The organism is Desulfosporosinus sp. Sb-LF (assembly GCF_004766055.1).
Classification (GTDB): domain Bacteria; phylum Bacillota; class Desulfitobacteriia; order Desulfitobacteriales; family Desulfitobacteriaceae; genus Desulfosporosinus.
This window is the reverse complement of the sequence record NZ_SPQR01000004.1, coordinates 173,014-288,356: the sequence shown is the minus strand read 5'-3', so window position 1 is coordinate 288,356 and position 115,343 is coordinate 173,014. Positions and strand designations below refer to the sequence as shown.

The window sequence follows — 115,343 nt, the reverse complement described above, 5'->3', positions numbered from 1 at the left end:
TCGGAGAAAATCGTGTATATGGATGAAAACCTTACCAAGAGGATTCTTTATAATGAAAGTAGAATTCTTAACTTTGTTCTAAATTTTAGACCTGGCCAAGGAGTACCTCCTCATAATCATGAAGAAAGCGACCTTCTAATTCATGTACTTGTTGGGCAAGGACAAATGGGGGTCGATGGGACAAATCATGAAATTACTCAAGGTGATGTAATACACTGCAAGGGTTCGGAAGTATTTAGTCTCACAAACACTGGAGATAAAGATATGACATGTTTCGTGGTCCTTGCGCCAAATCCATCACCTGTTTATTCTATAGAAGTATAAGCACGACAAACAACGTCGTGGCCTGAAGGTATAGGTGGGATAATGGGTAGAGTTATTATTGTTGAAGGAAAAACTGATAAACTGCGTTTGCTGGAGCTTCTGGATGAACCAGTGGAGATCGCTTGCACCTATGGGACGTTGGGTCTGGTTAAGTTGGAACAGTTAATCGCGGAGTTTAGTGATGATGAGGTTTGCATTCTCCTGGATGCTGATGATTCAGGCGACAAGGCCAGGCGTTTATTTAAGCAAGAGTTTCCCAACGTTCGTCACATGTACACCCATCGAATGTACCGCGAAGTAGCGACGACCCCATTGAACGTTCTGGCCCAGATTCTTGAGGGCGCTCACTTTGCAGTTAAACTACCAGACGGTGAGGAATTAACGCAGCCCAGAACTCGTCTGGGTAACAAAGATAGAAACGATAAGGCGCGGAGGTACTTCTCGGAGGAGTCATAAAGGGGCTCTAGTTTGCAATCGGAAATTTAGATAGGGAAAGGCCTATATCAATGCCCCAATGTGATGGGGGCTTTCGTAATGAGGTTTCAAGGCGAAATGCAAATGCCCATCTCCATTCTTCAGGTGTAAAGATAAGAAACTTAGAATTCTCTACGAAGAGATGTAGAGTTTAACAGCATATATCTCGAACTTTTCACCTGCGGCTGCTACTCCCGGCAGGTCTCTTACGGCGACTGCACTTGCATTCTTTTTCCCTTCTTTTCGACAATATTATACCATAGGAGTACTCCGCTTTGTAGCGGAGCTTTTTAGATTCCATAAGGGTATAAGCAAGGGTAAACGGGTACAATAAGAAAAAATGAGCAACAATGCCCAGGTGAAACTTTAATAAACATTGTTCAATTAACAACACTGGGGAGGGATGAGACTTGTCCGCTTCGGAAAGTTTTTATCAATGGGCTCAGAGCAAAGGGGTATCCAGGCGGGATTTTCTAAAATTTTGCACTATAACGGCGGGTTTACTCAGCCTTGACATAGGGGCAGTTCCTAAAATAGTGCAAGCTTTAGAGTCGAAGCCTCGGATGCCCGTAATCTATCTTAATCTTCAAGAGTGTACTTGTTGTGGTGAGTCCTTTATTCGTTCTGCTCATCCATTAGTGGCTAATTTGATTCTTAATATGATCTCGTTGGATTATATGGAAACGCTTCAAGCCGCTGCAGGGGAGCAAGCTGAGGCAGCCAAACAGAAGACAATGCGCGATTATCGAGGAAAGTATTTATTAGTCGTGGAGGGAAGTCCTACCCTAGGGGATGGTGGAGTCTATTGTACCATTGGCGGTAAGACCGCTACAAGTGTTCTCCAAGAGGCTGCTGATGGGGCAGCGGTTGTTATTGCCTTTGGGTCCTGCGCTACGAACGGCTGTATTCAAGCTGCTTACCCTAATCCTACTGAGGCGGTTCCTGTTCGAAAGGTTGTCCGAAATCGACCGGTTATTGATGTGCCCGGTTGTCCTCCAATCGCAGAAGTAATAACTGGTACTATTGTGTACTATCTGACCTTCGGGAAGATCCCAGAATTAACGAATTTAGGTCGGCCTAGGGCTTTCTATGAACACCGCGTCCATGACAATTGTAATCGGAGGGCTTTTTTTGACGCGGGACAGTTTGTGGAAGCCTTCGATGATGCAGGCGCCAAGCAAGGCTGGTGTTTGTATAAAATGGGATGTAAAGGACCTACCACCTACAATGCTTGTGCTATTACCCAGTGGAATGATGGTGTGAGCTATCCCATTAAATCCGGTCACCCTTGTATTGGATGTTCTGAGGGAAATTTTTATGATAATACCCCTATTTACACCCACCTTGCGGCAATTCCTAATAATGTGATCGGTAGGGGGGCTGACAAACTGGGCTTGGCAACCTTAGGTGTAACTGGGGTAGGAATTTTAGCCCACGCTGGGGCTACTGCGGTCGTTAAGGGAAACGAAAAGAAAGAAAAATAGTAAATTAGGAATTGAAAGGGCTGGGTATATGTCCAAGCGAATTGTCGTTGATCCAATTACTCGAATAGAAGGGCATCTACGCATAGAAGCTGTGGTTGATGGTACTAAGATTACCGATGCTTTGAGTTCAGGGACGGTATTTAGAGGAATCGAAAAAATTGTGGAAAATCGAGATCCGCGGGATGTTTGGGCATTTGTCCAACGAATTTGTGGAGTTTGTACGCATATTCATGCTATTGGTTCAATCCGGGCAGTGGAGGATGCTTTAGATATCCGGGTCCCTAAAAATGCGAACTTAATCCGCAATATCATGACAACGGCTCAATTTGCTCATGACCATGTGATCCATTTTTATAACTTACACGGATTTGATTGGATCGATGTCGTGAGTGCCTTGAAAGCTGACCCGCAACAAACCAGTAATTTAGCCCAAAAAATCTCCAGTTGGCCTAAATCCTCTGTCGGTTATTTTACGGATATCCAGAAAAAATTTAAAGACTTTGTCGGTAGCGGTCAGTTGGGTATTTTCGCAAATGCTTACTGGGGTCATCCGGCTTATCGTTTGCCACCAGAAGTGAACCTTTTGGGTGTTGCCCATTATCTTGAAGCCTTAAATTGGCAAAAGGAAATTGTGAAGATACATACTGTATTTGGGGGTAAAAACCCTCATCCTAATTATTTAGTGGGGGGGATGGCTAGTGCTATTAATCTCGATGACAACGATGTCATCAATATAGAACGCTTGAACCTTGTAAAAGCAAAAATCGAGGAGGCTCAGACGTTTGTTGATCAGGTTTTGATTCCGGATTTGTTAGCGATTGCCGGTTTTTATAAAAACGATCTTTATGGGGGCGGGGTTAGCAACTATTTAGCGTATGGCGGGATTCCAACGACGGATATTCGGGAGGCGGATAGTTATTTGTTTCCCGGAGGGGTTGTTCTCGATAGAGATCTCAGTAAAGTCTACGATGTTGATCTTAAGGATCCAAAACAAATTCAGGAGTTTGTCTCCCATTCCTGGTATCAGTATGATGATATACATAGTGGCCTTCATCCTTGGCAAGGTAGGACAGATCCGCATTATGACGGTCCTCGTCCCCCCTATACCACGTTAGACGAAAACAAGGGCTATAGCTGGATAAAAACCCCTCGTTGGCAAGGGCATGCCATGGAAGTGGGTCCGCTAGCACGTTTTGTTGTCGGCTATGCTCGCGGGAACCAAGAAATTAAGGAACTGGTCGATAGTGCCTTGCGTAAACTCGATTTGCCGGTCTCAGCTGTCTTTTCGACGTTGGGTCGAACCTTAGCAAGGGGGTTAGAAACAAAGTTTTGTGTTGACCACTTGGCAGGTTTTTATGCGGAACTTATTGCCAATCTTAAAGCGGGGGATAGTACCGTTTTTAACGGTCAAAAATGGGAACCGAAAACCTGGCCAAGCCAAGCGCAGGGAGTGGGTATTTGTGAAGCACCTCGTGGAGCGTTAGGACATTGGGTTAAGATTAAGGATGGTAAAGTGAGTGCTTATCAGATTGTGGTTCCATCGACTTGGAATGCGTCCCCACGGGATGCCCAAGGACAAAAAGGAGCCTATGAGGCATCGTTGTTAGACACACCTGTTGTGAACACAGATCAACCCTTAGAATTATTACGGACCATTCACTCATTTGATCCTTGCTTGGCTTGTGCAACCCACTTGATTAGTCCCAATGGCGAGAAATTATCATCAGTCCTTTAGAAAAGGAAGGGATGTTCTATGAATTCATTGAGAAGTCCTATTTATGTTTGGCAGCTTCCAGTGCGGCTATTTCACTGGATAAATGCTTTGGCAATCACGATTCTCTTTATAACAGGGCTCTATATTGCCCACCCTGTTTTAGCGCCGCAGGGTGAGGCTACCCTGCATTTTGTGATGGGAAGGGTACGATTTTGGCATGGCATTACATCCTTTGTTTTTAGTGCGAATTTGATGTTCCGAGCTTATTGGTTTTGGGCAGGAAACGATTACGCTAGATTTGGATTTTGGCGACCAGGTTTTTTGCGCGATGCGTTAAAAACAGTCCGATATTATTGCTTTATTAGTAAGGAACATTCACTTAATGCAGGGCATAATTCGATCGCTCAGTTAATGTACTTTATTTTCGTATGGCTCGGGGGATGTATGATGATTTTAACGGGTTTAACCATGCGAGGGGGTGGGGATCCTCAGGGAATTTGGCAAAGTTTATTGGGGTGGATTGTCCCAGGCTTGGGTGGAGAATATCAAGTTAGAAGTTTGCATCGTTTGATATCCTGGGGATTTTCCATCTTCGTCTTGGGGCATTTATACATGGTCTTTAGACAGGATATTTTAGATGATGATGGTACTGTGTCTTCCATGCTTAATGGCTATAAATTCGAATTGGTCAATTCTGAGGGAATTAAGAAGGATGATGCTTTGAATAATAAGAAGTCTCATGTCAAATAATATGTCTATGTGAAGCTGGCTGGAATTCACAAAATTTAGGTCTCTGGAGGGTGTATTCGTGAAAATTTATCGTGTTAACATGTCAAATCTCTCGTTTGTGGCTGAGGAAGTACCTGAGGAGTGGAAGCTGCTAGGGGGCCGAGGGTTGACTTCCGTCATTGTAGCCAAAGAGGTAGAGCCGGCCTGTCACCCTCTGGGCAATAAAAACAAATTAGTCTTTGCACCAGGGTTGTTTGCGGGTACTATGGCCGCTAATTCAGGACGATTATCTGCAGGTGCAAAGAGTCCTTTGACAGGTGGAATCAAAGAGTGCAACTCCGGTGGAACGGCGGCTCAAAGATTAGCGAAGCTTGGGGTAAAAGCTTTAATCATTGAAGAGATTCCAGAAGGAGATCAATGGTATAGTCTCCACGTTCATAAAGACGGGGTAAAAATCAAAGAAGAGACTGAACTTTTGGGCAAAGGCAATTATGAAGTAATCCATACCCTAACCGCTAGATATGGAGAAAATACGGGAGTCTTGACCATTGGGCAAGCTGGAGAGCATAAAATGCTTGCTGCGAATATTTCAGTTAAAGATCCTAAAGGGCATATTCGTAGCTTAGGGCGTGGCGGACTTGGCGCTGTGATGAGTTCTAAACGGATAAAGTACATAACGCTAGATGATAACGACGGGGAAGGAATTCAGATACTTGACAAGGGGAAATTCAAACACTCTGCGCAACTTTTCAATAAGGGATTGCTCAGTCATCCTGTCAGCGGTAATGCCCTACCAAAATATGGAACGAATGTCTTAGTTAACATTCTTAACGAGGCTGGTGGACTGCCAACCAAGAACTTCAGGATGGGTCAATTCGATGGAGCCGAGAAGATCTGTGGCGAAACCATGTATGACACGATTATGAGCAGAGAGGGAGATCCCACTCATGGATGTCATGTCGGTTGTGTCATTCGTTGCTCCCAGACTTACAATGACAAAGATAAAAAATACCTCACCTCTGGTTTTGAATATGAGACAATTTGGGGATTTGGGGCGGGCTGTACCGTCGATGATCTGGATATTATTGCTAATATCGATCAGATTTGTGATGACATCGGCATTGATACCATTGAAACTGCGGGAACCATGATGGTAGCTATGGAAGCTGGGATCCTTCCCTGGGGTGATGGTAAGGGTATTTTAAAATTATTTAAAGAAGAAATTAAAGAAGGCACCCCACTTGGCCGCATTCTGGGCAATGGAGCTGATTTCACCGGAAAAGCGTTTGGAGTGACTCGAATTCCTACGGTGAAACGTCAAAGCATGCCGGCTTATGACCCACGATCTGTAAAGGGTATTGGTGTAACCTATGCTACTACGACGATGGGGGCCGATCATACAGCAGGGTACTCAGTGACTTCGAATATTTTGAATGTAGGTGGTCACACTGACCCATTAGCTAAAGATGGGCAGATTGAACTGTCGCGAAATTTGCAAATCGCGACTGCGGCCATTGATAGTGCGGGCCTCTGCGTTTTCACTGCCTTTGCTATTCTGGACTCTGAACCGGTGTCTCATGCCGTAATCGAGATGATTAACGCCCAGTATGGAACTAGTTGGTCCGTGGACGACTGGTTTAATATGGGGCGCTTTGTGCTTAAAACGGAGAGGGCTTTCAATGAAGCTGCTGGATTTACCAATAAGGATGATCGCTTACCAGAATTCTTCAGCGAACCAGTGCCTCCACATAATGCTACATGGGATTTTTCCGGTGAAGAGCTCGATCAGGTTTTTAATTTTTAGGTGTCTCGTTAAATCATAACTAAACGCCATCATGCAAAAATGAGTTTGATAAGGGGGCTAAACGTTGGAAGTTAATGTAAAACTCTTTGGAGATTTTCGAGAAGGACGATTTGAAGAAAAAGCGACTCAGCTAGAAGAAAACAGCCGTGTGATTGATATCATCAATAAGCACAATCTCCCCGAAGAAAGAGTCGCCATATGTATGGTTAACAATCGTCAGGCGGAATTTGAACAGGTTCTACAAGACCAAGATACAGTTGCCTTTTCCCCGCCGGTCGGCGGCATGTAAAGGAGAAAGTCTTATTGTAGTACTTAATGAAAATATATAATTCACTTACTAGAGGAGGCTCGCACTTAGCGAGCCTCCTCTAGTATTCGTACTGCACTCCCTGAACGCCTAAATGTGAGGAAATTTCTCGAATTAGAATAATATTACCGCAGCGATAAATACAATCAGCGCTAGTATTAAGCTACGCACGACAACGAATGAAAGGAAAGGGAATACTGTTGACATAAAGTTTCACCACCTTAGCTTAGATTTGGCTTGTTCTAATCTATGCTATGCTAATGTTTGAGCAATGGTGAAAGGATGTCCGATTCCAGGTAGGCTAAGCTTTTTGCCGCTGTCTAATCAGGTAGGGAGTTCCTTTCTTAGAAAGCTTCGATAAGGAAAGAACCACCCCAGACACCACTAAGGTCAATCCAATCCAATGATAGAGTGCCAAGGATTCGTTGAGTATAATAACACTCAGGGTAACGCTAAATACATGTTGCATATTATTAAGTATCGAAACTTTGGAACTTCCTATCTTGTTAATACCGTAAAGATTAAGAAAAAAGGCCACCCCAGCTGCTAGGAAACCCATATACATAATAATTAACCAATCTGACATGGAAACGTTCCATCCGGATGATCTAAGTTGCCAAGCTCCCACTGGAATCAACATGATCGATGCGGAAATCAGGGCATAAACACTTGTGACGAGGGAAGAGAATTTTTTCATAATGTTTTGCCCCATTAGATTGAACAATCCTATACATAGAACGTTGAGGAATAGAAATAACTCGCCACGTCCTAATTTGAACGTCAGTAAGTGTAGGAGTGAGCCTTGGGTAAATACGATCACTAGACCTAAAAAGGAAGTAATCATGCCTAATACTTGAAATCTAGAAGGTTTCAGCTTATAAAGAAGAAACAATAAAGTATTCGTGACAGCTGGAAGTGTTGCGAAAATAACAGAGGCATTTGTCCCGGTTGTGTGCTGCAAACCTAGTAGTAATGAAACGTAGGGGACCGTAATTCCTAAGAGACTCACTACGATGAGTTGTAGAAATTCTGATTTATTAGGTTTAGGAGCGGTTTTCATCTGGGGCCAGGCTAATGGTAGAAGGATAATAAGAGCTAATACCGCTCGAATGGCAGACAAAGTAAACGGTGGAACATGCCCAGCAATTAGTCGACCAGCGATGACGTTTCCACCATAAATCAGTGAGGAAAGGAGTGTGAGTAAATAAGCCTTGACTCGGTTGCTTTGAGGATGTACAATCTGTGATTGTTGCATTGTGTGCTCCTTATATCTAAGTAATTAATATATTTTAACCCTTTATGGGCAATTAGAAAAGGGGATCTCTGAATAGAATCGATAGGGCTTTTCATTTAGCTGTTGCGAAATGCAAACTATCGAATATAAAAATCCCTGAACCCTTAATAAAGAAAGGCCCGAGGGATTTTTCAAAGGAAGCTTTAATGAATTCGTGGCGCTTACCATAAAAGGTGCTGGTTCGGGTTTTCCAACACTTGTTGTACTGCAGTGATAATGTAGACGATAAAAAGGAAGACACCTAATGATGCCATTGGCGCAAAATAAGGAAAAGGTTGAATGCCTAAGGTTGTACCATGGGCCCAAAGATATTCGAATGACATGTTGACCACCCCTATCATCGTTTTGCATTAGGGTATACTTCGTTTTACGTCACTTAATACTTCCTCACGCGTTGCTTGATTCAGTTCTTGAATTTTGCTCACTAAGAAAAGACCCATCGATAGTAACATGACCATAATCGGGAGTGGAAAAGGACTGTAAATGTCAACAGAGCGAATTAGACCAACAATTGTTTCATTGGGTTCTAAGGACTGCTTAAGAGTCACTTCCAGATGTCTAAAATCAATTAAGAGTATTCCTAAGGTGGTATGGTTGTCATAGATTGGGAAAAAGACAGACATGCGTGGGGTTATATTAAAAGGATCAAGTAATTGGCGAGCTCTTTGGGTATTTTTTAGGGTTTTCAAAGTTTCAATAGACTGTTGGAAATCCTCCGTTACATCAGATAACTTATTTAAGGTTTCTTTAATGTCGCCTAAAATTTCTTCCGATTGCATTTGCGCTGCTTTCACAAGTCGATTCGCACCATCCGTGATAATTAGTCCAATGCTTGCAAACATTATGAACAACATTACGGGAAAGGGCACATGCAAATCTATGATCTTAAACAGTAAAAAAATGGTTTCATTCGGTTCAATTTGCTGTCGCCAATAAATCGCTATTTTGCGGAGCCCCAGCAAACTAATTCCAATGGCGTTATGAGGTGGGATGATAAGCCAAACCAGAATCGACTCCGGACACAAGTAGAAGGGATTAAGACTTTGGGAATACAATTTGCGTACATGCTGGAGAATGAGCGGATAGTATTTTTCGTAAATAAGCCTTTGTTGTTCCGGTGAAGGACAGCGTGAAAGGAGAGGGGGCAAATATTGATTGAGGGCCTTCAGCAACTTATTGCTAGTTTCAATGCGCCGCATCAGCAACCCCCCCCTAAAATTCCTCAATAATGTTTTTCGCAGCTTTTTCAATCGGAGATTCAACGTACCCAACGGATTGCGTTATTAGCCAATTGAAAAAGAGAGAAACGATGATAGCGAGAACGGTGGGCACAGGTAACCAGACTCCCCAAAACTTAGTGTTAGGGTTAGAGTTGTTAGCTTTTTCCTTTGTAAAACGTGGGGTATTATTCTTTCCGTATGACATACTATCACTTAATTTCTTCATAGTTTTTGAAAATGACTCCACCTAAAAACATAGCAACAACGGCAGAGAATATCAGCCATATAACCCAGTAGCTTTGGATAAGCCACAAAGCACTATCTTCACAAGCAATCATAGTAACTCTCCTTTGGATATATCCTTTATTTACCATAGTATTCGTTGGGAACCTATATAGTTCTAAAGGTCATTTCGTCTCAAGTTCGAGCCAAGAGGGGAGTATCATCTTTCCTTCTATTACGAATATTCCGTACAAGAGTTCACCTTATTTAAAATGCCTATTTCATAGATATGAAAGTTCGTCGATTTTCGGGATAGTGGGTAGGAAATCAGACTAGCACCTAGAACTATATAGTAATGTGAAAGAACATGGCGAACAACAAAAAGATTTCCTGTTCCAAAGGAGAAAATTCTCTAGGCTCAGATCAGGGGTGAAAACCCAACCTATAGTCGTAACTCTTGAAAATACCGTATATGTTATAACATTATTTAGGAGGAAAAAATGGGAAAACAATCCAAATTCTTACTAGCTGATTTAGCTTTGATTCTCGCTGCCGTGATATGGGGCTTAAATTTTACTTTCACGAAGTTTTCTATAAGTTTGATGCCGCCCATGGAATTTACGGGGTTGAGATATATTATTTCAGCGGCAATTCTTGGGGTATTTTTCTTCAAGATCTTAAAAACTACAACCCGCTCTGAATTAAGAGCGGGTTGTGTTATTGGAATTTTCCTTTTTATCGGATCACTTGCTCAGATAGTCGGTTTACTTTATACGACCCCAGGAAAGTCAGGCTTTATATCCACATTTTATATCGTGATTGTTCCCTTCTTAGTTTCATTCTTACATAAGAAGTTTGTTGGATGGATGCCCATTGGCGGCGCAATTTTAGCCTTTATTGGTTTATGCTTGATTTCGATTTCGATGGATGACATTTCTATGATAAATAAGGGTGATTTACTTTCACTTGTTTGTGCGTTTTTTTATGCCTTACAAATTCTTGCGGTAGAGCATTATGCCCCAAGGTATAATGTTTATAATCTAACCATTATCCAGATTGCTTTTACCGGAATTCTAAGTATGGGATATTCCGTAGTCTTTGAATCGATGACCTTCCAGGTGCCCGGTTTTGTTTGGGGTGCGTTGATCTACACAATTATCCTAGGAACGTGCATCGCCTATCTCATACAAAACATTGCCCAAAAATACACGTCTTCTTCTAAAGCTGCGTTGCTTTATGGGTTAGAAGCTCCATTGGCGCTACTATTTTCTATCTTGATATGGGGTGAAACAATCACAGCAAGAGGGCTTTTAGGTTGCACACTGATCTTTGTTGCGATTATTTTCGTGGTTATGGGTCCGACAATCATGTCCGTTATAGCAAACACTCATCAAAAGCTTTTGAATACAATAAGCCACAGTAAGTAACAATGATAAGGGATTTAAAACCTTCCTTTGTGCGTATAAAACTATCTTCCTTTGAACTCCGGTTTTCTTTTTTCGAGAAAAGCGGTAACCCCTTCACGTAAATCGTCCGTACCGCAGCAAAACGTTGATTGCGCTTGTTCGAAAAGCAATGCTGCTCCAACACTGCTTTCATTGGCCATATTAATCCCTTTTTTAGCAAAACGGATACCTACTGGAGGTAAACTAGCCATTTTTTGGGCTAGTTTCATTGCACGCTCGTTAAGTTCTTCTGGCTTAACCAAAATTTCGATCAACCCAATTCTCAAGGCCTCCTGAGCATCGATCTCTTCACATCCCATAATGAGACGCTTAGCTTGGCCAATACCAACAAGATGGGTTAAGCGGGTAGTACCTCCCATATCAGGAGCTAAACCAAAACGAACCTCGGGAAGTGAAAATCTAGCATTATCAGCAGCGATTCTGAAGTCGCAGCCCAGAATTAGTTCTGTAGCGGAACCATAGCAAAGACCTTGTATCGCAGCAATGACCGGTATATTCAGTTCCTGCCAGTATGAGTATAGCTTTTGCAACCAAACTAAATTATTCATGATAAATTGAGAACTGACACCCTTCAAAAACTTGAGGTCAATTCCAGCCGAGAAGTTATCTCCGTTAGCATTGATGACGATTCCCCCTAGGTCACGATCGACATTAATCTCCTTCTGGATTTCCTCTAATTCATAAAGGAAATCGGTGCCTACCAGATTGAATTCTTTAGCATTATCCAGAGTTATAATACCAACCTTGCCATCCCTATTAAATGCCAAATGTTTTCCGTAGCTCATTCTATAACCCCCATTTTTCCATATTCACGCTGCTTGTCGATTCTCTAGAATAATACCATAAATTAAATTCAAACGATGTCGAAATATTACCAAAACTGAACGATGATTCAAATAATATAAAGAGTGGTCTAATAAATAGTCAGAGACGTTGGAACATAGGCTTCTATTGTAAGAAACCACTGATGGCATAGCTTTAAAGAGGGATTAAGGATAGTCTTATAGAATTATTTGTATACTAGAATTGCTCTGAATTAAAAAGCAAAAGGGGTCAGGTATGAAACAAGGGGGGAAGGTAAATACATGAAATTTAAGGAGTTTGTTTATAAAAGACCAGATATGTTGGAAATGCAATCAAGTTTTGCAGCTTTGATCAAGAAATTCTCACAATCATCAAGCATGGATGTGCAGAACGCGGCGATGGTTGAGATCAACTTTTTACGTGGAGAGTTTGAGTCGATGTCCCAAATTGCCTCAATTAGACATACGGTGGATACAACTGACAAGTATTACGAGCAAGAGCAAGCATATTTTGATGAGACTACGCCGATCTATCAAGGACTGATCTCACAGTTCTACCAGGCTTTAGTGGATTCGCAGTTTCGTAGCAAATTAGAGGAGAAATGGGGCAAGCAGCTTTTCACAATCGCCGAATTGACCATAAAGACTTTTAAACCAGAGATTATCGAAGATCTACAGTTGGAAAATAAACTCGCGACTGAGTACACCAAGCTTATCGCCTCAGCTAAGATCATGTTTGAGGGGGAGGAGCGAAATCTTCCAGGCTTGGGACCTTTCCAGCAGTCCACGGATCGAGGGATGCGGAAAAAAGCAAATGAGGCGAAATATACATTCTTCTCCGAACAGGAAGAGGCCCTTGACAAGATCTTTGATGAACTCGTTAGCGTACGGACGCGGATTGCCAAAAGATTGGGTTTCCAAAACTACGTCGAACTTGGTTATGCGCGGATGTTACGTTCGGATTATCAGCCGGATGAGGTGGCAAATTTCCGTGAGCAAGTGGCAGAGCATATTGTCCCTGTCGCGACGAAATTGCGCAATCGGCAACGACGTCGGCTTGGGTTGGATAGGCTGATGTATTATGACGAAAAATTCAGCTTCCTTACAGGGAATGCGAAACCCCAGGGAGATCCAGACTGGATTCTTAAGCATGGGCAGCGCATGTACAGAGAACTCTCTCCGGAGACAGACGAATTTTTCAGTTTCATGACAGAACGCGAGCTTATGGATTTGGTGAGCAAAAAGGGGAAGGCTGGCGGTGGGTATTGTACGTTTATCAGTCAGTACCAGGCCCCATTTATCTTTTCTAATTTTAATGGGACATCGGGCGATGTCGATGTGTTAACTCATGAAGCCGGACATGCTTTTCAAGTGTACAGCAGCCGGAAGTATGCCTTACCTGAATACCAATGGCCAACCTATGAATCGTGCGAAATTCACTCGATGAGCATGGAATTTTTGGCCTGGCCGTGGATGGATCTGTTCTTTGAAGAGGCGTCCGATAAATATCGTTTCACTCATTTGAGCGAAGCGCTTTTATTTATTCCCTATGGTGTAACAGTCGATGAGTTTCAACATTTCGTATATTCTCATCCAGAAGCAACCCCACAAGAACGAAAAGATGCTTGGCGGGAAATTGAAAAGAAATATCTACCTCATCGTCAGTACGGTGACAACGAATACTTAGAACGGGGGAGTTACTGGCATCAGCAAGGGCATATTTTTAGTGCTCCGTTTTATTATATCGATTACACCTTGGCCCAGATTTGTGCCTTTCAATTTTGGAAGAGGTCCCAGGAGGGAAGAGTGGGCGCATGGCAGGACTACTTGCAGCTTTGTCAAGCAGGTGGGAGCAAATCCTTCCTCGAATTGGTGGAATTGGCTCACTTAATGTCCCCTTTTGACAAGGAATGTGTTTTGTCAGTGATCGCTGTGATTGAGCAATGGCTGGACGAGGTTGATGACACAAAGTTTTAAGTAAGTTTTCTGAGTTGGTGTGTATCTCAAAAAAGGGTTAAACACTCACGAAGTGACGATCCCTTGTCGCAGTTGGAATTTCCGCCTAAGATAAGGGATATTGAAAATGGGGTTGTAACAAACTTTAAACTAAGTTTTGTTACAACCCCATTCGTATTTCTTATTAGTGTAAACTTTACATTTCTTTTAGTAAAATTTGATCTCGTTCAAGTCTAGGGCGGGGTCCTGGAGATTGGTCAGGGTACCCAACAGGGATTAAAGCTACAACATTGTAGTTGTCGTCCAGTCCGAGGGCTTGCTTCGCTTTCTCTTGGTCAAACATCATGACCCAACAGGTTCCGAGACCTAAGTCGACTGCACGCAAGGTTATGTGGTCAATGGCAATGGCCGCATTTAATCGCAGATAGCCTTCTGCTGTTGCCTGATCCATGGGTTTTCGTTTTGCATAGAGCTTTGGGTCCATGTTATCGAGGGGGGTATCCGTGAAGGCTCCTGCTTCTTTGAGCTCCCGTGCCCGAGTTTCCATACTGCCAAAAGATTCAGTATCAACAATGCAGGCTATAACTACAGGGGCTTGTGTGACAAATGGCAAAGACGTTGCACTGCTCAATTGTGTTCTGGCTGCGTCGCTTTTAATGACAATAAAACGAGTGGGTTGAAGATTGCTCCCAGATGGAGCGAGTCGTGCCGCTTCTATAAGTTGAGTAATATACTCTTCAGGGACGGGCTTGGATAAGAATTTTCGAATACTTCGTCTGGACTGAATAGCTTCTAGTAATTCCATCAATAGACATCTCCTAACTTAAGATTTCATAAATATTCGTTACAGCGATGCCTTTAGGATTTGAAGGACATCGTGGGCGTTAATAGGCCGGAATTCGCCTAGCGGCCCGTGCTTGGTGGCAGCGTTAGCCATAAGTTCAAGTTTTTCTTCGCTTATATTTACCGCACTCAGGGTGGTCGGTAAACCTAAAGATACAAAAAAGGCTTTAGTCTTTTCAATCGCTTGACGTGCGATCTCATAGGCTTCCAACTCTGGGTTTAAGCCCCAAACATTGACTCCATAGTCTTTAAAGACATCGACAGTACTGTCATCTAGGACATATTCCATCCAATGTGGGGTTATGATCGCTAGCCCGACGCCATGGGTAATATCATAGTAGGCGCTCAGTTCATGTTCTATGGGGTGAGCACTCCACTTTCGTTCTTTACCGTAACTTAAGAGTCCATTGATGGCGAGGCTGGAGGCCCACATTAAGTTGGCTCGAGCTTCATAATTCTCCGGTTCCACCATTGCTATAGGACCATATTTAATACAGGTTTTTAAGATTGCTTCAGACATCCGGCTTTGTAAATAGGCACTCCTTATTCCACTAAAAAAGGATTCGAGAGCATGGCTCATAATATCGGCTGTGCCTGCTGCGGTTTGGCTTTTGGGGACACTAAACGTATATGTAGGGTCTAGGATAGAAAATTTCGGGGCCATTGTCGGATGTCCCGTCCCAATTTTCTGATTGATTTCGGGATTGCTGATGACTGCAATAGGATCCATTTCGGAACCCGTTGCTGCGAGAGTCAAAATGGTTCCGAGCGGTAAGGCCTTTTCGAACTTCGCTGTACCTATCATTAAATCCCAGGGATCCTTTGGATAGAAGAATCCCGCAGCGATCAATTTGGCACAATCAATGGTACTTCCTCCGCCAATAGCTAATACGAAATTGATCTGATTTTCACGGCATAGGGCAATTCCTTTTCTGACGCTCTCAATCCGCGGATTGGGGTCGATGCCAGGAAGCTCCCAATAGGGAAGGTTGTTTTCTTTTAAAAGCGTTACTACTTTATTGTATAGTCCAATTTTCTTGATGCTTCCTCCACCATAAACCAAGAGAATTCGGGTACCATATTGGTTGATTTGCCCGATTAATGACTGGATTTGTTCTTTACCAAAGAAGATTTTGGTTGGAATTGAATAATTAAAGTTTAACAAGATCTATCTCCTTTTTTAAGAAGTGACGTGCTCCCAGAAACAACTTCTTAGGACTGCTATTACTCGGTTATAGCGAGCAATAATATTGTATCGGATAGTGTCTCAAAGGTAAAGAGTGCTGGAGAGGGGGGGAATTAAGGCTTGGCACTCTTCAATTCAGGTGTTAGATAAATATCGACAGCATGTCCTGCTTCTCTATGACAATCTAAACAAGATTGGCTCTTTTTAATTGTTTCGTAATGATTTATTTGAGGTGTGTTCTTTAGTCGAACTGCATTAGGAAAGGTCTTATTGTCACCTAAATGACATTCAATACAGTTCAGATCAGAAAGAACTGCTCGGGTAGGAATGGTATAGTCACCACTAAAATGTTGAAACACATAATTTAACCCTCTAGCCTTTGCGTGGAATTTACCCAATTCGCCCCTAGGTTTGTGGCATTCTAAGCACGTTACACTTTTGTGGGGAGATGTCTGCCATGATACGGCATATTTTTGTATTTCATGACAATTAGCACAAAACATGGGCCCAGACGTTGCAACATAGCCGATTTGAAACAAAACGTATAGACCTACAAGCAGTATAAGGCAACCTAATATCCATTTTTTCCACACTATTAAAACCCCCTTGTGATGTTAAAAATAGTGTGTACATTTGAGGAGCTTTTATCACGCTATCCAGAAATTCTTTATAATTACAGTATGAATGCTCCAAAATGAAAAAAAGGCATTTTATCGACTGACTGACGATGGGTTTTATTACGCCCATTTGCAGTCGATAAAGCCTTAAACATGGAGAAATGAGAGTGGATTAGAGATGAAGGGTGTAACTAACTAATCATTTTAGCAATAAGCTCGGCAGGATCCACGACTTTAACCGTTTGTTTGTCTGCATCGACCTTGTCTTTTACCCCATCTTCTAACATGGTAATACAGAAGGGGCAGTTGGCGCCGATGACTTGCGCATTCTTATCGAGAGCTTGTTCAACTCGCAGATTATTAATTCTTTCACCAAGATGCTCCTCTAACCACATCCGGCCACCTCCGGCTCCGCAGCAGAAGCTCTTATTATGGTTACGTTCCATTTCCACTAACTCGACACCCGGTACTAAGTTGAAAAGTGCACGAGGCGCTTTATACTCTTGCTGGTAACGACCTAAATAACAGGAATCATGGTAGACAATCTTTTGGGGTTCAAATTCGCCCTTAGTATTGAGAACTAATTTACCATCCTTAATTAATTGATCAATCAATTGGGTGTGGTGGATTACTTCATAGTTGCCACCAAATTCTGGGTACTCATTTTTCAAAGTATTTAAGCAGTGAGGGCAAGCTGTGATTATTTTCTTAACTTTATAACCATTTAAGACTTCGATATTTTCGGCAGCCATGGATTGATACATATATTCATTCCCTGATCGACGTATAAAGTCACCGCAACATTTTTCTTCAGTGCCTAGAATCGCGAAGTCAACACCAGCGGCTTTAAGAATCTTAGCGATAGCAACCGATACTTTTTGAGCTCGACTATCAAAAGAACCAGCACAACCAACCCAGAAGAGGTACTCGACATTTTCATCTTCGCTGATTAATTTAACGTCTAACTCAGAAGCCCAATTTGCTCGGTCACTATAACCGATACCCCAAGGGTTGTAGTTATTCTCAACATTACGGAACGCTAATTGTAATTCTGGCGCAAAATTACTATCCATCATGACTAGAGATCGACGCATATCGATGATCTTACTAACGTGCTCATTGGATACTGGACATTGTACTTGACAGGACATGCACGTAGTACAAGCCCAAATCTCATCTTCAGTCACAATATCTCCAATTAATGTTTTTTGCAAAATCTCAGCTGCTTGAGGATCATTTTCAGCGATTTCGGCTAAGGCATCGGCACTCTCGTCACCCGTAGATTTTAGCCCTTTAAGATTCATGACCGCGCCTTTTTCTAGAAGATGCTCTTTCAACTGGCGACTGATCAATCGTTTGGGATTCAAGGGCTTACCGGAAATATTGGCTGGGCAGTTGTCCATGCACCTTCCACATTCTCCACAAGCGAAACTGTCTAATAATTGTTTCCATGTAAAACTCTCTATTCTTGCAACGCCTAACTCGGTTAGTTCTTCGTCTTCTAGGTCGATCGGCGTGATCTGCGCACCAATAGGTTTTAAGGATGAGAAGTAAACGTTAGGATGGACTGCCACAAGGTGCATATGCTTGGAGTTTGGAATATAAACTAAGAAACCAAAGACAATCAACATATGAATCCACCAAAAACTATCTTGAATGATCACCAATGTATCAGGGCTAAGTCCTTTAAAAAGATAGGCCATGCTATTATACATAATCGCTAGTGCGTATACGCTATTGGATTCTATCGCTACCTTTGCGCCACTTGATATCCATTCCGTTACTATTACACCCAAGATTAATAATACAATAATTGCGGCTTCTGGTGTCCGATATAAACGTGCTGGTCTAATGATCCATCTTCGAATAGCTCCTATAATTAAGCCTATGACCACCAGTGCTGTCAGAACATCTTTAATCATATAAAAATAGGGGTTTGTTCCCAAAATGGGAAAGGAATAAGCGGGAAACAGTCCTTCAAAGATCAAAGGCAACTCACCTAAACAGATAAAAATGAATCCCCAAAAAATAATGAAATGGATGTATCCGTAGGGTTCATTAAGCATTTTACGCTGACCTAATACCTCGGAAACAAAATTCATAAAACGCTTACCCGGGTTATCAAACCTTTCATCTTTGGCACCTAAAGTTAAAATGCCGATCTTTTTCTTTAAGGCATAACTAAAGGCTAGAATTGCACCGACAAGAATTAAAGAGAATATTAGTAGCCAATCTAAACGCAATTTCAAACCCTCCCTATAAAATAGACTCTCGACGGATTCGCCGAGGCATAAGGACTACTACGTCACTTCAAGTTTACTACTTTGTCGCCGAAGACCTAAGAACCTTGAGTTCAACCTCCATGCCACATCCGTAACGTCTCCTTTTCATGACGAAATCCAGGAATAGGGGATAAGCGACTTATCCACGATTATTGTGAACTACTTCACTAATTAGTCGTGATTAGGACGGTGGTCGAACATTTGAGGTACACTGTTTCGTTAGTTCGCCTGCCTTTAACTAAATTACTAAAGGATAAGCCGTATTTCCTTATAAATAAAGATTAGCATTGAGGTCAGTTTAAGTCAATATCCTCGTAATTAATTTAACATATGGTAGTTTTTACGTCACAATCACACTTTTTTTGTCGCAATAAGGGTGAATTTCTCACATACGGAACGTTGGGAATGATTAATTCAGAGTCATTATAGTCTTCGTTAATTGGTTGATAATGGTTATTTATCTTAGAATAGCAAGAGAATTGTTCAATTTAACTGATTAAAATGCGTTAATATGTAAATATATAACAGAAATAGGTTTAGATTTTTACCCTTTTTTAATGTTGCGAATCATCAGTCTTACGTTCTTGAAATCGAGATATATGATTTGTCAAACCATCTAGCGATAAATATAACCTATCGAATTATCATCTTTTTCTGTTGTAATAAAATTTACTGAATTTGGTGATAGAAGTGCGAGATAACTAAAATTTAATTTTTCTGAATAGTAGGAATATGACATTTGGTGTGGAATAGTAATTTATAGATAAATAATTAGGGAAGAGGGGATAGCAAATGGCGGACCTTGCTTTAGATGCTCGCTCAAGAGCGGGTAACAAATTCAAAGATGGCCTAAATTGTGCCGAGGCTATTGTTCATACTTTTAATGAGATATTAAAAAATCCCTTAAATCATGAAGGGTTGAAAATGGCAACCGGTTTTGGTGGAGGTTTAGGACATGCTGGATGTATGTGTGGAGCATTGACAGGCTCAACAATGATTCTAGGGCTTTTTAAGGGGCGTGTAGATCCTGGGCAATCAAGAGAACCAAGCTATGATCTTGCACATCAATTCCACGATCGGTTTGTCAATGAATTCGGGGGCACTTGTTGCCGGGGCTTAAATCTTCATGAGTTTGACTCACCCGAACATTTGCGCCGTTGTCTAAAACTAACGGGTGGAACTGCTAAGTTATTAATGGAGTTCATTCAAGAAAAGAAGTTATTAGACGATGGTGTTTCTTGGCCGGCATAATTAGAAGGGAATAGGGTGCGGAGACAAACGGTCATCAAGAAGAGCAAGTAGCCATCTGTTAGGATGCGTGCTACTTGCTCTTTTATTGAAACTATGGTCAAAATGGGATTAGTTTTTTGTACTTAAAGCTAAAAAAACCCTACATTATCACACACAAGTGACTATGTAGGGAGGGTGATATAATATTGAAGATTACTATGAAGTACTCAGTTTAGGCTTCACACGTGATATTTAAAGGATTCCTTGTGAATACATGGCAGAAGCGACTTTTAAGAATCCCGCAATATTCGCACCTGCGACAAGATTATCTTCTTGACCATATTCTTTTGCAGCTTCACTTGCGTTTTTGTAGATGTTCGCCATAATGTTTTTTAGTTTTGCATCCACTTCTTCAAAAGACCATGAATATCTCATGCTATTTTGGCTCATTTCGAGAGCTGAAGTTGCAACACCACCAGCGTTGGCAGCTTTTGCAGGACCAAATACAACCTTATTCTCGATGAATAGTTCAACTGCTTCAGGAGTGGAAGGCATATTGGCTCCTTCGCCTACTGCATAACATCCATTAGCAATTAACGTCTTTGCTGCTTCTCCATCTAATTCGTTTTGAGTAGCAGATGGTAGAGCTATATCACATTTAACATTCCATATATTGGAACATCCTTCTGTATAAGTAGCATTTGGATGAAAATCAACATATTTGCTGATTCTTTGTCTTTCAATTTCTTTTAGTCTCTGAATAGTGTCCAGCTTAATACCTTCTGGATCATATATATAACCATTGGAGTCACTCATTGCAACTACTTTTCCACCTAATTGGTGAACTTTCTGTGTTGCATAGATAGCAACATTTCCCGAGCCCGATACAGAAACAGTTGCTCCCTTAAATGACTTACCCTTGGCATTGAGAGCTTCTTCCATAAAGTAGCAAAGACCATACCCTGTGGCTTCAGTTCTAGCTAAGCTTCCGCCCCAGTCTAAGCCCTTGCCGGTAAGAACTCCGGTAAATTCATTGCGGATCTTCTTGTACATTCCAAAGAGATAACCGATTTCGCGTCCACCTACCCCAATATCTCCAGCGGGAACGTCTGTGTTCTCTCCAATATGTCTAGACAACTCAAACATAAAGTTTTGGCAGAATCTCATGATTTCTCCGTCTGATTTACCTTTAGGATCGAAATCACTGCCACCTTTACCTCCGCCTATGGGAAGTCCCGTTAGTGAGTTTTTAAGGATTTGTTCAAATCCAAGGAACTTAATGATCCCGATATTAACCGATGGATGCAATCTCAAACCACCCTTGTAGGGACCGATCGCACTATTAAATTGAACTCTGAAACCACGATTTACTTGAACATTTCCATTGTCATCAACCCATGTTACCCTGAAAACAACTTGCCTTTCAGGCTCGACAATACGGCTGAATATTCCAGCCTTTACCCACTCTGGATGTTTCTCAGCAACTGGTTCTAGGGATTCTAAGACCTCACTTACTGCCTGGTGAAACTCTGTTTCATTAGGGTTTCTCTTGATTACCTGTTCCATTACATCTGCCAAAATCTTCATCTAATTATCCCCCTTTTGGTTAAAAGCTCTCGCCATTGAGAACCTTGTTGGGTTAAAGTTTCCCATACCCAACCAAACTAACTATTTTTTAAGTGAAAGACTCCTTCAACTTAAAAAAATAGAAAGCCTGTTTGTCAATGATACTCCATTTAATGTTGAATTGGAATCTTTTAACTTTATGAATTCAGTATACATTGCCCCCCAACGTTAATTTTGCTCTTGATCTGAACCATAGTAAATGTTCTCCCGGCAGATGGGACACCTGTAATCGTAACCTTTAAACTCAAATAACGTTAACTGACGTGGAGGTATCATGAACGTTCGTGATCTTAAATCGTTCAATATACTATCAAGTGCATTAATTTGCTTGGTTCAGGGATTTTGCATTGCCCTTCTCCTGGCCCATTGAACATGGCTAGAATTGAGGTTTAATGTGGGTTTGTTTATCTTAATTTGGCTTGTTCATTGGGTTTATCTGTGGTTCTTTTATAAACCTAAAGCGCCCACGTTTATGGGGTTGGCTCTCAGTTGTAGTCCTTCTGTTGACAAGTTTAGTGCTGGGCCGAGGACTAGAAAATATGCGAATACTTTTGGGGTCGATGTTCAGGGAAGGGATCTTAGTCCTTTCCTTGACTTTAAACACGGCTAATTTTATGGTTACCGGAATTGCCTTTTTGACACTTCCGGTTACTTGGTTTGGTTTTTGAGCCGTATACAAGGCTTACTTAGGGATAAGATCTAGATCGTGGAGAGCTTAGCAAATGCTGGCAAATATAAGATGGGAAGGAAACCTGCTTTCGGACCGGCTTTTATTTTGATGAGTAAAGTGCCACGCGCCGGATATACCAAGACCCGTCTCATGAAACGTTTGACGAGACGAGAATGTGCCGAATTTCATGTGGACTGTCTACTTGATCTTGCTAATACTATAGAAAGGCTCGATTTAACTGGCTATCTTTTCTATTCTAGTGGGGATCCAACAGAGTAAGAAAGCGAGGGTCTCTATATTGAAAGTTGAAAGATTCGATGAGATCCTAGAGACAATAAATAGCAGGGATTCACTGCTTGAAGAGTTTGATGATGAAGTATTTAATGAGTTGGTTGAGAAGATAGAAGTCATCGCACCAGCTCATTTTGTTTTTGAGTTAAAGCGCGGGATGAGGGTTGGGAAATTATGACGTTAAAAAGGAATTTTGAAAGTTAGAGTAGAATAATAGCAAATGAATGGATTTGTAAGGTATGCAAATATTTTATTTAGATAAGGGAAGATTGACTTGATATCACCTCAAAATTTGTACTTATTTTTCATTGCTATTCTTAATGTTTTAACAACACATATTTTGCTCTCAAGAAGAAAACCAGTTAAATTCTGTTTGAACGCTTTCATATTAACTACATTATTCATCTATATTACCAATATTTGTGCGAATGAATATATACATGATCCCATAATTATTGAATATGTATTATATTTCAATTCCTTTTTGTATATATCATATATTAATTTAGTATTTGAAGAATCAATAACAAAAAAAGTATTTGCAATGTTTAGTATTTGGATGTTTTCTACAATATGTTTAGTTATTGCCATATCATCCGCACAATTACTTTCAGGTATGGATGATCTGAAATATATTTTAAACCGTATATATATTTTTAGAATTTGTATTCAAATCTTATTGTTATTAGCGACATATTACTTTATCAGTAAACCTTACAAAATGATTCTTAACAAAGTATCTAATAAAACCATAAGCTTTATGTCTTTGTACCCAATTCTTGCATTTTTGTTGTTAATTAATAACTATACGATATCCTTCGAACGTTTGAAACGTTTTAACTCTACATGGGACATGCTATTGTTTTTAGTATTTATTATTATAGGATATGTATTTGTTTTTGCAGGGATATCGTCAGCATCTCAAATAATATCTCTGCAATATAATATGGAGAAGCTCGAGTGGGTCTCATACACAGACCCCTTAACAGGTTTATTCAATCGAAGATTTTATGAAGATGAGTTAAAACGGTTAGATACAGAAAGAAACCTTCCGATGACCATTGTTATGGCTGATGTAAATGGGTTAAAACTTATCAATGATTCCTTTGGACATGTCATGGGTGATGAGCTTCTTAAGAAAGTAGCAGAAGTAATAAAGAAGGGATGCCGAGCTGATGACATCATTGCCAGACTCGGAGGGGATGAATTTGTTATTATATTACCTAAAACGGATGCTTTTGAAACAGAGAAAATCATTAAACGGATCAAGGATCTGTCATTAAAAGAAAAAGTAGGATCCGTTGATATTTCTATTTCCATTGGTTATGAAACTAAGAATAATGAGGAAGAAAACAATCAAGAAATATTCAAAAAGGCTGAGGATCATATGTATAAGAAAAAACTCTTTGAAAGTCCAAGTATGAGAGGGAAAACAATGAGTGCTATCATTAATACGCTTCATGAGAAAAACAAAAGAGAAGAGGCGCACTCACATAGAGTTTCGGCGTTATGCAAAAGCATGGGAGAAGTGCTTGGGATGCCTGAGCATGATATTGAGGAACTTAAGACTGTTGGATTACTACATGATATAGGTAAAATAGCTATTAACGAAAATATACTTAATAAGACTGGTAACCTTACAGACGATGAATGGAAGGAAATTAAGCGCCACCCTGAAATAGGCTATAGAATTCTAAGTACGGTCAATGATATGTCCGACATGGCTAACTACGTATTGTATCACCATGAAAGATGGGATGGGAAAGGATATCCAAAAGGCTTAAAAGGGGAAGAGATACCCTTTGTGTCTAGAATAATAACTGTAGCGGATGCCTATGATGCAATGACTAGTGAGAGAAGTTATCGAGGTGCACTACCAAATGAATTAGTAATAGCGGAATTACAAAGAAATGCAGGTATTCAATTTGATCCTGAATTGGCAAGGATATTTATTGAAAAAGTATTAGGAAAAATCAGTGGATAATATATAGAGCTGAGCCAGAGAAATATAGCTCTTTCAACGTGACAGGGCACGATGATGTTACTTCATTGTAAGTATCTACGTAGTATATAACTTTGCTCAAGTAAAGATTGACCTGCTTAACAAGTGTCTGCGGTGAAGGTACAGAGTGTCCACATATTTCCAAAGCGCCATTTGCTTAACCTAAAAATAAGGCATTCATAAGGAAAACTTAAGAAATTTATAAGCACTTATTTAAAGAAAGCCTATCCCATTTCGGTAGAATGAAGTTATCGAATCGGATAGGCCTTCGTAATTTCAGAAAGGGGCTTCTCTCATACGAAAAGAAAATAGATTTTACTTATACATCAATTTGAAATGTAATACAAAAAGAAAAGGAGATTAGATATAATAAGAAAGGTCTTAACAATAATTATCTTAGAGATACTAAGTATATCAATGACAGCATGCAATCAATTAACTGGAGTAAATTAACAAAAAAGAATTAGAGGAGATTATATTATATGGAAAAAATATTATCTAGAGGATTGCTAGCTTTATATTTAGTGATACTAATCTGGTTAGTGTTATTCAAATTACAATACAATATTTTGTCAGTATTTAATTATCACCATAGAAGTCTTAACTTGATTCCATTTGCTGCTCCTTCAATAGTAAATGGAAGTTTCGGAGAGATGAGAGATAACGTTATAATCTTTATTCCTTTTGGCTTGCTTTTGAATGTCAATTTCAAAAAAGTTGGATTTTCACCTAAGTTAGTTTTAATACTGGTTTTTAGCCTTACTTGCGAATTAATTCAATTTATCTTCGCTATTGGGGCAGCAGACATAACAGATTTAATTACAAATACTGTTGGAGGCTTTCTCGGGCTGACATTATATGGTTTAAGCAATAAGTTTATTAATAATAAAAAATTAGACAGAGTTATTAATTTTGTTGGTATACTTTTGCTCGTATTATTGCTCTATATCCGTATCCATATACTGAGACTAAACTATTAATTAATAAAACCTTAAGGTTTTATTAATTTTTGTTTTGCAGTACTATAATAATGAGTGTTTATCCAGGAAGAAGGGATAGAACTTATGAGCATCAATATTTTAATTGTAGACGATGAGCGGTCCATAGCGGATCTAATTGAAGTTTATTTAAGAAATGAAGGTTTTACAGTATACAAATTTTATAACGGTCAAGATGCGTTCCGGTGTGTTGAGTCGGAACAGTTAGAGCTTGCAATACTTGATGTCATGCTACCGGATATTGATGGCTTTACTCTCTGTCGGAAAATTAGAGAAAAACATAATTTTCCGGTTATTATGCTGACAGCTAAAGAAGAAGAAATCGCTAAGATTACCGGGCTGACATTAGGTGCGGACGACTATATCACTAAACCGTTTCGCCCTTTGGAACTCGTTGCCCGTGTAAAGGCACAGCTCCGGAGATTTACCAAATATAATTCTGCGGTGCCAAACCAGGAAGAACACATGATTGCCTTTTCCGGCTTGGTATTGGACATGAAGACCCATGAATGTACGCTGAATGAAAAAAGGCTATCTCTCACTCCTACGGAATTTTCCATTCTTTGGGTCCTTTGTTCCAATCGCGGACGGGTGGTTAGTTCGGAAGAATTGTTCCATGAGGTATGGGGAGACAAGTATTTCACCAATAGCAATAATACGGTAATGGTTCATATCAGGCATTTAAGGGAAAAAATGCATGACAGCGCGGAACATCCTAAATATATCAAAACGGTATGGGGGATTGGCTATAAAATTGAGAAGTAAGAGAGATGAAAAAAGGAATGATTATACAAAATTAAAAAGGAAAGTATTTTTTCAAATGCTTCTGATTACAGTTGCCGCCGCTGTGACTGTTTATCTATTGCGCTATATCCTGCGTGGACAGATCGGAGATCGTATCGTTCGATTTTTAGTCAATGCTTTTAATTTTGAATATTCGGACGCCCTGACAATCTATCAGTTGGTGATTCGCAACAATATGGACTTGATTCTTTTTGTTGTAATCCTAATATTTTTAGTTATCCTTTTTCTTCGATTTTCCGTTTCTGGGTTCACAAAATATTTTGACGAAATTAGCGCTGGAATGGACAAACTTGCTGAGGAATCCGATGATAAAATTACATTATCACCGGAATTGGATTTTATGGAAAACAAGCTTAATCAGATAAAAAACAACTTGCAAAAACAAAAGAAAGCTGCCCTTGATGCCGAGCAGCGCAAAAATGATTTAGTAGTTTATTTGGCTCACGATATAAAGACACCTCTGACCTCCGTTATAGGATACTTAAGTCTTCTGGATGAAGCCCCTGATATGCCTTCTGAACAGAAGGCAAAATATGTCGGTATTACCTTGGAAAAAGCTTATCGATTAGAGCAGCTTATCAATGAGTTTTTTGAGATTACAAGATTTAATCTTCAAACGATTGTTTTGAATAAAGAAAAAATCAATTTACTGTTCATGCTTCAGCAGATGGCCGATGAATTCTATCCAATGCTGACTCCACAGGATAAGCAGGTGTCCGTTAATGTGCCTGACGGCCTCACTCTGTGGGGAGATGCAGACAAATTGGCCCGTGTGTTCAATAACATTCTGAAAAATGCGATAGCCTATAGCTATGAAAACAACGTCATTGACATTTCTGCTGAACGGCAGGACGAAAATATTTTTATAACTTTTACTAATCAGGGACATCCAATCCCGCAGGGAAAGCTTGAAACTATTTTCGAAAAGTTTTACCGATTAGATTCTTCACGTTCCACAAACACCGGTGGAGCAGGACTGGGTTTGGCAATCGCCCAAGAAATTGTCAAGGCTCACGACGGTACAATCTCTGTGGAAAGCAACACGGAAAATACTACTTTTACGGTAAAACTTCCGTCATAAGAAATTCTTAAGAAGTTCTTAAGATGGAATTCCAACATAGCTCCTTGTTCTGTGGTTGAATAATATCAACACAGAACAAGGAGCTGTTTTATTATGGTACGAAAAGTAAAAAACAAAAATCCAGGAATGAGCATATTTGCAGCATTTCTGTTGATGCTTGGAATGGCTGCTTTAGTTAATAAATCCATCATTATGACTGGATACCAGCACATCTTTGAGAAAGAATATGACGTTAAAACCTCGTCATATTCTTCTTTAAAGACAACACCCGATTCTTCCGCCGATAGAACAACATCGGTTCCTCCGTCTAAGATAGAACCCGCTCCCTCTGTTCCTATCTCTCCCGATAAACTGAATAGTCCTAATGCGATTTTGATCCGTTTAAAAGATCATACCACCCTGATGCAGAAAAAAAGTGAAGAAAAAATCTATCCAGCTTCTTTGACTAAAATGATGACAACCATTGTTGCGATAGAAAATTTACCTAATATGAAGGAAGAAATCAAACTGACGAATTCTACGTTTCAGAAGCTGTACGGAGCAGATGCATCAATGGCAGGTTTTCAACCGGGTGAGCAGGTCAGGGCAATCGATTTGTTATTAGGAGTAATGCTGCCGAGCGGTGCGGAGTGCTGTATTGGACTTGCTGATCAGATTGCGGGATCAGAGCATAATCTTGTAAAATTAATGAATCAAAAGGCGGCAGATCTTGGCATGAAAAATACCCATTTTGAAAATGCGACTGGACTTCACAATATAAAACACTACACAACAGTCAAAGACCTAGCTATTCTTCTAAGCTATGCTTTGCAAAATGATACTTTCCGAGAGATTTTTACATCATCCCGTCATTCCACACAACCTACTAATAAGAACCCTGGCGGGATAACCTTTTACAGTACTATGTTTGAAGAACTCAACAATCAAAATATTATTGGTGGGGAAATCTTAGGAGGGAAAACTGGATATACCGATGAGGCCGGTCTATGTCTCGCGAGTCTCGCCAAAGTGGGTAAACAAGAATATATTCTGATTTCAGCTGGTGCAAAAGGAGATCACCATTCGGAACAGTATAATATTACCGATGCATTAGCCGTATACAACAGTATTAGAAATACGATAAGGTCTTCATAGGAGTTTGTTAAGATTTAGATATGTTTAAATTCCAGCATGACTGCAAAATGATGTAGTTGATTTACCTTCCTAGTTATCGTCCGACAGTATGTTTCTTCAAACATATAGAGTAGTGTTGGAAAACAATATTTTTTGTTCATGTAACCGCGAACATAGCACGTTGATATTACTATAATGATGACATTATTCAATTCAGTTCATCGACGCACGTTGGCGTTACCTCATTGTAGGTATAAATAAGAAAGGTCAGGTCGTCTTTTGGACGGTCTGGCCATTTTTGTTTTATCTTAGATTATTTCTGCGATATGAGAAGGAATTTGAGGTAATATGTGGAAAGTATTAAATTATTAGGGGAGTTGAAAAATCCCTCTTCATAGTGAGATGCACAACTAATTAGAAAGAAATATGATATTGCTTATGTATACCCTGCTTACATTACTAATGAAACCATTTGTAATATAAGCAGGAAGCCTTATTCGGTCAATAATATCAGGTTCTCCCCAAGGCGCAAGGTGAAACATGGGCGTTTATGATCGAAGAGAGATTGGAGAAGAAAGAAATGATAGTTGAACCGAGTATTTCTCTATTTAGAGGACATAAATTCCTTGAGTATGTAGATTACAAGCAGTTTAAAGAAGTTGTAGAAAAAGAGTTAAGTTTCAAAGCAATTAGTGGAGAGCCCTTTGACCAATTTTACAGTCGCTTTCTCGAAAATCACAGACACAAACAAAATGATTTCGATAAAATATTTTTCGAGAATATTTTATACGGACAATTGAAAAATGTTTATGTTAGCAAAATAAAAGGTTCGGTTCAATATACTCCAAAAAACTTCCGAACAGCAGTAAAGCTATTAATAAAAGACATTAACATTGATAACCCTATTATCCCTGTAAATTACCATGATTCAATGTCGGAAAAGGGTTTCTACTTAATGGATAGCTTAAGTATTGGAGTTAGTGGTACAAAGTTTATTGCGGGATTTGACTATAAAACAGATAAAGACAAGGTAACGAATGCACGTTTTTTATTTGTAGAAGTAGTTCCAAGAAAAAATGAAACAGAGGCTTATTTTCTAGCAGGAGTTGAAATTGACTTTACCAACCAAGTTTACTTAATTATGGTGAGAAATCTTGTCGGTATCGAGAAATCCGATGGGAACGAAAGCTTATGGGACAGCTCGATAAACAGTTTATATAAGAAAATAAATGAAACCATTTTGAAATATCTACGGATTGCTGGCTATGTAGACGTTAATACCGACCGAGGGGGCATGTTCAAGATGTGCGAGGAACTTGACACAATGCTCCTGAAAGATATTCGTGAAGAAGTAAATAAAAAAGTCCATAGAAAGATCGGTATATTTACAAATGAAATATTTAATACATTATTTATGGATGAAAGCGTTCCAACATTCGAAAAGCAAGTTGTAACAGAAAAGTTACAGGCATTGCTACTCGGTAGTTACATAAATATACGCATTAAAGGCGATAGTTTGAGGAAAAAGGCAAAAGACCTTAACCTGATTGGATATCCCACTAGGATAAATTTCAAGTCGAATAAAGCGAGTCAATCCTCAACAAAATCTAGCGATAAATCTAGACCCATCGCTAGTTCGGAAATGTTTCATAGCCTGTATATTGATTTCAAGCAAGCTGTCGCATTGCCATATTGGTCCTTATCATGGTTCAGCGATTATAAGCATCTTACTAATGACCATAAAGATGTAATACAAACGACCATAGTTTCAACGTCTACTTACTTTAAAGTAGTATTTTTGGCTCGGAGACATTTAGATAAGGAGTTTTTTCATTATGTTATTGAAACCATTAATAGATACCGTGGCTATTGAGTTATCGCTTTCCGAAGCTGATGCACTCAGCCTTTTATTTAAAATAGAAGAGGTTTCAAGGAATGATCTTTTCACAAGACGTTTATTAATGAGCTACGATTTAAACCAAAAAGAAGTAAGCACTTTTCTTAAGGCTACCCAAGAACACAAGATGGTAATAGGCCAGATACATTATGACTGTTTGGCTCACGAAACATCCGGGTTGGTTGAAAGCATAAACGAACTATGCGAAGCCTGCGGGAAAACTATTTTTACGGGTATTAATGATGGAAGTCATGAAATAGAAGAAATCTTCGAGTTAACGACAGAGTTTACTGATGAACTCAGAAAGCTAGAAGAAGAAGAGTTGTTTACCTATGTTCATAGGGATTTCCTTAATAACTTTAGCTCACTAAAAGAGTCGAGGAATCGGATTATCCCTTTTTTGGGGGCTGGTATAGCAATTCCATTCGGGCTTCCAACATGGCGCGGTCTTTTCGAGGGCTTAGCAAAGGATATAAATAGGAATAATGAAAAGCGTTTTTTGGATTTTGTGGCGGAGGGAAAATATTTTGAGGCAGTAAAGTATCTAAAATCTTACTCTGCATCATTAGCTACAGACTCACAGATCAAAGAAGAGGTTAGTCTTAGACTAAAGCGATTACTTAATACAGGGGTTGACTCAAATTTACATAACTACGAGGAGCTAAAACTGTTTAATCCCAGATTTTACCTAACTACTAATTATGACACTTCTCTAAGTAAATATTTAAACGGTACCCCTCTATGTCTAAATGATATTGAAAACTTCCAAAAGCTCTACAATGAAGATGAGCATCGTGTTGTTCATATCCACGGCATCTGGGATCGGCCTGGTAAGATGATATTAACGCAAGAGGATTATGATGCTTTATATAATGATGATAGTTTTACACATAGATTTGCAGCATTGATGGGAACCTACAAATTGCTTTTTATTGGTTTTTCGTTTAACGACGACTATTTTAGAGAAATGTATGGTCACTTATTAAAATTTCTTGGCGGAGAACATTATATAGTTGTTGCAAATCCTGAGTCATATGATATTCAAGCATATGCTAAATTAAATCTAAAAATAATCGGTATCAATGTGCGAACTGTTAATAACAAATTGGAATCAAAATCTTTAACCCAGTCAATTAGAGGGATGTTATATTACTTGATGAAATAATTGCTCAATAACTTGAGTTAGACAGAGTATTACGGAGATCTCAGAAATCAAGGTTGGAAGCAGTCACCAATTATCGTGGTTCTTTGCCCGGAACCGGAGACTGAAGTGCAAGACGGTCGATGGGACTGAATAGTAGCTCATTATTGCAAGAACGCCGGGGTGGCCGTCCTACGAGTCACGTGCTTAATTCTAATGATGAAGCATTGCATCCAAACATGGACAATGAAACATATTGTATCAAACTGAACTGAATCCGTCCACCTTCTATTCTTATCATCTAAATAACTAGCCTAGGAAAAAGGAATTGGAGACAGGCGGATACAACATGAATAAAGAAACTACTAATCCGGGCTATATTAACAAAAATAAACAAATGAACTTTGGGCGAACAGAAGAACAGGGTATAGATCATGGGCAATGGTTTTACACCATAGAATGTCAAAATTGTAACTTCAAGTTTAAAGCCAACGGAACAGATATTTGGCAGCGAAAGTGCTCCAACTGTCAAGGGGGACAACCATGAACGTTAGATTAAGGGAACTTAACTTGTAATCTAATAAATCTGTCTTGGGAAACTGGGGCGTTTTAAAATATGTTGGGTAATAGAATCCTGCCCTGACCGATGAAAGAGCACTTCCAGTTGCACATTGTATGTTATGTCTCGGAGGCGGGTCATGTGGAGTGCTTAATGGTGCTATAGCTGTGATTTCTGAAAGCCTTGGTATGAGAGGGTTGTAGGGCTGAATGTTATTTTTATCGCGTCGTGGTGTGTGCGGGAATATATATTGGGCCGGATCATCTTATTTGAACGGTCCGGTTTTTTGCTTTTTCTTGGATTAATTTTGCTATCGTGGGAGGATATGAGAGGAAAATGTAGAAATGTTAGAGTTAAACGATTTGGTTGACTTAAGAATGGTCTCAAGAATGAAAGTTTATTTAGTATCCTAGTATAGGCTGGATAAAGCAAACTGATGGCAAATCATGTGTGGTATGTAACATTGCTATCGCAAGCTTAATTAAAATAATGTAAGGTTATAAGGTGGAGATTATGTATATTTCAATAATATATATTGAAGGATACAAAAATTGTAAGAATAGAAGCGTAATCAACCTAAACAAGGGGTTGAATATTCTTGTTGGCGAAAATGCCTCTGGGAAAACTACGATTATCAATGCTTTAAGAATGATTCTGAGAGAAAATGAGTTTTCATATATGAACATAAGTGAAGTTGATTTTTATCATTCTTTTTATAATAATTCAATGTCCGGAAAAATTAGGATTGGTTTAGAATGGGAAGAACTATCACCTGATGAAGAAGTTACATTTTTAACATGGTGTGACCCTGATTATAAGGCAAAACTGAATTTAGAAGTAGATAAAAATCCTAATCAAAAAGGCTATTATAAAAAGAGTATATGGGGTGGAACTTCAAAAGCAAGTGCTTTTGAAGAAGAAACATTTGATTGTATAGACTGTATTTACTTGCCTCCTCTTCGTGATGCTGAGGAAAAACTCACAAATGGAAGAAATTCTAGATTGGCAACACTTCTAAAACATCAATATAAAAGTGATACGGAGAAAGATAATTTAGTAAAGGTAGTCCGAGATTTTAATCAATCTATCGTAGGAAATAAGGATAAAGAATTTAGTGAAATTGAAAAAGCCAAAAATGATATTAATATTGGAATAAAAGACTCTATGGGAACTGTGTTCGGGCAAAGTATAAACTTACAGTTTTCCGAAACATCTTTTATGTCTATTCTTCAGAGTATAAAAATGGTGTTTTTCCCGAATATCGGCGAACATGATATAAGTAAATTTAGAGACATAGCAATAAACAGTTTGGGTTACAATAATCTTCTTTATATAGCAACTGTATTTGCTGAAATAGAAGCGGTAGGAAGAGAAAAAAATCTGTTTACGATTCTACTGATAGAAGAACCGGAGGCTCACCTTCATCCGCAGTTACAAGTAAAATTAATAAAGTATCTAGAACAACTCACCAAAGAAAGAACAGATATCCAGATTATTATAACAACACATTCTCCTGTATTAGCTTCATCTATTAGCATTGATAATCTTATCCACATCACTAGTCAAAAGAATGAAACTATTATGGCAAATCAATTATCAAAGTTGAATTTAGGAGACAGCAAAAATTATATTGATAGGTGGCTGGATGTAACAAAATCTACATTACTATTTTCAAAAGGCGTCATACTAGTCGAAGGTATAAGCGAGTGTATGCTAATACCTGAATTAGCTAAAATTGTTCTTCTAAAATACAATAAATCACATAAAAAAACATTGCCTTCAACGCTTGAAGAAGCTGGTGTCTCTGTAATAAACATAAACGGCATTAATTTTAAACATTTTTATAAACTTTTTTGCAGTATAGACATGGGTCTTGGAATTAGATTACCTTACAGGTGCAGTGGAATTACGGATAAAGATCCAGAGAAAAGAAAATTAGAAGTAACAGATAAGGATGATAATAAGAAAATAGTATTAGAAGAGTACTATCCGATAACAGAAGATGAAGTTGAAGGAAATAACAGTGCATTAGAATTAAAAGATAGTATAAATTCAAGTGAATTTGCACGATTATTTTCTTCTCCGTTTAAAACTTTTGAATATGATTTGGCAATGAAAAAAAACACAAAAATTATGTGTGAAGTAATTAGAACACTTTGGAGTAAAGATGGATCGGTAAAAATAACTTGCCAAGAAATTGAAAATAAAGACAATAAATATATTTCTAATGAGCAATTGAGAGATGATTCTAAATTTATTCTACAGCATATTGAAAGTAAAGAAGTTGGAAAAGGTACATATGCCCAAGAATTAGCCAATAAGTTAGAGGAAATATATGATTCGGAAATGTTAAAAGAGGAAAAAATACGAAATGTAGAAACTATATTTAATGTTCCTAAGTACATAGAGGACGCAATCATATGGTCTTGTGGTGGTGAAATTAATGACTAAAGAAGAAATGCATAATTCAATTGCTATGACTTTATGTGATAAAAATAGTAATTTGTCTTGCAAAGAATGTTTTCAAAAAGGGGCAAGAGATATCTGCAAGGGATATAAGCATTGTAGAGTTTCCGAAAAAACAGAAGAACAATTGGAGTATATATTATCTTCAATAGATGAGGACATTTTTCTAAGAGCATGTGCAGGAAGTGGCAAAACTGAAGTCGTCGGAATGAAAGCTGCTTATGAAATTAAAAAATGGAGTAAGTTTGAAGCTGGCGGAATCGCAATTCTGACTTTTACCAATGACGCTACGGAAGTTATCAAAGATAGAATAAGTCAATTCAATATAAGGTCTACTACATATCCGCATTTAGTGGGAACATTGAGTAGTTTTATTCATCAATACATAGCACAACCTTATATTTCTAAATACACCAATTACAAAGGTAAAAACGATGACATGTCGTTTTCTATCATACAAAATAGAACGAAGACATTCGGAAATCACTGGTTAAATAGTTATAAGTGCGAGATACCTTTTATAACTAAAGATGATAAAAGACTGGATTTGCACGCACATCAAATAAGCTACGATAAAAAAAACAAACAATTTAATTTTGTTATTGGGGATATTACTTTCACTTTAAAAGATTACTATAAAAGTCAACAAATGCAAAAGCATATTAAAGAAAATAGAGAAAAATACGCTAATCCAAGTTATTATAAATTTGACTATGTAAACAAAAAGTTTAAAGAATGCAAAACTCATTTTTGGAAAGATGGCTTTGCTAACTTTGAAGATATCAACTTACTTGCACTAAACGTTTTAGAAAAAAATACTAAGATAACAAAACTGCTATCAAGAAAATTTCCACTTATTATCGTAGATGAATGTCAAGACTTGTCTTGGATAGAAATACAGATTCTTAAGAAGATTAATGAACACGGGACAACTCTTCATTTCATAGGCGATCTGAATCAAAGCGTCTATGAATTTAAAAGAGTGGACCCAGATGATACGCTTGAATTTGTATCATCATTCACTCAAATGATATTGCGCGACAATTTTAGAAGTTGCCAAAAAATAGTTGATTTTTCGAGAAAATTAATTAGCACCGTAGACAGTATAACTGCTCATGCTGAAGATAAATGTGAGGATAACACTTTACTTTATTTAGAGTACAATGGTAATTTCGATGTCATTGAGAAATACATAAAAATTATGAGTGAACTGAAAATTGATCAGGAAAGGTCATGTATTATTGCGAAGCAAAACAAAATGAAGGATGAGCTACTTTGCATCCATAATAAAAATGATATAGATTTAATGATTTCCGCTTTACAACTATGGGATAAAGGCAATGCATACCAGAGACTAAAAGCACTTGAATATGCAGGTCAACAAATCTCTAAGTGGTTAGGCGGAAGCAAGAATAAGGTTAGTTATTATTGCCCTAAAGATGTTAATTCTGTTTTTATGTGGAGAATATTTTTAAAAAATGTATTAAATGATTGTTGTTACAATAGCAAACTTCTTGACTTTAATCAGAACTATGGAAATTGGCATAAGACAGCAAGAAGTACCTTGCCAAACATTATCAAACAAAGATATTCGGAATTAAAAATATTTGATAGTAAAATGGAGCGAGATTTTGATAGTACTTTTTCAGGTCGATGGTATAACGCACAAAACTCCAAAGATATAATTGAAGATGTCCTAACTAATATAAATAATTTTAAAATCCAGGTTACAACTGTACATGGTAGCAAAGGCTGTACCTACGACAGTACTATGGTAGTATCAAGCAAATCTAAAAAAAGTGAAGCGGGCCATTGGGAATCACATTGGCTAAATGGAGTTGGCGAAGAAAAACGTGTTGGTTATGTTGCAAGTACGAGAGCCAAATATCTCTTAGTATGGGCAGTACCGACACTTACAGAAAATGAAAGAAGACTTATTGAAAGCTTTGGGCTAAAGAATGCAAAAGAGATAATTGGAAATTAACTATCCCACCACTGCACAAGCGCACACCGCTATTCAAAAACGAATATCTGGTACGTTGGGGAGTGGCTTGTCAGGGGGAGGACAATTTTAATAGAAAGAAATAATTTCAAGTGGATGTCCACGTCTTGTGCTAAAATGTTAGTAAAATGAGATACAAATGGGTATAGAAAACCATAGAAAACGAGGGAATGCTTCATGCCAATTTTAAACTGGCTTAATAGAGATAAGCATATCAGAGCTGCCGAACAGATTCCCTATCGGTTATTGGAACCGCAAGACGATTATTCCTTTGGCGTTGCAGATACATCGAATATGCTGGTACAGGGCGACAACCTAGACGCACTCAAAGCCTTATTGCCCTATTATGCTCGACAGGTTAAGTGTATTTATATTGATCCGCCATACAACACACGCAGTGCATTTGAGCATTATGACGACAACTTGGAACATGCCCAATGGCTTTCATTGATGTATCCACGTCTTGAACTGTTGCGTGAAATGCTTACGGAAGACGGAAGTATTTGGGTTTCAATCGATGACAGCGAAGCTCATTATTTAAAAATAATAATGGATGAAATTTTTGGGAGGAAGAACTTTTTGGCTAGCAACGTCTGGCAAAAAAGATATTCTAGAGAAAACCGTGAAGCTATTGGTGATGTCCACGAGTATATTTTTGTTTATGCTGTCAACCCTGATAAGTTTAAAAAAACCAGAAATCTTGTTTCAATGACTGAGGCACAAGCAAAAGTATACAGAAATCCTAACAATGATCCTAGAGGTAGGTGGCGATCTGTTCCGATGACAGCTCAAGAAGGTCATGCTACACCAGAGCAATTCTATGAAATAACTACTCCATCAGGGAAAACCCATCGTCCTCCTGAGGGTCGATGCTGGGGTATGGCAAAAGCTACTTATCAACGCTTGCTTGCAGAAGGGAAAATTTACTTTGGGAAGAATGGTGACAGTCAGCCAAATCTTATAAGATACTTATCAGAAGTTCCCGGCGTAACCCCATGGACTTGGTGGCCTTCTGATGAGGTTGGGCACACAGATGAATCAAAAAAAGAAATTCATGCTTTGTTTGGTAAGGTAAATGCTTTTGATAGCCCTAAACCAGAGCGTCTAATGCAACGTATTTTGCAAATTGCTACCAACCCTAATGACCTCGTTCTAGACAGTTTCCTCGGTTCAGGCACTACTGCCGCAGTGGCCCATAAAATGGGCCGTCGTTACATCGGTATTGAAATGGGAGAACACGCGAAAACCCATTGTGTACCGCGCTTGCAGAAAGTGATTGAAGGTGAACAGGGCGGAATATCAGAATTGGTGAATTGGAAAGGCGGCGGAGGATTTCGGTACTATCAGCTAGGCTCAGCGGTGTTTGATTCCGAGGGACGGATCAATCCACAAATTCAATTTGCTAACCTCGCTGCCCATATCTGGTTTTCTGAAACTCGCTCAGCCCTTCATGAAAAAGCGGATAGCCCATACCTTGGGACACATAACGGAACGGCCTATTACCTCCTTTATAACGGGATTTTGGGGGACAAGCGCCCAGACGGAGGCAATGTGTTGACTTCGAAAGTTCTGTCCAATCTTCCCAGCCATGACGGGCCAAAAGTGATTTATGGTGAAACCAGTCGCCTCGGGCAAGCCCGCCTTAAAGACCTCAATATTATTTTCAAGCAAACACCCTATGATGTGAAGGTGCGTTGAACGATGACAAGTATATCGCTAAAAACATACCAAATTAATGCCTTGGACAGTCTGAAAACCTATCTGGAACAGGCTCGTTTTCTCGGCGCGAAAACCGCTTATGATGCCCATAAAAAGCCTGGAGTCGTGAACATTCGCGCGTTTAACTCATTGCCCGCCTCTCTCGATAGTGTTCCTTATATCTGCCTTCGTTTACCGACCGGGGGTGGAAAAACCCTTCTTTCCGCGCAAACAGTTCGGATAGCATCGGAAAGCTATCTAGAAAGAGAATTTCCGTTGGTTCTATGGTTGGTCCCGAGTAACACTATTCGCTCGCAGACACTGGAAACCCTCAAGACCCCAGGTAATTATAATTACGAAACTCTACGAGAAGCGTTCAATGGCAATTTTATAGTTTTGGACATAACAGATTTCACGCAAATCCGTCCACGTGATTTAACGAGTAAAGCTGTGATTGTCCTCGGCACCATGCAAACAATCAAAACCGAAGAAGCTAATACGGATTCGCGTAAAGTATATGCGCATAATGAAAATCTTGAACCGCTTTTCAGTAAAATTCCTGCAGGATTTACCGGATTTGACACAATCAATAACGGTGAAGACAAAGGGAAAATCCGATTTTCTTTTGTAAATTTTCTGCGGATGCACCGCCCTCTTGTTTTAGTGGACGAAGCGCACAACAACGCAACCCGTCTAGGCTTTGAGGTGTTTGAACGTGTAAACGCTGCTTGTGTTGTCGAATTCACGGCGACTCCCGCCTCAAATAGCAATGTGTTGCATAGTGTTTCTGCGATGGAGCTTAAAGCCGAAGAAATGATTAAACTCCCTATTGTGCTGACTGAACATAAAACATGGCCTGAAGCGGTTAGGGACAGTATTTTGCAACGCAAACGGCTTGAAGTTTTATGCCAAAAAGAGACACAATATATTCGACCAATTGTTCTGTTTCAGGCCGAAAACCAGGGTCAAGAAACCACTTGGCAGGTCTTGAAGGATCACTTGTTAACAAATGAAAATATCCCAGAAGAAAAAATCGCAATAGTAACAGGTGACCAGCGAGAACTCGACGGAATAAATCTATTCGATCCGAAATGTCCGATTGAGTTCATCATCACGGTGCAGGCATTAAAAGAAGGCTGGGACTGTTCTTTTGCATATGTATTTTGCTCCGTTGCAAATATCCATTCCGCAAAAGACGTTGAACAGATTTTAGGTCGTGTTTTACGGATGCCCTACGCAAAGCGACGCAAAAATGAAGTATTGAATCGCGCTTACGCCTACGTATCATCGATATCTTGGCCCAATGCTGTCACGCAACTTCACGACCGTCTTGTGGAAAAGATGGGTTTTGAAAAAGAAGAAATTGACGAGAGCTTGGAGCCCCGTCAACCTAGCTTTGACTTCGCAGACGATCAACCTTATGAACCGTTCCGACAGCCCGATCCGGTTGTTGTAACACTTTTCCAAGAAGTAGATTTAGGCGATCTCTCTGACGCAGATAAACAAGCCATAGTTATGGCAAAATCCGACACGGGTGAGATGATAGCCACAGTTGTGAGTGCTATTAGTTCCGTTGCTTTGGAAAAACTTGTTTCCCATGTCGCCCAAGGAAGTCAAGCTGAAACCAGACTTAAACTGCATTTACATCAATCCGCCACACAACGAGCAATCGCTCCCGTCAATCGTGGCGAGAAATTTATTATTCCACAATTGTGCCTATTCATTGATGGTGAACTAGAATTACCAGACGATGAGATTTTTCTTTATGCCGCGGATTGGAAACTAATTGGTCCTGCCCAACTAACCGAGACAGAATTTTCTTTACAACCAGACGGTATGACTTTTGCGATTGATATTTTGGATGGGCATGTCCGCCAATCTATTGTAGCCCCCGCTGAACAACTAAACCTTGACTTTGTGGATACAGGTTGGACAGTAAATCAGTTGTCCTATTGGTTAGATAAGCGTCTACGCATGCCTGATGTTCCGCAGCCCCAAATGATAGAATTCATCCGGCGTACCGTTGTTTTGCTTGAAGATGAGCGGAAAATCCCACTCACGGCACTTTCACGCGGACGTTTTTTACTACAAAAGGTTTTGATTAGCAAAATTAGCCAATTGCGCAAACAGGCCAAACAGCGCGGGTACCAGATCCTCTTATTTGGGCCGTCGCCGAGAGTCCAAGTTTCCTACGAATACAGTTTTTCTTACGAACCTAATGCGTATTTTCCTCAGCGCCAGTATAAAGGAATATATGATTTTAAAAAACATTTTTATCCTAATATATTTGAGATGAATGGTGAAGAAGCAGAGTGTGCTTGGGCTATCGAAATGTTGGGGGATCGCCTCAAATATTGGGTGCGGAATATTGAACGAGATTCACGTTCTTTCCGCCTCCAAACTTCGACGGATTATTTTTACCCTGATTTTGTGGCCCTCCTAGAGGATGGACGCGTACTTGTTGTGGAATACAAAGGGGATCTCTACAACCCCCAAGATGTCGGCGAAAAGGACAACCTTGGACAACTATGGGCCAGAGAAAGTCAAGGTAAGGGCGTTTTTCTCATGGCTTGGAAACAGGACGATCAGGGTCGTAACGTTCATCAACAATTGTTGGCAACTATAAACATAGGGATTCAAAAATAGCCTCGAAAACAATTAATGAACTTAACCCTCCCACGTATTTTAAACGTTTGGAGAGCGTTCCTTTGCTACTTGTTAGGTTGTGCGCGAGCTTGCGGTGCGATAATACTACTTTCAGATCCTCAGAATACCTAGAGGTTTCAAAGTATGATGACGGATTGGGTGTCATGCAATAAGGACTGATACAAACTGAAAGTATACGCCCCCCGCACAATTCAATAATATTTTTAGAAGGCCTCGGTAAGTGTAAGCACTCCGGGGCCTTTCCATATTAACTTATCTTTTGACTTTTTTCTCGGTACTCTATCCGTACCAACGATTTAATGTACTTCTTTCTTTCTATCTGCCAAGCGGGCAAAATGTCATTATATAACGTGGGCTGTCCGCATAGTTCACAGTAGCGAGCATTCCAATCGTTTTCATGGCCGTATTCGTGACATTTATTACTGCCAATAATGAATTTAGAATAAACAATGCGCATGATCCCTCTGGTAGTAGATTTGTTGACCTCCGTACCACAAATTTTACAGTACTTCGTACAAAGTGAAAAATGGGTGTTACCGCACGTCTTGCAGGTAGGAACGGGTTTGCTTTTATAGAGATCAAGCCGCTTGAGGTTGTTTACCCTTGTAAAAAGTGCCGGACTTGATACCAAAAACTCAGCGGTAACGTTGGTAATGAAGTTACAATTTAAAATAAGAATTTTTGGCATGAGTAAGCGGGATGCAAATTCATCGGCTTCCCTTTCTTCGCAAATCAGATCCGCTTCGGATTTCATGCGAGATGGTATTAAAAGGTGTCCGAGAAAGATATGCCCCAGTTCATGTGCCAATGTAAAATTACAGCGCCTATGCGGAGAAAAATCAAATGAACCAATCTTTCGGGAGTTGAACATTATACAATAACCAGCTTCTTTACCGTGATATCCGGCAGCGGCATCAAGATTCTCGGAAAACTGGTCGCTTTCCTTATATTTTAGTTTAATCGTGTTGCTGGAGATAATTCTTTCCAGGAGTTTGAAGCAGTTGATAGGGTATTCTGTAATCTTATAACGTTTTACAAACTCTTTCAGCCTAAGGCTGATCATATCATGGCTGTTTTGAGATAACTTATCAATGGTTAAATACTTCGAGTTAAAATATTTCATGTTTTAACCTCTTAATAAAAGAATTATCGTTTCTTCTTAAGCTCCAAGAATTTCTCAGCCATACTCTTTAATATTTCCCGATCATTCTCAGTAAGTTCTTTTGATACCCGATATGCAACGTTAGCCCAATCCTCATCAGTACTGAACATCTCTTTCACGCCGCGTCTGACGTCAACAACTTTACCTTTTGAATCTTTAAATACCAGCTCAAAGAATTTATCTTTGTCATGAACTTCCTCAACATATCCGGCTAATTTCATTAAATCACGATATTCCATCTCTGTGGCATCAGCGAGGTCAAGCAATTTAGCAGGGGTCGGCTTGTCCCAACCCATTAAATAACCCGGTGTCGTTTCCAATGCTTGAGCTAACATTTCAAGCTTATCAATGCCTAGGTTTTTGATAAAGCCTGTTTCATAGCGTTGCAAAGTTGACTTGCTCATTCCTGTTTTATCAGCGAGATCCTGGTACGACAATCCGAGACTAAGTCGTCTATCTTTGATTCGTTCAATGATCTTTTCCATTTCTGATTTCTTCATTTTGGTAACAACCTTTCAACACTTATAAAGATAATATAACCATTTATTCATATATGCAACAAGAATATATTGGCAAGAAAAATGTCGCATAAATGGGTTGTGCTCTTTTGCAAAAAAGACTAAGATAATCACATCCCACTGCTGCAACGAATGAAAGAGGTGACTTTGAAATGGACATGAACAAATTGAAAGAGAAAATCTTAGAGAAAGGGATAACTTATGAGGAATTAGCACTGGGGCTTGGAATTACAGTAAAAACTTTAAATTTGAAACTCAGTAAACGATCACGTATTACAATTCAAGATGCAGAGGATATGTCTAAAATACTAAATATAGAAAACCCAAGTAATATTTTTTTTGCATCGCAGTCCTAAAAATGCAACGAAAGGAGAAAAAATGAACGTGCCTAAATCTTGGCCCAAAGCCAATCTATCACAAAACGCTCGGATAATACTCGAAAAACGTTACTTGAAAATAGGAGAAACCCCGGAAGATATGTTTTATCGAGTAGCAAAAGTGGTCGCTGGAGTTGAAGAACAAAAGTTTGGTAAAGACGTTCAGGTCGTGACTCGGGAGTTTTACAACATGATGGTCAATCTGGAGTTCATGCCAAACTCACCGACACTTATGAACGCCGGACGCGAATTAGGCCAGCTAAGTGCATGTTTCGTTTTGCCAGTCTATGACTCGATGGAGGAAATATTCGACTCGATAAAAAATGCCGCCATCATCCACAAATCAGGCGGTGGTACAGGGTTCAGCTTTTCAAGGCTACGTCCTAAAAATAGTATGGTGCGTTCAACTGGTGGTGTTGCTTCTGGGCCTGTCTCTTTTATGAAGGTGTTCAATGCTGCAACGGAGGCTGTCAAGCAGGGGGGAACCCGGCGCGGGGCTAACATGGGAATTCTGCGGGTCGACCACCCAGACATATTGGAGTTTATCTCTTGCAAAGAGGATAACTCGGAGATAACAAACTTTAATATTTCGGTCGGAATAACTGACGCTTTTATGGACTTGGTGAAAAGAGAGGCGAACTACAATCTTATCGATCCTTGCACTGGCACTGTGACCGGGACGCTATCGGCAGTCGAAGTTTTTAATAATATTGTTGACCATTCATGGCGTAACGGGGAACCCGGAGTAATCTTCCTGGACAAAATGAACGCCGACAACCCCACCCCACACATCGGTGAGATTGAGGCCAGTAACCCTTGTTCAGAGCAACCACTTTTGCCCAATGAGGCATGTAACCTAGGCTCCATAAACCTAAAGTCCATGGTTTGTGAGAAAGATGGCAAAACGGTTATTGACTGGAAGCGTCTTAGTGATGTAACTAGATTAGCTGTGCATTTTCTGGATAATGTTATCGACGTGAATCAATACCCACTACCAGCAATTGACGCGATGGTGAAGGGAAATCGAAAGATCGGACTAGGTGTGATGGGGTTTGCAGATGTTCTCATAATGCTTCAAATGTCCTATGCGTCCGAGGAAGCGGTGGAATGCGCCGAAGAAATTATGGACTTTATCCGAGCTGAGGCCAGAGAAGAATCTCAACGTTTAGCACAGGAACGAGGCGCGTTTCCTAACTATGAGGGTTCGAAGTGCCCGGAACTTCGTAATGCGACGCTTACAACCATTGCCCCAACAGGAACTATCTCCATGATATGTGGTGTCTCCGGTGGAGTGGAGCCGATTTTCGCTGTGGCGTACACGAAAACTGTTATGGATGGCATTCCTTTTATCGAAGTCAACCCATTGTTTGAGAAATGCGCTAAGCAATATGGGTTTCACTCGGAAGAATTGATGCAAAAAATCGCCGAGCGCGGAACAGCTCTTGGACTGCCAGAAGTTCCAAGATGGGTGCAGGAAGTTTTTACAACTGCCCAAGAAATCGAACCTGAATGGCACGTTAAGATGCAAGCCTCATTCCAAAAGTTCACAGACAATGCGGTGTCGAAAACCATTAACTTCCCAAGTAAAGCGACACGCGAAGATGTCGCAAAAGCATACCAACTCGCGTATGACCTTAACTGCAAAGGTTTGACCGTCTACCGAGACGGTAGCCGAGAGGGACAAGTCCTCACGACTGGGACAAGCCTGCCGAAGATTAACACAGAAGAAGTCCAAGTCATAAAACCACGACCGAGGCCGGATGTCACAACAGGAACAACCGAAAAGATTAAAATCGGTTGCGGAAACCTTTATGTAAGCGTCAATTCTGATGAAAAAGGTATCTGTGAAGTGTTTACAAACACTGGACGGGCCGGGGGATGTTCTTCCCAATCAGAGGCGACAGCGCGGCTCATATCAGTGGCGCTTCGGTCGGGCGTATCTGAGGAAGATATTATCGAGCAAATCCAAGGTATCCGGTGCCCGGCATGTGTACGACGTGAGGGTGTAAAAGTGACATCATGCCCGGATGCCATTGCACGGATCATTAAAAAGCAGATCGGAAAAGGAGGTGGGGAAGATGTAAAACCAGCGATTGGGGTCGTCGAGGTATCCGAGGCCAAGAAGTGCCCGGAATGTGGGATGCCAATTAATCACGAAAGCGGGTGTGTGGCCTGTGTCCATTGCGGATACTCAAAATGTATGTGAGAAGTTAGATCAGCTGATATCAGTCATGACTAGGATAGAAAAGAAAATGAGCGGGAATTGCCTGCAAGCAACCCCACTCGATGAGAAAATTAACACTTCTAGTATACCCCAAAAAGTAACTCTTGTGGAGATTAGAGCAGTATTAAATGTAAAAAGAGAAAAAGCTAAAGATCTTTTGAAGAAATATGGCGTTAGAAAGCTTTCTGATTTGAGTCCTTCGGATTACCCGGAATTTCTTAGAGAAGCCGAGGTGATGTAGTGGGGGAACACGCACTACTATCGGCCTCTAGCTCTCACCGATGGCTGCTTTGCACACCATCGGCGGTGTTGGAACGTTCCAGGGAGGACAAGTCCAGTAATGCCGCTGCCGAGGGAACGGCGGCACATGAGCTGTCGGAGCACAAACTCAGAGAATTTCTAAAGATTAAAACAATACGGCCTGTTTCCAAATATGACTCTTCAGAGCTTGAGTATTATACCGATGCTTATGTTGGCTTTGCCTGTGAGCTGATAAGCGAAGCATACGCGCGGTCAAGTGACCCAGTAATCCTCGTCGAGCAGCGGGTGGACTTTTCGCATTTCGTACCGGAAGGCTTTGGGACAGCCGATCTCATGGCAGTGTCGGATAAGAAAATGGAAATTCTCGATTTAAAGTACGGAAAAGGTGTTCAGGTATCGGCTGACGATAACCCCCAACTCCGATTATATGCTCTTGGGGCCTTAGCGATGTACGACTATCTGTATGACATCGAGTCGGTACGCATGACAATCTGTCAGCCTCGTTTGGATAATTACTCATCTTGTGAAATGTCCGTGAGCGAGCTACTTCACTGGGCCGAAAATGAGCTTAAGCCCAAGGCCCAATTAGCCATAAAGGGTGAGGGAGAATTTTGCACCGGGGAACATTGTCGGTTCTGCAAGGTCAGAGCAACGTGCCGGGCCAGAGCAGACCGGAACTTCGAGCTTATAAAACTTGATTTCCAAAAGCCTGCTTTATTGACGGATGAAGAGCTTATAGAGGTGTTGAGCCGCGTGGATGAGCTGAAACGGTGGGCCTCCGATGTCTGGGCCTATGCCGAGGAAGAGGCCATCGCCGGACGTAAGTGCTGGGATGGGTATAAAGTAGTTCAAGGCCGATCCTCCCGGAAGTACACCGATGAAGCTGCGATTGCCGAAGCAGCTATCGCAGCAGGATTTAAGGAAGAGGATATTTATTCTGTAAGTCTCCTTGGAATAACCGCAATGGAAGCGCTTATGGGTAAAAAACTGTTTAATGAGACTCTCGGTGATCTGATTGCAAAGCCAGAGGGCAAGCCAACTTTTGTGGTTGGTACGGATAAGCGCAAGGAATACAACGCAGCGATGGAAGCGTTTGGAGAATAAAGAAAAAAGGGGTAATTTGAAAATGGCTATTAAAGTTGTAACAGGAAAAGCAAGACTCTCTTATGTGAGAGTATCGGAACCAGTATCGGTAAATGGCAGCGATCCGAAACACACTTGTCGGGTATTAATTCCTAAGACAGATAAAGAAACAGTCGCCAAGCTCATGGAGGCAGAGGCCGAGGCAGAAAAGGCCGGGATCGCAAAGTTTGGTGCGGGTTTCGCGGGTAAGAAGAACACCAAGATGCTGAAAGATGGGGATTTGGAAGAGGATGAATCCTGCCACGGTCACTACTTTATCAACACAAGTAATAAGAACAGACCGTATATCGTGGATCATAAGGTACAACCGATCTTAGACACGACAGAGGTTTATTCCGGGTGTTATGCCAGAGTTAGTTTAGACATTTACCCTTACAACGCAGGGCTGAATAAAGGGGTAACTTCCACGCTTAACGGAATCCAAAAGGTCGCCGATGGTGAGTCACTTGGCGGGGTTAGGCACAAAGCTGAGGACGACTTTTGTATCATCCCGGAAGATGACGACTTTTTAAGCTAAGAAAGGCGGGGAATTAACAATGGATGAGATCAGAGAGGCTCTTAGAAACCATGCGAGAGTCTTGGAAGAGATTATAAAAATACAGAATGAGCATCAAGAGTCCATTTTAACCCTCGGAAATATAATTTTAGACGACGAGTATTACACTGTCGAAGAGTATGCTGCCATGTCAAGCCAACCAATAAAACCTTTAGAGTTAAAGATGTTAAAAAGCGTTGCGTTCCATCTAAGTAGAAAACATGATGTTGCGGTGGATGGTAACGAGTTTCGCCTTGATATTCTTCGGGAAGCCTTCTCATGGACGTTCTAGGAATCGATATCGAAACCTTCTCAACGGTTGATTTAAAGAAGGTCGGGGTGTACTCGTACACCTCGGCCCCTGCCTTCGAGATACTCCTCTTCGCCTATGCTTGGAACGATGATCCGGTACAACTGGTGGACTTAGCGGCTGGTAAAACAATACCGACGGATGTATTAGCGGCTTTGACCGACGATAGTATCATCAAAACCGCTTTTAATGCCGCATTTGAACGAACCTGTTTATCGGTCTACTTGAGGAAGCTCCTAGCATCAGACTCTTGGCGCTGCACAGCGGTTCAGTCGGCGATGTTGGGGCTTCCCCTTCATTTAGCGGGGGTAGCGAAAGTTCTGGACTTAGAGCAGCAGAAAATGACTGCAGGTAAGGCACTTATTCGATACTTCTGCAGCCCTTGCAAACCAACAAAAGTCAATGGCGGTAGAACGAGGAACAGCCAAATCCATGCCTCAGAAAAGTGGGCCACTTTCAGCGAGTATTGCAAACAAGACGTTGAGGTTGAAAGGGCCATTCGGGTAAAGCTCTCAAAGTTCCCCATTTCCAATAAGGAACAAGAGCTATGGACACTCGACCAAAGGATCAACGACCGGGGAGTTTTGATCGATACCAAGCTCGTTGAAAACGCAATCGAGTGCGACAAACTTTACAAGGCTGGCGTTACCGACGAGGCAAAAGAACTCACCGGATTGGACAACCCAAACTCGGTGGCTCAACTCAAAGATTGGCTCTTGTATAACGGGATAGAGGTGGTAAGTCTTTCTAAAAAGGTTGTGGCTGAGATGGCTGGAACATCTCAGGGTGAGATTCAAAAGCTACTCCGGTTACGGCAGGAGATGGCAAAAACATCTGTCAAAAAATACAACGCAATGCAGCGGGCGGTTTGCCCGGACAATAAGGTAAGAGGTTTGCTCCAATTTTATGGGGCCAACCGGACTGGCAGATGGGCGGGGCGGCTCGTTCAGGTTCAGAACCTCCCACAAAACCACTTGCCTGACCTAAAAGACGCGCGGGATATAGTGAAGTCCGGGGAGTTCGACTTCCTTGAAATGCTTTACGAAAGTGTTCCAGGCGTGCTCTCGGAGCTCATTCGCACAGCCTTTATCCCTGATAAGGGCCACAGGTTTATCGTCGCCGATTTCTCGGCAATTGAGGCGAGGGTCATCGCTTGGCTCGCAGGTGAAGCGTGGCGCATGGAAGTGTTCAAGACTCATGGGAAGATTTACGAAGCTTCAGCTTCACAGATGTTTAAGGTCCCAATTGAGCGCATCGTTAAAGGGAACCCGGAGTATGAGTTGAGGCAAAAAGGGAAGATCGCAGAGCTTGCTCTTGGGTATGGCGGCAGCGTCGGTGCTTTAACAGCGATGGGAGCACTGACCATGGGGGTCAAAGAAGATGAGCTGAAACCACTTGTTGTAGCATGGCGTGCGGCGAATCCTAACATTACAAAGTTTTGGTGGGATGTGGACAAGGCTGCGATTAACGCGGTGAAGAATCGAATCCCACAATCGGTCGGCGATATTAAGTTCATATTCAAGAGCGGGATATTGTTTATCACGCTTCCTTCGGGCCGGAATCTCTCCTATATCAAACCGAAGCTGAAACTTAACAAGTTTGACCGCGAGGGCCTTGTATACGAGGGAATCGGCGAGAACAAACAATGGGGCCTGATCGACACCTATGGACCCAAATTGGTGGAGAATATCACTCAGGCGGTCGCACGCGATTGCCTCGCAGAAGCTATGCTACGAATCGACAAAGCTGGATACAAGATAGCATTTCATGTCCACGATGAAGCTGTAATCACCGCACCAATCGGAGAAGGGTCGCTGGAGGATGTGTGCAGCATAATGGGCCAGCCAATAAGCTGGGCCGCAGGGTTGCCATTAAAAGCAGACGGATTTGAAGCAGAGTTTTATAAGAAGTAAGAGGGGAAGTCGAATGGATTTATTAGCATTAGTATTTATGCTTACAGGTTTTGGGGATATGGCCTACGGTAACACCTTGGCTGCGATCTACTTCTCGCTTGTCTCGATAGCTTGTTTACAAGTGTTAATCTGGCTAAATCGTTAAGGGGGAGAACAATGAATTTAAACCATGATGGCAATATAACCATCTCAGTGGGTAGCTCACGAACGGAGAAGGTATGGGCACAAAGGGATATGAAGTGGTCGGAGCTGGCAGAAAAGCTCTCTCAGCCGACCTACACTGGGGAAACTGTTGCAGAATATCTGAAGATGCCCAAAGACAAACAGGACAATATTAAAGACACTGGGGGCATGGTTGGTGGCAAACTCGAAGGTGGGGTGCGTAAGAACACGAGCGTTGTGTTCCGCAGCGTTCTCACCCTCGACTTGGATTATGCTCAACCGGATGTTTGGGAAACCATAAAAATGTTCAATGGAAGTGCCTTATGCATTTATAGCACGCACAAGCACACACCAGAGAACCCAAGACTCAGGCTCGTTGCACCATTTGCAAGAGTGGTATCCCCCGATGAGTACGCAGCTTTGGGGCATATGTTTGCAAGTCAAATTGGCATCGAGCAGTTTGATGACACTAGCTACGAACCTGCGCGGCTAATGTACTGGGGGAGCACATCGAGCGACGGTAAACACGTTTTTGAAATACAAGATGGGCCTTGGTTAAACCCGGATGAAATCCTTGCTAAGTATGACGACTGGAAGGATGCTTCGAGCTGGCCGGTGTCCTCGCGAGTGGGCCAGCAGCACAAGAAGTTAGCTGCTAAACAGGGCGACCCACTAGCGAAGAGGGGCACTCTTGGGGCTTTTAACAGGGCATATCCAATAAGCGCAGCCATCGAAACATTTCTTCCAGAAGTTTATGCCCCATGTGATGTGGAGGATCGATACAGCTATGTTGGTGGATCAACTTCTGGGGGCTTGGTTATATATGACGACGACACTTTCGCTTTTTCACACCATGCTACAGACCCTATAAGTGGAAAGCTTGTTAACGCTTTCGATTTAACACGAATACACCTGTTTGGTGCTCTGGATGATGGAGTAGATGAGAGCACACCACCAAGCAAACTGCCATCCTATAAAGCGATGCAGGAGTTAGCGGTCAACGATGGGGCTGTTAAGCAGCAGCTTATGGCTGAGAGTATGGCAGCGGCGCAGGAAGAATTTAAGGACACTGAAGACTGGGCCAAGAATCTAGAATATAAAACGGATGGAACGCTGAAAGCAACCATCGATAACATTCGTTTGATCATGGAGAACGACCCAAACCTAAGGAAAACCATCGGGTACAACCAGTTCGCCAGTCGTATTGAGCTATTAAGAGATTTACCTTGGCGCGTGATGGATGAGAACACTTACTGGCTGGATTCGGACGACGCAGCCCTGCGACACTATTTAGAAAGGTACTATGGCATTAGTCACACCGGAAAAACTATGGATGCATTGTCTGTAATTGTTGAGCAGAACAAGTTTAACCCCGTTAAAGAGTATTTGAACAGCCTCACTTGGGACGGAATCAAGCGCCTCGACACCCTGTTCATTGATTACTTCGGAACTGAAGACCACGAGTACACGCGGGCTGCAACACGAAAGATGATGTGCGCAGCGGTCGCGAGGATCTTTAACCCAGGGTGCAAGTTTGACTATATGCTTCTAATGATTGGTAAACAAAGCCTTGGAAAGAGCTATTTCATTAAAATGCTGGGCGGCAAATGGTATTCAGACAGCCTGGCGAGCGTAACCGGAAAAGAAGCCTACGAGCAATTGCAAGGAGTGTGGCTCATCGAGATGGGCGAGCTATCAGCAGCCAAAAAGGCGGACGTTGATGCGCTGAAACACTTTATCACGAAGCAAGAGGACATCTTTCGCTCGGCATACGGCAGGCGAACGGAGGCGCATCCACGCCAGTGTGTCTTTTTAGGAACCACCAATGATTATGAGTGCCTAAGAGATACAACAGGGGGCAGACGCTTTTGGCCGATTAACGTGGGTAAGGGTAAAAACGATATGTGGCAGGACTTAAACGTTGACCAAGTGTGGGCTGAAGCAGTCCAAGCGTTTCATGCCGGGGAAAAATTATTTCTCCCGCAGGAACTTGAGGATTACGCTAACCTTGTTCAAGCCGAGCACACCGTGGAAAGTGACAAGGCGGGTATGATCTATGATTATCTGGAAACGCTTCTTCCTGAAGATTGGGACGACATGGACTTAAGCGAAAGACGACTGTTCCTTACCGGGGACTTCACAAGAGGCGAAGGGAAAGTTAAGCGAACTAAGGTGTGTGCCGTAGAAGTATGGTGCGAGTGTTTTGGGGGAGATCCGAAGCAACTCACCAATTCCCAGTCCAGAGAAATCAGGGGTATTTTGGATCATGCCAAGGGTTGGAGTCGGAACCCAGGAAAGCTCAGATTTAAGTATTATGGTGTCCAAAGAGGATATATGAGGGATTAAGATCGGCAACACCCTTTTATGTTGCCGTGTTGCCTTAAAAGACCTATCGGCAACATAAAACGGCAACACCCCTAAGCCTTAGGAGGGAGCTGGTTTGAGGGTGTTTGTTGTCATTGTTGCCTATATATATTATAAAAGATTAAAAACAGGATAGGGACAATAAACCAACACTATATATCCTGAATACACGCTTTTTAAACTTTAGGAAAACAGGGGCAACACGGCAACATTGGCAACAAAATCGAATAGAGGTGCTTCATTGTTAGAACGTCAGATTGAACAAAAACTAAGGTTAGCGGTCAAAGCAAAAGGCGGCCTCGCTCTAAAATTTGTCTCGCCCGGTACTGCTGGAGTACCTGACAGGATAGTGCTTGCCCCCGATGGTCGGGTGTTCTTTGTAGAGCTTAAGGCTCCAGGAGGTATCCTCTCACCTAAACAAGTAAAAATGGCCCACACCCTATTTGGATTGGGGCACGTTGTTTGGGTGATAAACAACCAGGAGCAGATACAAGAGTTGGTCGGACTTCTATGAAATATACCCCTCATAATTATCAGGAGTTTGCAACAAAACAGATCCTAGACAAGCCAGCGTGTGCGTTGTTTTTAGACCTCGGGATGGGGAAAACGGTCATCACATTAACCGCAATCAATGAGCTTATTCATCAAACCCGCAGGGTGCTAGTGATAGCACCTCTCCGGGTGGCCGAGGACACTTGGAGTAAAGAGTGTGAGAAGTGGGATCATCTCAAACACTTGAGGGTTTCTAAGGTTTTAGGACCTGAGAAAAAGCGTCTGGAAGCCCTCAAAACCAAAGCTGACATTTATATCATCAACCGCGAGAACGTAGCATGGCTGGTCATGCACTATGGAGCAAAGTGGCCCTTCGATATGGTTGTGATAGATGAGTTGTCGAGTTTTAAGTCCTCCAAGTCAATCCGCTTCAAGGCGCTGCGGAAAGTAAGACCTCTCATCAAATGGATCGTAGGACTTACCGGAACACCAGCGCCGAATGGACTTTTGGACTTGTGGCCACAGATGTATCTGCTCGACCGGGGCGAGCGCCTCGGAAAAACACTCGGGGGGTATCGTGATAGGTACTTTACGCCAGACCAGCGGAACCAGGAAGTGATTTACTCTTGGAAGCCAAAGCCAAATGCTGAGGCAGCAATCTATAAAAAGATTGCAGACATCTGTGTGAGTATGAAAGCCCAAGACTTCCTTGATATGCCTGACCGGATCAACAACTATGTGCGTGTCACAATGTCCCAGAAGGAAAAGGCCCTCTACAAACAACTGGAAAAGGACATGCTGTTACCCTTCAAAGGCGGCGACATCGATGCGACTAACGCTGCGGTTCTCTCAAACAAGCTGCTACAGATGGCTAACGGTGCTGTCTATGATGAGTTTGGTGCTGTTCGGAAGATCCATCGACGCAAGCTGAACGCTCTTGAGGATCTCTGGGAGAGCGCGAATGGGAAGCCCATCCTTATATTCTACGCATTTAAACACGACCGGGACAGGATCAAAGAACTGTTCAAGAACTCTAGGGAGTTAAAGACTTCACAGGATATAACCGAATGGAACGATGGCGACATCGACGTGGCACTCGCTCATCCTGCTTCAGCCGGGCACGGTTTAAACCTTCAAGCCGGAGGCCACATTATCATTTGGTATGGAATCCCTTGGAGTTTGGAGTTATACCAACAAGCCAATGGGCGGTTGCACCGACAGGGGCAGAACGAGACAGTAATCGTGAACCATATCGTCACTGACGGAACTGTTGATGAGGATGTTATATCGGCGCTGGACCGCAAAGAAGCTGGACAGGCTACGCTTCTGAGGGCTGTGCGAGCGAGACTTTGAAGGGGGAAGCTAAAAATGCAAAGAATCAATGAGTTTACAGAGGTTCTGACTCCAATTGCGGAGTTGCTTGAGCAAAAGAACCATGACTATGGGCGGTCATATGACAAGCTACGAGAGGAATTCGGCGAGATTTCCTTCCTTATAAGGCTCGGAGATAAGATCAACAGGCTGAACACCTTGGTCGAGCATCCGGCCCAAATCACGACCGAGGCTGTGGAGGATACAATCAAGGACATCATCGGGTATTGCACTCTTGAGTTATGTTACAGGAAAGGAGCCGCGCAAGTTGGACGATATTAAGGAGTATGATACCGTCTTTTTAATGCTGGTTGAACTCACCCGCGCGAATAAAATGTACCCACAATTCCATTCTCCGCACGAAGGGTATGCTGTGCTGCTAGAAGAAATGAACGAACTGTGGGATGAGATTAAAAAGAGGCAGCAGGACAAGACCCGGATGCTCGAAGAGGCGATCCAAGTTGGGGCTATGGCGATTAAGTTTATTAAGTCATGCTGCAAGGAGGAAGCGAGAGATGATTAAAGTAGAAGAAATTGAAGTCATGAATTTTGAGGGCGCTTTAAGGGGCATGAGAAATCCCCTTGAAAGTTGGGGTCAATCAGACAGCAAATATATATCTGGTGAATTCGTTTTAGGAGAAAAAGACTTAGAAGTAGCCCTGAAACTTGTTAAGGCTGGTTCAGATCACTCCAAATTTATGAGGCAGATATTTGTCTCTATGGATATAACAGCACCTATGTCCTGGTGGTGGGATTTTGATACCTATAAAGTTGCCACAACCAAAAACAGCACAAGCAGGATGCACAAACTAGGAACTAGAACATTAGATTTCAGAGATTTTAGTGTCGATGACGAAGATGGAGAGATCAATATTACTCCATTAAGGAAGTACGTTCTTGAAGATATAAATAGACGGATCAAAGAGTATCAGCAACTAAAGAAAACGGATGTTAAAGATGCTAGAAAGCTATGGAGAGACATTATCTTAGATTTACCTCAAAATTATAATTTTCTCTCGACGTGGACAGGTAGCTTTGAAAATCTAAGAAATGTATACCATGCCAGAGAGCATCATAAACAAAGAGAGTTTAGAGAATTTTGTAAGATTCTCGAATCACTCCCTTACAGCGAATTAATTGTTGCAAAGCAAGGAGTAATATGATGACGAATGTAGAGGCGCTGCTCACGAATTATAAAGAACTGAAACGCACACTTGATCTTCTAGCATTTAGAATTAAATATTTTTCCGGCCTAAGCGGGGATCATATTATCGAAGAGCTGACCTTTACAAGTCCTCAAGGTGAGAGGGTTACGACAAGCGGGGTATCGGATAAAACATTGAGGATCGCACTTGAGTACCAAAACGTTTCATATAATCAAGGGAAGGAAATATTACAAGAATTGATTGGGAGACACAACGCACTGAAGAGTGATATTGATTTTTTAGAGCTTTGTATCAGTTTATTGGAAAAGGAACTATCCGATGTCGCCACCGACCTGTTCATCAACGGGATGGATTCTGCGCAAATTGGCGCTAAATATAATCTTTCACGATCATCAATAAACAGGTATCGGTTAAAAGCTATTGCAGAAATCACTAAAATGTACCAGGAGATTCTTATGGTAGGATGACACAAAGTTGGAACATGTATGACACAAAGTCGGAACACACGTGAGACAAAATACGTGCTATAATTATGATGTGGAAAAGATTAATAAAGGCTCTTGGACAACTTGTCCGAGGGCCTTTTCTAATTCTTCCATTCTCCTCTCAATTTTTACTATAAAGCGCGGCCTTCGGGCCGCGTTATCTTTTTGGACCTTTCATATTAGGAGTGACAACAATGAGTAAATGCAGACGGTTTGAAGCAAATGAACCGGGTTTGATAGTCAACTGCGTCAACTGCAAGCTGTGGAACGGAACTCGGTGCAAAGACGAAATCAGTATGACCACTGATATTGACGACAGTGATGAGTTTAAGGAATACGAACGAATGATGCGGAAGAATAAAGGGGTTCGAGGACCTTTATAAAAGGAGTAACAACCGTATAGCTGCATAAAAATCAAATTACTTCTGGTACTACCTTCCAGACATGTCTGTCTAACTTGCTTAATAATAAATAAAAGATAATCAAAATTTTGTGAGGTATTAGCGTGTCAGATAAGACGATCAAATTAAAGCCCTACTCTATTAAACTTACTTCTAGTGAAATATGGCTTTTGGGGCTCGGACTTCCCTTTTTCATTTATGGTACTAAAACCCATACCTTATGGGGTGTATTAACTGAGGCATTCATTCCAGGTGGAATTTACGCAAGGAAAGCATACAGACTGCACAGAATCCGCAGGCAGGGGATACAGCATACTGATAGCATGGATGGTGGCTCATTTGAAATCTGGTTAGAGATTTTGTTTAAAGACCTTGGTCATAAAACCACTCGAACGCCATTAACTGGAGATAAGGGTGCGGATTTGATACTAGAAACACAAAAGGGGAAGACCGTTATCCAGGCTAAGAAAAAGGCTAGTGGAGTGGTTGACAAGAAGGCTATCAAGGAAGTCTTAAATGCGAAGATACATTACAAAGCAAACGCTGCTGCTGCAATAACCAACCAACACTTTGGGCCATCTGCTAAACGATTAGCTGCCGAACATGGTGTTGAACTTTGGGAAAGACATAACTTAGTTGAATTCCTATATTCAGCACGTCAAAAACGATTTCCTTATTCTCTTCGAAAATATTTACCCACGGTAATATGGATAAAAACTTAAATCATTTAGTTAACAAATTGTATTCTTCAAGACTGTTTTGTAGGTTTCTTTTTCAGCCCAAGAAGACTCAATCCATAAATGAGGATTCCTTCAGCGATAAAGTTTTAAAGATGAGAATATAACTAATTGACTTCGATAAAGATCCAAGAAACGAAATTAGTCTTGCCTTTCTTTCCAGTAACTTTACACACAAAAACTAGGTGCTTCGAAAGAGGCTCCTTTTTTATTTACAGAAGGAGGAAATATGGATATACGAAAAGTTCCAGCAGAACAATTAAAGGCAGCAAAATATAATCCTCGCAAAGACCTAAAGCCTGGTGATGAAGAATATGAGAAGCTCCGAAGGAGCCTTGAAGAGTTTGGGTATGTCGAGCCAGTTATCTGGAACAAGAAAACCGGAAACATTGTGGGCGGCCACCAGCGATTCAAGATATTGGCTGAACAAGGCGCTAAGGAAATAGACTGTGTTGTGGTTGATATGGATGAGCAAAAGGAAAAGGCACTGAATATCGCTCTTAACAAGATATCCGGCGAGTGGGATGCCCCACTATTAGAGGACTTACTGAAAGACCTAAGCGAAAGTGGATTTGACGTTTCTCTTACAGGTTTTGAGGCCGCCGATCTTCGTGACTTAGTTGCCACTGACGAGGATGTAAAAGAGGACGATTTCGACGCGACCAAGGCACTTGAAGAAATTAAAACCCCAATGAGTAAGCGCGGCGACGTTTGGCTTTTGGGTAAGCATCGATTGATGTGCGGGGACAGCACTTCTCCTGACGATGTCGGAGTTCTTATGAACGGCAAAAAGGCGCGGCACGTATTCACAGACCCCCCATGGAATGTAGACTATGGTTCGAGTACCAACCACCCAAGCTGGAAGTCGCGCTCCATTATGAACGACAGTATGCCAACCGATCAATTTAAGGAGTTTATGGAAAAGACCTTCAGCGCTATGAAAGCCGTTTGCGAGCCCGGCTGTATGACCTACATCGTGATGAGTGCTCAGGAGTGGGGAAATCTTATGAAGGTTTTAACTGAGGCGGGTTATCACTGGTCGAGCACAGTCATTTGGAGAAAGGACTCATTGGTCCTATCCCGAAAAGACTACCACACTCAGTACGAGCCGATTTGGTACGGATGGCTGGAAGGTAGTCCGAGGCTTGTTCCTCTAGAAGATAGAAAGCAAAGCGATGTCTGGGATATACCAAGACCGAAACGGTCGGAAGAGCATCCAACGATGAAACCAATAGCTCTTGTAGCAAAGGCCATACAGAACTCAAGTCATAAAGGTGATTTGGTTCTCGATTTGTTTGGTGGCTCAGGTACAACACTCCTAGCATCGGATCAGACGGAAAGAATATGTCACATGATGGAACTCGATCCTAAGTATGCAGACGTAATTGTGAAACGATATATCGAAAGCACTGGCAATAGCGCCGGTGTCTTTTTATTGTGCAGGGGAGAAAAAATAGCGTGGGAAAATATTAAACAAGATTAAGTCAGAATTTTGAACAAGAGCTGGTTTTAAGCTCTTTTTTTGATGCCAAAAAAGAAAGGCTGGATGCCTATGTCCCACAAAAGGGATTTAACAGGAAAGAAGTTCGGAAGTCTCACTGTAATAGAGGAAACTGGACGTGATAAAAACAAGCATGTGCTTTGGTATTGTAAATGCGACTGTGGTGGGGAACGAATTACAACGGGATATGCACTAATATCTGGCCGTACTAAAAAGTGTCAGCATTGCAATTTTAACAGTTATAGTCTATCAGACGATGGGAGTTATATGATAGGGACATTCCCAAACGGGGCAGAGTTTCTATTTGACATTGATGATTATGAGAAGGTTAAAGCATACACTTGGTATCAAACTGGAACAGGCAGTGCGTCAGCTTATGTAGATGGCATATATATTTTACAGCATCGGCTCATTATGACTGCACCAAAGGATGTTCAAATTGATCACAAGAATATGGTTAGATCCGATAATAGGAAATTAAATTTGCGATTTGCTACAGATACCGAAAATAAAAGAAATAAAGGACTTCAGAAAAACAATAGAAGCGGAGCCAAAGGTGTCTGGTATTCCTCCAAACACAATAAATATGAAGCTTATATAGGTGTTGATGGGAGAAAAATTCATCTCGGATACCATCCCACAGTTATCAAAGCCAGCCAAGCATATGACCAAGCGGCTTTGCGATATTTTGGAGAGTTTGCTCGTTTGAATAGCCTTGGTGAAAAAACACCTGAGCGGGTGTCTTTTTTATTGCGCGGAGGCGAAACAGTAGCCCACCAAGATGTGACTAAGTAGGTATGCCAGCGAGAGCATTAAGGCCTTGCAAGCAGATAGGATGCAAACAACTAACTAGGGAAGCGGGTGGGTACTGCGTCAAGCATCAGCAGGTTGTCAATGAGTACGAAAGGTATCGAGGCTCGGCGAGGCAGCGTGGGTATGATCGCAACTGGGAGAGGCTACGGAAAATAGTTCTCAGGGAGAATCCTTTGTGCCATGACTGTTTGCTTGTTGGAAGGTTGACCTCAGCAAAGGAGGTCCACCACATCAAGAAAGTTAGAGAGTACCCAGCACTGCGTTTGGTCAAGAGTAATTTGATGTGTTTGTGCAAGGCGTGTCACAGCGTCAGGACAGGTCGGGGAGAGTGAACGCCGAGGGGGTATATGGGGGTCATTTACTCTGAAAATTTTACAGCCGGACCGATGCCCCGGCAAGCTCGTAAAAACTGCCCTTTATAAAAGCCCGAGGGGGTGGAAAGGAGTGGAAAACATGGCAGGAAGGCCAATAAAGCCAATTGACATCGTCGTTCTCGACGGTAAAAAGCATTTATCCAAAGCAGAAATTGAAGAAAGACGGGCCCTCGAAGCGAAGTACAGCCCGAACGCAGATAACATCCAATGCCCGGATTGGCTCGACGAAGCCGCAAAAGAGCATTGGGCTGTGTTGAGTAAAGACTTGCTCGATCTTGAGCTTTTAACGAATATAGACATCGGGGCCCTGGCGATTTGCTGCGATGCTTACTCAAAAGTTATTAAATCAAACCAGGAAATCGAGAAACACGGGATGCTGGTGACGTACACGAACAAGGGCGGCAACAAGAACGTCGTCCCGAATCCTTATGTCGCCATTGCGAATAAGTATAGCGACATCTACAAGAGATACTGTTCCGAGTTTGGTCTTACTCCAACGGCAAGACTTAGACTCGCAACCCCGAAAGAAGCGCCAAAGCCTCAGACGGACTTCGAGAGGAAATTTGGTGATGTGTGATGGATCTTCTCGACGAGCTTGTGCAGTATTCGCAGGACATCATAGCGGGTACGATCATAGCTGGCCAGAAACACCAATGGGCGTGCCAAAGATTTCTCAGAGATGTAGACAGGCAAGGAACCGAAGGGTTCCCTTTTGTTTTTGATAGAGAGAAAGCGGAACGGTTCTATGATTGGTGCAGCCTGTTCAAACACACCAAGGGCGTGCTTGAAGGACAACCCATAGTCCTCCAGCCGAACCAGCGGTTCGACTACGGTAACATTTTTGGGTGGGTCCACAAGGACACCCGGCTGCGGAGATTCAGAAAGACTTACAAACAAGTAGGTCGGAAAAACGCCAAGAGCCAGGAAGAAGCACTTGTCGGGCTGTTTGAAGTTTTCGCTGACGGAGAATCTGCGTCGGAGGTATACTGTGCAGCCACCAAAACCAAACAGGCGAAGATCGTCTGGAACGAAGCAAAAATGATGTTGCTTCGCTGCGCCGAGCTAAAGGGCAAATACACCATCGCCTACGGACGAATAAACCACAAGAAGTCCGGCTCCTTCATGGAAGCCTTGAGCAAAGAGGATGGTAAGACTGGCGATGGAACGCATGTCCAGTGTGGGATCGTAGACGAGTATCACCTCCACGCGACCTCAGAGATGCTCGACATGTTGACCTCTGGTAAGAACGCCAGGCGGCAACCGTTGGTTATGATTATTACCACGGCAGGGTTCGACCTGAACAACCCATGCTACCGAGTCGAATACGACTACGTTTCTAAGATCCTTGACCCGAACTCCCCGGTCGAGAACGACCAGTATTACATTATGATCTGCGAGCTGGACGAAGGCGACGACATCAAGGACGAGTCGAACTGGCCAAAGGCCAACCCGATTCTGTGTTCATACCCAGAGGGAATCGAAGGTGTTCGAGAGGATATGCGGGAGGCGCTGGACGCGCCCGAAAAGATGCGAAACTTCCTCACAAAAAACATGAACGTCTGGGTAGACCAGAAGGAGAACGGCTATATGGCGATGACCAAGTGGGGAAAGTGTGGCGTGAGCGAATCAAACCCGTGGCCCGATGTGGCAGGGCTCCCCGTCATAGCGGGGGTTGACTTATCCTCAACGCTTGACTTGACGAGCGTCAGCTTCGAGGTACCTCTACCGGATGGGAGGACAGCAGTTCTATCTCACTCATTTATTCCAGAGGACACCCTAGCTGCCAAGACCTCCTCGGATAATGTTCCTTACGCTTTATGGGTGGAGCAGAAGTGGATCACAGCTACCCCAGGGGCCTCCGTGGATTACAACTACGTCCTAAAGTATATGGACGACATCTACATGGAGAACAAATGGTTCAAGAGTGAGGTCTGCTTCGATAGGGCACTTGCTACCTGGCTGCGATACCAACTGGAGACAAAGGGCTATTGCCCGGTGGACATTCCTCAAGGAAAACTAACTCTTAGTGAACCGACCAAAGACTTTAGGGCCAGAGTTTATGACGGAAAAATAATTCACAATAACAACCCGGTCCTGACCTGGGCCGTTAGCAACGCGATCATACGGGAAGATCATAATGGCAATATACAATTGGACAAGTCCAAGAGTAAAGAACGAATCGACCCTATAGCAGCCTTGCTAAACGCCTTTGTCCGAGCACTGGTAACAGACATTAAATTCGTTTACGAAAAGCGCGGCATGAGGAGTTTGTTATAGAAGGAGGTGGTAAAGATTTGAAATTTACAGATAGAGTGAGGCTGGCGTTCAGCGACCAAAGCATGAACGAGTATATAAGAGATTTTATGAACGGGGCTGATTTGGATGAAGGTTCACTCAACACAGAGGTAGATGCAGCAACTGCTATGAAATATACGGCTGTGTTTGCTTGTAACAAAGTGCTGGCTGAAACCTTCGCTTGTATGCCTGCTGTACTATACCGGAAGGACAAAGACGGTGAACGGGAAGCGGTCAAAGATCTTGCCATTTATGACATTCTCCACAATAAGCCAAACGAGGAGATGTCTCCTTTCAACTTCAAAGAAGCGTGCATGAGCAGCCTGAACCTGGGAGGCAACACGGTCTGCGAGCGACTGGTCAATGGGCGGGGTAAATTAGTCGGACTGTACCCATACGAGCATACCAAAGTGGAGATCGCCAGGGACCGGGACACTAAGAAACTCGTCTACACCATACGGGATGGGCTCTCAACCAAGACCCTGACCAGAGACCAGGTGTTTCACGTTCCAAACCTAAGCCTCGACGGAATCGTCGGCCTTTCGCCGATCAGCTACGCGGCCTCAGCCATTAAGCTGGGAATGTCGTATGAACAGTTTGGAGTCAACTTCTACAAGAACGGGGCCAATCCATCCGGGACCTTCGACGTACCGGGCGAGCTCGGAGAAGAATCATTTAACCGATTAAAGAAAGAGCTGAAGCATAACTACGCAGGGCTTAAACGGTCGGGTACACCGATGCTGCTAGAAGGCGGGATGAAGTTCACTCCACATACGGTCAACCCGGTGGACGCACAACTCCTGGAGAGCAAGAGCTTCCAGGCAGAGGACATCTGCCGCATTTACCGAGTGCCGCAGCACTTGATCCAGCTCTTAGGACACAGTACCAACAACAATATCGAGCAACAAAGCCTCGAATTTGTGATGTACACCATGCTCCCGATCTTCAAACGGTGGGAAGAAAACATCAATATGCAGCTCCTCACCGACAAGGAGAGAATGGCTGGTTACTATATTGAGTTTAAGATGGACTCGCTTCTCCGGGGTGACGCAGTAAGCCGGGCCACGGCCTATGCCCAAGGGCGACAGTGGGGCTGGCTCAGTGTCAACGACATCCACAAGCTCGAAAATATGCCACCCATACCGAACGGCGACATTTATATGCAGCCTTTGAATATGGGCGAAGCGGGCAAGATCCAACAGGCCGACCAAGCGAAGGCCATGGTGGATGCGATCCACAAAATAATCACAGACAAGTAAGCCTTAAAGCATTTAATCAATGCTATTTTATTATGCCCCGACGAAGGAGGTGAGATAAAAAAGTGGCAAAGAAAACGGCAGCAAAAAAGAAATTCTGGGCTTTCAAGGCGCTGGCCAATAACGAAGGCGAGCTGACGATCTATGGTGAGATCGCGGATTCACAAGGCGGCTGGTTTAGTGATGGTAACGAGGTAACACCAACGTCGTTCAAGGCTGAACTTGATGCCCTTGGCGATATATCGGCCCTGAATGTGTATGTCAACTCACCGGGCGGTGATGTTTTCGCGGGTCAGACTATCTACTCGCAATTAAAACGACACCCGGCAACCGTGAATATGCACGTTGATGGTCTGGCAGCCAGTATCGCCTCGGTGATCGCCATGGCGGGTGACACGATCCATATGCCAGCCAACGCAATGATGATGATCCACCATCCGATGAGCGGGGTCTACGGCAACGCCAACGAAATGCGGACTATGGCTGACACCTTAGACAAAGTCAGCGAGAGCATCCAAGAAACCTACTTGGCAAAAGCGACCGACATGAGCCAGGAGGACCTGGTGGCCTTGCTTGATGCCGAAACCTGGCTGACCGCCCAGGAATGTATGGATCTCGGGCTGTGTGACGTTATGGAAGAGGAAATGTCGCTGGCGGCAAGTGTTAGGGACTTTGAAATCCTCGCTAAGTACCGAAACACACCTGGATTTATCAAGATTACAGCAGAAGCAGAGCCCACTGAGGCCCCAACGGACCCCGTTATTCCGGAAGAACCGACCGAAAACCCGGCCCCAGAAGGACCCACAGACGACGAAATAGCAAAAGCAAAAGCAATTTTAGCCTTGGAGTGTGAGCTCTAAAGGCTATTTTTATTCCCATGAAAAGAAAGCGAGGCACGAAATAATGACTGAAATGGAAAAATTGTTAGCTGCAAAAGCAAGCCTGAAGGCAAAAGCTCAAGGAATTACCGCAAAGGAAGGCGCTACAAAAGAAGAAATCGAGGCAGTGCTTACTGAGATACAAACCATCAACGCCAAGATTGAGGTCCAAAAGCAAGTAGACGCTATGGAAGCCGAAGAGTTAAAGGCTAAAGCTGAGGCTCAAAAGCCTGTAAACGAGCCACTCTGGGCACAGCCGAAAGACAATAAAAAAGTATTGTGGAAAAACAACGCTGAATTCCTCACGGCTGTTTATGCAGCTTCCAAGCAAGGTGCAACCCCGGACCAAAGACTGTTAATGCAAAACGCAGCCAGCGGCATGGGCGAGTCCGTACCTTCTGACGGTGGTTTCCTCGTAGGTGAGGATTTCGCCAAAGAATTACTCCAAAAGACCTATGAAACTGGAATCCTAGCTTCCAAATGCCGCAAGATCCCCATCAGCCCAACCAGCAACGCACTCGAAGCTAACGGGATCGACGAGACAAGCCGTGCAAACGGTAGTCGCTGGGGTGGAATTCAGTCTTTCTGGGAGAACGAAGCTGATGTTTTAACAGGCAAAAAGCCTAAGTTTAACAAAGTCGAGCTGAAACTCAAAAAGTTGACGGGCCTCTGCTATGCTACCGACGAGCTTCTCCAGGATGCAACGGCCCTAGAAGCTATCATCGGTCAAGCCTTCGCGGAAGAATTCGGCTTCAAGATGGATGACGCGATTATGAACGGACTTGGAGCCGGACAACCTCTCGGCTTTATGAAATCTGGTGCGCTTGTCACAGTGGACAAAGAAGGTAGCCAATCAGCAGGGACCATCGTAACCCAGAACGTCTTAAAAATGTACTCGCGTTGTTGGGGCCGTTCCCGTCAAGACGCTGTATGGTTGGTTAACCAAGACATCGAGCCACAGCTCGCACAAATGACCATCGCAGTAGGCACGGGCGGCGTTCCTGTGTATATGCCAGCGAACGGAGTTTCTGACCAACCTTACGGTACACTGTTCGGCAGACCAGTAATTCCAGTGGAGCAGGCCAACACCATCGGATCGCTCGGTGATATTTCCCTCGTTGACTTGAGCCAGTACCTTCTCATCGACAAAGGCGGCGTGAACGCTGCATCTTCTATTCACGTTCGCTTCCTTTATGACGAGAGTGTTTTCAGATTCATCTATCGTGTAGATGGACAACCGATCTGGAAAAGCGCACTCACACCATTCAAAGGATCGAACACCCTCAGCCCATTCGTTACTCTTGCAGCACGCTAATAATTAAAATACGAGGAGGAAATACAATGTTAGATAACCTTAACCATGTAGTAAATGCCCTGCCCCCGGCTGCTGATGCGTTCTCCGGGACAGTATCCACGGATGTCATTAACATGAAAAACTACGGAAGCGCTTGCTTCGTAGTCCAATTCGGTGCTGGTGCGGTTGGCACGGCGACAATCTCAATCGAGGCTTGCAGCGACGTAACCCCAACCCTTACTACGGCAATTCCTTTCTTCTACCAGGCGTGCGTAAGCGGTGACACCTACGGAGCAATCACCCAGGCAACTGCTGCTGGATTCACAACGGCTGCCGCCGCCAATAAAGTTTATAAGATTTTCGTAACCGACGAATCACTCGCACTATCCGGCTATAACTACGTTCGACTGACATCTGTGGAGGTCGTAAACGACCCAATCGCGGGCGGGGTTGTTGCTGTGTTGACTGACGGACGATTCGAGAGCGAGATTCCCGACACAGTCTTAGTTTAATATCACGCAAGGGGCAGGGCTTAAACCCTGTCCCTTGTTTTTAGGGTGGTGATGGTTTGCATTACAACTTAACTTTAATTACACCTCCCGCAGTAGAGCCCTTGAGCCTAGCGGACGTACAGAACTATCTGAGGATTGATACCACAAACGACACCCTGGAGGATGCCTATGTAACTTCACTGATTGTCTCGGCGCGGGAATACTGCGAGAACTTCCAGAACCGAGCGTATATCACCCAAACCTGGGAGATGGCGCTGCCAAGGTTTCCCTTCTCAGCAGAAGCGATGGCTATAGAGATCCCCAAAGGCAAACTCCAGACCATCGAAAGCATCACCTACAAAGACACCGCAGGAGTTGAAAATACGCTGGTACCCGAGCTGGAGTACGCAGTAAGTAACAGAGGAATTCTGGGCAGGATCAGTCCACCATTCGGCAAGGTTTTCCCTCTTGACATCCTCTATCCACTTGACCCTGTGGTGATTCGTTTTACTTGCGGGTACGGTGACGGCCCAGAGGATGTACCAGCCCGCGTGAAACAGGCCATGATGCTGCTTATTGCACATTGGTACGAAAACCGGGTAGTTGTTAACGACCTCAGAGGTGTGAACCCGGTCGAGTTGACCTTCACGGTTTCATCGTTGCTATCCCAGAACCGGATAGCCTTGGTTTAGGCGAGGTGATGAGAGATGAACATCGGGTGCCTGAATAAGCGGATCAATATATTAACCACGACGGAGAGCAAGAACACGGTCGGGGATACCATTCTCACGCCAACAGTTTTCAAAACGGTCTGGGCAAGCATAGAACCCGTAAGCGGAAGAGATTATGTCGAGGCTAAGAAGTACCAGGCCGAACTGACATACAAAATAACGATCCGATACCTAGCGGGTGTCACCCCTGATATGACTATCCAGTTTAAAACCCGGATATTTCTCATTCAGGACATCATCAATCCTTTCGAGCATAACGAATCGCTGGAGATTATGTCAATCGAGAGGGTGGTTAAAAATGGCTGATGATTTCACAATAGCATTTGATGGGATCAGCGAATTCCAAGCAAAGCTGGAGGCGGTCAGAGCCCAATACCCATACAAGGAGGAGGAAATCCTTCTCAAATTGGGTAAGACCCTGAAGGCCAGCGCCAAGAGCAAAACCCCAACCGGAGTCAGTAAAAAGCACGTTAAAAACCAGTACAAACTATCCAAGGTAAATTATTTAAAAGATGGAACGAATATCACGATGACTAACACAAGCCCACTCTTCCATCTACTTGAAAAAGGGCACGTTATTAGAAACGAGAAAAACGGTCAAGCACTCGGATTCGTACCGGGCAAACACATGGTCGAGATAGCCATGCTGGAGCTTGAGCAAACCTTACCAGCGACGGTGGAGGATTGGCTTGATGGTGTTCTGGGTGGTGCATCATGATTACACTTGTAGACATCAAAACGGCGATCAACAATGTGCTGGCCCCAGTGGGGTTAAAGACTTATGGAAACGAGGTCAAGGAGGGATTCTCCCGGCCTTGTTTTTTTGTTGAGGTTACTCCGGTAGCGAGCGAAACCTTCAAAAGAGATACCAGCGAAAATACGGTAATGGTTGAGATCGTGTACTTCTCGGAGAACAAAACGGACTTAGAAAATCTCAAGATGTACGACACCTTGAAAGGGCTTCTAACTCCGACGCTAACCATCGGAAACCAGAAGAAGATGGTCAGCAATTTAAGAGCAGAAGCGGTGGACGATACCGACCTGATCTACTCGGTGAAGATCGACCTGAATTTCTATGACGAGATCATAGATACAACCCCGGCACCCGATGAAATGCAAACCTTAATCTTAAAATTAGGAGGTCAATAACATGGGTTTACCGGATATAGAGGTTATTTTTAAATCCTTAGCGGTCAGCGCAATCACAAGGGGTTCAAGCGGTGTAGTGGCCCTCGTCCTTAAAGACGATGTTCACGCCGGGGCCAATATATATACAGACCCAGCCCTAATCCCTGACGATTTCACAGCCTACAACCAAAATCAGATTAACCTAGCCTACACGGGCGGAGTGCAAGCACCAACCAGTGTAATCGTGTACGTCGAGCCGACCGATGCGTCAGATTATACCGCAGCCATGGCCTATTTAGAAACTGTCAAGTTTGACTACGGCGCTATTCCCGGCATTGGACCTACGGATGCAGCTCTTGTCGCTACCTGGCTAAAGGCTTTAAGAGACAATAAGGACATCAAATCAAAGATGGTTCTCCCTAACATTTCAAGTGACCACGAAGGGATTATCAACTTTGCTACAGACGGGATTGTTGTAGCGTCAGGAACGGTCACAGCAAAAGATTACTGTAGCCGGATTGCTGGGATCTTAGCAGGGAACCCCTTGACGATGAGCGCAACCTTTCAAGTGCTGCCAGAGGTCAAAGACGTTCCGCATTTATCTAAGGCTCAATTCGACACAGCCGTAGATGCTGGCCAATTTGTGCTAATGAACGACGGTGAGAAGGTCAAGATCGCAAGAGCGGTAAACAGCCTCGTCACCTTAACCACAAATAAGACCGCAGACTTCCAGAAGTGCAAGATCGTAGACATCATGGACCTTGAGCACAACGACATCAAAAAGACCTACAACGATAACTACGTCGGAAAAGTGCCCAACGACTACAATCACAAGTGCCTACTCATTACCGCAATCAACGCGTACCTGGAAGGTTTAGAGGTCCAACTTCTTCTCGACAAGGGGAAGAACAGCGTCGGATTAGACGTAGAGGCCCAGACGTTATACCTCCAAGGTAAAGGCATCGACACCACAGGAATGAGCGAACTGGACATTAAAAAGGCCAACACCGGGTCCTCTGTTTTCTTGAATGGAACAAATCGCCCTCTCGACGCAATGGAGGATTTGAACCTCAATCTGTATTTGAACTAAGGAGGTAAACCATGGATAACTATACAGCAAATCAAGTTCTCAATGGAACCTGGGGCGAGATGTGGTTGAATGGGGATCTTATGGCAGAGACAACCGCACTCCAGGCTAAAGTAACACTGACCAAGACCGCAGTAAATGTGTGCGGAACCCTTGTGGCTGGACAGAAGGTCACAGGCATGGAGCTCAAAGGAACCTTGAAGATGAACAAAGTGAGCTCTGCCATGATTAAGGCCAACAGTGCAAACATCAAATTAGGTAGAACACCAGAGTTCACCATCATCTCCAACCTAGACGACCCACAAAGTGCTGGAGCAGAACGAATCGTTCTGAAAAACGTTATGTTTGACGAACTGACGCTGGTCGATTGGGAAGCCAAGAAGAACGGCGAAGAAAGTATTCCTTTCACCTTCATGGATTGGGATTTACTGGATTTAATCTAGTGGGTCCCGGCCTCTTTTTCAACTTAATTTAGGGGGAAAACATTGATGAACTTAGTGGAGAAATTATTAAAACTTGATGCGGGCAAAATTGAAGTCCCGGCAAAGGTTATCACAATACAGTCCAAAAAACTGAAGCAATCCATCGAATTCCCCTGTAAGGCGGTCGATGCGGAGAAGTACGCAGAGATCCAAGAGGGTGCTCTGGAGATCCGCAAAGGCGATGTTAAGAAGATCAATATGTATAGCATGAAAACCCTCATCATCATCGAAGGCTGCCCGGAAGTGTTCAAGAGCAAGGAGGTCATGGAGCACTTCGGAGTGCCATCACCGAAGGAACTGATTAAGAAATTACTCCTGAGCGGCGAAATTGATGATCTTTATAACGCGATCAACGAGCTGTCGGGTTATGAAAAAGATGAAGAGGACGAAGAAACCATAAAAAACTAATCATGGAAGATAGGGATGTTCAGACAGCCTATCTTCTTTTTCGTTTTAAGAACATGACTCCCCAAGAATATTACAGCAAAAAGTCCGGAGAAAAGAAGATACTTCGGGCTTTTATAGCCTTTGAAATCGATGAAAGGCGTCGTGCAAACTCTCAGGATGGGGGGTGAACAATATAGCACACGTTATCGACGCGGTAATCACACTAAGGGACCAACTCAGCGGAACGCTCAAGAATGTCAACGGGAACCTTTCCCAATTCCAACGCCAGGCGACGTACGCGGGCCGCAACATGGTGGCGGTCGGAAAGGACATGGAGAAGGTCGGCAAAACCTTGAGCAAGACAATTACTGTTCCTATTCTGGCGGTCGGAGCCGGGCTACTAAAGCTTGGTGAGAACTTTCAAAAAGCCCAGAACACCATAAGAGTCGGAACCGGGGCCACCGGAAAGGATCTCCAGAATCTTAGCGATGATTTCAAGGCGACCTACACCCAGGTATCGTCGAGCATGGACGACACAAGTAAGGTCATCGCCGATCTGAACACTAGGACCGGGCTGGCAGGGAAGCCCCTGCAAGACTTATCTGTTCAGATGTTGAAACTAGCCAAGATCAGCGGGGAAGATTTAAACACCTTAATACCAGCAACAACGCGAATGTTCCAGGACGCGGGGATCAAGCAAGCCGACTATAGCAAAGCCCTGGATTACACATTTAAGGTTAGTCAGACCACAGGGATCGGAGTGGGGCGTTTGCAAGAGCTTATGACCCAATTCGGCGGTCCACTAAGACAAATGGGCTTCGATTGGCAAACAAGTGGAGCAATGCTGGGTAAGTTTGAGAAGGAAGGCGTCAACACCGAGCTGGTCGTAGGATCGCTGCGGATTGCGCTCGGTAAGATGGCCAAAGAAGGCATCAAGGAACCAGCAAAAGAGCTGCAAGGGATGATTGATAAAATCAAGTCCGCAGGAACGGCGGGCCAAGCCAATGCCCTGGCGCTCAGTATGTTCGGTGCTAAAGCCGGACCAGACATGGCAGCGGCGATCCGGGAAGGACGGATGGATTTATCCGAATTAATGCAAACCCTCAAGGACAGCCCAGAAACGATCAATAAAGCGGCAGCCGATACAGCAACATTCTCCGGAAAATTGGCTAAGATGCGGCACGTTATGGAGGTAGCCTTTGCCCCAGTGTCCGAGAAACTTCTAAATTCCCTCGAAAACCTAACGCCATACCTCAAAACGGCGTCCGATGCGGTCGCGGGATTTGCTAAAAAGATTGCTGAGATGCCGCCAGCCACGCAAGCAGCGATACTGAAATACGCGCTGATGGCGGCAGCAGCGGGTCCTGTTATTTTAACGCTTGGTAAAGTGGTCCACAGCATCGGCGACACCATTGGCACGTTCACGAAAATGTCCAGAACTATAGCAGACGCGGGTGGCCTTATGAAGTACCTCGCGACTCCAGGCGGGATTGCTATTGTGGTTCTTTTGGCTTTGGCAGCAGCCGCGATCCTGGTGACAACTCACTGGGATCTTATCAAAAAGAAATTTAACGACTTCAGGCAAGCCCTGAAAGACAACGAGACAGCCATACGAAATGTGGCCATCGCGATTGGTGTTGTTTTCGGGCCAGCTTTAATCGCCATAGGAGCACAGGCCGTAATCACCGGAGCCCAAATAGTCGGTGGATTAATTGCTTCCGTCATATCCGCAGGAGTCGAGGCTGGAATAAGCGCGGCAGTTTTCACCGGACAAATGATTGTTTCATTAATATCATTTGCACTCCAGGCTTGGAAAACGGTCGCGGTACTCACAATCCAAATAGGTCTGTTCATCGCACAGAGGCTCGGGATGATTAGTGCAGCCGAAGCGACGGGCATTATCACAGCAGCTCAATGGTTATTCAACGCAGCGATGGACGCCAACCCAATCGGAGTGGTTATTCTTGCGCTGGCAGCTTTGGGGTTGGCTATTTATGAGGTCGTAAAGCATTGGCAAGACATCTGTGAGTGGGTATCAAAGGCTTGGGATTGGCTCACCAAATGGAATGGCACCAAGGCCGAGGACAAGACCGTAAACGTAACAACCAACACCACATCTGATGGCATGAAAGCCGGGCGAAACGCGCTCGGTACAAGCTACTGGGGCGGGGGAAGAACCCTGGTTGGGGAGCATGGGGCCGAGGAGGTTGATCTGCCCAAAGGGACCCGGATCAAAGACGCTCGATCAACACTCAACTCCAGCGGCAACAGCATATCAATCCCGAAGTTAGCTGACACCATCATCGTCCGTGAAGAAGCCGACATCGACAAGATCGCAAACGCATTAGTCCTGAAAATCAACGCAACAGCTACAAACATGGCATAGGGGAGGGTACACTGATGGAATTTTGGCTAACGCAAGGCACAGATAGTCTACACCTCCCCGTCCCGCCCGACAGCTATGCCATTAAAAGAGCTTTAAACAATAGCTCGGTGGTCGTGGAGAGTATCGGAGAGGTGTCTTTTATAGGCAAACCAAAGCTCGCGGAGATCCCACCGATAACTTCCTTCTTTCCGGTCAGGTATTACAACTTTTGTCAATACAGATCATTCCCAACACCCAAGAGCTGCACAGACCTCATCGAGAAATGGATGGCTACAGGAAAGCCAATCCGGTTCTTCATAACCGGAACGAGCATAAACCTGACGTGTACCATCGAGGACTTCGAGCATGGGGAGCAAGACGGGACCGGGGATGTTTACTTCACCCTCACCCTAAAAGAATACAAAACCATCACCCTAGGGGGCTAACCATGATTAAGCTATACGCTTTCTACAATGGGGTGACAATGGACCTAACCAACGTGATCGAGAGCATTAACAATATTGGAGATAAGGCACAGGCTGCCCGGAAAATAGACATCAAACTAGCATACCCGATCTGGGACAGGAACCAACCAAGGGCCCAGGTATCGCCAGGGACCAGGGTGTGGATGGTACTCGATGGGAAAGAGATATTCAGGGGCGTGGCCTGGGACCGGGTGCTCGATTCAGCGAACCAGATCCTGTCGTTTACGGCCTACGATTATTTGATTTATCTTATAAAATCGAAGGTCACTTATAACTTTGTGAATGTGACCCCGGAGGACGCAACCCAGAAGGTGTGCGCGGAGCTCGGGATCACAGCCGGGGCCATCGCGAGTACGGGAATCAAAGTGAACCGACTCATTGCTCAAAAGACCGGGTACGAAGCGATCATGGAGATGTACACCCAAGCGAGCAAGACAAACGGGAAACAGTACATCCCGATCATGGATGGGACGAAGCTAAGTGTGATAGAAAAGGGAGCGACGGTCGCTGGCTACACCTTGAGATCCCAATCTGGCGACACGACAAGCAACGTCCTAAGCACCAGCTACCGCGATACGATGGACAGCATGGTCAATAAGGTCAAAATTTATGACGATAAAAACAACTATGTGAGTGAGGTCAGCAATAGCTCCCAGGTTAACGACTACGGATTGATCCAGGACAACTACACCAAGGAAAAAGACAAGGACAGCCAAACAGTAGCAAACGGTATGCTTACCGGGATAACCCAGGATGTAACTATACCGGCTCTTGGAAATTGGGCCTGTCGGACGGGTTACGCAGTGAATACCGAGATTTTCTACGTCAGTAATCTTCAAAAATCGGTGATGTTCATCGACGGAGATACCCACACCTGGGAACCAGGCACCGGGCTGTACACGATGAGCCTCAATTTAAGCTACAAAAACCTCATGGATAGCAAGGGGTGATCTTATTAAGAACCCATACAGCGAGTTGATCGGGCACATGAGGACTCAGGGCGGGAAGAATAACACGCCTTATGTCCAAGTGGGGGTGGTGATTGCTTCTGACCCTTTAACGGTGAAGCTGGGCGACTTGCAGATCGGGAAGGACAACCTCCTGGTCGCAGATTATTTGCTCCCAGACTACTCTAGGAAATACACCGAGAGCGGGAACATCAAGTTTGATGAGAGCGGCAGCTTAGGAACCACGACCGGGACGACGGTGGGCTCCTACGGATCGCACACCCATGACATAGCGACACTCAGCGTTGATGCAGACAACACTCAGAGCGGGGATTTCACATTCTCCGACGGGCTCGCGAAGGACGATATTGTCGCCTTAATCCCGACCTTGGATGAGCAGACCTATATCATTTTAGCAAGGGTTGTGAGCGTATGAGTATATTTCCAACAGAGGTACTAAGTGACTTGATCCAGACGACTGTTGTGGATTCCGCAGCGCCGGCCCCGGCAAAAGAATTTGCTTGGGATTTTGTCGCCAATGATTTCATCTTTGTCGATGGGAAGAACATCACGGTAACAGGAAAAGACGCGGTGAAAATCTGGATATGGAAAGCCCTGCAAACCGCAAAGAACCGATACCGGGCCTATACTAGCAGCTTCGGCAACGACCTGGAAACCTTAATCAGCCAGGGCTTATCGAAAGCGGCTCTGGGCTCCGAACTGGAGCGGTATATCAAGGAGTCGCTACAAATCAGCCCATATATAACAGGAATAGCCGATGTAAGTAGCACCATCGAGGGCAGCCAGGCACAGATTACTTTCACAGCGCAAACCATTTATGGGGAGGTGGTTATAAGTGTTTAGCGAGCCCAGCAGCACAATTCTAAACAGGATGCTCGAAACGGTTCCTTCTGATCTTGATAAATCAGAGGGTTCTTTTATTTATGACGCACTTTCACCCGCAAGCCAGGAGATCGCCAAAAGCGAAGAACAGCTCGACGAAATGCTGAATATGGTTTTTGCTCAATCGGCTGAGGAAAACGGGTACTCAACCCAATTCAGACAGCGGTGTGCGGAGTATGGGGTGTTCCCTAAAGGCGGGACCATAGCAACGGGATCAGCAACCTTCGTCGGAGCCGAAACAACACCAATACCAACCTCAACTATTATTCAAACACCGGGCGCTACCCGATTCACAACCATCGCTCCGGCGGTCATTGTGGGCGGGGTAGCGACCGTTTCAATTCAAGCCCTGGCCATCGGCTCGGCTTACAACGTACCAGCGAACACCATAACCCAGATACCCGCAGCGATCAGTGGCATCACAAGTGTCACGAATTCAAGTGCCATCACTGGGGGAACGAATGATGAAACGGACAGTGACTTGCTGGTTAGGTTTCTCGCCAGGGCACAAACCCCGTCAACCAGCGGAAACGCAGCGCACTACGCACAGTGGGCCTCAGAAGTTAACGGAATAGGAGCCGCCCATGTTTATCCCTTATGGGCCGGAGCCGGAACGGTGAAGGTGGTTGTAATCGACTCCAATAAACGGGCCGTTAGCAGCGGCATGGTTTCAACCGTCGCGGCCTACATCGAGGACAACAGGCCAATCGGAGCAACCGTGACCGTAGAGAGCGCCACAGAACTAGCGATTGATATATCGGCGACCATTGTACTTTCCTACGGGCTGACGCTGGACCAGGTTAAAACCTCACTCAGCGCAGCGATTACAAGCTATCTGGCCTCGATAGCGTTTTCAACAACTTATGTAAGTTATGCCAAGATCGGGAGTGTTCTCCTGGACGTTCTTGGAGTTTCTGACTATTCGAGTTTGCTCATTAACGGGGCCGCCGTGGATGTTGTCGTAGGAGATGAACAGGTCGCGGTGTTAGGCGTCGTAACATTGGGGGTGTAAGCCATGTACCCGGAGGAGGTCGATAGCTTCACCGAAAAACTGAACAAGAAACAAACGGGTGTCTATTCCGTCGAGGAAAATTTAACGATTACGGCTGGTGTGTTTGAGGGGGAGCTCGCTCACGACAACATCAACAACGCCAGCCTCCTGGTTTACACCGGGAGCAAGCTGACAGGTGAAAGGGTTATGACCTATACACTCAGCAACCCGGCAGATGCGCCCTGGAGGAGAATCATCACGGTCTACTCAGACCAGGCGTCCGTTTATGTCACCTATGAAACCCCAGGCGATATTGTCGAGGCCGATGACGTGAACGACTTGCAAACCTCCGTCAAAAACACTCAAACGGAACTAGAAAGAGTTAAAACCGCAGACATCGATGGCGGTAGCTTTGTATAGAAAGGGGCCGAGTTGATGCCACAAGTAGTCAAAATTAAACGGGGTCTAAAGGTCAACCTCCCAACATTGGCTGCTGGGGAAATGGGATTCTGCACAGACACAAAAGAAGTTTTTATCGGTGACGGAGCCACAAACAACTTCGTGGGAAGGGCCATGATGGGAACCTACGCTTCCAGGCCCAGCGCAGCGTCAGCCGGGAGGCTTTACTACGTCAATAGCGGAACGAACCTCGGCTATATCTACCTTGACGACGGATCAGCCTGGCAGCGGGTCAACGTCATCAGTCTAGCGGATCTCACCGGGAACTTGGATAACGTCGCAGATGGAACGACCTATGGCAAGGTTAAAAATACAGAGCTCACCATCGGTCAAGTGAACAGGATCAACGACGGTACAAATGTAGTAACAGCAGCCGCAGCATTGACCCATATCAACGATGCCACGAAGCACAGATTAATCAACGATGCAGGAACCGCCGCGACCGATTTATGGTCAGCCCAACAGATCAACAACGCCATCGAGCTGGCGAAGCACAACATCGAGCCCCAGGCTTCTGTAAAGGACCAGAATCTAGCGACCCCACCAGGCTCTCCAGCTCTGGCTGACAGATATATCATCCCAGCATCGCCAACGGGGGCCTGGGTAGGACAAACGAACAACATCGCTGAGTGGAGTGGATCAGCCTGGGTATTTTACGTTCCGTCTGTTGGCTGGAACCTGTTCGTCGATGACGAGCTTAAAATGTATGGATGGAGTGGAACCGCCTGGGTTAGAACAGGTGGAGCCCTTCAAACTATCACAGCCGGATCGGGACTCACGGGTGGAGGACAAGCAGACACCGTGACCCTTAATGTTGGAGCCGGGAACGGAATCACAGTAGCAGCCGACACAGTATCCGCAACGGCATACAACGGCATAACTGTTAGTGCCAGCGGCATAGCCGCAAACATCGACGCAAGCTCAATCGTGTATGACGCAGCCAATGGTAATAGGTTGATGGTGTCCACCGTCGATGGCGGGACCTTTTAAGGAGGAGGGGCTGTGGCGAGAAAAGTATTAATCACCATAAGACGGGGGCTGGAATCAGCGCTCCCGACTCTAGCGGTGGGCGAGCTCGGATTCACAACCGACACCGAAAAACTGTTCATCGGAACGGCAGCCGGGAACGCTCTCCTTGTTGCAGCAGCGTCGGTCGGTGATATGCTCAAATCAATTTATGATACGAACAATGACGGGATCGTTGATACAGCGACAACAGTAACTGGACCCGTAACCTGGAACCAGCTAAAGGGGGTCTGATCAATGTACAGTGAGGATTATTATGGCGTTTTGCTATACTCCCAGCCCGAGCCCGAACCGGACGGGAGCGTGGTCGAGAGCTTAACACCGGATTTAATGGCCTATCTTCCCGCATATTTAAACGCCTCACGAACCATGACAGAGCTACAGGCGGTCGAGGCAGGGGAGATAGGTCTAATTAATGCCCGGAGAGCGGACCTTTTGAACCAATGCTTCATAGACACGGCAACTTGGGCGCTGGTTTTGTGGGAGAGCGAGCTCGGAATCGAAACTGATCTATCAAAACCCTACGAGGATCGACGCCAGGCTGTAAAGGCGAAGCGTCGAGGCAGCGGAACCGTGACCAAGCAGATGATTATAACAACTGTTCTTTCTTACACGAACGCGGACGTTCAGATCATTGAAAACCCAGCAGTTTACACATTCACTCTGAAATTCGTAGGGATTATGGGGATACCTCCAAATATGGCGAATCTCGTCAAAACACTCGACGACATCAAGCCCGCCCACCTGAGCTACACCTTTGAGTACAGCTACTCCTGGTGGGATAAGATCGCAGGGTTGACCTGGAGCTCATGTAGCACTGGGACCTGGGATGCCTTAAAAGTCTATTAGTAAGAAGGGATGACGACATGGCGACGACAACAGCGACTCTAGGACTTACTAAGCCAGCGGGAACAGACACCGTAGACATTGGCGTCATTAACACAAACATGGATCTCATCGACACAGCCGTAGCCGGGAAGGAAACCCCAACCGGGGCACAGACCAAAGCAACGGCGGCTCAAACGGCGGCACAGACCTACACCGATACAAAAACCGCAGCAATTACAGCGGACTATGTACGGCAGCCAGGCTACGCTGTGGACACCGGAACTGCAAACCATCTTATAGTAACCCTAAGCCCAGCGCCGACAAGCTACGCTGATGGGATGGGAGTGGCGGTAAAGGTTAAGGTCGCCGGGACAGCAGCCACAGACATCAACGTCAACAGCCTAGGAGTTAAAGCAATTTATGACTCCCTCGGAAACGCAGTAACCAACTTCAGAGCAAACACGACCTACTCGCTGAAATACGAATCCGTCAGCGGGTCTTTTATTGTACAGGGTAAAGGGGGTGGAGGAAACGCAACCACAGCGCAGATTCTTCTAAATGCCACGGCAACAGTAGACTCCGGGCCGATCACCGGAACGATGCCCAACAACGGAGCTGTAGCAATAACACCAAGTAGCGCATCTCAGACGATAGCCCTGGGATACCACAACGGATCGGGCAGCGTCGCAGCGGTCACTGTTCCTGTTGCGAACGTCCTAACAGGAACGACCATCGCTGGCCAGGCCGGAACCATGGTCAATCGCGGGGCTGTGGTGATAACACCGAGTAACGCATCCCAGACGATAGCCGTGGGATACCACAATGGCTCGGGCAGCGTTTCAGCGGTCACTGTTCCGGTAGCAAATGTCCTAACAGGCACAACAATAGCCGGGCAAGCCGGAACCATGCCCGAGAACGGAGCTCTTGGAACTTATATCCCGAGCTCCAGCCCACAGACCATCCCCGCCGGGCATACATCGGGAGGGACGGTAGCCGGAGTCGCTGTAACAGCAGGACACCTTCTCGCTGGAGATACTGTGGCGGGTACGGCAGGAACCATGCCCAATAAAACAGCCTCAGCGACGGTCATTACTCCGAGTGGTTCCGACCAAGCTATTCCACAAGGCTATTACCCAGGTACAACAGGGGATGGCAAGGTCGCAGCGGTAACATTTACAACCGGGAATGTTCTAACAGGAACGACAATCGCGGGCACGGCAGGAACGATGCCCAACCAGGGAGCTGTAACTTTAACCCCAGCAGCGACAAGCGTGGCGATCCCAGCAGGATACCACAATGGGTCGGGGATTGTTTCAGCAGTCGCTGTAACGGCAGCCCACCTCTTGACGGGTGACACGGTCGCGGGAACACCAGGAACCATGCCCAATAAAACAGCATCAGCGACGGTCATCACACCCGGTAACTCCGACCAGGCCATCCCACAAGGTTATTACCCAGGCGGGACAGGCGACGGAAAAGTAGCAGCGGTAACGGTCCCAGCCGGGAATGTCCTAACTGGAACGACCATCGCGGGCACAGCAGGAACAATGCCCAACAAAGGTGCAGCAGGGCTAACCCCAGCAACTACGACAGTAGCCATTCCTGCCGGGTACTATAACGGGAGCGGCGTGGTGGCAGCCGTAACAGCCTCTATTGACGCAGATATCGTAGCTGCCAACATCGCGGCTGGCATAAATATTCTAGGTGTTGCAGGGACAGCACCTACCATGAAAAGTACCGTTTTTTCATCAAGTGGGACCTATACCTCTGGACCTTCTACCTCTTTAGTCTATATCACAGGAGTAGGCCCAGGCGGGGATGGAGCCGCAGGATCACTCGCGGGCAGCAGCAGCCAATCGGGAGGTTCTGGAGGAGGAGGATCAGGTCAGGAGGTTTTTAGATATCCCACAATAGTAGCCCCTAACACTCCTTACACCGTCACAATAAGCTCCTCAACCACGACATTTGGCTCACTCATAACACTGGCAAAGGGTGGCACAGGAGTCGCAGCGGGAAACAATGTCTTGACCGGGGGAGCTGGTGGTTCCAAACCATATAGCGGAGGAAATGGGATTCAAGGCGGGAACACCACTAGCGGATCATGGACAGGCGGGAACGGGGGTAATGGAGGTGTTCCGAAACTAGGAACATTTGCATCTTATAACGGGTTGACCGCCTTTGGTGCAGGAGCCGGAGGAGCTGGTCATAATGGAGCGGGCTCTCCTGGTACTAACGCGACCCAACCAGGATGCGGTGGCGGCGGCGGGGCCGGAGGCGGCGCTGGAAGTGCAGGAGGAGCCGCAGGACTCGGAGCCAATGGATTCTTAATAGTAGAGTGGATTTAAACTAAACGAGAGGTGCTGTTAACATGGCCGGAAACCAGGTATTCACTTCTAGTGGTACTTTTACAACCTCACCTACCACTAACGTAGTATTCCTAACAGGAGTTGGTCCTGGCGGGAACGGGGGCACAGGGGGAAACTCTACCTCTGGCAACCAAACAGGAGGAGCTGGAGGAGGAGGCGCTGGTCAAGAGGCTTGCAGAGTTCCGTTTTTTGTCTCCCCGAACACTCCTTATATCGTTACCATAAGTTCTACGGTTACGTCATTTGGTACTTTCACCTTAACAAAAGGAACCAACGGAGCAAACACAACCCAGAACACACTACCGGGCGGCGCGGGCGGCGTTACTCCTGGAAGCAATGGCACGGGCGGGGTAGGAATGACTACAACGACGGGCTCATGGACAGGCGGGAGCGGAGGCCATGGAGGAGCTCCCCAGTTCTTCTCAGGTGTGACCTATGCTGGTGTTGCATCTTCTTACACCTTCGGTGGAGGAACCGGGGGCGCGGGGGCTAACGGAGCGGGTTCTCCTGGCACTAACGCGGTCAACCCAGGGTGTGGCGGCGGCGGTGGGGCCGGGGGCGGTGCTGGAGGTGCAGGGGCAATAGGAGGAACCGGAGCCAACGGATTCTTAATTGTAGATTGGAGTTCTTAAACGTCAAAGGGCGTTATTTTTTATGCCAACTTCCAAAGGAGGTTAATTCGATGAGAGTAAAACTTCCAGCGATTATATTGTCAATATTTTTTATACTAGCACTCCCAACCATAGCCCAGGCCGCAATACTCCGCGAGGGATCAACCGGAACTGACGTCAAAACGCTTCAAACGGAGTTCAACCAAGAGGGCTATACGGTTGGCCCTGTTGACGGTATATTCGGACCTAAAACCAAAGCAGGAGTGCTTAAGTTTCAAACGGACCAGGGATTGACTACCGACGGGATCGCCGGGCCAGTAACACAGGCCGCATTAGATCGTCGAACTAAAACTCAAGAAATAATTTCTACCGCGAAAACGTACCTGGGCGTTAAATACGTCTGGGGCGGCACAACTCCGGCAGGGTTCGACTGCTCAGGTTTTGTTCAGTATGTGTTCAAGGACCAAGGGATCATCCTCCCAAGAGTATCCAAAGACCAGGCCACAGTCGGAACTGCAATAAGATACAAGGACCTCCAGCCGGGAGATTTAATGTTCTTCTCAATGAATGAGAACGGGGTTGTTTCCCACGTTGGAATCTACATCGGCGGGGGTACTTTTATCGGGGCAGAAAACGCCGGGGTCAGGGTCGTCACCCTTGATCAATACTGGATTTCGCGGTTCGTTGTGGCCAGAAGAGATTACTAAAATGGAGGTGTACGGTTTGGGAGAGCAAGAGGATCTCACAACAAGAGTCGCGGTATTAGAGACTAAGAACGAAGCTCAGGAGTGTCGGCTGAATTCACTCGAAGTCGATGTTGGTAAAAAATTCGACCGCTTAGAATTAAAATTAGATCAATTCTTAGAAGCTGCACGCGGTCGCCCTTCATGGATGGTCGCACTCGTAATCTCGGGCCTTTTAACAGTCGTCACTGGACTCATCATCTATATAGTGACGACGTAACCAAGAACACCAACCAGGCGGCTTCCAGGAAGGGGCCGCCAATGGTGTAAAAAGGAAGGGTGAGTGTATGCCACTACCTGAAAACAACCTACTGTTTGGGTTTGAGCCGAAGCTAACGGTGGAGCAGCGCGAGTACGTCAACGCCATATTTGAATATCAACTTGTTATGGTCAACGCCAAAGCCGGAACAGGAAAAACCACTCTCGCGGTCGCCTGTGCAAAGCTCCTTAAAAAACCTTTAACTTATATTTTTAACCCAGTCCAGGAGTCCTCAATGGGGTTCCGGCCTGGAACGCAAGCCGATAAAGAGAGCATCTATCATCAGCCACTCATAGACGCGCTCTTGGAAATCAATGAGAACCCAGCCCAGGCTATCTATGACGAGGAGGCTATGGTACAAGAAGCCCTCCGTAGGAAGGTAAGTGTTAAACGCGCGAGCGAAGGAGCCTGGTGCTATCCCAAAAGTCCACTGTTCCTCCGAGGGACAAACCTCAAGGACATGACTATCATCATCGACGAGTGCCAGAACTTTACTGTCCAGGAGCTCAGAAAAATCTTAACAAGGGTCCACGACTCCTGCAAGGTTATTTGCGTCGGTCACTCAGGGCAGATTGACATTCCTGTGTCAAAAAGTGGATTTGAGCCATATATGGAGCACTTCAAAGAGCAGCCCTACTGCAAGATCGTTTCCTTGACGAAAAACTTTCGGGGTGAGCTTGCAAACTGGGCCGACACTATTGGTTAACTTTGTTCAAATGTCGTACAAATAACCAACCAGCAATGGGTGTAAACACAAGGAAAGCAAACGACATTCCCGCCAAAAATCGCAAGAAGTGAAATAACGCCATCGACTTCCACATCCTATCTGCATCTAGTATGTCCATTTATTTAAAAGGGGGTTTAAATTTGATCTACCCAATTATTATGAATCTTATTCCTGGGCTACCAAAGGAAGCATACGACACAGGGCACTATGTTGGTGTAGTCGCTCACGCTACCGCGAACAACGGTGACTCTGCCGACGGAGAACGAAACTATGAGTCTACCACATGGCAGAACGCGTTCGTCCACTTTTTCGTTGATGATCAGAAAATAGAACAAGTAGCAGACACAGCCTACCTCTGTTATGGGGCTGGGCATACCGCAAACCATATGGGGTACGCGCAGGTGGAATTGTGCCAAACAACCGATGCTGCCAAATTCCTCAAGGCTTACGCCATGTACACTTGGTTACTGGCGAAGTTGCTATATAATAGGAAGCTTTTAGTTGTGGACGGGGTAACGCTTATGTCCCATGCTCAGGTTTCAGCCAAGTGGAAGGAAAGCAACCATACTGACCCAATCGACTATCTGGCGAGCCACGGAAAAACATGGGCCAACCTAGTGGCCGATGTGACCGGGCAATATAACGCGATGCAGGAGGAAGACAGCGTGTTAAATGTAGCAGTATTATTGTTTACCAAGGATGATTACTGGGCTGGGGCAGATGTAGCTGCTAAAAATGGTAATTGTGCCATTTTCGTCAGACTAGCAGATCATTCAGTTCCAGTCGATGCCGCGAAGGCCAAACAGTTAATTGTTGTCGGCGGGCCTACGACCAAACATCCAAACGAAGTGTTGTTGACGGGTAATGACAAATATGGAACCGCAGCAGCTGTAGCCAAATACCTGGGATAAAACAAATTAAAGGAGGAATCATCATGTTAAACCTTATTAAGTCGTTTGTGTCGCCTATGGCCTTCACTACTCTTCTTGCGGTTCTCAGCTTAATTCTTGCGGATTCGGTCTTTGGGGTTTTAGTTTCTTTGCGAAACGGAGACTTCAATCTAAGCAAACTGCCGCGCTTTGTGGAGACAAGCCTACTCCCTTATATTGGCGGCTTGTTGGTGCTGGCCCTGTTTTCATATTCAAATACCGCATTAGGGGCGCTCTTCTTCACAACTACCACAACAGTAACAGCCAAATTTTTAGCAGACATCGTGACAAAAGCTACTCAGTTATTTAGCGGAATTCAGATTCAAAGCCCAATAACAGTGGCTCAACCCAAAACTACTCCCGCTCCTGTAACTCCAACTTCTGAAACGGTACTGGGGCAATAAAATGAAAGAAATATGTGTTGAGTGTAAGCGAAAGGATTATTGTATGTATCCCTGTGAGGAGTGGCTAATCGAGCATAACAAATGCCCAGATTGAACCCCAGCATTATACGGCGACTCCGTGGTTAATGGTAAGCGTGAATGTTCGAGTTTAGTCTCCAATCAGAAAACGGCCTTGCTTTGGGGCGAACTTGAAGCAAGGCCACGACATTTTAATGGAGGTTTTATAAATGGCAGGCATAGAGTCAAAGAAAGAAATCTACAAAGATCATCCGCGCATTAACTCGGTTACGCATAAATTCAAAGGAGAAATCTCATGGGAAAAGGCATTGGAACAGGTGATAAATAATCGTCTGAAACGTCTTAAATTGCTTGATTAGAAGCCATTACAGAGCTATCATCACAGTGCCATTGAAGTAACATCAAGGTCAATGAGAATAAAAAAGTGGGGTATTAATGAATATGGGCGCTTATGGTTATGTGCGAATCTCAAGGGATGAGGATGGTAGCAAGGAAAGCATAACAAGCCAAATGGACACAATTAAGGATTTCGCTAAAGACCAGAGAATTGAACTAATTGATGTTATTGAAGACAACGACATTAGCGGGTACTCCTATAATAGACCAGGGATTAAAACTATTATCGAATTAGTGGATAGCGGTGAACTTACTATATTAGTAGTCAAAGATTTATCAAGAATTGGCAGGCATAATGCCAAAACCCTTCTCTTTATGGAAGAGCTTGAGGACAAAGGAGTTAAGATTCATTTATCAAGCGGAAACATGGATGAAAACTTTCGAGGAATCCAGACATGGTTTAATGAGCTTTATGTGAAGGATATCAGCAAGAAAACGAAAGCTGCTCTGAGAACTAAACAGAAAAATGGAGAGGTTAATGTCACGCATTTCGGATATATGAAAGATCCTGCTGATAAAACTAAATGTATCATTGATGAAGAAGCCGCCGAAACAGTGCGGCTTCTTTTTCGCCTATATGCCGAAGGAAATGGACTTAACAAAATCGCCAAATACATGAATGAGCATCATTTAGAAACACCAGCTATTAGGAAAGAAAGTTTATATGGATATGGATGGATAAAGGAGTGGGATTTTAAACATCTTTGGTATAGTGACACGGTTAAGCGGATTCTGAAGGATGATGTGTATATAGGGACAGTCCGAAGGGGGGTAACTAAAAGAAACAAAATTAATGGTAAGAAAATCATAAAGGTTGCACCTGAAGAGCAAATTGTGCACGAAGGGCTCATTCCAGCAATTATTGAAAAAGCTGAATTTGAAGCTGTCAACGCCATGTTTATTAAAAGGGTAGACAACGGGGTAAGGGCTAAAAGCAAATCAATTTATAAGTATACTGGTCTTTTAAAGTGTGGAGAGTGCGGGAAAAACCTTGTTACTATTGGCTCAGTAAGCAAGAGTGGTAGAAAACTGTTTTATGTTTGTACTACCTATAATAAATACGGCAAAGCATACTGTTCAAGGCATATCTTGAGTCATGATGATATTGAAATTGTTATTTTTAAGGAGCTTGAAGCTCTTTACAAAAGTGGACTTCTTAAACTAGATAATCTCGACAAGAGCCTTGAGCAGAGACAGCAATCTAACAAGGATAATATAAAGGTCATCGATAGGTTACAAACTGCAATTCACGCCAAAAAAGGTGAGATAAAGAATTATTCGAGGCAGCTTGCGAAGGGATTAATCAACGAAGAATTGTTCCTTGAAATGACTGGGGAATCTAGCGACGAGCTTGAGAAACTGGAACGTCAGTTGGTTGAAGCAGAAAGCGTACAGGAACTCAGGGATAACGAGAAAGAAAAGGTAGCAAGTGCACTAAATATCTTGAAGGAGACTTTCGATAAAAAGGAGCTTACCCACGCGGATTTGGCTTTGCTAATTGACAAGATTGTAGTATATGAGCGAAATGGCGAGGGCTTAGATATTGAGGTAGTGTGGAATACGCCTTTTATGGAGGTAAGTGAGCAATGCGTTGGCTGAGATTGAAATAGCTAATGAGTGGGATTAGGGTGAATGCGGAAATAGTGGAGTAAAAATTCACATTCCTCTAATTTTTGAGATGCATATTTAAACTGAAAAAAGTTCTCAACATTTTCCCTCATTCGAGGGGCTCTTATATTCAGCAATGAATTCAAATTTCATACTCTTAATTTCAATATACTTCCAGAGTTATTTTCTTTCAAATGGAAATTATAAGCGTTAAAAGGATGTGTCTTAATGAGGAAAATAAATGATCGAATTTATCTTGGCATGATATCGGGTACTGCCGGCTTCGTTGCTTTAACCCTAATTGATGTTATCTCATCAAGTATGAAGATTTCACAACGATCTTATCGAACGACAGCTGCAGGAGTATGGGTAGCTTCTCGTAGACAAGCTGAAAAATGGCCAGGTCAAATACTTGGAGTAATGATGAATATTGGATTAAGCATGATTGGTGGAGTAGCTGTGGTAAAGATGCTAACTACGTTTGGACGAGATAAGCTAGTTCCCAAAGGATTGTTCTTTGGAGCTACGTTTGGTTCAATTATCACAGCTATGCTTAGTGGGTTAAGTAGTAACAAGGTGAAACCAAAAGATGCTTGGAGTAATCTTTCGTTTATGGTATCTCATTTTGCATTTGGTTTAGCAACAATATTCACTGCTGCTAAAATAGGTGACGATACATTGTTTGATACTCCACCACAAAATGACTACTTAAAACCAACGAAACAAACAACTGAGCAACTAAAAGGGCCGAAAAGTGATGATATTCTATACTCAGATATAAATCCTAATCTAGAAGGAACAACAATAATGTAATTGATGTTGGTTAGAATTTCAATATTTCTAGCTAAGAGTTCTACATCAATTTGAAGAAGAATGCCCCTCCTGAAATTGGAAGGGCTTCTTTTTGTTTATCCAGCAGCAGGAGTAATAGTAAGCTCTGTAAGTTCATCGTTTCGGCATCATTTCATTTAAATACTGTTTCTTTACGTGTAAAATTAGGCTCATATAAAGATAGTGAGGCTTAGAAAACTGTAAGAAGAAATATTTAAAGGATTTTCCATTATTATGTGGAAGTATTGATCAATTCTGAAAATAGTTAAAGTCCAATGTTGAGCCCTTTTGAAGAGAAGCGAACAATAAGTGGTACTGTCAATACTGCCAATCTTTAAACATGACAAGAGGATTGTGTTGTGAAGGAATGGAGAATTTTACATGCCAGCAACAAGATACTATAGAATTGAAGACTGGGAAAGCATAGAGGAATGGAAAAGCTTTATAGACATGAAAATAGAATTAAAAGAGTTGAAGGCAGAACGGCTTAACCTTCAAAGAATGGTTAATGATAGAACGAACGAACTAAAGCAAGAGGTTGATAAGAGAGAATTGAAAGAGTTGGAGGAACAACGGCTTGGGCTCCAAAGAATAGTTGACGATAGAGAAAGAGAGCTGAAGCATGAGGCTGAGAAAATAGAATTAAAAGAGTTGAAGGCAGAACGGCATAGCCTTCAAGGAATGATTGATGATAGAACAAAGGAGCTGAACCACGAGGTTGAGAAAAGGAAACGTATTGAGCTTGAAGTAGCTAAACTAGAACGGCTTAACGTCATTGGACAATTGGCAGCTGGTCTTGGACACGAAGTTCGAAATCCAATGACTACAATAAGAGGCTTTCTCCAAATGCTTCAGAATAAAACCGATTTGCTTACATACAAGAGTTATTTCGACCTGATGATAGAGGAACTTGATAGAACCAATTCGATAATTAGCGATTTTTTATCACTAGCCAAGAATAAACAGACTGAGTTGAAACGACAAAGCTTGAACAATTTGTTAGCTAACCTATTTCCCTTACTTCTAGCAGATGCCTATACCCAAGGTAAGAACTGTATCTTTGAACCAGGAGATCAAGCCGATGTGGATATTGACACAAATGAAATTACTCAACTGGTGTTAAACTTTGCCCGTAACGGTCTAGAGTCAATGTCCAAAGATGGGTGTCTTACGATTAAAACATTTATGGAAGGTCAGAACAGAGTTGTCAGTTTTAAAGATGAAGGGATGGGTATTAATCCAGAGCATATATCCAAACTTGGGACTCCATTTTTTACCACTAAAGAAAGTGGCACGGGTTTGGGTTTGTCAATGTGTTACAGCATTGCTGACAGACATCGTGCGCAAATAGAAGTTGAGACTGGTTCAGACGGAACTACCTTTTTAGTCCGATTCCCGCAACCGGAGAGTGTTATCTATTCATAGCGTGCTCACATAATAAAGTAATATATATTCTTTTCATCGTGACAAGGCTCGTTCGTGTTATTGAAAAATGCTTACAATGAAGAAACTTCAACGCACGTCGAGACCGTGGTAGTGCATATAAGAAAATAGGATGTATGATAACATGATAAAAAACTGGTGATTCCGTTAGAAAATATTATAATGGTAAGGATATGATTAAGGGGAGGTATGGTTATGGATCAATTTGAAAAGGTAACTATAGTTACGAAAGCCAATATCTATTATGATGGAAAAGTGACCAGCAGAACTGTTCTGTTTGAAGATGGTGAAAAGAAAACATTAGGTATTATGCTACCTGGGGAATACGAATTTGCTACCTCAAATAAAGAAATTATGGAAATTACACAAGGAAATCTTGAAGTGAAATTACCTGGTGAAAATGAATGGCACACCTTCACAGGTGGAGAATCATTCGAGGTAGCAGCAGATTCTAAATTTAATCTGATTGTGAACGAAACTACTGATTATTGCTGTTCATATATTGAGCGAAAGATTAAATATTCCTCTGCTGAATGAAGTGAGACCCTATATCCTGGACACAACAATTAAGAGCCTTCCCTTGGTAGAATAAATCATCTGAACTAAACCCTAGCATATAGGATAGTGATGATAAAAGCCTCCTATTGTAGAATTGAAAAACTACTATAGGAGGCTTTGTCGTGCTGAAGGAGAAACGAATATATACCTCAGTTACTGAATTGGATGCAGAGATAGTAAGGCTCAAAGGAACAGAGGAAAACGAGAAAAGAGATTAGCGAGTTATTATTGCTACCAAATGAAATAACCGTAGACAAAAGCAAATACCGAATGAAAGCGAAAAACGAGGTCGTCCAAGAACAACACTAATTACCCCACAAAGAGAATTAGAGCTCAAAGGTAGAAACTTGAAATTGAAAACAAAGTACTCAGGAATTTTCCTTACTCAACAGAAAGTGGGTTGTAGCCAAAAAAAATACAAAGTAATTTTCAGATTCAGGCAGGATATCCCATCGCAGAACTTTGTGGAATTTTAGGGTTCATCGAAGTGGATATTATCATTAGCAGAAAAGTTCTGTCCAATCAGACCACTGAAGATATTTGTAAATTGATTAGGGAGTGTCACAGAAAGACTAATAAAACCTATTGTAATCGTCGAGTAACCGAAGTAAGATCATGACTTTGATGGTAGCTTGTTTGGGAACTTCTGTTATGTACTAAGGTTATTGATTAAAAACCGTATTTGCCCAGAAGGGTTAATACGGTCTTTTAATGAACGCCAAGCATGGGCATTATCTATAGGAAAAGGTAAGATCGCAATCGTTAACGGTCATTCGGGTAGTACTCACTCTTAGATTATGCAGTTTTAAAAATAGGTGGCTTAGGTTGATTCTTGGGAAGTAAAAAACTTTCGTGACGTATACTTCCTTTTGACTATTGATTGATTAAGTCAAGGTAAACTTCTGACTATTATGACTTATCAAACAAGGATAGTTAAGTATTAAATATTTATCCTTATTATGAGAAGACAAAACGATGGAAATTGTAGAAAATATCAGTATAAAGTAAAAAATCTGAGAAGGGGATTTGGAAAGTAAATTGTTTTAAGAGGTGGCAACGTGATTAACAAAAAACGACTATTTAACCGCCTTATGGAGTTAGGGGAAATAGGTAAACAGGAATCTGGAGGTATCACCCGGTTAGCCTTCACCCCAGAAGATCGCGCAGCAAAAAATCTCGTCGCTTCCTTTATGAAAGAAGCAGGTTTAAGTGTACGGGAAGACGCGGTCGGCAATATTATTGGGCGCATGGAAGGTCGTAATCCAGAAGCCCCAGTGATACTCACTGGTTCACATGTTGATTCTGTGTATAACGGGGGAATCTTCGATGGCGCTTTAGGTATAATCGGGGGAATTGAGGTTCTCCAAACCATGCGGGAACAGGGTATTAAGACCGAACATCCTATTGAAGTTTGTGCATTTAATGATGAAGAAGGTGCCCGTTTTAGTTACAGTATGATGGGTAGTAGGGGGATGATTGGAAGTCTAAAACCGGAAGATTTAGAACTCAAGGATAAAGAGGGTATCTCGATTGCAAATACCATGAAAGCGCAAGGTTTAGATCCGGCTCTTATTCGATGCGCTGCTCCCACTAAGGGAAGTATAAAAGCTTTTATTGAGCTGCATATCGAACAAGGCAAAGTGCTGGAGAAAAATAATCATTCAGTAGGTATTGTCACCGGTATTGTCAACGAATTATGGCTTAAATGCACCTTCAAAGGTGAGGCAGGGCATGCGGGTGCTACACCGATGACGATGCGACATGATGCTTTAGTTGCAGCCGCCGAATTTATTCAAACGGTTGAAAGGGAAGCTAAAAAAACTGGTACGACCGTTGCAACCGTGGGGAAAATGGATGTTTTACCCGGCGGAATTAATATAATCCCGGGCACGGTAGAGTTTACACTTGATCTAAGAGACCTTGACCAAGAAGTCAGTGATCAGGTAGAGGATCGTATTTTTAAAGAAGCGAAACGAATTTGCCGTGAACGTAGTTTGGAAATGCAAACTGAAGTCTTGCAGCGCATACCGCCTGCACCCTGTTCTGAAGAGTTCCAATTAGCCGCAAAAGATGCTTTTAATAAATTAGGACTTGAGCCGTTTTATCTTCCTAGCGGGGCTGGGCATGACGCGATGCAACTCGTCAATATCTGTCCGATCGGTATGATCTTTATAAGATCGAAAGATGGAATCAGTCATAATCCGGCTGAATGGAGTTCGCCGCAGGATTGTGCTGATGGAGCTAATGTTCTCTACCATACGCTATTAAGTTTAGCAGGCTTTTGACGAGTAAAGGAACCTATAATTATTCATAAGGCAATCGGAATAAGTCAATTCGGCTACGATTTTATAATAAGAGAGAGGGCATGCATGTGTTTAATCTAGTGATTAAAAATGGCAAGGTTGTAACCTCAGACAGGATTTTTGAAGCAAGCATTTGTGTGAATGATGGGAGAATCGCTGCAATTGTTGAAGCTGGAAGTCTGGTAGAAGCAGAAGAAGTCATTGATGCCAAAGGAAATTATGTATTTCCAGGAGCAATTGACAGCCATGCCCATTTAAATGATCCTGGGTACTGCTGGAGAGAGGACTATACACATGGTACTGCAGCCGCAGGGGTTGGAGGTTTTACGACAATCGTTGATATGCCTCTTCAGAATGAACCTGCATTGACAGACACTAAGATTTTCGATACGAAGGCGGAAGTTGTTTCTTCAAACGCTTATGTAGACTATTGTTTTTGGGGCGGTCTGGTAGACTACAATTTGGATAAATTGAATGAATTAGATCAAAAAGGATGCGTTGCATTCAAATCCTTTATTGGACCTGTTTCTCCAGATTATGTGTCTTTAACGATCGGACAGGCTAAAGAAGCTTTGGAAATTTTAAAAGAATCTGGTGCCCGTGCAGGTTTCCACTGCGAAGATTATTCCATTATCAAATGGGAAGAAGCAAGAGCAAAGAGAAAAGAAAAGAATGATTGGCAGGATTTCCTGAATTCGAGACCGCTTATTGCAGAATTAATTGCAACACAAAATATACTTGACCTAGCAAGGGAACTGGATGCCAAAGTTCATATCTGCCATGTAAGCCACCCCAAAGTAGCCAAAATTATCAGAGAGGCCCAATTAGAAGGTGTCGATGTAACCGCTGAAACATGTGGTCACTACCTTACTTTTACCGATAAAGATGTAATCAAGAATGGAAGTCTGTTCAAATGCGCACCTCCCTTAAGAGAAGCCACTGCAGTCGAAGAATTGTGGGAGTATGTCAACAATGGAACCTTATGCTGTGTTGGTTCAGACCACTCGCCGTGTGAATTAAGTGAAAAGAGCGAAGAAAAGCATGGTATCTTTGGTGCTTGGGGTGGTATTAGTGGAATCCAAAACGTTATGCAGGTTGTATTCAGTGAGGGTGTCGATAAGAGAGGCTATAATCCTACATTACTGGCAAGATCATTAAGCGAAGGTCCAGCTAAAACTTTTGGAATCTATGGTAAAAAGGGTGCTATCGAGGTTGGATTTGATGCAGACCTTGTTATTCTCGATCCAGAAAAGGAATGGGAAATCACCCCTGATTCTTTATATTACTTGAATAAAATTTCAGCCTTTGTGGGCCTAAAGGGTAAAGGTCTCCCCGTATGCACCTTAGTAAGGGGTCAAGTTGTAGCGAAAGATGGTCAATTAGTAGGCCAAAAGGGCTTTGGAGAGCTTGTAAAAAAATCTAAATAAATGACGCAATTTATAACTCGTGTTTCCTTGAATATCTAAGCCGTTTGGCAAGCATATCAGCCCAAATGCTATGCACTGGTAAATAAGGAGGTTAACTAATGAGCAAGCGGTATGATTTAATCATTCGAAACGGGATTCTTGTTCGTCCGGAGGGCGTGAAAAAAGCAGATATTGCTGTTTGTGATGAAAAAATTGTAGAAATAGCGGAAGACATATCAGGCGATGCAAAAGAAACAATTGACGCCTCAGGAAAGTATGTATTTCCCGGCACGACGGATGGGCATGTGCATTTCAATGACCCGGGAAGAACAGAGTGGGAAACAATCACAACCGGAAGCAGTGCTCTGGCAGCAGGTGGCGGCATTGCGTACTTTGATATGCCGCTTAATTGCAGTCCATGTACGCTTGACGCCAAAAACTTTAATGCAAAGCTTGCTGTGGCGCAGAAGGACTCTTTGGTTGATTATGGATTTTGGGGCGGGTTTACTCCCAAAAATTTAGATAAATTTGAAGAGCTTGCGGAGTGCGGCGTAATAGGGTTTAAAGCGTTTTCGTGCAATAGCGGTATTGACGAATTTGAAAGAGCGGACGATTTTACAACCTTAGTGGGCATGGAAAAGTTAGCAAAGCTTGGATTGCCGCTTATGGTGCATTGTGAAAATGCTGAAATCACAAAAGATTTGACGGCGATTGCGCTTTCCAATAACAAGACAACAGTACGGGATTATTTTGAAGCGCGCCCTCCAATTACGGAAATAGAAAATGTCTCGCGCATGATTTCATTTGCAGAGGAGACAGGCTGTAAATTAATCATTGCTCATATTAGTACAGCGAAAGCGGTCGAGCTTGTTACACAAGCAAGAAGCAGAGGCATTGACGTCAGTTGTGAAACGATTGGTCATTATTTAATTCTTACCGATGACGATGTAGAACGGATGGGAACCGTGGCTAAATGCTCGCCTCCCATTCGCAATGCTGAAAATCAAACAAAGATGTGGGCAAAACTGTTAAATGGCGAGATAGCCTTCGTTTCCTCCGACCATTCGCCTTGCGACCCGAAGCTGAAAGACGGGGAATTCCTGAAAGTTTGGGGTGGAATCTCAGCCTGCCAAACAACGCTTCCGGCTATGCTTACCCATGCCTACCATGATAGAAAGATTGCACTCGAAGATATTGCAAAATTGACTTCGCAAACTGTTAACGAGATATTTAGAATTCAGGGGAAGGGAAAAATTGCTGTTGGCTACGATGGAGACTTTGCACTGATAGACTTGGATAAGAAATTTACCTTACAGGCGGAGGATCTTTTTTATAAGCACAAAGTGAGCCCTTATGTTGGTAATAGCTTCCGTGGAATAGTGAAACAAACAATTCTCAGGGGAACCACTGTTTTCAAAGATGGAAAGATTGTATCAAAGCCTATTGGCAAACATCTAAGACCTAATTTGTAAACCGCTGCATTATTTAGAAGTACCACAAACAATGGGAAAAAGGAGTTGGGTATAAAATGGCAACAAATTTAGAAAGTCACGTTGCAGAAGAGACGCAGATCCAACATGCTACGGGTGTGGATGAATCACTATATCCAAAAACTAAAGAGAGCAGAACGGTAGGCCCGATACCCTATATGTTTATGTGGATTGGAGACGGTGTTAATTTAGGCAATATGACGCTTGGAGCTAGTTTAGTTGTAGCGGGAATCGCAACGCTAAACATCTTTCAGACGTTTCTCGCAGCTATCATAGCAATTGGTATCATTTCAACTGTTTTTGCTTTAAATGACAGGCTAGGATACAGAACGGGAATACCCTATGTTGTGCAGCTCAGAATGTCCTTCGGGGTGAAAGGCTCTATCATATCATCACTTTTGCGCGGTATCCCCGCCATCGTTTGGTACGGTTTTCAAAGTTGGATTGGCGGTACTGCCCTAAATGAAATTGCCAAGATCATTACGGGCGGCGCCTTTGATAATGTTGTCATTTGTTTTGTAGTGCTTCAGCTGGTGCAAATTGGGCTTTCGTTGTACGGCTTCCATGCTATTAAATGGGTGGAATCGCTTACATCTGTTGTTATTATGCTAGCGCTTGTCTATGTATTTGTCCTTCTTCTAACATCCCATAGCGTTGTTATTGCAGAAAAATGGGTTCATGCAAGAGGCTCATGGGGCTTGCCGTTCTTTGGATTTATAATGATGTTTATGGGAAATTATGCTGGTATCTTTTTAAGCGCAGCGGACTATTCAAGAGAGCTAAAATCTGGTATTAGCGACGGAAAACGCGGATTTTTGTACTTTTTGCCTATTTTAATTGCGTACGGTTTTGTACTCGCAATTGGCGCAATGCTTGCTTCCGCAACTGGTATTTCTAATCCTGTGAAGGCGTTTGCTATCGTAGTAAATAACCCTTATATTACAGTCTTTGTGTCCGCATTTATTGTTATGGGTGCGATTGCAGTAAACATGGTTGCCAATATTATTCCGCCGACCTATGTTATTACTTTGATTACAAAAATAAAATATAAAGCTGCTGTTACCATAACTGGACTACTTGCGTTAGGCTCATTCCCTTGGGTGCTTGTACAAGATTCTTCGGCGAAGGGTCTAGGTATGTTCATACTAATATATTCAGCATTTTTAGGTCCGATTGTTTCAATATTATTGATCGAGTATTATATTTTAAGAAAGCAAAAAGTAAATGTTGAAGATTTGTACAAAGAAGACGGTCCTTTTGCAGGATATAATCCAGCCGCGGTTCTTGCAATGGTTATCGGAGCTAGTGCGGCCTTTATGAAAGTGGAGTTGGCATGGATTATTGGAGTTGTTGTGGGAGGTATTGCCTATATCCTTCTGACGAAGTTTGCGTTTAAAGATTCAAAATTTAAAAAGGGTACGATATTTGAGAGATAATCGTAAACTGTCGATGTTAATCAAAAATCTTTAAGTTTAGAGATCAAAGAGTATCGGTGAGTCTGAAAAATTTAACTTAGACAACATCAAGAAGGTCTACCCCTAAAAAAACAAGAGCCGTTTTCCTAAGTATAAGGAATCGGCTCTTGTCATATCTCATTAAAATTATTTAAGAGGAGCTATAAGTACTGTTAGTAAAAATGCATTACTCTACAGCTGAATCTCAAACGTTACCCCAAGATCGCGAATTTGACAATCACCATCGTAGAGTGGGTCGATGGAATCATCAGTGGTCTCTTTACGTGTAGCAAGAATATAACCAAAAGACTCTTCAAGTGGAAGAATAGTTCCGTGCCATACTCCACGATGAATGACAAAGGCGGTGTAACTTTCGAGTAAAAAACATCGTACCGAGTTTGGTGAAGGAAGAGCTTCAAGGTCATTCGGGTCAGTTGCTGGTGCGACACTAATAATAGCGGGTCCACCAAACAGGGGAAAGAATCCTTGTGTAACTTTTAAGTGGCGTTCTAACGCTGAAAACTTAAATTCCTTACGTTTAAGTAAAGCATAAACGAATTCAGCCGAACCCTCATCCACTTCAAACGGTATTCGGTCAGTAAAAATTGGAGGTGCAGTCTTAATAGGGGGAACTCCCGGCTCACGCATAAGTACGTGGCCGTAAGGTTCAAAGGCTTCTTTAGTAAAACGTTCGACTTTAATTATGCGATTCATTTCGAATATGTCCCCTTTCAATTTTAGGTTGCGCAGGTAGCTTTGTTTAGTTGTATAATTACTCGTTTCTATAGTTTTATCCTTTTACTACTATTGATGATGGTTAAGATACTTCTTTATCCTAGTTTTCTAAGTTGAATCATCCAAGAATTTTGCAGAATGTATATAGAATTATTAGGGTACTATTCTATAATAATTGGACTAATAACACATTCTATGATAAGAATCTTATCCAAGAATGATATATACAATAGCGGTTTTTTAACCATTTGTACTAAAGGTTGCTTTAGGTTAAATAACGAATATAATGACAAATGTCAAACTCATATTAGATTTAAAAGGAGAGGTTATTCATGGGTTACCCAAATGAGCTTTTAGCTACGAGAGCAATTATTGAACATGGCAGATATGCATTGATTCCACCGGAAGGACGTGTTAAAAACGTCATTCCTAATTTAGAGAATTGTAATACAAGTATTATTGCATCTCCCGAGTTAGGCCCGAAATTTGCCATGTATACAGTTGAAGTATTACCAGGTGGCGGAACAACAAATGATTTTAAAGAAGATGGAATTGAAACTTTCGTTTATTGTATGGGAGGAGCGGGTATTGTAACCGTAGAGGGTAAAACCTACGAACTCACGAATGGAGGCTTTGTTTTTGCACCTGCTTCCTTAGGGGTAGGGTTAAAAAATGTAAGTGCTGAACCATGGAAACTTCTTCTTTATAAACAACGTTATCGTCCATTAGCTGGTTATGAAGCTACAATAGTTGTGGGGAACTTAAATGATATACCTGATGAAGCTTATGATGGTATGGAAAATGTTCGTATCAAAAACGTACTCCCTGCGGAATTAGGCTTTGATGTTAATTTTCATACCCTTAGTTTTTATCCCGGCGGCTGTCATCCTTTCGTGGAAACCCACGTTCAGGAACATGGACTCTATTTCCTAGAGGGTGAAGGTGTGTATCTAATTGATAACAAATGGCTTCCTGTAAAAACAGAAGACTTCATCTGGTTTGGCCCTTACGTTCCCCAGGCTTACTACGGTGCAGGAAGAACACCCTCAACCTATATCTACACAAAAGATTGCAATCGCGACATTGAGCTGTAAAATAGAATTAGCTGAACAAGATACGAGGTTCGATAATAAAATCGAACCTCGTATCTCAAAGATCGCTCAGGGGGTGGTAACACTGGAGATTACAGTAAAAGATGCCATGAGAATTGGCCCCTTAAGTACGTCAGAAATTGTGGCGGGTCATCAAAAGTTGGATAATGTGGTTAAAGGTGTTACCATTATGGAAGCACCAGATATTGTAAATTGGCTGGCTGGGGGCGAGTTACTTCTTACCAGCTTGTATTCCGCACCCGCAGGAACCTTAAACTATGAAGATTTCGTTAAAAAGCTTGCCGATAAAGGCGTAGCAGCTATCGCGATCAAAGTTGGCCGTTTTGTCGAACGTGTGCCCGAGGAAATGATCGAAGCGGCCAATCAATATGGACTGCCTATTATAGAACTTGATGCCAATGTGCGCTTTGTTGATGTGATGTATCCTATCATGGCCGAACTTTTTAATAATCAAGTGGTTAAATTAAATTACTATAAAATTATTCAAGAGCGGTTCACAACGTTAGCGTTACATTGCCTAGGTCTTGAGAGGATTATTAAAACATTAGAAGAATTAATTGGGAACCCGGTCGCTGTTTATGATCGCGATTTCAAAAGCATGAGTACAACAAACCCTCAGCTTGAAAGGTTTATCGAGGTAACAGACCTATTTCAACGAGAAAGTTTGAATGATAAGCTTTCGTTTTATCGTCAAATGGTGAAATTCCCAGCGTTAGGAGAAGAACCAGTTTCTCAAGTTGTCGTACCAATTCAAGCGTTTAGTCAAGTAAAGGCATACCTTACGGTGGTAGAAGTGAATAAGAGACTTCAAGAAATGGATTTGATTTGTTTAGAACATGCGGCTACCGTAGTAACTCTTGATTTAGTTAAAAAAGTAGCTGTACAGGAAATTGAACAAAAATTTCAAAATGATCTTTTGGAGAACTTAATAACTGGAAAGACTGCATTAAATAATACGCTAGAGCGAGCGGCGTTAATTGGTTGGGACTTGTCTAAGTCATACACGATTGTCCTTTTTAATATAGATAACATCGATGGGATTTTAGCTAAAAGCAAGAATAGTCCGGATAATATGTATCTGCAAGCGTTAAAATCTGATGTCGTTTCAATAATTACGAATGCCGTAAGAAAACATACTAAAAATTATATTCTCGGGACTAAAAATGATTCGATCATCCTACTGTGGCCTTCGTCAGATGACAAATACGGGCTCTTGGAACTGATCAAGAAGACAGGTAAGGAGATTCAGGAACAAATCAAAAAGAAAGTCAAGAAAGTCTCTGTTGCCATAGGAATTGGAGATATCGCCTTAACCGTTGACGAAATTCCACGGAGTTTTAAAGAAGCTCAAGATTCGATCACCTTTGGTCGGATGATTCAAGGTCAACACGTTATCGGGGCTTTTTCTGAACTAGGTGTATTTCGCATTCTTTGCAAATTTGCTGAGCGAAACGAATTACAAAATTTTGTACCAAAACCACTGCTTAAATTAATTGAGTATGATAAAGCCAATGAAACAGATCTTCTAAAAACCTTGGAAATCTTCTTGGAATGTAATGGGAATGCTAGCAAAGCAGCAAAAAAGCTATTTATTCATTATAAAACGATCCTTTATCGGCTAGAGCGGATTAAAGAAATTACTGGGATGGATTTAGAGATCAATGAACATCGCTTGGAAATCGAAATGGGCCTAAAAATAATACACCTCCTAGGTAATGAGGCGATGTAAGGTATAAAATTATAGTAACCTAAAGGTCGCTCTTAGGGTTACTCAATCTTCCTGCTAGCACCTTACACGAATCGATCGAACTATTTGAAATCTAAGATAATGTCATCGGACCCGCAGAAGATGGCCGGTATTACCTTTTATAAAACAGGCTCAGGGAGAACTGTTCAGAGACATTGTATAGGGAACTGACCAGGTCATGAAGACGACACTAGCTAGAATCAAGGGCCTGAGTCTTGGTGTCACGGTTCTCAAGACAATGCGAGATATTTAACTTGGGAGGACAGCATAGCCTTCTCCAAGTTTTAGGTACTAAGCAGAGAACTTCATAGTTATCGGTTTGTAAAAAAAGATTGAAGATCATGATTAGATCTACAATCTTTTTTTAGACTGAGGGAGAAGAATGGATTTAAACGAACGGTGGAGTAGCCGGGGTAGTCTAGTTTGTGGATGTGTTTGCGTGAAACGTGATAGCTTTTCCGTTTTGAGGTATGAATATTTGTGTGGGAACTGCTTCTTTTCTGATATTTTTTGCTGGGGCAGCGCAGTTTAGTTATGGAGATCTTACTATGACAAAAGACTATATATCTAACCTTACGAAAATCGCCCCTTATACCAAAATCATTGTTGTCCATATTATTTGCGGTCGAAATTTGTCTAATGATATCTAACTTCGTTACACCAAATAGAACCACCGATAATATAAAGTGAAGGTTCGTTTATAGAATTTAGAATAGCCCCAATACGGGGTCAATTGTATTTGCCACTTCACCAGTACCTTGCTGCCCGTTTGTCCGGAATATCTTAATGCCATTCTACGCACAACTATGCTCAATTGGCCTAATTTTATTAAAGTAATACATCTTGATTTTATCTGAATTATTATGCTGGCAAAATATCAAGCTAATCTTTTAGAAGAATTTCTATCGCCACATTGTCAAAATGGTCCAAGTATGAAGAATAATTTGTTAATTAATAAATAGTTGTTGCATACAGGAGATTAAATATGGTACTATACTAGTACACATGGTTTAAAAATGCAGCTCAATAACACTTTTGTACTAGTAAGCAAAAGGACTAGGTTATGCAGAACCAGAAGCGATCACCAAGTACAAAGGATTGAGGCGTGCGTAATGTGAAACACGGTTTTGATATATGAAACAGTAACATTGGTTATTTTTTAAGGAGGTGATCTATATGGTTCCTAGTAGTGGTGAAAAGTAATGGATCAAGTTTACCCCAAAAGAAGAGGCTTATTATTACCAAGATAAATGATGGCTCAAGAAATTAAATTGTTTTTATCAGATTGCAAGAATGAATTTCGAATAATCGTATCGCAAGCATTCTAAAAATAATTTTTTAGTAAAATGAAACATAGTTTTACTATTTAAAACGAACTCCTTTACAATTAGATAAACTGAGCTTTTTTAAGAAGTTTTTGGGCGGGTCATTATTTTACAAACATTCTTAAACTATATCATTAATGTATTTTATAACAGTGCAGAATAGGAGGAGTGCTATATGAAAGAGAAAAACCGTGATGGATTACCTGAGGAAGAAGAACGGATTTTTTTCCCTCCTGAAGGGTTTAGTTCAAAAGCCGTAATTCGAAACCCTAAAATTCACGAACTAGGGCAGGACCGAATGAAATTTTGGGGCGAACAGGGAAAACGTTTGGACTGGTTTAAGCCATGGGACACTGTTTTAGATTGGAATCCTCCATTTGCGAGGTGGTATGTGGGCGGAAAATTAAATGCTGCTTATAATTGCTTAGATCGACATTTAAAGGGTGCACGTCGAAATAAAGCAGCCCTTATTTTTGAAGGAGAGCTGGGAGACCGTAGAGTCTTAACCTATCAGGATCTTTATCGTGAGGTATCCCAGTTTGCGAATGTGTTGAAATCTTTTGGGGTGGAAAAGGGAGACCGCGTAACAATTTATATGCCTATGATCCCAGAGGCAGTCATCGCGATGCTCGCTTGTGCTAGGATTGGAGCTCCGCACAGTGTCGTATTTGGTGGGTTTAGCGCGGAAGCTTTAAGGGACAGAGTCATAGATGCTCAGTCAAAGATTGTCGTTACAACGGATGGGAGTTATCGTCGTGGAAATATCATTCCTTTGAAAGAAAGTGTGGATCAAGCACTTCAAGAGGTCACTTGTGTCGAAAAGGTGATCGTTGTTCAACGGACGGGTCAACCTGTGGCCATGCAAGAAGAACGGGATAGGTGGTATCACGAGGTCATCAAGAATGCCTCGCTCGTTTGCCCAGCCGAACCCATGGAAGCGGATGATATGCTTTTCATTCTTTATACGAGTGGAACCACTGGAAAACCTAAAGGAGTGGTTCATACTGTCGGTGGTTATATGGTTGGGGTGTCCACAACGCATGAATGGGTCTTTGACCTTAAAGAAGAAGATGTCTATTGGTGTACTGCCGATGTTGGCTGGATAACAGGACATAGTTATTTAGTGTATGGGCCATTATCGAATGGTGCAACGGTGGTTATGTATGAAGGAGCGCCGGATTATCCGGAAAAAGATCGTTATTGGGAGATTATCGAGAAATATAAGGTTACAATCTTATATACTGCGCCAACTGCGATTCGCACGTTTATGAAATGGGGGGAAAGCTTTCCATTAGGCAGGGATCTTTCATGTTTACGGCTTTTGGGTTCGGTCGGGGAACCGATTAATCCAGAGGCTTGGATGTGGTACTATAAACATATTGGAGGAGAGCGCTGCCCCATAGTAGATACCTGGTGGCAAACGGAAACGGGTATGATTATGATGACTCCGGTCCCAGCGATTACCCCTCTAAAGCCAGGATCGTGTACGATTCCCTTCCCAGGTGTCCATATAGAAATAGTAAATCATATGGGCGACCCAGTACCGAAGGGGGAGGGTGGGTATTTAGTGGTTCGTGAGCCCTGGCCGGCAATGCTTAAAACGGTGTATGGTGATGACAAACGTTATGAGGACACCTATTGGAGCGAGATTGCGGGTGTATATTTTACTGGGGACGAAGCGAAATGGGATGAAGATGGTTATTTCTGGGTGATCGGACGCGTGGATGATGTCATCAATGTCTCGGGGCATCGGATTGGGACGGCGGAAGTAGAAGGTGCTTTGGTTGATCATCCATCCGTTGCTGAAGCAGCCTGCGTGGGTAGAACTCACGAAGTAAAGGGTCAAGCAGTGTTTGCCTTCGTCAGTTTAAAAGAAGGAATAGTAATCCGCGACGGGCTAATTGATGAACTAAAAGCCCATGTTGTCCTGAAGATTGGTTCACTTGCACGACCAGATGACATTTTCTTGACAGCTGAATTACCGAAGACACGAAGCGGAAAGATTATGAGGCGCCTTCTGAAGGACATCGCGGAGGGTCGGGCCATGGGGGATACCAGCACCCTTGCCGATGTAGCGGTCATAAATTTTCTGAAAAAGAATATTGACGCTCAGAAAATCCAAGCTGCTCGGAATTCCTCAATAAAATTAGGGAGAAATAAGATTTCAATTCCTGACAATGCTACGTTTAATCGAAGTAAGGAAGAGTCTTATGATGGGTACAGTTATACAGTCTGGTTCTCTACACCAACTAAGGATGGATCACGTCATCCAGTTACCCATTTTTATTGTTTTCAGTGGATAGTAAGACTGAACTTAGCGGCCGAAGTGGCCTTGGCTATCACCAATATCATGATAAACAACCATGATGCTGTCGAAGCAATCTTCGGAAGTGGGACACCAGATTTTAGCCATGCAGTGATCAATGAGGGATATATTACGGATGATTTATCAGAAGAAGGACAAATTTGCTTCTGTGGTTCAGAGGGCTAAGAGAGACGTAATTATTTATTCCACACGCTTGAAACTTGTGAGCCATTCATATATTGTCATTTCGTATAGGGCACAGTTACTCTCGAGAAACGACAAGTTTTGCGAATATTATTTGATAGATTATTCAAAAACCCATAGACTAGACACCTTTAATCAAGTGTCTGGCTATGGGTATCCGTTAAGCCACCCAGAATTAATTCTGGGTGGCTTAATTTTTATAATTAAGTTACATTCAGGGTATTTGTCAATGAACATAACCTTTTACTATCTCGGCTAAAGCTAGTGAAGAAGTTAATCCAGGCGATTCGATGCCGACGAGATTTATTAACCCTTCAAATCCATGTTCAACTTCGTGACACACAATAAAATCACGGAAAGGGTCACCGGGGGCCTGAATTTTCGGCCTTATACCCGCCATATCTGGATGTAAATCTGAAGGGTTTAGAAATGGCATGTATGTATTGGCGGCATTGTAAAACTCTTGGGCATGATTTTCATTCACATTGTATTCCAATGTTTCTACATAAAAAGCATTTGGACCAAACCTCAATCGACCATCCAATGTTTTTGTCGCGTGAATTCCCAGGCCCTTTAATTCCTTTAACGGAGGCGGATAGATTAATCGTGACACTAACGATGATTTGGTATTTGTCACACTAAAATATTCGCCCTTACAGGGGTATATGCGATAACCGATCTCATCAATGTTAATTCCCAGGGAAGAAACGATTCGATCAGAATTTAAACCCGCACAGTTAATTAACCAACTGCAATGAATCGATTCAAGTTGGCCTGTTGGGTTACGGTAAGTCACATAATATTCATTTCCTTTCGAATCAACTTTCATGACTTCATGATTGTAGGCTATGATTGCACCTCGTTCTAGCGCCAACCATTCAAGTCTTAACATTAATTTGTGTGAATCAATAATCCCGGTTGAGGGAGATAAGATTGCGGCGTCAGCTCTAATATTTGGTTCCAATTTTGTAATCTGATCTCTATCAAGGATTTCTAAATCGCTAACCCCGTTCTTTCGGCCCTGGGCCAAAATTGATTCTAATGCCGGGATTTCTGTCTCATTACGAGCAATAATTAATTTTCCAATACGTTTATGGGGGATTTCCCATTCCCGACAAAATTGATAAAGACGTTGGTTGCCCTCAACACACAATTTTGCTTTGAGACTTCCTGTTGGATAATAAATACCCGAATGGATTACTTCACTGTTGCGGCTGGAGGTTTCTTGTCCAAATTTACTATGCTGTTCAAGCAAGACTAAAGATTTATCCTTAAATTGCTTCGATAGTTCTGCGGCAACAGCTAAACCAACAACTCCTGCTCCTATTATAAGTACGTCAATTTTTTCCACAATTTATGGTTACCTTTCATAAATTTAAATATCAAAATATGTTAAGCATTATAGTACTATAACGGTATATGTCAAGATCGTAGCGGGTTTGAATTTTACTGAAGAATGATAGGCACTTGTGGGCACAGTCTCGAGGTTTCGACATGCGCTGTTGGGTGTAGACTTGGTTTGGGGAACAAATTGAGTATGTAAATACTCTGAAAACTGGTAAAAATTTAGTGACTTTGGCCTTCCATGTTATTAATGGGTGAGCCTAAAGTCACTAAAACCGAGTCATGAGTAAACACTAAAAGTTATGACAAGGAGTCTAATACTCTTTGATACATATCCCCAGGTTTTGGGGCGTTCCCAGCCTGTTTTCCGCCAGTTCCTCCTTGGGGTCTATTCCCATTTGTTGAGTTTCCATTTGAGCTATTTGGGTTTTGCTTAGTTCCATTGGGAGTTCTCGGAGCAGTTAAAACGGTTTTTTGTTGGTCGGTTAGAACAGCGTTAATTGCATCAGCCTTTTGTTGTAAACTATCTTGGCTTAGATCAGGCGTACTAATCAATTCTTGCAAGATAGGTTTAATCTTAGCTTTTTGGTCACTAGTTAAAGCGTTTTGTTGATCTCTTTGCAGACGACTTATCTCCATAACGGCTTTTAGTGCGGGATTTTGGACCATTTTTTGAGTAGTTTGTCCCTGGTTTTGTTGACTCGAAGACGATGATTGAGTTGTAGCTGTGGCAGGTGAAGAAGTTGTGTTTGTGGAACCACAACCGCTCAGTCCAATTATGGTAAAAGACAATAACATACCTGCTACTATCCAGGTTCTTTTGGTCGATTTATGAACTTGAGTCTGTTTTAACATTTCTAATTTCCTCCCTTTATGATTGGTACCGTGGGCCTTCAAGAGGACATAACTCCACTACCAACACCTATCTATTACCAATTCCCTTAACTATGTTGGACGAAACTATTACATGAATAATATTAAGATAAAAATTTGTATTTTCCATGAGGAGAATATGAAGATATAGTTAAGATTACAGCTTTCATTAGATCTCTGGACATGATTGTGTCCCCTGGTCAGTCCAACGCGGGCGGAGTCAAGGGGGAAGCGGAAGTCTAACCAATATGACTATGGGTGACGTTAATGCTATCAAAAGTGGAGCGGACGCAGAATAAGCAAGTACAAGTTGTTATCGGAAGCCAAAATACCAGTACGCAGGTCATTGGTACAACGCCTTCCTATGCCGAGATCACCCAAATCTTAAGACAGCAGTATGGCCTTTCCGGCAACGCAGCCAATGACTTTACAGTTACAGTCAAACCGATATTCTGTCAACAGCTGAAGGTGTTTCCCAATCCATGACTCCTTTGCTCAGTGGAGTGGCGGCAATCTCTCTTTTAGTGGGGGGAATCGGCATTATGAACATTATGTTGGTTTCGGTAACGGAGCGCACCCGGGAAATCGGGATTCGTAAAGCGACTGGGGCTGAACGAAGGGCGATTATGCTTCAATTCTTGATTGAAGCCGTCATCATGAGTATGCTAGGCAGTATTATGGGCATTTTCTTCGGGGCAGGAGGTTCCTCCTTGTCGAATAAATTTGCAGGAATGTCTACCCAAATCACAACATCTCCTGTAATCATGGCGTTTGCCTTTTCCGTGGCTATCGGTGTTATATTCGGAGTTTTCCCAGCCCAGAAAGCAGCGAAACTACACCCAGATGCACTACGTTATGAATAGGTTAAAACAACAAAGCTAACTTAATAAACGACGAAGCGAACCCGCCATTACATACGGGTTCGCTTCGTTATTTATTGGGGCGAGGGCAGAGCTCCTAGTAAGTATTTTTTTAGGGTTAACCTCATCTCTTAATTTAGGGTAGCATCCCCGTCTCCAAGTAAAGTTTTTTCTGAGTTGAGATAAAATGTTAAAGTTGGGCACCTTGGAAGTCCATTTGTTGTTGGAGAATTGTCTTGGAGGAATTTAGCCAATTACGAAGAATCTTATAATATGATCAATTCTTGACAAGATGAAATGTTCCCAGAAAAGGTTGAAAAATGTTGGATACCGGAACCGCGTCTAACTCAGTATGCAATTTAAGGAATTAGCTTATAATATTCAGCATAACTTTTGGACTGAAAAATTAGAGGTTCTATGAAAAGGGAGGTGATCCAAGGCTCAAACATGAGCTGTGGAACCAAATGAACATAGCTAAAGGTGTAGAAACACTCGAATTAACAATGAATATTATGGGTGATCAAAGTATAATTCATCCAACACTCATCTGGGATGATGAGACTATTATTTTATTAGATGCAGGGATGCCCTCCCAACTACCGGAAATTCGGAAGGTTATGGATCAGGTTGGTGCTCCATTCAGTAAGCTCAACAAAGTGATTCTTACTCATCAAGATTTAGATCACATGAGTGGTTTGTCTGAAATCTTGAGGTTATCAGACCATAAAGTAGAAGTGCTGGCGCACAAAGAGGAAAGACCCTATATCCAAGGAGAAAAACCACTAATTAAATTGAATCCAGAACAAATGGCTAAAAGGTTGGAGTCTCTTCCTGAAGAAAAACGTAAACAAATGGAGAAAGTTTTCAAAGCATCGCTCAAATTAAAATTTAACGTAGACTCAACGATTGATGATGGTGAAGTGTTGCCATACTGTGGAGGAATCACGGTAATTCACACACCGGGGCATACGCCTGGTCACATTTGCTTATATCTAAACCAGAGCAAAACTCTTATTACCGGAGATGCTCTTAACGTAATAGACGGTCAAATGGTAGGACCAAAACCAGAATATGCGGCTGATATAAATACAGCTAAAAGATCACTGATGAAGCTAATTCAATATGATATCCAAACTGTTATCTGTTATCATGGTGGAGTCTATAATGATAAGGTAAATCAGCGCCTGCTGGAGTTAGCTAACGAATGACCGCCAGTATCCCCATGTGCGCATTTCGGTTACAAGTAGTAATTTTGTAGCGCTAAAAGTCCTCCAAAGCATGATACAATACAGGATGTGTAGAATATAAGATGAAATATAAAGTATGTGATGGATTGAGGGATTTGTTTGAACAAGAGATATAAGCTGTGGGAAGTCGGAAGGCAACTTACAGCAACAGCGCAGGGGAAACAAAAGGCTGATTTAGTGATTAAAAACGGCAAGCTGGTCAATGTTTTTACCGGAGAAATTCTGCCAAACACAGATGTTGCGGTAACATTCGGTCGTGTTGCACTTGTAGGCGATGCCACGATGACTATTGGTGAAAAAACGGTCATTATTGATGCACAAGGAATGTATCTGGTACCTGGGTTCATAGACGGGCATCTTCATGTAGAAAGTAGCCTGATGACGGTGGGAGAGTATGCAAAATCTACTATTCCCCACGGGACATCCTCAATATTTATGGACCCACATGAGATTGTAAATGTCGCGGGCCTTGACGGTATGGTTGCCATGATGAAAGATGGGGCAGCAACGCCCCTGCGCGTTTTTACAACCATACCATCCTGTGTACCTGCGTCGCCTGGCCTTGAAAATACAGGCAGTACAATAACGCCACAGGATATACAAAACACGATGAACTTGGAAGGCGTTGTGGGACTTGGTGAGATGATGAGTTATACCGGCATTTTGTGTGGTGACCCGCAAACCTGCGAGAAGGTAGAGAAAACGCTTGAGGCGGGCAAGACGGTAACAGGCCATTTCCCGCTGACGGATACAGGCGCTACATTAAATGCCTATATTGCATCAGGAATCAATTGTTGCCATGAATCTACCAGTGCGCGTGAAGCTCTTGCCAAGATGCGACTTGGAATGTATGCAATGATCCGGGAAGGTTCTGCATGGGATGACCTTCCCGAAGTGATTAAGGCAATTACGGAGCACGAAATTGATACGAGACTTGCTCTGCTAGTTTCCGATGATCTACATGCAGACACCATCATAAAGCGCGGGCACATGGATTATATTATTCGCCTCGCAGTTTCCATGGGTGTGCGGCCAGTGACGGCAATACAGATGGCAACTCTTAACACCGCTTGCTGCTTCGGCATGGAACGCGATATCGGTTCGATTTCACCGGGCCGTTTTGCTGACATCAACATTTTGAGCGACTTGGGTCAGGTCAGAGTTGAAAAAGTGATCATTAACGGGGAGCTTGTGGCGGAAAAGGGCAGCCTCATCGTGCCTGTTGGAGGCTATGAATATCCGGAGCAGCTTAAAACTTCGGTGAAAATAACCCGGATTTTTTTGCCTGACGACTTTATTGTCAAAGCACCCCTCGGCGCGGAGACCGCAAGGGTAAGGGTGATCGGCGTTCATGACTCAAATGTACTGACGACCGAAATAGTTGAAGCTCTGCCGGTTAGAAACGGAGAAGTTGAGCTTGCAACAGAAAAAGACATCTGCAAGGTTGCGGTCATTAACAGGCATAAGCCGGATGGTGGAATAAGCGTTGGTTTTGTTCATGGCTTTGGTCTGAAAAAGGGCGCGGTTGCGTCAACCTACGCGCATGATGCCCACAACCTGATTGTGCTGGGGTTGAATGACGTCGATATGGCTTTTGCGGTGAATACATTAGTTGAATGTTCCGGTGGCATGACGGCGGTCCAAGGTGAAAAGGTTCTCGCACTTTTAAAAATGCCGATAGCCGGACTAATGAGCGATTTATCTGCGCAGGAGGTTGCTAATGCTCTCGGTGAGCTTTCCGATGCGTGGGCAGCTCTCGGATCCCCGCTTGCTTCGCCCTTTATGACCATGTCGCTGATGTCGCTTGTTGTGATTCCCGAAATTAGGATAACGGACAAAGGCCTTATCAATGTATACAACAACAGTTTTACAACGCTTTTTGTAGATTAAAAATGCATCCGAACGAGAATGGATTGACATTTATTTAAACATTGTTGCATAATATAACAACTTGATAATTATGATAGAGGTGCAGTTATTAAGACTAAGCACACTAAGCGATCCAGCTATGAGGTGTGCCGAAAGGAATGATTGCCGAAGTAAAAGGCTGCGGTATAAGGACTTTTACTGGTTGTGTATTTAATATGTACATAACTGTCACCTAGACGTTGGGTGGAGCACTATCTCTTAAAGATTCGCTTAGATACTTAAGCAGTTTAGGAGTGCGCTCTTTAGACTGCTTTTTTATTATTTATAAATCATTGAAATAGGAGGAGAACATTAGTGGCAGAGAAAGTATTACCTTTTACCAAGGAACAGCTGGAGACAATGATCGAGCAATACGGTTCACCGTTTCATATTTACGATGAACGGGCCATTCGGAAAAATGCCCGTAAGTTAATTGAAGCTTTTAGTTGGGCACCTGAATTCAAAGAGTATTTTGCAGTTAAAGCAACACCTAACCCATATATCCTTAAAGTCTTGCGTGAGGAAGGATTCGGAGCAGACTGTAGTTCAATGGCAGAACTTATTTTAGCTGAAAAGGCCGGAATTTTTGACGAAAATATTATGTTTTCCTCGAACAATACTCCTGTTCACGAATATAAAAAGGCCAAAGAATTAGGCGCAATCATTAATCTCGATGACATAACTCAGATCGATTATTTAGAAAAATATCTCGGTATGCCTAAAATCATTTCGTTTCGCTATAATCCTGGTCGTTTGCGCGATGGGGGAAATGCGATTATTGGTAAACCAGCTGACGCTAAATATGGTTTAACAAAGGCTCAAATCTTTGAAGCCTATCAAATTGCCCGAGAAAAGGGAGTAGAACGCTTCGGGATCCACACGATGATTATATCCAATGAACTTGATTCTAAGTATTTTATTGAGACTGCCAGTATGATGTTTAAGCTTATAGGGGAAATATACGAGAAGTTAGGAATAAGAATTGAATTCGTTAATTTGGGCGGGGGTATTGGAATCCCTTATCGACCAGAACAAGAACCAGTTAGCTTGGAGGCTGTAAGTAGAGGGATAAAGAGCACTTACGATAAATTGATTGTGGATAAGGGATTGGACCCTTTGAAAATCGCCATGGAGAGCGGACGGATGATCTTGGGTCCCTATGGTTATTTAGTAACTAAAGTATTGCATAAGAAAGAAATATATAAAAATTATGTAGGGTTAGATGCCTGTATGGCCGACTTAATGCGCCCCGGGCTCTATGGGGCTTATCACCACATAACGGTGATGGGGAAAGAAGATTGGCCGTGTGATTACATTTATGATGTTACAGGGGGCTTGTGTGAAAATAACGACAAATTTGCGATAGATAGGGCATTACCCAGAATGGATATTGATGATATTGCCGTTATCCATGATACGGGAGCACATGGTCATGCTATGGGATTTAACTATAATGGTAAATTACGCTCGGCAGAGTTACTTCTCAAGATGGACGGTAGTGTTGAAATGATCCGGCGGGCGGAAACGATTGAAGACCTTTTTGCTACCTTGGATTTTTCAGGTTTAGAGGATTAAATCTTAAAATGAATTGTTGAAATTTAAAGAGGCTGTCTCAAAATGATGTCTATGGCATCACAAAAAGGCAGCCTTTTTATACAATTTTAAGCTTCCCTCAGGACATTACGACAACTCGGTGATTTTGATTTTAACTCATATAAAATACTTATGTTTTGGCTATAAGATGAACATTAAGGATGCCTTACGAAAAACGATAGGTCCAGAAAGATTCGCTCTGGAGCATGTGACTGAACTGGTTTTTGGAGGACTGTTCCCTGAGTGGTTCACTCGCGATACGAGCCAGAAACATTTGGGATTGTGATCGATGGGCCTGCACCGCAGCCAGCTTTAATTCTGACACGGATGAAATATCGTTGACGATATCCGGTGGTCCAAGCACTCCTTCACAGTCGCGTGCAAAAGCATGGGCATATACGATAGGACGCTCATGAACGGAAAGACGAGAAATAGCACGGATCGTAACCTCTCCAAGAGCATTATGATCCGGATGCACCGCATAGCCAGGATAGTGTGTAAGGACTAGGGTTGGACGAATCTCCCGGAGAGTCCGTTCAATCCTATCGCACAACAGATCTGGGTCTTCAAATTCAATCGTTTTATCCCGTAACCCGAGTTTAATGACACGTTGAATGCCGATCGCCTCACAAGCTTCAGCTAACTCTGCTTCCCGAATCTTCGGCAGCGACTCTCGAGTAGCAAAGAACGGTTTTCCCATATTACGACCCATTTGCCCCAGAGTAGCACAGACATAAGTGACAGGAACCCCTGATTTGGCGAAGAGCGCTATGGTTCCGCCACATCCAAACGTTTCGTCGTCTGGATGGGGGAAAATTACGAGAACATGTTGTTCCAAAGAATGATTCCTCCCACGTTAATCATAATTTCACTGATAACTCTAAACACCCGTATAAAGCGGGTGATGCGACGAGTTTACAATTCAAACGGAGAAAAACTGAGTTCCATCGACACAGCCAGTCGTCCCTCTTGATCATGACCGGCAAGCAATAGCTGAGCTTCTTGCTCTATCTCAAAATCGGTCAGTCCTTCCGCGTAAACCCAGCCGAGTTCCGTCTTGAGTCCGACGCGGTACGGACCGTCACCCGTGATGATCCCTCGTCCAAAGCAGATGCGACCATTGCGAATATACGCACCAACGGTCATCTTACTCTCTTGGCTATGGACCGCATATGCTCCGTTTGTCGTCTCAAGGTGGAGATACACTTCGCGGTTGAGAAAAATGTCCAGCGCAGGTTGTACAATCGATTTATCTATTGGTTTCATGAACTATCCACCACCTCAACTTAATTCAATTCTGAATTTGCTTCCTATATGAGAGCCAACCCAAGGGCTGATTCAGAACACTAAAGTATTAAAGAATGCTTTTTGCCTCATTATATACTTTTCTCCGATGTTTTGCACCGCCGGGGCGCACGCGAAGTCTCATATAACAAAATGTCCATTCGAGGTGGTATAATCATTACTGTTAGGTAACCGATGTGCCTAAAGTGGCTTGGAAACTAAAATTCTCGAGGTACGTTTGAAATTAGTACTAGGGCAGGCTGAGCTTGTAGAGTGGGAGGAAATTAATTTTGGATAATAAGATAAAAGTAAGTAAAGAAAAAAGACAAGATATGATTTTAGCCATTAAAACCTATTTTCTAAAAGAAAGAGAAGAGGAACTGGGAGATTTAGGTTCGAGTTTATTACTCGACTTTATTACAGATAAACTAGCAATGGAGTTTTATAATCAAGGTGTTTACGATTCATACAAATTTTTGAACGATAAAACTGAAGACTTATTAGAAATCATCAAATATTAATCATTAGACAATATAACTTGTTTCGACCATGCCAGAACAATCGCGATTCCCGTTTGCCACTGATTACACTAGAGAAACGGAGCACTTTTAGAAGCTGCGTTTGTTACCAGGTTAGTAACTACGGCAGTGCCACCTAAATATGTTGCAATGCTACCGGCACAAGAACACACTTATGGAGAATATATGATTTTGAAGGAAAAACTTAAGCAACTTCCACAAAGTCCAGGTGTCTATAGGATGCTCGATTCATTGGGGAATGTTATCTATATCGGTAAGGCCAAAAACCTTAAGAACAGGGTATCTCAATATTTTCATGACCAAAAAAATCGAGATCCTAAAGTTGCTGAAATGATACATCATATTTATACGTTCAATTATCAAGTTACAGATACGGAATTAGATGCGTTGCTTGAAGAATGTCGCCTAATTAAGGAAATAAAACCTAGGTATAATAAGCAGATGAAGAATCAAAAAAAGTACATCTATATCAAAATACCAGCTGAACATTACCCTAAGGTAACAGTCGTAAACGATAAAGCGGATGATGGTGCGTTATACTTTGGCCCTTTTACAAGTCTTCATCGGGTGGAGGCTACAGTACAATATCTAAGTGATTTTTACCCTATACGAAAATGTACTAGTCCAAGATTAATCAAAAGGGTAAATGGTTGTCTGTTTCGGCAATTGGGTACTTGTTTAGGTGTCTGTACCGGGCAAGTAAGTCCTGATGAATACTGGCTTCACATTAAAAAAATCCAGCAACTGATCAACGGGAATGATATGGTAGCTGCTCAGGAACTCTCTAAAATGTTGGATACGGCTATTGAGAATCTTAAGTTTGAAAAGGCGATCCAATATAGGGAATATTACCTAGGACTCCGACATGTCATTGGAAAGCAGCGATTAGTTCAATCCTCAAGTAAAAATAGGAATATCTTAGTTGTTGAACTTATTGACACTGAACTAGCTAAATTATTCCTCATCAAAGGAAATAGACTACTTTATGGAAAAGTGTTTAGTAGAATGTCGGCAGATAGTATAGAGATGAGGCAGACCCTAACCCAGATGATTACGGATAAATTTGTAACTGATAAAAGTGACCTGCATAGATTGACGCAGCAAGACATCGACGAAGCGCAAATAATATACTCGTATCTGAAAAGGAATAGAAATAAGGTTATTAGTTTTTGGATACCATCTACGCGATTAAAGAGTGAAACATCTTTAGATGACACGGTCATAAAGATAGTAACCGGGATTACTTCCAGAAGTTCAGGCTCGAAGAAATAATGCAGTTATAGTGCCATATTGCATGGATTATATGGTTATTTACTTTTATTTAGATGTGAATCGTGGTATTATGCAAACTAAGGATTTTTGTGCCATCTATTCTTGGGAGACAAGGCCATAGACAAAGTGCTATGGCCTTAAACATATTTAAAACTCGATGCTCTCTTGCTACGAGTGTATGAATTCATAAATAATAAGCGCTGGAGGATAGTATGAGATTACAATTAGTCAAACGAATTTATGTCGAGAAAAAGCCGGGCTATGATATTGAAGCCCAGGGTCTCTTAAATGATTTGTTAGAAAATCTTGGCATCATCGGGTTGGAGAATTTAAGAATCATTAATCGTTACGATATTTCCGGTATTACGGATGAGGAGTATGCTCAATCCCGTCCAATTATTTTTGCAGAGCCACCGCTGGACCTAGTATTTGACGAGCAGTTAGAAATTCCCACGAAGGACCTGGTTTTTGCTATGGAATACCTACCAGGCCAGTATGATCAACGGGCGGATTCTGCCGCCCAATGTGTCCAGATCCTGACTCAGAAAGAGCGGCCCATTATTGCCTCAGCTAAAGTGATTGTTCTAAAGGGTCAAATTGCTGCGGAGGATTTTCAAAAGATCAAAGATTACTGTATTAACCCTGTTGAATCACGAGAGGCTTCATTAGATAAACCCGAAAGTCTGGAATTTGAATCTGTGATCCCGCCAGATGTTGAAATTATCGATCGTTTCATTGAGATGACGCCTGATGAGCTGAGAGAGTTTTTTCAAGCGACCGGCTTAGCGATGAGTTATGAGGATTTAGCCTTTTGTCAGGGCTATTTCCGAGAAACTGAGAAAAGGAACCCAACGATCACGGAGATCCGAGTGATTGATACTTATTGGTCGGATCATTGCCGGCATACGACGTTTAATACACGTATTGAAGAGGTTGCTTTTTCAGAAGGGGATTTTAACGCTCCTTTGACTACGGCCTACCAGGAATATCTCAAGTCTCGGGATTATGTGTATGAAGAAAACGTTTCTACCCGAGATGTCTGCCTCATGGATATTGGCGTTTTAGGAATGAAAGAACTTAAAAAGAGAGGGCAATTGCCAGACCTCGACGAATCCGAGGAAATCAATGCATGTAGTATTGTTGTGGAGGTTGATGTCGACGGCCAAAATGAAGAGTGGCTAGTGATGTTTAAAAATGAGACCCATAACCATCCTACAGAAATTGAACCATTCGGTGGCGCGGCTACTTGTCTAGGAGGTGCCATTCGAGATCCCTTGTCCGGTCGTACCTATGTTTACCAAGCAATGCGTGTGACTGGGAGCGGTGATCCGAGGGCGAAACTAGAAGATACCCTGTCTGGAAAGTTACCCCAAAGAAAGATTACCCGGGGTGCGGCTTCCGGTTATAGTTCCTACGGGAATCAAATTGGACTTGCTACAGGGCAAGTAACAGAAGTCTACGATGAAGGCTTTGTCGCGAAACGGATGGAAATTGGGGCAGTGATTGCAGCGGCTCCCCGCAAAAATGTTGTTCGCGAAATCCCTGAACCTGGAGATGTCGTCGTGCTGGTCGGCGGGAGAACGGGCCGGGACGGGTGTGGCGGTGCGACCGGTTCTTCAAAAGAACACACCACGGAGTCTTTGCTGACCTGTGGGGCGGAAGTGCAAAAAGGAAATCCTCCTACAGAACGAAAGATTCAAAGGCTCTTCCGTAATGAGAATGTGAGTACCTTGATTAAACGATGTAATGACTTCGGGGCAGGTGGGGTTTCCGTGGCCATTGGCGAATTAACGGATGGCTTGGAAATTAACCTTGATGCCGTTCCTAAAAAATACGAAGGCCTTGATGGGACAGAACTCGCCATTTCTGAATCGCAGGAGCGCATGGCTGTCGTTATTCGTGCTCAAGATTTTGAGACGTTCGCTCACTATGCTCATGAGGAAAACTTAGAAGCAACTTTAGTGGCCCAGGTAAGTTCTGATCACAGGCTCAAAATGCTTTGGCGAGGGCAGGCTATTGTCGATATCAGCCGGGAATTTCTCAACACCAATGGGGTCAAGCAGACCACGAAGGTTCAGGTAACCCTTCCCGAGGAAAGCCGTAACTACTTCAAGACCAAAATCATGCCAATTGAAGG

The 115,343-nt window shown here is 43.0% G+C and carries 110 protein-coding genes, 2 pseudogenes and 1 riboswitch (2 of these 113 only partly in view); of the genes and pseudogenes, 94 read left to right on the top strand and 18 right to left on the bottom strand.

Annotated features, from left to right (window positions below):
• The 7 genes and pseudogenes from E4K68_RS07790 to E4K68_RS07760 form a co-directional block, all read left to right on the top strand.
• Nucleotides 1-324: the 3' portion of a cupin domain-containing protein gene (locus tag E4K68_RS07790; protein ID WP_135378369.1), read on the top strand. It extends 18 nt beyond the left edge of the window; only the last 324 of its 342 coding nucleotides appear in the window; its start codon lies beyond the left edge, outside the window; its stop codon occupies nucleotides 322-324.
• Nucleotides 325-366: 42 nt separating this feature from the next.
• A pseudogene (locus E4K68_RS07785) lies at nucleotides 367-693 on the top strand (toprim domain-containing protein); the annotation flags it as partial.
• 515 nt (nucleotides 694-1,208) lie between these two features.
• Nucleotides 1,209-2,282, top strand: a complete 1,074-nt coding sequence (locus tag E4K68_RS07780) for a hydrogenase small subunit (RefSeq protein WP_135378368.1) — start codon at nucleotides 1,209-1,211, stop codon at nucleotides 2,280-2,282.
• A gap of 28 nt (nucleotides 2,283-2,310) precedes the next feature.
• On the top strand, nucleotides 2,311-4,017 hold the full coding sequence (locus E4K68_RS07775) for a nickel-dependent hydrogenase large subunit (RefSeq protein ID WP_135378367.1): 1,707 nt from the start codon (nucleotides 2,311-2,313) through the stop codon (nucleotides 4,015-4,017).
• An 18-nt stretch (nucleotides 4,018-4,035) separates the two neighbouring features.
• Nucleotides 4,036-4,746, top strand: coding sequence for a Ni/Fe-hydrogenase, b-type cytochrome subunit (cybH, locus tag E4K68_RS07770; protein ID WP_135378366.1), 711 nt, complete (start codon nucleotides 4,036-4,038; stop codon nucleotides 4,744-4,746).
• Nucleotides 4,747-4,804: 58 nt separating this feature from the next.
• Nucleotides 4,805-6,529, top strand: coding sequence for an aldehyde ferredoxin oxidoreductase C-terminal domain-containing protein (locus tag E4K68_RS07765; RefSeq protein ID WP_135378365.1), 1,725 nt, complete (start codon nucleotides 4,805-4,807; stop codon nucleotides 6,527-6,529).
• Nucleotides 6,530-6,593: 64 nt separating this feature from the next.
• Nucleotides 6,594-6,818, top strand: a complete 225-nt coding sequence (locus E4K68_RS07760) for a MoaD/ThiS family protein (protein WP_135378364.1) — start codon at nucleotides 6,594-6,596, stop codon at nucleotides 6,816-6,818.
• 319 nt (nucleotides 6,819-7,137) lie between these two features.
• Here the strand turns inward: E4K68_RS07760 and E4K68_RS07755 are convergent, their stop codons facing one another.
• The 5 genes from E4K68_RS07755 to E4K68_RS21395 all read right to left on the bottom strand — a co-directional run bounded on the left by E4K68_RS07755 (nucleotide 7,138) and on the right by E4K68_RS21395 (nucleotide 9,688).
• Nucleotides 7,138-8,091, bottom strand: coding sequence for a DMT family transporter (locus E4K68_RS07755; RefSeq protein ID WP_135378363.1), 954 nt, complete (start codon nucleotides 8,089-8,091; stop codon nucleotides 7,138-7,140).
• Between the two features lie 200 nt (nucleotides 8,092-8,291).
• The gene (locus E4K68_RS20610) at nucleotides 8,292-8,453 is read right to left on the bottom strand and encodes a hypothetical protein (protein ID WP_199241715.1); all 162 of its coding nucleotides are present in this window, start codon (nucleotides 8,451-8,453) and stop codon (nucleotides 8,292-8,294) included.
• Between the two features lie 27 nt (nucleotides 8,454-8,480).
• Nucleotides 8,481-9,329 (bottom strand): hypothetical protein, encoded by an 849-nt coding sequence (locus tag E4K68_RS07750; protein WP_135378362.1) that lies wholly within the window; start codon nucleotides 9,327-9,329, stop codon nucleotides 8,481-8,483.
• Nucleotides 9,330-9,342: 13 nt separating this feature from the next.
• Nucleotides 9,343-9,576 (bottom strand): hypothetical protein, encoded by a 234-nt coding sequence (locus tag E4K68_RS07745; protein WP_243450300.1) that lies wholly within the window; start codon nucleotides 9,574-9,576, stop codon nucleotides 9,343-9,345.
• Nucleotides 9,560-9,688, bottom strand: a complete 129-nt coding sequence (locus E4K68_RS21395) for a hypothetical protein (protein ID WP_282432968.1) — start codon at nucleotides 9,686-9,688, stop codon at nucleotides 9,560-9,562. Before E4K68_RS21395 ends, E4K68_RS07745 begins: the two co-directional genes overlap by 17 nt.
• 384 nt (nucleotides 9,689-10,072) lie before the next feature.
• Here E4K68_RS21395 and E4K68_RS07740 point away from each other — a divergent pair, with 384 nt between their 5' ends.
• Entirely contained in the window at nucleotides 10,073-10,999 is a 927-nt protein-coding gene (locus E4K68_RS07740) for a DMT family transporter (RefSeq protein WP_135378361.1), read from the top strand.
• Nucleotides 11,000-11,040: 41 nt separating this feature from the next.
• Here E4K68_RS07740 and E4K68_RS07735 read toward each other — a convergent pair whose 3' ends face one another.
• On the bottom strand, nucleotides 11,041-11,823 hold the full coding sequence (locus E4K68_RS07735) for an enoyl-CoA hydratase/isomerase family protein (RefSeq protein WP_135378360.1): 783 nt from the start codon (nucleotides 11,821-11,823) through the stop codon (nucleotides 11,041-11,043).
• 300 nt (nucleotides 11,824-12,123) lie between these two features.
• On the opposite strand from E4K68_RS07735, the gene E4K68_RS07730 reads away from it, so the two are divergent.
• Nucleotides 12,124-13,818: a M3 family oligoendopeptidase gene (locus E4K68_RS07730; protein ID WP_135378359.1), complete on the top strand. Its 1,695-nt coding sequence runs from the start codon at nucleotides 12,124-12,126 to the stop codon at nucleotides 13,816-13,818.
• Between the two features lie 175 nt (nucleotides 13,819-13,993).
• On the opposite strand, the gene E4K68_RS07725 is transcribed toward E4K68_RS07730, so the two are convergent.
• From E4K68_RS07725 to E4K68_RS07710, 4 genes are all read right to left on the bottom strand, one after another.
• Nucleotides 13,994-14,602, bottom strand: coding sequence for a nitroreductase family protein (locus E4K68_RS07725; RefSeq protein WP_135378358.1), 609 nt, complete (start codon nucleotides 14,600-14,602; stop codon nucleotides 13,994-13,996).
• Nucleotides 14,603-14,641: 39 nt separating this feature from the next.
• Complete coding sequence (locus E4K68_RS07720) at nucleotides 14,642-15,805, bottom strand: iron-containing alcohol dehydrogenase (RefSeq protein WP_135378357.1); 1,164 nt, start codon at nucleotides 15,803-15,805, stop codon at nucleotides 14,642-14,644.
• A gap of 134 nt (nucleotides 15,806-15,939) precedes the next feature.
• Nucleotides 15,940-16,419, bottom strand: coding sequence for a NapC/NirT family cytochrome c (locus E4K68_RS07715; RefSeq protein ID WP_135378356.1), 480 nt, complete (start codon nucleotides 16,417-16,419; stop codon nucleotides 15,940-15,942).
• Between the two features lie 215 nt (nucleotides 16,420-16,634).
• Nucleotides 16,635-18,686 (bottom strand): heterodisulfide reductase-related iron-sulfur binding cluster, encoded by a 2,052-nt coding sequence (locus E4K68_RS07710; protein ID WP_135378355.1) that lies wholly within the window; start codon nucleotides 18,684-18,686, stop codon nucleotides 16,635-16,637.
• Nucleotides 18,687-19,517: 831 nt separating this feature from the next.
• On the opposite strand from E4K68_RS07710, the gene E4K68_RS07705 reads away from it, so the two are divergent.
• A complete protein-coding gene (locus E4K68_RS07705) occupies nucleotides 19,518-19,976 on the top strand; it encodes a C-GCAxxG-C-C family (seleno)protein (RefSeq protein ID WP_135378354.1) in 459 nt (152 codons plus the stop codon).
• Between the two features lie 231 nt (nucleotides 19,977-20,207).
• On the opposite strand, the gene gdhA is transcribed toward E4K68_RS07705, so the two are convergent.
• Nucleotides 20,208-21,542, bottom strand: coding sequence for an NADP-specific glutamate dehydrogenase (gene gdhA / locus E4K68_RS07700; RefSeq protein ID WP_135378353.1), 1,335 nt, complete (start codon nucleotides 21,540-21,542; stop codon nucleotides 20,208-20,210).
• A 542-nt stretch (nucleotides 21,543-22,084) separates the two neighbouring features.
• Here gdhA and E4K68_RS20325 point away from each other — a divergent pair.
• The 15 genes and pseudogenes from E4K68_RS20325 (at nucleotide 22,085) to E4K68_RS07635 (ending at nucleotide 40,949) form a co-directional block, all read left to right on the top strand.
• A complete protein-coding gene (locus tag E4K68_RS20325; RefSeq protein ID WP_158291391.1) occupies nucleotides 22,085-22,249 on the top strand; it encodes a hypothetical protein in 165 nt (54 codons plus the stop codon).
• Between the two features lie 38 nt (nucleotides 22,250-22,287).
• On the top strand, nucleotides 22,288-22,530 hold the full coding sequence (locus tag E4K68_RS20320; protein ID WP_206751200.1) for a hypothetical protein: 243 nt from the start codon (nucleotides 22,288-22,290) through the stop codon (nucleotides 22,528-22,530).
• A gap of 19 nt (nucleotides 22,531-22,549) precedes the next feature.
• Entirely contained in the window at nucleotides 22,550-22,720 is a 171-nt protein-coding gene (locus E4K68_RS07695) for a hypothetical protein (protein ID WP_243450299.1), read from the top strand.
• A 768-nt stretch (nucleotides 22,721-23,488) separates the two neighbouring features.
• Nucleotides 23,489-24,526: pseudogene (locus E4K68_RS07690) on the top strand (diguanylate cyclase); the annotation flags it as partial.
• A gap of 500 nt (nucleotides 24,527-25,026) precedes the next feature.
• Entirely contained in the window at nucleotides 25,027-25,524 is a 498-nt protein-coding gene (gene vanZ-A / locus E4K68_RS07685; protein WP_135378351.1) for a glycopeptide resistance protein VanZ-A, read from the top strand.
• A gap of 84 nt (nucleotides 25,525-25,608) precedes the next feature.
• Nucleotides 25,609-26,307 (top strand): VanR-ABDEGLN family response regulator transcription factor, encoded by a 699-nt coding sequence (gene vanR, locus E4K68_RS07680; protein WP_135378350.1) that lies wholly within the window; start codon nucleotides 25,609-25,611, stop codon nucleotides 26,305-26,307.
• A complete protein-coding gene (vanS, locus tag E4K68_RS07675; protein WP_135378349.1) occupies nucleotides 26,297-27,427 on the top strand; it encodes a vancomycin resistance histidine kinase VanS in 1,131 nt (376 codons plus the stop codon). The genes vanR and vanS overlap by 11 nt, the downstream gene beginning before the upstream one ends.
• Nucleotides 27,428-27,520: 93 nt before the next feature.
• Nucleotides 27,521-28,561 carry a D-alanyl-D-alanine carboxypeptidase gene (locus E4K68_RS07670; protein WP_135378348.1) on the top strand — a complete coding sequence of 347 codons (1,041 nt, stop codon included), beginning with the start codon at nucleotides 27,521-27,523 and terminating at the stop codon, nucleotides 28,559-28,561.
• A gap of 529 nt (nucleotides 28,562-29,090) precedes the next feature.
• Complete coding sequence (locus E4K68_RS07665; protein WP_158291389.1) at nucleotides 29,091-30,413, top strand: hypothetical protein; 1,323 nt, start codon at nucleotides 29,091-29,093, stop codon at nucleotides 30,411-30,413.
• Entirely contained in the window at nucleotides 30,376-31,602 is a 1,227-nt protein-coding gene (locus E4K68_RS07660) for an SIR2 family protein (RefSeq protein ID WP_135378346.1), read from the top strand. The genes E4K68_RS07665 and E4K68_RS07660 overlap by 38 nt, the downstream gene beginning before the upstream one ends.
• 325 nt (nucleotides 31,603-31,927) lie before the next feature.
• Nucleotides 31,928-32,125, top strand: a complete 198-nt coding sequence (locus E4K68_RS07655) for a hypothetical protein (protein ID WP_135378345.1) — start codon at nucleotides 31,928-31,930, stop codon at nucleotides 32,123-32,125.
• A gap of 525 nt (nucleotides 32,126-32,650) precedes the next feature.
• Nucleotides 32,651-34,588: an AAA family ATPase gene (locus E4K68_RS07650; protein ID WP_135378344.1), complete on the top strand. Its 1,938-nt coding sequence runs from the start codon at nucleotides 32,651-32,653 to the stop codon at nucleotides 34,586-34,588.
• A complete protein-coding gene (locus E4K68_RS07645; RefSeq protein WP_135378343.1) occupies nucleotides 34,581-36,587 on the top strand; it encodes an ATP-dependent helicase in 2,007 nt (668 codons plus the stop codon). Before E4K68_RS07650 ends, E4K68_RS07645 begins: the two co-directional genes overlap by 8 nt.
• Nucleotides 36,588-36,782: 195 nt before the next feature.
• A complete protein-coding gene (locus E4K68_RS07640; RefSeq protein ID WP_135378342.1) occupies nucleotides 36,783-38,303 on the top strand; it encodes a site-specific DNA-methyltransferase in 1,521 nt (506 codons plus the stop codon).
• Between the two features lie 3 nt (nucleotides 38,304-38,306).
• Complete coding sequence (locus E4K68_RS07635; RefSeq protein ID WP_135378341.1) at nucleotides 38,307-40,949, top strand: DEAD/DEAH box helicase family protein; 2,643 nt, start codon at nucleotides 38,307-38,309, stop codon at nucleotides 40,947-40,949.
• 268 nt (nucleotides 40,950-41,217) lie between these two features.
• Here E4K68_RS07635 and E4K68_RS07630 read toward each other — a convergent pair whose 3' ends face one another.
• Both E4K68_RS07630 and E4K68_RS07625 read right to left on the bottom strand, forming a co-directional pair.
• Entirely contained in the window at nucleotides 41,218-42,093 is an 876-nt protein-coding gene (locus E4K68_RS07630; RefSeq protein ID WP_135378340.1) for an ImmA/IrrE family metallo-endopeptidase, read from the bottom strand.
• 23 nt (nucleotides 42,094-42,116) lie between these two features.
• Nucleotides 42,117-42,632: a helix-turn-helix transcriptional regulator gene (locus tag E4K68_RS07625; protein ID WP_135378339.1), complete on the bottom strand. Its 516-nt coding sequence runs from the start codon at nucleotides 42,630-42,632 to the stop codon at nucleotides 42,117-42,119.
• 185 nt (nucleotides 42,633-42,817) lie between these two features.
• Here E4K68_RS07625 and E4K68_RS07620 point away from each other — a divergent pair, with 185 nt between their 5' ends.
• The 58 genes from E4K68_RS07620 (at nucleotide 42,818) to E4K68_RS07340 (ending at nucleotide 94,840) form a co-directional block, all read left to right on the top strand.
• Complete coding sequence (locus E4K68_RS07620; protein ID WP_158291388.1) at nucleotides 42,818-43,006, top strand: helix-turn-helix transcriptional regulator; 189 nt, start codon at nucleotides 42,818-42,820, stop codon at nucleotides 43,004-43,006.
• A 22-nt stretch (nucleotides 43,007-43,028) separates the two neighbouring features.
• On the top strand, nucleotides 43,029-45,233 hold the full coding sequence (locus E4K68_RS07615; protein WP_135378337.1) for a vitamin B12-dependent ribonucleotide reductase: 2,205 nt from the start codon (nucleotides 43,029-43,031) through the stop codon (nucleotides 45,231-45,233).
• Entirely contained in the window at nucleotides 45,202-45,492 is a 291-nt protein-coding gene (locus E4K68_RS07610; RefSeq protein ID WP_135378336.1) for a hypothetical protein, read from the top strand. The genes E4K68_RS07615 and E4K68_RS07610 overlap by 32 nt, the downstream gene beginning before the upstream one ends.
• Nucleotides 45,492-46,616 (top strand): DUF2800 domain-containing protein, encoded by a 1,125-nt coding sequence (locus E4K68_RS07605; RefSeq protein WP_135378335.1) that lies wholly within the window; start codon nucleotides 45,492-45,494, stop codon nucleotides 46,614-46,616. The genes E4K68_RS07610 and E4K68_RS07605 overlap by 1 nt, the downstream gene beginning before the upstream one ends.
• Nucleotides 46,617-46,638: 22 nt before the next feature.
• The gene (locus E4K68_RS07600; protein WP_135378334.1) at nucleotides 46,639-47,172 is read left to right on the top strand and encodes a DUF2815 family protein; all 534 of its coding nucleotides are present in this window, start codon (nucleotides 46,639-46,641) and stop codon (nucleotides 47,170-47,172) included.
• A gap of 19 nt (nucleotides 47,173-47,191) precedes the next feature.
• Nucleotides 47,192-47,482, top strand: coding sequence for a hypothetical protein (locus E4K68_RS07595; RefSeq protein ID WP_135378333.1), 291 nt, complete (start codon nucleotides 47,192-47,194; stop codon nucleotides 47,480-47,482).
• Nucleotides 47,470-49,413: a DNA polymerase gene (locus E4K68_RS07590; protein WP_135378332.1), complete on the top strand. Its 1,944-nt coding sequence runs from the start codon at nucleotides 47,470-47,472 to the stop codon at nucleotides 49,411-49,413. Before E4K68_RS07595 ends, E4K68_RS07590 begins: the two co-directional genes overlap by 13 nt.
• Nucleotides 49,414-49,569: 156 nt before the next feature.
• Complete coding sequence (locus E4K68_RS07585) at nucleotides 49,570-51,921, top strand: virulence-associated E family protein (RefSeq protein ID WP_135378331.1); 2,352 nt, start codon at nucleotides 49,570-49,572, stop codon at nucleotides 51,919-51,921.
• A gap of 259 nt (nucleotides 51,922-52,180) precedes the next feature.
• Nucleotides 52,181-52,453 carry a VRR-NUC domain-containing protein gene (locus E4K68_RS07580; protein WP_135378330.1) on the top strand — a complete coding sequence of 91 codons (273 nt, stop codon included), beginning with the start codon at nucleotides 52,181-52,183 and terminating at the stop codon, nucleotides 52,451-52,453.
• Nucleotides 52,450-53,784 carry a DEAD/DEAH box helicase gene (locus tag E4K68_RS07575; protein ID WP_135378329.1) on the top strand — a complete coding sequence of 445 codons (1,335 nt, stop codon included), beginning with the start codon at nucleotides 52,450-52,452 and terminating at the stop codon, nucleotides 53,782-53,784. The genes E4K68_RS07580 and E4K68_RS07575 overlap by 4 nt, the downstream gene beginning before the upstream one ends.
• Nucleotides 53,785-53,799: 15 nt before the next feature.
• Nucleotides 53,800-54,084 (top strand): nucleotide modification associated domain-containing protein, encoded by a 285-nt coding sequence (locus E4K68_RS07570; protein ID WP_135378328.1) that lies wholly within the window; start codon nucleotides 53,800-53,802, stop codon nucleotides 54,082-54,084.
• A complete protein-coding gene (locus tag E4K68_RS07565) occupies nucleotides 54,071-54,325 on the top strand; it encodes a hypothetical protein (protein ID WP_135378327.1) in 255 nt (84 codons plus the stop codon). Before E4K68_RS07570 ends, E4K68_RS07565 begins: the two co-directional genes overlap by 14 nt.
• A complete protein-coding gene (locus E4K68_RS07560; protein ID WP_135378326.1) occupies nucleotides 54,318-54,965 on the top strand; it encodes a hypothetical protein in 648 nt (215 codons plus the stop codon). The genes E4K68_RS07565 and E4K68_RS07560 overlap by 8 nt, the downstream gene beginning before the upstream one ends.
• The gene (locus E4K68_RS07555; RefSeq protein ID WP_135378325.1) at nucleotides 54,962-55,435 is read left to right on the top strand and encodes a hypothetical protein; all 474 of its coding nucleotides are present in this window, start codon (nucleotides 54,962-54,964) and stop codon (nucleotides 55,433-55,435) included. The genes E4K68_RS07560 and E4K68_RS07555 overlap by 4 nt, the downstream gene beginning before the upstream one ends.
• A gap of 212 nt (nucleotides 55,436-55,647) precedes the next feature.
• Nucleotides 55,648-55,836 carry a hypothetical protein gene (locus E4K68_RS07550; protein ID WP_135378324.1) on the top strand — a complete coding sequence of 63 codons (189 nt, stop codon included), beginning with the start codon at nucleotides 55,648-55,650 and terminating at the stop codon, nucleotides 55,834-55,836.
• 122 nt (nucleotides 55,837-55,958) lie between these two features.
• Entirely contained in the window at nucleotides 55,959-56,576 is a 618-nt protein-coding gene (locus E4K68_RS07545) for a restriction endonuclease (protein WP_135378323.1), read from the top strand.
• A 244-nt stretch (nucleotides 56,577-56,820) separates the two neighbouring features.
• A complete protein-coding gene (locus E4K68_RS07540; protein ID WP_135378322.1) occupies nucleotides 56,821-58,074 on the top strand; it encodes a site-specific DNA-methyltransferase in 1,254 nt (417 codons plus the stop codon).
• 42 nt (nucleotides 58,075-58,116) lie between these two features.
• Nucleotides 58,117-58,887, top strand: coding sequence for an AP2 domain-containing protein (locus E4K68_RS07535; RefSeq protein WP_135378321.1), 771 nt, complete (start codon nucleotides 58,117-58,119; stop codon nucleotides 58,885-58,887).
• A gap of 471 nt (nucleotides 58,888-59,358) precedes the next feature.
• On the top strand, nucleotides 59,359-59,856 hold the full coding sequence (locus tag E4K68_RS07525) for a phage terminase small subunit P27 family (RefSeq protein WP_243450307.1): 498 nt from the start codon (nucleotides 59,359-59,361) through the stop codon (nucleotides 59,854-59,856).
• The gene (locus E4K68_RS07520; protein ID WP_135378318.1) at nucleotides 59,856-61,556 is read left to right on the top strand and encodes a terminase TerL endonuclease subunit; all 1,701 of its coding nucleotides are present in this window, start codon (nucleotides 59,856-59,858) and stop codon (nucleotides 61,554-61,556) included. Before E4K68_RS07525 ends, E4K68_RS07520 begins: the two co-directional genes overlap by 1 nt.
• Before the next feature lie 17 nt (nucleotides 61,557-61,573).
• Entirely contained in the window at nucleotides 61,574-62,833 is a 1,260-nt protein-coding gene (locus E4K68_RS07515) for a phage portal protein (RefSeq protein WP_135378317.1), read from the top strand.
• Nucleotides 62,834-62,895: 62 nt separating this feature from the next.
• A complete protein-coding gene (locus E4K68_RS07510) occupies nucleotides 62,896-63,690 on the top strand; it encodes a head maturation protease, ClpP-related (protein WP_135378316.1) in 795 nt (264 codons plus the stop codon).
• 43 nt (nucleotides 63,691-63,733) lie between these two features.
• Nucleotides 63,734-65,023, top strand: coding sequence for a phage major capsid protein (locus E4K68_RS07505; RefSeq protein WP_135378315.1), 1,290 nt, complete (start codon nucleotides 63,734-63,736; stop codon nucleotides 65,021-65,023).
• 26 nt (nucleotides 65,024-65,049) lie between these two features.
• Complete coding sequence (locus tag E4K68_RS07500) at nucleotides 65,050-65,514, top strand: hypothetical protein (RefSeq protein ID WP_135378314.1); 465 nt, start codon at nucleotides 65,050-65,052, stop codon at nucleotides 65,512-65,514.
• Nucleotides 65,515-65,570: 56 nt separating this feature from the next.
• Nucleotides 65,571-66,185: a head-tail connector protein gene (locus E4K68_RS07495; protein ID WP_135378313.1), complete on the top strand. Its 615-nt coding sequence runs from the start codon at nucleotides 65,571-65,573 to the stop codon at nucleotides 66,183-66,185.
• Nucleotides 66,186-66,200: 15 nt separating this feature from the next.
• Nucleotides 66,201-66,530 (top strand): phage head closure protein, encoded by a 330-nt coding sequence (locus E4K68_RS07490; protein ID WP_135378312.1) that lies wholly within the window; start codon nucleotides 66,201-66,203, stop codon nucleotides 66,528-66,530.
• Nucleotides 66,523-66,942 carry an HK97 gp10 family phage protein gene (locus E4K68_RS07485; RefSeq protein ID WP_135378311.1) on the top strand — a complete coding sequence of 140 codons (420 nt, stop codon included), beginning with the start codon at nucleotides 66,523-66,525 and terminating at the stop codon, nucleotides 66,940-66,942. Before E4K68_RS07490 ends, E4K68_RS07485 begins: the two co-directional genes overlap by 8 nt.
• Nucleotides 66,939-67,373: a DUF6838 family protein gene (locus tag E4K68_RS07480; RefSeq protein WP_135378310.1), complete on the top strand. Its 435-nt coding sequence runs from the start codon at nucleotides 66,939-66,941 to the stop codon at nucleotides 67,371-67,373. Before E4K68_RS07485 ends, E4K68_RS07480 begins: the two co-directional genes overlap by 4 nt.
• A 223-nt stretch (nucleotides 67,374-67,596) precedes the next feature.
• A complete protein-coding gene (locus E4K68_RS07475) occupies nucleotides 67,597-68,442 on the top strand; it encodes a phage tail sheath subtilisin-like domain-containing protein (protein ID WP_243450298.1) in 846 nt (281 codons plus the stop codon).
• An 11-nt stretch (nucleotides 68,443-68,453) separates the two neighbouring features.
• Nucleotides 68,454-68,882 (top strand): phage tail tube protein, encoded by a 429-nt coding sequence (locus tag E4K68_RS07470; protein ID WP_135378308.1) that lies wholly within the window; start codon nucleotides 68,454-68,456, stop codon nucleotides 68,880-68,882.
• A gap of 45 nt (nucleotides 68,883-68,927) precedes the next feature.
• A complete protein-coding gene (locus E4K68_RS07465; RefSeq protein WP_135378307.1) occupies nucleotides 68,928-69,329 on the top strand; it encodes an XkdN-like protein in 402 nt (133 codons plus the stop codon).
• Between the two features lie 2 nt (nucleotides 69,330-69,331).
• Complete coding sequence (locus tag E4K68_RS20310) at nucleotides 69,332-69,496, top strand: hypothetical protein (RefSeq protein WP_158291386.1); 165 nt, start codon at nucleotides 69,332-69,334, stop codon at nucleotides 69,494-69,496.
• Complete coding sequence (locus E4K68_RS07460; RefSeq protein WP_135378306.1) at nucleotides 69,493-71,694, top strand: phage tail tape measure protein; 2,202 nt, start codon at nucleotides 69,493-69,495, stop codon at nucleotides 71,692-71,694. The genes E4K68_RS20310 and E4K68_RS07460 overlap by 4 nt, the downstream gene beginning before the upstream one ends.
• 14 nt (nucleotides 71,695-71,708) lie before the next feature.
• Nucleotides 71,709-72,119 carry a hypothetical protein gene (locus E4K68_RS07455; RefSeq protein WP_135378305.1) on the top strand — a complete coding sequence of 137 codons (411 nt, stop codon included), beginning with the start codon at nucleotides 71,709-71,711 and terminating at the stop codon, nucleotides 72,117-72,119.
• 2 nt (nucleotides 72,120-72,121) lie between these two features.
• Nucleotides 72,122-73,108, top strand: a complete 987-nt coding sequence (locus tag E4K68_RS07450; protein ID WP_135378304.1) for a terminase — start codon at nucleotides 72,122-72,124, stop codon at nucleotides 73,106-73,108.
• Nucleotides 73,109-73,133: 25 nt separating this feature from the next.
• The gene (locus E4K68_RS07445; protein ID WP_135378303.1) at nucleotides 73,134-73,541 is read left to right on the top strand and encodes a DUF2577 domain-containing protein; all 408 of its coding nucleotides are present in this window, start codon (nucleotides 73,134-73,136) and stop codon (nucleotides 73,539-73,541) included.
• On the top strand, nucleotides 73,538-73,969 hold the full coding sequence (locus E4K68_RS07440; RefSeq protein ID WP_135378302.1) for a DUF2634 domain-containing protein: 432 nt from the start codon (nucleotides 73,538-73,540) through the stop codon (nucleotides 73,967-73,969). Before E4K68_RS07445 ends, E4K68_RS07440 begins: the two co-directional genes overlap by 4 nt.
• Nucleotides 73,962-75,020 (top strand): baseplate J/gp47 family protein, encoded by a 1,059-nt coding sequence (locus E4K68_RS07435; RefSeq protein ID WP_135378301.1) that lies wholly within the window; start codon nucleotides 73,962-73,964, stop codon nucleotides 75,018-75,020. The genes E4K68_RS07440 and E4K68_RS07435 overlap by 8 nt, the downstream gene beginning before the upstream one ends.
• 3 nt (nucleotides 75,021-75,023) lie before the next feature.
• Nucleotides 75,024-75,419 (top strand): phosphoglucomutase, encoded by a 396-nt coding sequence (locus E4K68_RS07430; RefSeq protein ID WP_135378300.1) that lies wholly within the window; start codon nucleotides 75,024-75,026, stop codon nucleotides 75,417-75,419.
• 15 nt (nucleotides 75,420-75,434) lie between these two features.
• Complete coding sequence (locus E4K68_RS07425) at nucleotides 75,435-76,448, top strand: DUF2793 domain-containing protein (RefSeq protein ID WP_135378299.1); 1,014 nt, start codon at nucleotides 75,435-75,437, stop codon at nucleotides 76,446-76,448.
• Nucleotides 76,449-76,460: 12 nt separating this feature from the next.
• On the top strand, nucleotides 76,461-76,718 hold the full coding sequence (locus E4K68_RS07420) for a hypothetical protein (RefSeq protein ID WP_158291385.1): 258 nt from the start codon (nucleotides 76,461-76,463) through the stop codon (nucleotides 76,716-76,718).
• A 3-nt stretch (nucleotides 76,719-76,721) separates the two neighbouring features.
• Nucleotides 76,722-77,333 carry a YmfQ family protein gene (locus E4K68_RS07415; RefSeq protein ID WP_135378298.1) on the top strand — a complete coding sequence of 204 codons (612 nt, stop codon included), beginning with the start codon at nucleotides 76,722-76,724 and terminating at the stop codon, nucleotides 77,331-77,333.
• 17 nt (nucleotides 77,334-77,350) lie between these two features.
• A complete protein-coding gene (locus E4K68_RS07410; protein ID WP_135378297.1) occupies nucleotides 77,351-79,657 on the top strand; it encodes a hypothetical protein in 2,307 nt (768 codons plus the stop codon).
• Nucleotides 79,658-79,680: 23 nt separating this feature from the next.
• Entirely contained in the window at nucleotides 79,681-80,310 is a 630-nt protein-coding gene (locus tag E4K68_RS07405; RefSeq protein WP_135378296.1) for a hypothetical protein, read from the top strand.
• 50 nt (nucleotides 80,311-80,360) lie between these two features.
• Nucleotides 80,361-80,996, top strand: a complete 636-nt coding sequence (locus E4K68_RS07400; RefSeq protein WP_135378295.1) for an NlpC/P60 family protein — start codon at nucleotides 80,361-80,363, stop codon at nucleotides 80,994-80,996.
• A gap of 16 nt (nucleotides 80,997-81,012) precedes the next feature.
• Nucleotides 81,013-81,252 carry a hypothetical protein gene (locus E4K68_RS07395; RefSeq protein ID WP_135378294.1) on the top strand — a complete coding sequence of 80 codons (240 nt, stop codon included), beginning with the start codon at nucleotides 81,013-81,015 and terminating at the stop codon, nucleotides 81,250-81,252.
• Nucleotides 81,253-81,319: 67 nt separating this feature from the next.
• A complete protein-coding gene (locus E4K68_RS07390; protein ID WP_135378293.1) occupies nucleotides 81,320-81,997 on the top strand; it encodes a PhoH family protein in 678 nt (225 codons plus the stop codon).
• A 161-nt stretch (nucleotides 81,998-82,158) separates the two neighbouring features.
• Nucleotides 82,159-82,929, top strand: a complete 771-nt coding sequence (locus E4K68_RS07385) for an N-acetylmuramoyl-L-alanine amidase (protein ID WP_158291384.1) — start codon at nucleotides 82,159-82,161, stop codon at nucleotides 82,927-82,929.
• A 23-nt stretch (nucleotides 82,930-82,952) separates the two neighbouring features.
• Nucleotides 82,953-83,351, top strand: coding sequence for a hypothetical protein (locus E4K68_RS07380; protein WP_135378291.1), 399 nt, complete (start codon nucleotides 82,953-82,955; stop codon nucleotides 83,349-83,351).
• Between the two features lie 227 nt (nucleotides 83,352-83,578).
• Complete coding sequence (locus tag E4K68_RS20305; protein WP_158291383.1) at nucleotides 83,579-83,728, top strand: hypothetical protein; 150 nt, start codon at nucleotides 83,579-83,581, stop codon at nucleotides 83,726-83,728.
• 76 nt (nucleotides 83,729-83,804) lie between these two features.
• Complete coding sequence (locus E4K68_RS07375; RefSeq protein WP_135378290.1) at nucleotides 83,805-85,364, top strand: recombinase family protein; 1,560 nt, start codon at nucleotides 83,805-83,807, stop codon at nucleotides 85,362-85,364.
• A 237-nt stretch (nucleotides 85,365-85,601) separates the two neighbouring features.
• On the top strand, nucleotides 85,602-86,186 hold the full coding sequence (locus E4K68_RS07370; RefSeq protein WP_243450297.1) for a hypothetical protein: 585 nt from the start codon (nucleotides 85,602-85,604) through the stop codon (nucleotides 86,184-86,186).
• 399 nt (nucleotides 86,187-86,585) lie between these two features.
• Nucleotides 86,586-87,629 carry an ATP-binding protein gene (locus E4K68_RS07365; protein WP_243450296.1) on the top strand — a complete coding sequence of 348 codons (1,044 nt, stop codon included), beginning with the start codon at nucleotides 86,586-86,588 and terminating at the stop codon, nucleotides 87,627-87,629.
• A 213-nt stretch (nucleotides 87,630-87,842) separates the two neighbouring features.
• Complete coding sequence (locus E4K68_RS07360) at nucleotides 87,843-88,184, top strand: pyrimidine/purine nucleoside phosphorylase (RefSeq protein WP_135378289.1); 342 nt, start codon at nucleotides 87,843-87,845, stop codon at nucleotides 88,182-88,184.
• A gap of 1,079 nt (nucleotides 88,185-89,263) precedes the next feature.
• On the top strand, nucleotides 89,264-90,490 hold the full coding sequence (locus E4K68_RS07355) for a Zn-dependent hydrolase (RefSeq protein WP_135378288.1): 1,227 nt from the start codon (nucleotides 89,264-89,266) through the stop codon (nucleotides 90,488-90,490).
• 86 nt (nucleotides 90,491-90,576) lie between these two features.
• The gene (allB, locus tag E4K68_RS07350) at nucleotides 90,577-91,935 is read left to right on the top strand and encodes an allantoinase AllB (protein WP_135378287.1); all 1,359 of its coding nucleotides are present in this window, start codon (nucleotides 90,577-90,579) and stop codon (nucleotides 91,933-91,935) included.
• A 98-nt stretch (nucleotides 91,936-92,033) separates the two neighbouring features.
• Nucleotides 92,034-93,386 carry an allantoinase AllB gene (allB, locus tag E4K68_RS07345; RefSeq protein ID WP_135378286.1) on the top strand — a complete coding sequence of 451 codons (1,353 nt, stop codon included), beginning with the start codon at nucleotides 92,034-92,036 and terminating at the stop codon, nucleotides 93,384-93,386.
• Between the two features lie 56 nt (nucleotides 93,387-93,442).
• Nucleotides 93,443-94,840 carry an NCS1 family transporter gene (locus tag E4K68_RS07340; protein ID WP_135378285.1) on the top strand — a complete coding sequence of 466 codons (1,398 nt, stop codon included), beginning with the start codon at nucleotides 93,443-93,445 and terminating at the stop codon, nucleotides 94,838-94,840.
• Nucleotides 94,841-95,050: 210 nt separating this feature from the next.
• On the opposite strand, the gene E4K68_RS07335 is transcribed toward E4K68_RS07340, so the two are convergent.
• A complete protein-coding gene (locus tag E4K68_RS07335; protein ID WP_135378284.1) occupies nucleotides 95,051-95,572 on the bottom strand; it encodes an ureidoglycolate lyase in 522 nt (173 codons plus the stop codon).
• Between the two features lie 353 nt (nucleotides 95,573-95,925).
• On the opposite strand from E4K68_RS07335, the gene allE reads away from it, so the two are divergent.
• The 3 genes from allE to acs all read left to right on the top strand — a co-directional run bounded on the left by allE (nucleotide 95,926) and on the right by acs (nucleotide 102,268).
• Entirely contained in the window at nucleotides 95,926-96,687 is a 762-nt protein-coding gene (allE, locus tag E4K68_RS07330) for a (S)-ureidoglycine aminohydrolase (protein WP_135378283.1), read from the top strand.
• 82 nt (nucleotides 96,688-96,769) lie between these two features.
• Complete coding sequence (locus tag E4K68_RS07325) at nucleotides 96,770-98,434, top strand: PucR family transcriptional regulator (protein WP_135378443.1); 1,665 nt, start codon at nucleotides 96,770-96,772, stop codon at nucleotides 98,432-98,434.
• Between the two features lie 1,518 nt (nucleotides 98,435-99,952).
• A complete protein-coding gene (acs, locus tag E4K68_RS07320) occupies nucleotides 99,953-102,268 on the top strand; it encodes an acetate--CoA ligase (protein ID WP_135378282.1) in 2,316 nt (771 codons plus the stop codon).
• A 244-nt stretch (nucleotides 102,269-102,512) separates the two neighbouring features.
• On the opposite strand, the gene E4K68_RS07315 is transcribed toward acs, so the two are convergent.
• Together E4K68_RS07315 and E4K68_RS07310 are read right to left on the bottom strand one after the other, a co-directional pair.
• On the bottom strand, nucleotides 102,513-103,637 hold the full coding sequence (locus E4K68_RS07315; RefSeq protein ID WP_135378281.1) for an NAD(P)/FAD-dependent oxidoreductase: 1,125 nt from the start codon (nucleotides 103,635-103,637) through the stop codon (nucleotides 102,513-102,515).
• A gap of 293 nt (nucleotides 103,638-103,930) precedes the next feature.
• Entirely contained in the window at nucleotides 103,931-104,485 is a 555-nt protein-coding gene (locus E4K68_RS07310) for a hypothetical protein (RefSeq protein WP_135378280.1), read from the bottom strand.
• A 285-nt stretch (nucleotides 104,486-104,770) separates the two neighbouring features.
• On the opposite strand from E4K68_RS07310, the gene E4K68_RS21030 reads away from it, so the two are divergent.
• From E4K68_RS21030 to lysA, 5 genes are all read left to right on the top strand, one after another.
• Nucleotides 104,771-104,989, top strand: coding sequence for a hypothetical protein (locus E4K68_RS21030; protein ID WP_243450295.1), 219 nt, complete (start codon nucleotides 104,771-104,773; stop codon nucleotides 104,987-104,989).
• A gap of 56 nt (nucleotides 104,990-105,045) precedes the next feature.
• A complete protein-coding gene (locus E4K68_RS21025) occupies nucleotides 105,046-105,366 on the top strand; it encodes an FtsX-like permease family protein (RefSeq protein WP_243450294.1) in 321 nt (106 codons plus the stop codon).
• A 461-nt stretch (nucleotides 105,367-105,827) separates the two neighbouring features.
• On the top strand, nucleotides 105,828-106,571 hold the full coding sequence (locus E4K68_RS07300) for an MBL fold metallo-hydrolase (protein ID WP_135378279.1): 744 nt from the start codon (nucleotides 105,828-105,830) through the stop codon (nucleotides 106,569-106,571).
• Nucleotides 106,572-106,709: 138 nt separating this feature from the next.
• Nucleotides 106,710-108,500, top strand: a complete 1,791-nt coding sequence (ade, locus tag E4K68_RS07295) for an adenine deaminase (RefSeq protein ID WP_135378278.1) — start codon at nucleotides 106,710-106,712, stop codon at nucleotides 108,498-108,500.
• A gap of 66 nt (nucleotides 108,501-108,566) precedes the next feature.
• Nucleotides 108,567-108,741: riboswitch (Lysine riboswitch) on the top strand.
• Nucleotides 108,742-108,833: 92 nt separating this feature from the next.
• Complete coding sequence (gene lysA / locus E4K68_RS07290; protein WP_135378277.1) at nucleotides 108,834-110,093, top strand: diaminopimelate decarboxylase; 1,260 nt, start codon at nucleotides 108,834-108,836, stop codon at nucleotides 110,091-110,093.
• 184 nt (nucleotides 110,094-110,277) lie between these two features.
• Here the strand turns inward: lysA and bshB2 are convergent, their stop codons facing one another.
• Nucleotides 110,278-110,949, bottom strand: coding sequence for a bacillithiol biosynthesis deacetylase BshB2 (gene bshB2 / locus E4K68_RS07285; RefSeq protein WP_135378276.1), 672 nt, complete (start codon nucleotides 110,947-110,949; stop codon nucleotides 110,278-110,280).
• 77 nt (nucleotides 110,950-111,026) lie between these two features.
• Nucleotides 111,027-111,377 (bottom strand): YojF family protein, encoded by a 351-nt coding sequence (locus E4K68_RS07280; RefSeq protein WP_135378275.1) that lies wholly within the window; start codon nucleotides 111,375-111,377, stop codon nucleotides 111,027-111,029.
• A 308-nt stretch (nucleotides 111,378-111,685) separates the two neighbouring features.
• Between E4K68_RS07280 and E4K68_RS07275 the strand changes: the two genes are divergently transcribed.
• From E4K68_RS07275 to E4K68_RS07265, 3 genes are all read left to right on the top strand, one after another.
• The gene (locus E4K68_RS07275; RefSeq protein ID WP_199241713.1) at nucleotides 111,686-111,916 is read left to right on the top strand and encodes a DUF2164 family protein; all 231 of its coding nucleotides are present in this window, start codon (nucleotides 111,686-111,688) and stop codon (nucleotides 111,914-111,916) included.
• Nucleotides 111,917-112,042: 126 nt separating this feature from the next.
• The gene (locus tag E4K68_RS07270; RefSeq protein ID WP_243450293.1) at nucleotides 112,043-113,206 is read left to right on the top strand and encodes a GIY-YIG nuclease family protein; all 1,164 of its coding nucleotides are present in this window, start codon (nucleotides 112,043-112,045) and stop codon (nucleotides 113,204-113,206) included.
• 212 nt (nucleotides 113,207-113,418) lie between these two features.
• Nucleotides 113,419-115,343: the 5' portion of a phosphoribosylformylglycinamidine synthase gene (locus E4K68_RS07265; protein ID WP_135378274.1), read on the top strand. It continues 1,858 nt past the right edge of the window; only the first 1,925 of its 3,783 coding nucleotides appear in the window; the start codon lies at nucleotides 113,419-113,421; its stop codon lies beyond the right edge, outside the window.

What these genes read in the sequence shown, in the direction of transcription:
- E4K68_RS07775 (WP_135378367.1), top strand. Translation starts at nt 2,311, where the DNA reads ATGTCCAAGCGAATTGTCGTTGATCCAATTACTCGAATAGAAGGGCAT.
- cybH (WP_135378366.1), top strand. Translation starts at nt 4,036, where the DNA reads ATGAATTCATTGAGAAGTCCTATTTATGTTTGGCAGCTTCCAGTGCGG.
- E4K68_RS07755 (WP_135378363.1), bottom strand. Translation starts at nt 8,091, where the DNA reads ATGCAACAATCACAGATTGTACATCCTCAAAGCAACCGAGTCAAGGCT.
- E4K68_RS20610 (WP_199241715.1), bottom strand. Translation starts at nt 8,453, where the DNA reads ATGTCATTCGAATATCTTTGGGCCCATGGTACAACCTTAGGCATTCAA.
- E4K68_RS07750 (WP_135378362.1), bottom strand. Translation starts at nt 9,329, where the DNA reads ATGCGGCGCATTGAAACTAGCAATAAGTTGCTGAAGGCCCTCAATCAA.
- E4K68_RS07745 (WP_243450300.1), bottom strand. Translation starts at nt 9,576, where the DNA reads ATGAAGAAATTAAGTGATAGTATGTCATACGGAAAGAATAATACCCCA.
- E4K68_RS21395 (WP_282432968.1), bottom strand. Translation starts at nt 9,688, where the DNA reads ATGATTGCTTGTGAAGATAGTGCTTTGTGGCTTATCCAAAGCTACTGG.
- E4K68_RS07740 (WP_135378361.1), top strand. Translation starts at nt 10,073, where the DNA reads ATGGGAAAACAATCCAAATTCTTACTAGCTGATTTAGCTTTGATTCTC.
- E4K68_RS07735 (WP_135378360.1), bottom strand. Translation starts at nt 11,823, where the DNA reads ATGAGCTACGGAAAACATTTGGCATTTAATAGGGATGGCAAGGTTGGT.
- E4K68_RS07730 (WP_135378359.1), top strand. Translation starts at nt 12,124, where the DNA reads ATGAAATTTAAGGAGTTTGTTTATAAAAGACCAGATATGTTGGAAATG.
- E4K68_RS07725 (WP_135378358.1), bottom strand. Translation starts at nt 14,602, where the DNA reads ATGGAATTACTAGAAGCTATTCAGTCCAGACGAAGTATTCGAAAATTC.
- E4K68_RS07705 (WP_135378354.1), top strand. Translation starts at nt 19,518, where the DNA reads ATGGCGGACCTTGCTTTAGATGCTCGCTCAAGAGCGGGTAACAAATTC.
- gdhA (WP_135378353.1), bottom strand. Translation starts at nt 21,542, where the DNA reads ATGAAGATTTTGGCAGATGTAATGGAACAGGTAATCAAGAGAAACCCT.
- vanZ-A (WP_135378351.1), top strand. Translation starts at nt 25,027, where the DNA reads ATGGAAAAAATATTATCTAGAGGATTGCTAGCTTTATATTTAGTGATA.
- vanR (WP_135378350.1), top strand. Translation starts at nt 25,609, where the DNA reads ATGAGCATCAATATTTTAATTGTAGACGATGAGCGGTCCATAGCGGAT.
- E4K68_RS07670 (WP_135378348.1), top strand. Translation starts at nt 27,521, where the DNA reads ATGGTACGAAAAGTAAAAAACAAAAATCCAGGAATGAGCATATTTGCA.
- E4K68_RS07665 (WP_158291389.1), top strand. Translation starts at nt 29,091, where the DNA reads ATGATCGAAGAGAGATTGGAGAAGAAAGAAATGATAGTTGAACCGAGT.
- E4K68_RS07660 (WP_135378346.1), top strand. Translation starts at nt 30,376, where the DNA reads ATGTTATTGAAACCATTAATAGATACCGTGGCTATTGAGTTATCGCTT.
- E4K68_RS07655 (WP_135378345.1), top strand. Translation starts at nt 31,928, where the DNA reads ATGAATAAAGAAACTACTAATCCGGGCTATATTAACAAAAATAAACAA.
- E4K68_RS07650 (WP_135378344.1), top strand. Translation starts at nt 32,651, where the DNA reads ATGTATATTTCAATAATATATATTGAAGGATACAAAAATTGTAAGAAT.
- E4K68_RS07645 (WP_135378343.1), top strand. Translation starts at nt 34,581, where the DNA reads ATGACTAAAGAAGAAATGCATAATTCAATTGCTATGACTTTATGTGAT.
- E4K68_RS07640 (WP_135378342.1), top strand. Translation starts at nt 36,783, where the DNA reads ATGCCAATTTTAAACTGGCTTAATAGAGATAAGCATATCAGAGCTGCC.
- E4K68_RS07635 (WP_135378341.1), top strand. Translation starts at nt 38,307, where the DNA reads ATGACAAGTATATCGCTAAAAACATACCAAATTAATGCCTTGGACAGT.
- E4K68_RS07630 (WP_135378340.1), bottom strand. Translation starts at nt 42,093, where the DNA reads ATGAAATATTTTAACTCGAAGTATTTAACCATTGATAAGTTATCTCAA.
- E4K68_RS07625 (WP_135378339.1), bottom strand. Translation starts at nt 42,632, where the DNA reads ATGAAGAAATCAGAAATGGAAAAGATCATTGAACGAATCAAAGATAGA.
- E4K68_RS07615 (WP_135378337.1), top strand. Translation starts at nt 43,029, where the DNA reads ATGAACGTGCCTAAATCTTGGCCCAAAGCCAATCTATCACAAAACGCT.
- E4K68_RS07600 (WP_135378334.1), top strand. Translation starts at nt 46,639, where the DNA reads ATGGCTATTAAAGTTGTAACAGGAAAAGCAAGACTCTCTTATGTGAGA.
- E4K68_RS07595 (WP_135378333.1), top strand. Translation starts at nt 47,192, where the DNA reads ATGGATGAGATCAGAGAGGCTCTTAGAAACCATGCGAGAGTCTTGGAA.
- E4K68_RS07590 (WP_135378332.1), top strand. Translation starts at nt 47,470, where the DNA reads ATGGACGTTCTAGGAATCGATATCGAAACCTTCTCAACGGTTGATTTA.
- E4K68_RS07585 (WP_135378331.1), top strand. Translation starts at nt 49,570, where the DNA reads ATGAATTTAAACCATGATGGCAATATAACCATCTCAGTGGGTAGCTCA.
- E4K68_RS07575 (WP_135378329.1), top strand. Translation starts at nt 52,450, where the DNA reads ATGAAATATACCCCTCATAATTATCAGGAGTTTGCAACAAAACAGATC.
- E4K68_RS07570 (WP_135378328.1), top strand. Translation starts at nt 53,800, where the DNA reads ATGCAAAGAATCAATGAGTTTACAGAGGTTCTGACTCCAATTGCGGAG.
- E4K68_RS07560 (WP_135378326.1), top strand. Translation starts at nt 54,318, where the DNA reads ATGATTAAAGTAGAAGAAATTGAAGTCATGAATTTTGAGGGCGCTTTA.
- E4K68_RS07555 (WP_135378325.1), top strand. Translation starts at nt 54,962, where the DNA reads ATGATGACGAATGTAGAGGCGCTGCTCACGAATTATAAAGAACTGAAA.
- E4K68_RS07550 (WP_135378324.1), top strand. Translation starts at nt 55,648, where the DNA reads ATGAGTAAATGCAGACGGTTTGAAGCAAATGAACCGGGTTTGATAGTC.
- E4K68_RS07540 (WP_135378322.1), top strand. Translation starts at nt 56,821, where the DNA reads ATGGATATACGAAAAGTTCCAGCAGAACAATTAAAGGCAGCAAAATAT.
- E4K68_RS07535 (WP_135378321.1), top strand. Translation starts at nt 58,117, where the DNA reads ATGCCAAAAAAGAAAGGCTGGATGCCTATGTCCCACAAAAGGGATTTA.
- E4K68_RS07525 (WP_243450307.1), top strand. Translation starts at nt 59,359, where the DNA reads ATGGCAGGAAGGCCAATAAAGCCAATTGACATCGTCGTTCTCGACGGT.
- E4K68_RS07520 (WP_135378318.1), top strand. Translation starts at nt 59,856, where the DNA reads ATGGATCTTCTCGACGAGCTTGTGCAGTATTCGCAGGACATCATAGCG.
- E4K68_RS07505 (WP_135378315.1), top strand. Translation starts at nt 63,734, where the DNA reads ATGACTGAAATGGAAAAATTGTTAGCTGCAAAAGCAAGCCTGAAGGCA.
- E4K68_RS07500 (WP_135378314.1), top strand. Translation starts at nt 65,050, where the DNA reads ATGTTAGATAACCTTAACCATGTAGTAAATGCCCTGCCCCCGGCTGCT.
- E4K68_RS07490 (WP_135378312.1), top strand. Translation starts at nt 66,201, where the DNA reads ATGAACATCGGGTGCCTGAATAAGCGGATCAATATATTAACCACGACG.
- E4K68_RS07485 (WP_135378311.1), top strand. Translation starts at nt 66,523, where the DNA reads ATGGCTGATGATTTCACAATAGCATTTGATGGGATCAGCGAATTCCAA.
- E4K68_RS07480 (WP_135378310.1), top strand. Translation starts at nt 66,939, where the DNA reads ATGATTACACTTGTAGACATCAAAACGGCGATCAACAATGTGCTGGCC.
- E4K68_RS07470 (WP_135378308.1), top strand. Translation starts at nt 68,454, where the DNA reads ATGGATAACTATACAGCAAATCAAGTTCTCAATGGAACCTGGGGCGAG.
- E4K68_RS07465 (WP_135378307.1), top strand. Translation starts at nt 68,928, where the DNA reads ATGAACTTAGTGGAGAAATTATTAAAACTTGATGCGGGCAAAATTGAA.
- E4K68_RS20310 (WP_158291386.1), top strand. Translation starts at nt 69,332, where the DNA reads ATGGAAGATAGGGATGTTCAGACAGCCTATCTTCTTTTTCGTTTTAAG.
- E4K68_RS07455 (WP_135378305.1), top strand. Translation starts at nt 71,709, where the DNA reads ATGGAATTTTGGCTAACGCAAGGCACAGATAGTCTACACCTCCCCGTC.
- E4K68_RS07450 (WP_135378304.1), top strand. Translation starts at nt 72,122, where the DNA reads ATGATTAAGCTATACGCTTTCTACAATGGGGTGACAATGGACCTAACC.
- E4K68_RS07440 (WP_135378302.1), top strand. Translation starts at nt 73,538, where the DNA reads ATGAGTATATTTCCAACAGAGGTACTAAGTGACTTGATCCAGACGACT.
- E4K68_RS07430 (WP_135378300.1), top strand. Translation starts at nt 75,024, where the DNA reads ATGTACCCGGAGGAGGTCGATAGCTTCACCGAAAAACTGAACAAGAAA.
- E4K68_RS07425 (WP_135378299.1), top strand. Translation starts at nt 75,435, where the DNA reads ATGCCACAAGTAGTCAAAATTAAACGGGGTCTAAAGGTCAACCTCCCA.
- E4K68_RS07415 (WP_135378298.1), top strand. Translation starts at nt 76,722, where the DNA reads ATGTACAGTGAGGATTATTATGGCGTTTTGCTATACTCCCAGCCCGAG.
- E4K68_RS07410 (WP_135378297.1), top strand. Translation starts at nt 77,351, where the DNA reads ATGGCGACGACAACAGCGACTCTAGGACTTACTAAGCCAGCGGGAACA.
- E4K68_RS07405 (WP_135378296.1), top strand. Translation starts at nt 79,681, where the DNA reads ATGGCCGGAAACCAGGTATTCACTTCTAGTGGTACTTTTACAACCTCA.
- E4K68_RS07400 (WP_135378295.1), top strand. Translation starts at nt 80,361, where the DNA reads ATGAGAGTAAAACTTCCAGCGATTATATTGTCAATATTTTTTATACTA.
- E4K68_RS07390 (WP_135378293.1), top strand. Translation starts at nt 81,320, where the DNA reads ATGCCACTACCTGAAAACAACCTACTGTTTGGGTTTGAGCCGAAGCTA.
- E4K68_RS07380 (WP_135378291.1), top strand. Translation starts at nt 82,953, where the DNA reads ATGTTAAACCTTATTAAGTCGTTTGTGTCGCCTATGGCCTTCACTACT.
- E4K68_RS20305 (WP_158291383.1), top strand. Translation starts at nt 83,579, where the DNA reads ATGGCAGGCATAGAGTCAAAGAAAGAAATCTACAAAGATCATCCGCGC.
- E4K68_RS07375 (WP_135378290.1), top strand. Translation starts at nt 83,805, where the DNA reads ATGAATATGGGCGCTTATGGTTATGTGCGAATCTCAAGGGATGAGGAT.
- E4K68_RS07370 (WP_243450297.1), top strand. Translation starts at nt 85,602, where the DNA reads ATGAGGAAAATAAATGATCGAATTTATCTTGGCATGATATCGGGTACT.
- E4K68_RS07365 (WP_243450296.1), top strand. Translation starts at nt 86,586, where the DNA reads ATGCCAGCAACAAGATACTATAGAATTGAAGACTGGGAAAGCATAGAG.
- E4K68_RS07360 (WP_135378289.1), top strand. Translation starts at nt 87,843, where the DNA reads ATGGATCAATTTGAAAAGGTAACTATAGTTACGAAAGCCAATATCTAT.
- allB (WP_135378286.1), top strand. Translation starts at nt 92,034, where the DNA reads ATGAGCAAGCGGTATGATTTAATCATTCGAAACGGGATTCTTGTTCGT.
- E4K68_RS07340 (WP_135378285.1), top strand. Translation starts at nt 93,443, where the DNA reads ATGGCAACAAATTTAGAAAGTCACGTTGCAGAAGAGACGCAGATCCAA.
- E4K68_RS07335 (WP_135378284.1), bottom strand. Translation starts at nt 95,572, where the DNA reads ATGAATCGCATAATTAAAGTCGAACGTTTTACTAAAGAAGCCTTTGAA.
- allE (WP_135378283.1), top strand. Translation starts at nt 95,926, where the DNA reads ATGGGTTACCCAAATGAGCTTTTAGCTACGAGAGCAATTATTGAACAT.
- acs (WP_135378282.1), top strand. Translation starts at nt 99,953, where the DNA reads ATGAAAGAGAAAAACCGTGATGGATTACCTGAGGAAGAAGAACGGATT.
- E4K68_RS07310 (WP_135378280.1), bottom strand. Translation starts at nt 104,485, where the DNA reads ATGTTAAAACAGACTCAAGTTCATAAATCGACCAAAAGAACCTGGATA.
- E4K68_RS21030 (WP_243450295.1), top strand. Translation starts at nt 104,771, where the DNA reads ATGCTATCAAAAGTGGAGCGGACGCAGAATAAGCAAGTACAAGTTGTT.
- E4K68_RS21025 (WP_243450294.1), top strand. Translation starts at nt 105,046, where the DNA reads ATGAACATTATGTTGGTTTCGGTAACGGAGCGCACCCGGGAAATCGGG.
- E4K68_RS07300 (WP_135378279.1), top strand. Translation starts at nt 105,828, where the DNA reads ATGAACATAGCTAAAGGTGTAGAAACACTCGAATTAACAATGAATATT.
- E4K68_RS07280 (WP_135378275.1), bottom strand. Translation starts at nt 111,377, where the DNA reads ATGAAACCAATAGATAAATCGATTGTACAACCTGCGCTGGACATTTTT.